A 115343-nucleotide genomic window follows, 5' to 3' on the forward strand; every position below is an offset into this window, starting at 1 on the left:
TATTGAAAAGCATGGCCCTGAACATCGCTCGAAGAAGCGGGTTTCTTTCAATGAAAGACGCTACCATGGCCTTTGCTAATAAAATTACGCTGATGACTAAGTACATTAGAACTTAACGACCCTGCCTTCAAAGGGGGACAAAAGAAATTTCGATTTGTCAGCTACTGCTAAATGATTCACCATGATGAACAACGATAAACGAGCAATAATCAAATTACTTCAACTGCCTCCAGCACCCGCTGAAAAAGCTCGTTTTGTTTGCCGTTGTGCCAGCGCCACACAATCACGATATCGTGCTCCGGGTCTACCCAAACAGTATTTTGGCCTGCTCCCAGGGCGGCATAACTGGTGGTGGGTGCACTTGGCCAAGCTTTTCCTTCAGTATTCAACCACCACAGGTATCCGTAATCCGGTCCAACAGGACCACGATTTGTGGTAGCTTCCTCTATCCATGCCTCTGACACCAATTGCTTGTCTTTCCAGCGGCCGTTGCGCAGGAACAGGTATCCGAAGCGCGCCTCATCGCGGGCATTAATCCAGAGACCGCCGCCCCAGCGGGTACCACCGCTCACCGATGGCATCTCCTGGCCGTCTATCATCACCTTCGAGTTACGGTAAGGTACCCAGCGCCAGGTGTCTGAGGCATTTATCGGGTCCATTACCTCATCCTCCAGTACTTCCGGCAAAGGCTTCTCCCACACACGCAGCAACGACAGGGCAAAGCGGTTTATGCGTACATCGTTGTATTCATAAAAAGTACCCGGCTCCTGCAGTTCCCGTGGCTTGCGTTCTCCGCGGCCATACTCGGCTGTGCCAACAAAATCGCTGTTCTTCCCCCAAAGTTCCCCTTCCCACTCCGTCGTCTGACGGGCATGATGCTCCCAGGTTACCTTTTGATTCTGCTCCGACTCATAACCACCGTCCTTTATATACTTCGCAACTGGATCATGAATACTCTCTATCATGCCTTTGTCTATAGTAATGCCCAGTATAGTGGAGAGAAAGCTTTTTGCTACACTGTAAGTTGGGTCAGGTCGTTTTGTGTCGCCCCATTCTGCCACAATATAGCCGTTCTTCAGGATGATGCCGTTTGTCTCGGCTCTGTCAGCAGGTAATGGCCCGAGCATTTTGCCAAAGATTTCCTCCTGCGTGGAGAAGTCTTTTGGCATTTGCTCTGTTTCCTGGGTCTTGGCCCATTCCACCGCAGCCTGCAGCTTTACCGCATCCAGGCCTAGTTCCTCCGGGTCGCGGTGCTCCCAGTCATCGTCTATACCGGGATAGTAAAATTCTGTTTCAGTTGTTAAAGTGGCCTGTGCAGTAGCAGTTGTAGTAGTAGCCTGTTGAGGTTGTTGCTGGCATGAAAGCAGGCTTGCAGCCAGCGCCAGCGATAGTATAATGTTACGAAGCATAAAGAAAGCTAAATTCAAAGCACACAATTTACTAAAAAATAGCTGTATATACTTCTATGTTTAAACTAAGGAAAACAAATCGCTGGTTAACTGGTACAATAATATAAACAAAATAAGCTCATACATGCTACAGATAAAAGTATACTCAGACTATGTTTGCCCTTACTGCTTTTTTGGTGAGGTGGTGCTGGAGCGGGCACTGCAGGGCCTGGAAGATAAAGTAGAAATAGAATGGATGCCCTTTGAACTTCGGCCATACCCTACGCCCACGCTTAAACCGGAAGAAGACTACCTGCAAACTACCTGGCAAAACTCAGTATACCCCATGGCGGAGCAACTGGACATTAAGATGGTGCTGCCCAAAGTATCGCCCCAGCCCTACACGCACCTCGCTTTTGAAGGCTATCAATACGCGAAAGACAAAGGCCTCGGCGACGCCTATACGCACCGTATGTTCACCGCTTTCTTTCAGGAGGAGCAGGATTTAGGCGATATCCATGTGCTGACTGCCCTGGCGAAAGAGGTTGGCCTGGATGCGGAAGAGTTTAAAACAGCAGTTGAATCAGGCAAATATAAAGAGGCGCACCTGAAAGCGCTGCGCCATGCCTATGAAGAAGCAGGTGTATCGGCGGTACCCACCTTCATCATTGGGAACAAAAAAGTACGCGGGCTACTGCGTGAAGAAGACCTTAAGAATTTAATAGAGCAGGAACTGGAGTAAGTTCCTGCTCCGCATTTACCTACCAGCCACCACCGCTACGTCGTCCTCCAAATATACCTCCCAGTAAACCGCCCAAACCACCTGACTTCCTTACCTTGCCATAGCCTTTTTTGTCGTTCAGCCCTCCTAATATGGAGATGATGGAGCCGAGTCCGCCGCCGCTGCGGTACATACCTCCGCCCATGCCGCCTCCCATCATGCCACCGCCTAAGAGCCCGCCGAGCAAGCCACCGCCCATGCCGCCCATCATACCGCCACCGTATCGGCTGCGCCGCCCGCCGCCTAACAATTTTGCAATCACCAGAGGGGCAGCTATGCCTAAAATACCCTGTACCATTTGTGGTGAGATACCTGCATTTTTAAACATATCGCCAAAGCCGTTCTTGTTCAGAAACGACTGCGAAGTTGGGTCCTCCCCCTGCTTCTGTGCCTCGTCGGCTTTGCTTACATATTGCTCCAGTATGCTGTACTGCTTCTGGTTTACCTGCAGGTAATCAGCCATCCGCTGAATCTCCTTTTGCTCTTCCGGAGAGTAATGCCCGTCAGCTTTCGCAAAGCTGATGATATCAGTAATAAAGGAGAATCGCAGCTGGCTGCCCTTCAGCACATCCAGGCACTTCTGCACGTTTATCTGCGATGGGTTTTTAGCGATATGGATGACCTCCTGCTGTACATTTTCCGGAAGCTCTGCAGCCTCGCTCATCAGGCTTAAAAATTCCAGTTCTTCCTCTGTTGTCTGTCCGTCTGCCGACGCCATTGTGGCCAAAGCACCAAAGTAGGCGCCTTTTTCCTCCATTGAGTAGTCTTTCAATAAATTAGTTTGTTCCTGTTCCATTGCTTTTTGCGGATTTTGTATGGTATACCTCTTTTAGTTTATGCTCTTTACTATCAATGCTGCCACTACTCCACCACCAGCACGATTTTACCGGCGGCATGTCCTTCTTCGCTGTAGCGGTGCGCTTCCGCTGCCTCGCGTAACAGAAACTCCTTATCCACTACTGGCCATACCTTTCCTGCCTCTATCCAGGCACGAATCAGTTCCAGGTCCTCTCCTTTTTCATCGGCCACCAAAACCTTCAGCTTCTTATTATAAAAAACGGACAAGGCATATCCCAGGGCTATGTCCTTGGGATTAGGTACAGTGGTAACATAGCGCCCATTCTGGCATAGGCTGTCTTTACTGCCCAGGTACGTGCTCTTGGCCACGGCATCGAATATAATGTTATAGCAATTCTTTTTTTCTGTAAAATCCTCTTCTGTATAATCCACAACACGGTCTGCCCCAAGGCTCTTCACCAACTGAATGTGATCAGTACTGCATACACCCGTTACCTCGCCTGCCCCCAGTGCTTTGGCAATCTGTATGGCAAAAGAGCCTACACCACTTGAGGCGCCGTTTATCAGCACCCGCTCTCCCTGTGCCAGTTCTCCCTTGTCGCGCAGGGCCTGCAAAGCGGTGAGCGCAGTCAGTGGCACAGCAGCTGCCTGTACGTAGTTCAGGCTCTCAGGCATTAACACGGCCGCTTTATCTGAGATAACGGCAAATTCCGCAGCCGCCCCTCCCAGGCCTGTGTCCAGCATCCCAAACACGCGGTCTCCAGGTTTAAAAGTTGTCACCTCTTGTCCTACTTTTACTACCTCACCGGCGATGTCGTGCCCCGGTATCTTCGGAAAATTCAGACCAGACACCGGAAGCAAGTGCCCGGAGCGGACTTTCCAATCAACAGGATTTACGCTGGAGGCATACACGCGCACCAGTAACTGGTCTTCTTTCACCTCCGGTTTCGGTTGCTCTCCATACTGCAATACATCGGCGTCGCCATACTTTTCATAATAAATAGCTTTCATACGTTTTCGGGTGTCTGTTCGAACTCTGCTTTACGGCCTGTAGGTCTGTGTGTTTTGGCTGTGAGGGAATGGCCACTTTAAATGAGGAGCAGAGTCTTTTTGCGGATGTTTTAGTGCTTAGTGTCATAGAATAAGTGGAAGGGCGTGTTGTTATATAAAACTAATTTTGCCTTGGATTTTGTCTAAGCTGCCGTGGTTACTGTTCATCCAGCGGCATCTCACCCAATGTTCTATGGGACAAGTCTTAGCTCTCAAGGCCGAGAGGCCTCGTCTTCGGGCATCGCGCTGTGTATATTTCCTGCCTTACGGCTGCCACTAGCGTGGCACCGGAAATTTACAAGGCGCTCAACCCAAAGACTGGAAACAGTCTCACTTCGTGCTGAAGGATTAAATTTGTTATTGCTTTAGAGAAAAACTTTAAGGTATATTTGGTATCAAGGGTAAGTTGATAATTTATATATTCTTTGACATTTATAAAAGCAAAAGAGCCGGGTAAAATACCCGGCTCTTTCAGCTTTAAACCCTATTAGTTTCTTGTATGCATTATTCTTTAACCATTTTGATAAACTGGGTGAAACCACCAATCTGCGTTCTGATGATGTAGAGGCCTCTCGGTAAGCCAGCGCCAAACTTCATTTTCTCAGTTGTGAAGCCTTTCTCTACCTGCACCTTACGTTCTATCAGTTGCTTGCCAACCGCGTCAGTTATCACGACCAGCATTTCGCCATCTGTCTCTGAAGAAATATCAAGCGTTATCTCGTCATTGAACGGGTTCGGGAAGGCAATCACTTTGCTTGATACGCTGCCAAACGTCACCATCTTCGGACCGAAGAACTCGAAAGTTCCGGCGTGGTCAATCTGCTTCAGACGATAGTAGCGTGTGCCGTCCTTGCCATTCTCTTTGTCAGTGAACGCATACACCTGCTTCGTATTGGAATTACCGTTCCTGCTTGGCACGAAATCCAGCAGTCTATAATTCAAACCATCCTCCGATACCTGCACTTCGAAACCTTTGTTATCTGTTTCAGAAGCAGTCGCCCACTCCAGCAACACATTGTTGCCTTGCTTGCTGGCGGTCAGGTAGATGATTTCAACTGGGAGCGGAACCACGCCGATGTTTGTCAGCGTGTACCTTACACAGGATGCAGCATTCAGCAGCACGGCTTTTAGTTCTACACCCTCTCCTTCTCTTGAGTTTGTTTCTGTGTATGTAGTTGATGTTCCTGTTTGTACCGGACTTCCCCAATCTGTACCAGGCTTCACACGTCTGTACCAGGTTATTTCTGGACTAGTTTGCAGTCCTAGTTCACCTGACACAAGCGGTTCTTTCTCTACTACTTTTACAAACCACTGCGTCTCATCAGTTGACCAAATCACCTCTAGTATAGGCTCTTCTTGGTCTGTCGGCTGGTTGATGACTACTGTCGTTGTGCCGGATACAGGGCATGACTTATCATCTGTTACCTCCACCTTATATTCGCCGGCTACCGCTGTGTTGAAGGTGGAAACATTCCCCGGGTTATCGGCACCTTGTGGAACAGTCCAGGTGTAAGTATAAGGTGCAGTACCATTAGTTACGCTTGCAGTAACTGTGGCTTCAGACCCAATACAAGCTGGCGGGCTGCTGAGTGTCAGTTCTGGCAGAGCATTAATTACCACTGTTTTACTTCCATTCATCAATTGTGGACAGGGTGCAACAGGCGGATTACTTGTGGTACTGCCTATAGTTGTGGCTAAAACTGTATAAGTTCCTGCTGCAGTTTGGTTACCGAAGTTTATGGGACTACCTGTAATACCTGCTACCGGTGAGCCAACTGCTACATTATTGAGTTGCAGCTGATAGCTTATTCCAGTTTGTGAGTTGTCTAACCCTACCGGTACACCTGTCCCGCCTGCGCAGTACTCTCCCCCACCTGTTACATTATAAGCTATTGGCAGAGGCGTTACATATACGTTTACAGTTCCGAAAACTTCACAGCTACTGCCGCTTGCTGTAATTGGTTGTACAGTGTATGCTCCTGCAACTGTCTGGTTACCGAAGCTGATGGCGTTACCTGTACCTGCAATTGGTGAACCGACTGCTACACCATCGCGAAGTAACTGGTAATTAACTCCTTCCTGAGAGCTGGCAAGACCTACTGGAACACCTGCACCACCTGCACAATATGCGCCACCACCAGTCATGGCTTGTGGTAGAACCACATTTATAGTAACGTTGTTAGACTGATTATTAGCAGCACACTTTTTGGATGTCTCATAATTATTTATGTCAGTCAAGAATCTCAGGTATACCTGGTCTCCATTCTCAAAACCACCTGAAGGACCTGAAGTTGTCAGTGTGTATGTATAGACACCATCAACGAAAGGTTGAGCAGGACCCAAAGGTAGATTAGTTCTGGCTAGCACGAACTCTACTGTTGTGTTTGCATCCAGCCAGTTGAAGGCTGTGTTTAACTCTGCAGTAAGTGTAACAGAACCGTTTTTACATATCGGGTTCGGAGCTACAGCTAAGGTGGCAGAATAGCCTGGTAATTCAGCACTGTACATCCTGTTTGACTGTATGGTAGGCAGTACTGTACCACACTGTGTTAAATTAACATAGACATGGTAATAGTCCTGAGATGAAAGACCAGCATCAGTTGTAAAATACTTGTCATTCTTTCTGTTTACTTCATGGTTCTTACCCCACTGGTAAGTCGCAGCATCACGGCTTACTATTTTAGATTCTAATCCAGGCTTCACAACTGGCTGGAAGAACCTATATGCAAGGTTTTTAATAGCCAACGGAGTATTTTCTGGGAAAGGATAGTTCATGTTAGGTTCCGGGAAACTTGAACTTCCTGTTGGTACTGGCAGCTTAGTATCAGAATAGATAGGTTGCCCATCCGCATCAACTACATATGGATAAATAACATCTCCTGGTTCCAAGTCTCTGTAGATGGTAGTAGTATAAGTCACCTGCACACCACGGCAGAAAGGATGTGGGTCTGCTAAAATAACTGCCCTGTAGGTAGACTTTTTAATCTTGAAAGTTTTCTCTTCCGTTGCAGAACAGTTGTTTGGAGCAGTACCTATAGATATAGAGTACCTGATGGTTACATCTTTTTCTGTAGCTGTACCAAGTGCTGTACAGAGGTTAAGTGTGTTTCCTGATAAGCCGCTAGTACCAGTTGGGGAAACAATGGAGAAGGTACCTCCTGTGGTTCCAGTTGGTACGAATGTAATGCTACCAGCTCCAGAATATACTGTTTGTCCGTTTTCAACACCAGAGAAAGTAGCTACTGGAGTTGGATTCACCCTTACGGTGAAGGTTCTTGGGGTGCCAGGGCAGCCGTTAGCCGTAGGTGTCACCGTCACGGTGGCAGTAACCGCGGTGGTGCCGGTGATGGTGGCCGTGTAGGCCGGGATGCCGGTCGCCATGGTTGTGCTGCTACCGGTGCCAAAGCCTACGTTAGCAGTAGACGTCCAGGTGTACGTGGTCCCGCTCACAGGGCTGCCGAAGGTGATAGCCGCGCCAGGCGCGCCGTTGCAAAGCGTCACATCGGAGATGGCATTAACTGTAGGTGTCGGGTTCACGGTAACTGTGAAGGTCCTCGGGGTGCCAGGGCAGCCGTTGGCCGTAGGCGTCACCGTCACAGTGGCCGTCACAGGCGACGTGCCTGTGTTGGTGGCCGTGTAGGCCGGGATGCCGGTCGCCGGGGTCGTGCTGCTGCCGGTGCCGAAGCCTACGTTAGCAGTAGACGTCCAGGTGTACGTGGTCCCGCTCACAGGGCTGCCGAAGGTGATAGCCGCGCCAGCTTCGCTGTTGCAAAGGTTCACATCGGAGATGGCGTTTACCGTAGTAGTCGGATTCACGGTAACTGTGAAGGTCCTTGGGGTGCCAGGGCAGCCGTTAGCCGAAGGCGTCACCGTCACAGTGGCCGTCACAGGCGACGTGCCTGTGTTGGTGGCCGTGTAGGCCGGGATGCCGGTCGCTGGGGTCGTGCTGCTGCCGGTGCCGAAGCCTACGTCAGCAGATGAGGTCCAAGTGTAGGTGGTCCCGCTCACAGGGCTGCCGAAGGTGATGGCCGCGCCAGCTTCGCTGTTGCAAAGGTTCACATCGGAGATGGCGTTTACCGTAGTAGTCGGATTCACGGTAACTACCACGTTCTGCTCTGGGCCTTCGCAACCGTAGGCGGTAATTCTGTAGATGTAAGTTACATCAATAGGAGCCGTAGTTTCATTTACTAACGTCTCGTTTATAGTCGCACCTGCCACCGGATTTGTCACCGCTGCGTTGCTGATGCCAGCCACAGCCGCACGTGTCCACGTAAATGTTGGTGCTGGTAGGCTTGTTGTAGCTGTTGTAGCGGTGTATGTAAATGGTGTATTGCTACAAACTGCCAACTCGGTAGTGGCACTGTTTAGTACTGGACGAGGATTAACCACAACTGTTACATACTGTAAGGCGCTTTCACAGTTTTCTGGGGTTGTAATTTTGTATACATAAGTAACCTCAAGCGGTCTAGGTGATATGTTAATCAGTACCTCATTAATAGTTCCTGTACCACTGGCTTCTGGATTACTTATGCCATCAACATCAGCGCGTGACCAAGCATAAGTGGAATTAGCTGGTGCATTGCTTGTTGGCGTATAAGAGAAAGTTTCTCCGCTACAAATAGCATCTGGTGTTGTTGTTCCCGGAGTTAATAGTAGCTCCGGCTTTACCGAAATATGAACTGTTTCGGCACTTGTATTGGTACAGCTACCTACAATGGCTTTTCTTCTGTACCATCTATCTGCGGTGTGCGCACCTAGCTGAGTTTGGGTAAGGTTTATGCCTGTAGCACCAGTTAGATTAGTGAAGGTTTCATTATCCAAACTTACCTCCCACTGGTATGTTACCGGGCCTACGGTTGAGGATGCTGTGCTACCTACAATTTCCTCAGGTATAGCATTATAACAAACCTCTTGGTTACCGTTATCGACACCAACAATGTTGTTTCCAACTACCGTTTCCTGTACTGAAATTGTGCTTGAGGTACTCTTACAACTGGTATTGTTGTTGGTTACCACCACATAGTATGTGCCAACCACACCCACTTCAGTGGTTCGGGTATTTGCAACTTCAACATGACCACCAGATTCAATTCTGAACCACGTGTACGAATAACTTCCTGCTTCCTCTGCAGCAGACAATAATGCCGTACCTGGCGAACAGAAATAAGTGTTTGTCCCTTGGGTGATTGTTGCTATAGGAAGCGGGTTAACTGTAACTGTAACTTCATTGCTGTAATTAACGCAGTTACCCGCCCTAACACCTCTTCGATATTCTATTGTAGAGGGGCTTGTTACTTCTCTTGTCGCAGGCTGGTAGTCTTCATTAGTAGTATTTATCCCTTCTGCAGCAGCCCAAGTAGTTGTTCCAGCAGCTCTTTGCTCCCAAAAATACGCCACCTGCAAGTCGCCTGCAGTTGCTGCTGCACCGTCTAGTAACGCAATATCATCGCCGGAGCAAACATTCTGTGTTCCGGTAATTGTATTATTAGCAATTGCTGGTGTTACAGTCACTGCCACTGGAGTTTCGTGGGTTACCGAGCAATTGCCTGAGGTAACGGTTCTTCTATAGTAGGTAGTACCTGCCGTAGCAGTAGAGGGAGTATAGCTCAGTTCGTTGTTTGTACCTGTAGCAGGATCCCAAGGTCCAGCAGCATTAGCGCTCTGCTCCCACAGATAAGTCTTCGAGGTAACTCCTCCCGATACAGTTGCAGTTAACGCAGTGGCAGCTGCTACTGTCTGGTTCTGGCAGAGCTGCGTTGCGCCTGTGATTGAGCCTTGTGACAGTGCAGGTGTTACATTGATGGTAACAGTTTTGGTTGTCGGGCAATTTGTTGTAATACCGTCTACAGTATAAGAGTTACTTCCAACTACAGTATAGGTAGTCGTTGCAGTTGGGGTCACAGTAATTCTTTCACCTGTCGTACCAGCATGTATCGCGCCACCAGACCACACATAAGACTCCGCACCGCTTGCTGATAGTTCCACTGACTCACTCGCGCATATTTCAGTTTTGCTGGCATTAAGTGTAACATCAGGACGTGGATTGACAGTAATCTCTTTAGTAACCTCAGGACCAGGTGCGCCACAAAAGTTGGCCTCAATTACTGAAAGCACGACCTTTCCCGCTGTACTACCAAAAGTAATACGAGGATTTGCGCTTGTTTCGCCTGATACTATTGTTGCATCTCCAGATTTAACTTTCCATGTATATGAGGTGATGTTTGGTCCCGTTTGAACACTAAAAGCGTTAGAGTTTGATGTACTTGCACAAATCGAACTTGGACCTTCGATAGGAAATACAGAAAGGGGTCTAATTTGCTTTGGAAATCCTAAAGAAACCCCATTATTACTTGCAGGAGTTGGATTTGTGACAACAATATCTTTGGTGCCAGAAGTTGCAAATGCAGTTTCAGGTAATGTAGCTGTTATAGTGGTTGGATTCACAACAGTTACTGAACTTGCTGGAACACCTCCAAATGTAACGGTTGCACCAGAAACAAAATTCTCACCAGTGATGGTCACCGTTGTTTGAGGGTCACCCACAGAAAAACAACCACTTACTGCTGTTATAACAGGGCGCGGATTATTTACAGTAAAGGCCGTACTGGTTGCGGAGGTTAAGCCACTACTTGAAGCAATGAGCGTATAGCCAGCTCCTGCTGTGTTTATACTGGCACCTGTAAAGGTTACCACACCGTTTGAGGTAGTTGTTGTACCAGGAGTTAATACACCGGCTGCAGGAGGGTTTGGCCCTATAGCAATAGCTAACGTGTTTGTCGCGGTTATTACTGTATTCCCAAACCTGTCTTGAATAACAACACTTGGACTTGGTGTTATTGCCGCATTAACCTCTACAGTTGTGGGCTGCTGCACAAAGGCCAACTTATTAGGTGCACCTGGAATGAGCCGAAGAGAAATTGGAGATGACGAAGTAACACTTGTTGGAGTTGAATTTGTTGTGTTCAACACTTGCACATTGATTTCCCTTGGTTGCGGTGAGGAAATTACTCCAGTAGTAGGCTTAATCCTGAGATTAGAAATAGTTACTACATCGCGCTTATTTTGATTACCGGGTCCCGCTGTTAAGTTAAATGTTAAAGTGCTGCCGTCCGTACTAAAAACAGGAGCTGAGTTTAATGTAACCTCACCTCCAGTGCCCAGAGTAGCTTGTATATTAGGAGTTGAGTTACTAGTTGGGAAAGCCCATCCTGATGGAGCCCTCAGTACTATGCTATAAGAGTTACCTGAAGCAAAGTCAGCATAATCTTGAGTAGCAGCGCCCTCGCTTACAACTACATTATCAATAGTTGTAAATGTATTTGTTGCAGCATTGTCCGCACTGATATTATAAGAACCAGTACCACTTATAGTTATACCAACAGCTGCCCAAACATAGAGCGACGTCGCTAGAAACAATAAAAAGGCACCTGCCGGAACAGTGTACCTCTTTGCACTCAGAAAATGCGCAATCAATTGTGTAAAATTCTTTTGCATAAAAATAGGGTTAGGGTTTTAAAGCAGGTTGCTAGGGTGTTCGTAGTACTAATAGGTTCTTATATTTAACAAAATCTATATTTTGATTTACAGAGGGGCAAAAGAGGTACTGGTAATGTAATTTCAGCGCGGGTTTAGCGGCATCCATTGCATTACAGACTGGTATACAGAACAATAGCTGTATTAATTAGGCGGAAACAGGGGCGAGTTCAGGTAATGCACCTTAGCGCATTGCCTTTTTCTGTGATTCATTTGATTTTTATGCTTTGTAAAACTGTTTTCAAATAGTATATATTATTCTTTATATATAATGATTTCCTTTATTAAACTACATGTACAGCTAAAAATTAATTTTGTTACACTAATTGCAAAGAAAATACAGTCAAATGTTACAATAAAAAATCCCAATAGGTAAAAAACATTGTAGAAGCTGCTGTAGAGCCTGTAAACAGACAGAAAAATTGATGGAAGGGTCTGTAAAATTTTATAGTGATTTCGGTATATTTGTCTAAATTATCATTTTATGAACCGTAGAACTCACCTAAGCATCCGCAGAGCACACCGCTACTTAGGTCTTTTCACCGGCATCCAGTTTATCTTCTGGACACTGGGTGGCCTGTACTTCAGTTGGTCGGATATAGATGAGATACATGGGGATTTTCAGCGCAAAACGCCAGTGAATTTCAGTAGCCAGATGTCTTTGGCCTCCCCGGCACAGGTGCTGGCGCAGCTGCCGCAGGCTAATTCTGTAAAGTCGGTTAGGCTGGTGGAGATTTTGGGAGAACCCGTTTACCAGGTTATTTTTTTTAGGAATCATAAGGGAGAAACTGTATCGCAAACGCAGCTGGCCGTGGCGCAAACCGGCACGTTACGGGGCAGTTTAACAGAGCAGGAGGCTGTGCAGATGGCCCGGAACAGCTTTAGCGAAAAAGTAGAAGTGCAGCAGGTAGAGTACCTGACGGCGGGGCAGGTCGGGAAACACCATGAGTACCGCAAGAGCCCTTTGCCTGCCTATGCCGTTACCATGCAGCACCCCACTAATACCACAGTGTATGTAGCAAGTGAGCGGGGCGAAGTAACCAAGTTCAGGAACAACAAGTGGCGCATGTTCGATTTCCTCTGGATGCTGCACACCATGGACTATCAGGGCCGCGATAACTTTGGCAACCTGCTGCTGCGCCTGTTCTCTGTGGTGGGCATGGTCACTATCTTGTCTGGCTTTGCATTGTACTTTGTGAGTTCGAAAGGCAGCCGCAGAAAGGCAGCTACCGGCACGACACGCCCTGGTGTAATACGGTAGTTTATTTATGAGCATATATAGCAAAAAGGTGCCTGAATAATTCAAGAGAAGGGCTCTTGGAAGCTTCCTCCCCTAATCAGTACTTTACCGTTTGCAAAAGCCTTCTTAAAAGAGGAAATTGCAGGTATAACCTGATATAAATAACTAACACTTCACCCTCATACATGAAGAATCTACGTGTACTTGCTGTAGCGGCTATGCTGGGCCTGGGCCCGGTGGCGGTGGCACAGCAGACCGAAACCAGCCTTTCTTATTACCTGCCGGCTGATGCTTCGTACAACAACACCATTCCGACTCCTAAAGAAATTCTGGGCTATAACGTAGGCGAGTGGCATGTGAGCCACGACCAACTGGTGATGTATGTGCGCCAGATGGCGGAGTTGTCAGACAGGATGGAGATAGTGGAATATGCCCGCACGCATGAAAATCGCCCCCTGTACCTGCTCACCATCACCTCACCGGAAAACCTCCGCAACATAGAACAGATCAAGGCGCAGCATAAAAAATTGACAGACCCGGCACAGTCCGGCAGCTTGGACATCAGTAAAATGCCTGCCGTGGTATGGATGGGCTACAGCGTGCACGGCAACGAACCCAGCGGCAGCAACGCGGCGTTGCTGGCCCTATACCACCTGGCAGCAGCCCAAGGCCCGGAAATAGATAAGCTGTTGAGCGAGACAGTCATTCTCCTGGATCCGTCTATTAACCCGGATGGCTTAAACCGCTTTGCCAGCTGGGTGAACACGCACCGGGGCAAGAACCTGGTGACAGATGCCAACAGCGCAGAGTTTGACGAGGCATGGCCGCGTGGCCGCACCAACCACTACTGGTTCGACCTGAACCGCGACTGGCTGCCGCTGCAGCACCCGGAGTCGAAGGGGCGGCTGGCGAAGTTTCATGAGTGGAAGCCGAATGTACTGACAGACCACCATGAGATGGGCACCAACTCCACGTTCTTCTTTCAGCCGGGCATCCCTAGTCGCAACCACCCGCTCACGCCTGAAAGTAACTTTAAGCTGACACAGAAGATAGGAGATTTCCATGCAAAGGCACTGGACAAGATCGGCTCCTTTTATTTTACGGAGGAGAATTACGACGACTTCTACTATGGCAAGGGCTCCACTTACCCAGACGCGAATGGCGCGGTGGGCATTTTATTTGAACAAGCCAGTTCTAGGGGACACGCGCAGGAAAGCGAGAATGGTGTGCTGACTTTCCCGTTCACCATCCGAAACCAGTTCACCACTACCCTCTCCACGTTACAGGCCGCACAAGCCATGCGCGAAGAACTGCTGGCACATCAGCGCAGCTTTTACAAAGATGCGCTGAACGAATCGAAAAAAGCAGGGACAAAGGCGTACGTATTTGGCTCAGAGAAAGACAAAGCCCGGGCGTACCACCTGGCCGAAATCATCAAACAGCACCAGATAGAAGTGTATCGTCCGAAAGAAGCGTTTAAAATCAACAATACAACTTATACGCCGGAGAACGCTTATATCATCCTAACGGAGCAGCCACAGTACAAGCTGATTGAGGCGATGTTCGAGAAACGCACCACATTCCAGGACAGCCTCTTCTACGATATCTCTGCCTGGACTTTCCCGCTTGCCTTTGACTTAGAGCATGCTGCACTTTCTTCCCGAAACTATAAGCCTACCCAACTGGGCCTGAAAGTGGAGAACCTCTCTTTCCCGAAAGGGGAAATCGCAGGCGGCAGAAGCGACTATGCCTATGCTTTTGAGTGGCATGATTACTACGCCCCGCGTGCGCTGAACACCTTGTTTGAGCACGGCATTACGGCCAGGGTAGCCACCGATAAATTCACCACCGCGGAAGGCAAGCAGTATGACTACGGTACCATCCTCATACCTGTTACCGGCCAGTCTATCAGTTCGGAGGCGCTACAGCAAGTGCTGCAGGAGGTGGCAACAAATAACGGCATACGCATACATGCCCTGAACACCGGCTTTAACCCGCAGGGCATTAAGCTGGGAAGCCCAATGATGCAGACGCTGGAGCAGCCGAAGATCCTAATGCTGATGGGCGACGGCGTGAACAGCTACGATGTGGGCGAGGCCTGGCACCTGCTGGACAACCGATTCGACATGAAGCCCACGATGGTAAAGACAAATGACTTTAACCGCATCGGCCTGAACCGGTATAATGTGATTGTGATGGCAGACGGTAACTACAACACCATCTCGAAGGACAAGCTCCGGAACTGGGTACTGCAGGGCGGCACTGTAATAGGTATGGGCGAGGCGGCCCAATGGCTGGCAGATAATGGCATCGGCAACATCCGCTTTAAAAGAACGGAACCGGACACAGCAGCCCAGAAACCGTACGCTGACATGGCCAACACCACCGGGGCACAGGTAATTGGCGGCGCTATTTTCGAAACAAACCTGGACCTGACGCACCCGCTGGCTTACGGCTACACTGATGCACAGCTGCCCATTTTCAGAAGCAACACACTGTTTATGGAGCGTTCCAAAAGCCCTTACGCAAACCCGGTGATGTATACCGCCAATCCGCTGATGGCTGGTTACATCTCCGACCCAAACCTGGAGTTGCTGAGAAATTCCGCTGCTGTAGATGTATCGGCAGTGGGTGCGGGCAAAGTGATTGCCATGCCGGACAACCCTAACTTCCGTGCTTTCTGGTACGGCACAAACAAACTGTTCCTGAACAGCATCTTCTTCGGCCAGATCATCAACAGCCGCTCTGCCCGTGCGGATGAGGAGGCGCATTAACAGAAACAGTAATTCCTGTAGAGCATGAGAAAGCCAGCGCATGTGCGCTGGCTTTCTCATTTCAGGGAACATAAGCAGTTTATTTTACTACACCCGAAACCCCATCTTGCCTCCAGACCCTTTAATATATTAAGCAGGCATCATAAAACAAGCCCTTACAGGCTGCTACCGCTACCTTAGCCACCAAACCACCTGTAGGCTAACAAAGTATAAACCATTACCTTTGCACGTTCAATAACACAAAGAAACCTATGAGCGCTAGAGCGTCGGAGCTATTACTCCAAACAGCCTACGAAAGCGAGCAACTACCTGTGCCGCCGGAAGAGACAGGCAGCATTTACAATGATTTTGAAAAAACTTATAAGGCGTCCATAACCTCGCCGGGCAAAGCAACTGAAGAACTTAACTACTGCTTTGAGCGCCTGCGCCTGCTGCTAGCCATTGCCTTTGTAAAAGCCTTTACCCGCCTATCCAACAACGAAAAGAGCAAAGAAGCGCTGGACGTGCTGCAGGAAGCCCTGCAAGCCCGAAGCACTAAAGAAATCGACAAGGTTATACAGAAAAAAATAGCTGTGTTCGACCAACTCTACCACGAAATGTTTGTAAACGAGCAGCGGGATCAGATTCTGCATTTGTTTGAGCAGACGCTGGATGCCGGCACCAAGGAAGAACTGGACGAGATAATTTTTGGTGGTGTGGCCTTACTGCAGGAGGTAGACTGGGAGGCGAACGAGGAGGAGGACCAGGAGGATACTGACCCACTGGACGAAGACTTTTTAAAAAACCTGTAAAAGCGCGCCTGCCGCAGCCACACTATGGAGATTTCCCTTACCACACCAGCGCTCTTGTTTCCGGCTATCTCGCTGCTGCTGCTGGCCTATACCAACCGCTTTTTGACGCTGGCCAGCCTCATCCGCAGCCTGAAAACCCGCTACGCCACTACCCACAGCCACCTGGTGTACAGCCAAATCCAGAACCTGCGCATACGCCTGAATCTGATTAAAAACATGCAGGCCTTCGGCATCTGCAGCATCTTCGGCTGTGTGTTTTGTATGTTCATCCTTTTTGCAGGCTACAACACACTGGGCAAATATGCATTTGGATTAAGCCTTATCCTGCTCATGGCTTCGTTGGCGCTGGCGCTACGGGAGACGCAAATATCCGTAAGGGCACTAACCCTGGAACTGAATGACCTGGAGGAGGAAACTGAAGAAAGCAAGAACAAGCTCTAAAAGCTACCTTTAACCACAGTGTTACCTGAACGAGAGGTCCGCTAATTTAAACAATCTGGAAGCAGCAGCCATTATTTAGTTTCGTTTTATACTGTAACAGCTTATTACATGATCCGCTACAACAGTCTCTAAAAGAGGAGCTTCAAATCTAATATATATATATAGCACAAGCTTTGTATTAACATAGGCCTAAAGAAGGCATACAAATAAGATGTTCTTTAGAACCTAATCGATCTTGATACGTTTCAAGTTTAATTCTAAGTCCTAACTAACGCCTATCAGGATGAAGCTGCGCTTACTTCTCCTACTATTTTCCCTTTGCTCGTGCTTCAACGCCTTTGCAACCCACATAGTGGGAGGCGAGTTCGAGTTGCAGCACCTGACAGGTTACAACTACAGGTTAATCTTACACCTATACTTCGACGATATAAATGGCGATCCAAATCGTAAAGATAACTTTGTCAGGGCTGGCATTTTCGAAAAGGGCACAGACCGCTCTATTAAGGCCATCCAGCTCCCTATCAGGGGGAGTTCTGCCATCAGCTATTCCAACGTAAGTTGCACTACCAGCGACCTGAAAACATCTAAGATAACTTATTCCGAGAGCATCTATTTAGATCCTGCTATATATAATAGCCCGAATGGGTACTATGTTGCCTCTGAGATCTGCTGCCGTAATTCCCCCATCAATAACATGGCACCGGGGGAGGCTGGCACTACTTATTATATGGAGTTCCCGGCTGTTGTGATGAACGGCATCTTTTTCAAGAACTCTTCCCCACAGCTTCCTCCCCCTATCAGCGACTATGCCTGTGCAGGCGAATTGTTTTACTACAACCTCAGCGGCACTGACGCAGACGGAGACAAACTGGTATATGACCTCGTAACGCCACTGAGCGGCCACAGCAGCCCAGGCGACAACTCCATGCCACCAGCCTCCAGCGCACCCTATCCTGAAATTGAGTGGTTACCAGGGCATAATAAGAATAACCAGATTTTAGGGTCTCCGGCTCTCAGCATCGATAATACTACAGGAAGACTTACAGTAAGACCAGGCAACCTGGGCCTGTTTGTTTTTGGTGTGCGCTGCCAGGAGTTCAGGAATGGCGTAAAAATAGGGGAAGTCAGGAGAGACTTTCAGCTGTTGGTAAAGGACTGCCTTGACAATGAAACACCTCAGGTTTCAGCACTGGTGCCGGGGAGCACGAAGCTTTACCAGGAAGGACAGGTGCTGCGCATAAGCGCAACAGATTCCCGCTGCATCAAAGTGCTTTTTACAGATCCGGACAAAGACGAGCAGATCTCTATCGCTGCACAACCTGTAAACTTTAACAACAGCTACTTTAGCCTGTCGAATGAAAGTGGTGTGGTGAACGGGGGTAACCAGGAGGAGGTATTAGAGGCATTACTTTGCCTGGACAAATGCTTTGACACAAAGGGTGGCATTTATCTACTTAACCTGATTGTTAGTGACAATGGCGACAACGCTTGCAGTTTACCCAAACAAGACACCTTACAACTAAGTTTACTGGTAGAGCCTGTCCCCAACCACCCGCCAGGCATATCGCTCTCTACCACCAAAAGAGTAATGGAAGTTTCGGGGGGGGATATCATCAGCTTTGATGTTACCGGAACTGACCTTGACAATGAAGAAATAACTGTTTCAGCAACCGGCAAGAATTTTGACATCAGCTCCCAGAACATCACATTTGAGGCTAAAAGTGGCATTGGTCAGGCATCAACTCCTTTTACCTGGCAAATTGACTGCGAGGCGCTTCAAAACGCCTCCTATCAGATAGAGTTCACAGTTACCTCTGCCTCCTGTGGCAGCCAGGTAACTAAAACTGAAATTATAGAAGTTATCACCGTCAGGCATCCTATCGGTAACAATTCTGTAACAGATAACCAGGCATTGTGCTTTGGTGAAACTCCGCAACCTCTAACAGGCAGCCTACCTACCGGTGGAAAGGGGCCTTTTATATATAGTTGGGAAGTGAGTACATCCGGCTCGAAGGATGGCTTCATGCCTGCCCCTGGCACCAACAATGAGCAGCATTATACGCCGCCCATATTGGGTAAGACTGCCTGGTACAGAAGGAAAGTCACCTCAGGCTTGTGCAACGAAAGTATCAGCGAAACAGCAAAAATAACGACAGATGTTATAGAGCCGGATGCAGGCGAAGATATAACCATCATACAGGGAAGTGTTGCAGGACTGAAGGCAAAGGGCGGGGAAATCTACTCCTGGTCACCCGCGACCGGATTGTCTGACCCAAACATCCTAAATCCTATCGCCAAACCAGTCGAGACTACTACTTATACTGTAACCATGACAGCCGAATCTGGCTGCACCTACACTGATGAAGTCACCATCACGGTACTGCCGCGTCTTGACCCTACCAACACCATTACGCTGAACGGAGACAACATCAACGACAACTGGCACATCCGCAACGTAGAGTTTTACCCGAACTGCCGGGTGCAGGTCTTCACCCGCTGGGGCGCCCAAATCTTCGACTCGAAAGGTTATCAGGAACCATGGGACGGCACCCAAAACGGAGAGCCGCTGCCCATGGCCGCCTACTACTACATCATTGACCTTGGCATGAAGGAGAAGCCGATTTCAGGCACTATCAACATCATTAAGTAAAGCGCATGAGAGTTTTGATTTGCCTCATATTTTGCTCCTGCTGGTGTGTGGCTGTGTTTGCGCAGCAGCGGCCACAGCATACGCAGTACTTTCAGAACAATTACCTGCTCAACCCTGCTGTGGCAGGCATAGAGAGCTATATGGATGTGCGCTCCGGCTTCCGGAGCCAGTGGGTCGGTATGGAGGGCAACCCCACCACCTTTTACACCAGCGTGCAAACTGCCCTCAACAAAAACGATAGAAACTCTTCCCGGCTACGGCCAGGCAGAACCTATACACCACAAGCTGCCTCCACTGCTAACAAGAACAACCGTTTTTATGTGCGTCCCCACCATGGCATTGGCGCCATCGCCCATATGGACAAGTCCGGCTTGCTTTCCAGCTTCTCCTTTAACCTGAGCTATGCCTACCACCAGCCCCTCACAAGAAGTATTAATCTATCTGGCGGTGTATCCGCGGGGATATTGAAACAGTGGATAAGCAGAAAGGATGTGGACGTACTTATTCCCGACGACCCGTTTCTTAACGGCGAGGCACTCAACAGGAACAAACTTGACCTGGGCCTGGGCCTGTGGCTCTACAGCCGCGACTTTTATGTAGGTGTGTCGGGCATGCAATTGTTAAAGAGCGTGAATGATGTGGGCACCGATGGCTTGCCCCTTGCGGAGCTGCAGCCGCACTACTACGCCACAGCGGGCGTTCGCTTCAACCTCTCGCCCAACATGACCCTGACTCCCTCTGTAATGGCAAAAATGGCGGCAGGGGGCATGTCGGCAATAGACGCCAACGCAAAGGCTGTCTACAACCAGCGCTTCTGGGTAGGAGCCTCTTACCGGCACAACGATGCCGTGGCCGCCATGGCAGGTATCTATGTGAATCACTTCATTGATGTAAGCTACTCCCACGATTTCACCACTTCTGATCTGAACAGGGTCAGCGCCAATAGCCATGAAGTGGTCGTGGGCATTAAACTCAACAACCCACAAAAAACATTGTGCCCGCAATGGGCATGGTAAAGGTACTGAAGATGTGGCACGTGCTGTTTTTCTACTTTAAGCCTAACTCCTTGACAAGGCTTGTTTCTGGTACTATGCTATTTATGCCTTTCCAGTTGCATAAGCTCATTTAAGTCCTGCTTATTGGCTATTACAACATAGATAGTAACTGATACAGGTTAATGAGCTACTTTTAAAACTTAATCAATCTTGTTACGTTTCAAAAAATTATCATTAAGTTCTAACTAAACCCTTTCAGGATGAAGGTACGCTTACTTCTCCTACTCCTTGTGCTCTGCTTTTGCCGCCCTGCTGCTGCCACTCATATTGTGGGAGGCGAGATGGAACTACGGCATATAGACGGCTATAACTACCGGCTGGTACTAAACCTGTACTTTGATCAAATAAACGGATCGCCCGGTGCGAAAGACCCCGTTAACTACATCACCATATTTGAAAAAGGCACCAATAAAGCTGTAACAACAGTTTCCCTGCCTATAAGGGAAGAAAAGCAGCTGAGCTATACCAACATCAATTGCACGACCGGCGAATTAAAAACTTCCCTGATCCTGTACTATGAAGACATCTACCTCAATCCTGCCGTCTACACACATGCAGCGGGCTATTACGCCTCGTGGGAGCGCTGCTGCCGCAATAACACGGTCAGTAATATAGTTTCGCCGCAGGATGCCGGTATTACATTTTATGTTGAGTTTCCAGCTGTTGTTAAAAACGGCAGCGCTTTCGTAAACTCTTCTCCAAGACTATCTCCCCCTCCTACCGATTATGCCTGCCAGGGAGAGCTGTTCTCCTATAACTTTAGCAGCACAGATGCTGATGGCGACGAACTTGTATATGACCTGGTGACACCACTGAACGGCTATAGCACGCCAGGTGTACCTGCCCCACCGGCCTCCAGTGCACCATACCCTGAAATTAACTGGCAGGCAGGGCATGATGTAAACAACCAGATAAGGGGAAGCCCCGCTGTCAGGATAGACAGGAACACAGGCATGCTTGTTGTAAACCCAACGTATGTCGGGCTTTTTGTTTTCGGCGTACGCTGCCAGGAATTTAGGGACGGCGTGAAGATTGGAGAAGTAAGAAGGGATTTCCAGCTCTTGGTAAAGGACTGCCCCCGTAACGAAAACCCAGAAGTGTTTGCCCAGCCTCCTGGCAGCACCAACTATTACAGTGAAGGGCAGCCGATTCAAATCAATGGGACTGATCCGCGCTGCCTGAACGTCTTCTTCACAGACGGTGATAATGATGAGCCGCTGACGCTCTCCGCCAAGGCTGTCAACTTTGACGGCAACGGCTTCTCTTTTACTGGCCTGACCAGCGGTGTTGCAAACGCAGGCGGTATAAAGGGCATGCTGGAGACATCCATCTGTTTTGATCCCTGCCTAGATTCTGAGGGCAAAGTATACTTACTGGATTTGATTGTAAGTGATGACGGCGATCAAGGCTGCAGCCTCCCGCGCCAGGATACCCTACGGCTAAGCTTTGTGATTGCCCCTACGCCGGACCAGCCTCCTGCTATTTCGCTTTCAACACCGAACCGGGTGTTTGAAGTAGTTGAAGGAGACGTTATAAGCTTTGATGTGACGGGCACTGACCCAGACCAGGATAATGTGACGGTGTCGGCTACCGGCAAAGGCTTTGATCTCGGCACGCAGCAAATCACCTTTCCGGCAAATAGCGGCACCGGCCAGGCTACCTCCTCCTTTAACTGGCAGATAGACTGCGCTGCCCTTCAACAGGCAGTATACCAGTTAGAGTTTACTGTTACGTCTATATCCTGCGGGAAACCAATTACCACCACGGAAACAGTGGAAGTGAGAACGAAGCAGGATAAGATTTCAAACAACCGCGTTTCTCAGGACCAAACCGTCTGTTATGGCACCTCCGCTGCTGCTATTACCGGAACTACCCCCACCGGCGGCCCGGGCACCTATACCTATCTTTGGGAAATGAGCACTGCAGACGCACCGGGTGTTTTCGCGGCTGCCCCCGGTAACAACAGCCTGCCCGACTATACACCAACTGCCCTTACCCAGAACTGCTGGTTCAGAAGGAAAGTAACAGCAGGAGCCTGTTCAGAGGCATCTGTGAGTAACGAGATAAAGGTAACAGTAATGCCGCTGCCTCTTGCACCCTCCTTTACTGGCACCACCACGTGCTCCGGCGAAACAGCAACGTTAACAGCTGCTGCTACGGATGCCGACACAATCCTGGAGTGGTACGACCAGCCAACAGGCGGTAACCTGCTGCATGAAGGCACTACCTATCAGACCATGACAGTCAGCACCACCACCCACTATTATGTGCAGGCAGTGAACAGCAACGGCTGTGTGAGTGGAGCCAGAGCCAAAGTTACAGCAGAGGTGCTTGATGCTGCAGCAGATGCCGGTGAAGACCTGACGATCATTGAGGGAGGCTCCGCAGGTTTGAGAGGAAAAGGCGGGGAAACTTACTCCTGGTCGCCAGCCACAGGCCTTTCTGACCCGAACGACGCTAAACCTTTGGCCACACCCACTGAGACGATTACCTACACCCTTACAGTCACCACGAAAAACGGCTGCACCTATACCGATGAACTGACCATCACGGTGCTGCCGCGCCTCGACCCCACCAACACCATTACGATGAACGGAGACAACATTAACGACAACTGGCACATCCGCAACATTGAGTATTACCCGGACTGCCGGGTGCAGGTGTTTACCCGCTGGGGCGCCCAGATTTTTGACTCAAAAGGCTATCAGGAACCATGGGATGGCACACATAACGGGAAGCCGCTGCCCATGGCTGCTTACTACTATAATATTGATCTTGGGATGAAGGAGAAACCCATTTCAGGCAGTATCACACTTATTAAGTAAAGCCGAATGAGAGTATTGTTTTGCATCCTGTTTTGTTTCTGTTGGTGTGTGGCTGCATTTGCGCAGCAGCGTCCACAGCACACGCAGTACTTTCAAAACAACTACCTCCTGAACCCTGCTGTGGCAGGCATTGAAAACTATATGGATGTGCGGTCGGGTATCCGGAGCCAATGGGTTGGCATGGAGGGCGCACCTACCACTTTTTATACCAGTGTGCACACCGCCCTCAACAGGAACGACAGGAATGCTCCCCGGTTTGGAGCAGGCAAGCCACCGTCTTCTCAGGCTGCCTCCACTGCCAACAAAAACAACCGCTTTTATGTGAAACCGCACCATGGCATAGGCGCCATTGCCCAGATGGACAAGTCAGGGCTCCTTTCCACCTTTACTTTTAACCTAAGCTATGCCTACCACCTGCCCCTCACGAAAAGCATTAACTTGTCTGGCGGTATATCCGCGGGGATATTGAAACAGTGGATAAGCAGAAAGGATGTGGACGTACTTATTCCCGACGACCCGTTTCTTAACGGCGAGGCACTCAACAGGAACAAACTTGACCTGGGCCTGGGCCTGTGGCTCTACAGCCGCGACTTTTATGTAGGTGTGTCGGGCATGCAATTGTTAAAGAGCGTGAATGATGTGGGCACCGATGGCTTGCCCCTTGCGGAGCTGCAGCCGCACTACTACGCCACAGCGGGCGTTCGCTTCAACCTCTCGCCCAACATGACCCTGACTCCCTCTGTAATGGCAAAAATGGCGGCAGGGGGCATGTCGGCAATAGACGCCAACGCAAAGGCTGTCTACAACCAGCGCTTCTGGGTAGGAGCCTCTTACCGGCACAACGATGCCGTCGCTGCCATGGCTGGCATCTATGTCAATCACTTCATTGACGTGAGTTACTCCCACGATTTCACTACTTCTGACCTGAGAAGAGTCAGCGCCAACAGCCATGAGGTAGTGCTGGGAATTAAGCTAAACAACCCACAGAGAACAGTTTGCCCACAATGGGTATGGTAAAATACCTGATGAGGTATGCCTGAAAGTGGGGAACCCGCAGTGCAATTTCTCTTGTCTCTGCAATATGCTGGCGCAACCCCCACCTGAAGTGCTGAAACGAAAGCATCTACAAAAACGAGCCCTGGTAAAAAGTTTCTGCTGAACACAACTATCGTAACTTAAAAAAGCTCACGACACAGCTTATTATAATTATTCCACTATTACACAATACTATATTCCTAAAATAAGGCAACCCAGGAATTGCACACTTCACTTTAACAAGCCGCAACCTTGTAGAGTCAAACTGTAAGAAACCATTAGTACTTATCTTCGGAACGTAGTCCATTACAACATCATTGCATACAAAAGAATATAATTAAAAAAATATTAAAATCCCTTTATACCAGAAGTCAAAAAATATTCTCCGGCCTTACTTTGAGCACAATATAGTTTAACTATATTTAGAATTCGAAACTCAGTTTACACCCTTCGCTCAAAAGGATGATACCACGTTTAGTACTTCTTCTTCTAATCCTGTTCTTAAGCTCACAAGCTTTTGCATCGCATATTGTCGGGGGCGAATTTGACTTAAGGCATGTCTCAGACTACAACTACAGGTTGTCTTTTAACTTATACTTCGATGAAATAAATGGAGAAAAGACTGCCAGAGACAAAAATATAAATGTCACCATTTTTGAAAAAGGTACAAACCGCACCATAGAAGTTTTAAGGTTGCCTCTCCGGGAAGAAAGCCTGTTGAATTATAGCAACATCGGATGCACTACCAGCGGCTTAGAAACCTCTAAGCTCCTTTACTACCAGGGCCTATACCTTGATCCTGCCATCTACAACAACCCGGCGGGGTATTATGTATCATGGGAACGTTGTTGCCGCAACAGCACAATCAGCAGCATTCAGTCACCACAAAACACTGGCACTACAGTTTATATGGAGTTCCCGGCTGTTGTCAGGAACGGAGCATTTTTCAAGAACTCATCCCCTAAGCTTTCTCTTCCACCAAGTGACTATGCCTGCCAGGGAGAGCTGTTTTATTATGATTTCGGTAGTGTCGATCCCGATGGTGATCAATTAGTCTATGACATGGTCTCTCCACTTAAAGGGTATAGCTCGACTGATAATTTAAGACCTGCCGCCTCCAGTGCTCCTTATCCTGAGGTAAACTGGCTCCCAGGCTATAGCAAGGACACCCAAATACATGGAGATCCGGCTGTTAACATCGACAGAAACACAGGATGGCTTACGGTAAGGCCAAATTATGTGGGTTTATTTGTGTTTAGCGTTCGCTGCCAGGAGTTCAGAAACGGAGTGAAAATCGGGGAAGTCAGGAGAGACTTTCAGCTTGTGGTGAAAGCATGCCGCTTTAATAATGATCCCATCGTCTCGGTTACGCAGCTTGGCAGCCCCAGCCCTTCTACAGATGGGCAGGTTATACGGATAGACCCGACCGACCCGCGCTGTATCAACATAAGCTATACTGACCCGGAAATAAATGAACCACTTACACTCGATGTAAAACCAGTAAACTTTACCAACGACAATGTTTTCAGCCTTTCCGGCACTACCAGTGGTATAGCAAACATACCTAACGGAGCCAAAACGCTTGAGGCCACAATTTGCTTTGAGCAATGCTTTAATACGGGTGATCAGCCTATTACCCTGGACCTGGTGGTTAGTGATGACGGGGACGATGGGTGCGGCCTGCCGCGGCAGACAATCAAACGAATAAGTCTGATAGTAGAAACGAGAGAGGGTAACCCTCCTGCCCTTTCTCTTTCCACCGGAACAAGAGTCTTTGAGGTAGAGAGAGGAGACCGTATCAGGTTCGATGTAACCGGTAGCGACGCTGACCAGGAGGAGGTCACTGTCTCGGCATCCGGCAGGGGCTTTCAACTGAATGCGCATAACATCAGTTTTGAATCGAAAAGAAAGAACGGGCGGGCAACCTCTCCTTTTAGCTGGACGATTGACCAGCAGGCCCTGCAACAGTCGTCTTACTTTATTGACTTTCTAGTGACCTCCACTACCTCCTGTGGCAGCACGCTCACCAGGACCGAAACAATAGAAGTAAGGCCGCTAAGAAAAGATGACATTGCCAACAACACCATTTTATCTGACCAGACATTATGCGCCGGCGAAGCACCGGCAACTTTAATAGGGAGCCTGCCGACCGGCGGAAGCGGCTCTTTCGACTATACCTGGGAGATGAGCACTACAAATGACCTGACAGGTTTTTCGCTTGCACCTGGCCCACAGAACAAGGCGCAGCATTATACACCGCCAGTTCTTACCGAACCAACCTGGTTCAGGAGAAAAGTAACTTCGGGTTGGGAGGATGAGCTAATAAGCACAGCAGTGAAGATAACTGTGCAGGATGCTATTGACAACAACACCATCTCCAGCGCGCAGGCAATTTGTGCCAGTACCGCGCCTAATCTTCTCACCGGGCCAGAACCAACCGGTGAGGTTGGCACCTATACCTATCAGTGGGAATACAGCACGACTGGCCCGACCAGCGGATTTAGAGCCATTACCGAAACAGGTAAGGGAAAAGCCAAGGATTATCAGCCGGGTATACTCAATCAGACAACCTGGTACAGGCGCGTTATAACGTCTGCCCCCTGCCCCCCTGTCATCAGCAATGCAGTAGAAATCACCGTTACACCGGATATCAGCCAAAATACTATAAGAGGGAACCAGGTAGTTTGTGTGGGAATCACTCCTGGTAAACTGACCGGCCCTGTATTAACCAGTAGCAACGACAGCTTCTCTTATGCATGGGAGTATAGCACAACAAGCGCCACAGCAGGCTTCTCTCCTGCACCCGGCTTGAACACAGCAGCAGATTATACACCCGGCCAGTTAAGCCAGTCCACCTGGTACAGAAGGATTGTTCGTACTGCGGCGGCCTCCTGCCAAAGCACCAGCAACGCTGTGCTGGTGACTATTGAAGCGCTGCCAGCCACGCCTCAGGCGACAGATGTCACCATTTGTCCGGGCGAGATGGCCACGCTGCAGGGAAGCGCACCAGCAGCGGGAGTTATGCTGCAGTGGTATGACAAACCAGCCGGTGGCAAACTTTTGCACGAGGGTGCCACTTACCTAACCGCTCCTCTTCATACCACGACGGATTTTTATGTGCAGGCTATGACCACAAACGGCTGCGCCAGCACCAGCAGGACAAAAGTCAAAGTAACCATCCAGGATGCAATAGAGAACAATACCATCTCCAGCGCGCAGTCAATTTGTGCCAATACCGCCCCTGCCCTTCTATCCGGGCCGGAACCAACCGGTGAGGTTGGCACCTATACCTATCAGTGGGAATACAGCACGACTGGCCCGACCAGCGGATTTAGAGCCATTACCGAAACAGGTAAGGGAAAAGCCAAGGATTATCAGCCGGGTATACTCAATCAGACAACCTGGTACAGGCGCGTTATAACGTCTGCCCCCTGCCCTCCTGTGCGCAGCAATGTAGTAGAAATCACCGTTACACCGGATATCAGCCAGAATACCATAAAAGGGAACCAGCTAGTTTGTGTGGGAATCACTCCTGGTAAACTGACCGGCCCTGTATTAACCAGTAGCAACGACAGCTTCTCTTATGCATGGGAGTATAGCACAACAAGCGCCACAGTAGGCTTTTCTCCTGCACCTGGCCTAAATACAGCAGCAGATTATACACCCGGCCAGTTAAGCCAGTCCACCTGGTACAGAAGACTTGTTCGTACTGCGGCGGCCTCCTGCCAAAGCACCAGCAACGCTGTGCTGGTGACTATTGAAGCGCTGCCAGCCACGCCTCAGGCGACAGATGTCACCATTTGTCCGGGCGAGATGGCCACGCTGCAGGGAAGCGCACCAGCAGCGGGAGTTATGCTGCAGTGGTATGACAAACTAGCCGGTGGCAAACTACTGTACGAGGGTGCCACTTACCAGACTGCTCCACTCCACTCCACAACGGATTTTTATGTGCAGGCTATGACCACAAACGGCTGCGCTAGTACCGGCAGGACCAAAGTTACAGTTACTGTACGTCCCTCTACAGCCAATGCGGGTGAGGATGCAACAATTATGGAGGGCCAGTCTGTAAAGCTACAGGCAACAGGAGGCACCAGTTACTCCTGGTCACCAGCCACCAATATAACGAATCCTACTATACCGGATCCTGCTGTCAGACCTTCGCAAACAACGACCTATACTGTAACGGTGACGTCAGAATTTGGCTGTACCTATACAGACGAGGTGACGGTAAACGTACTTCCGCACGTTGTTCCGACCAACGCCATTACAGTAAACGGAGACAACGTCAACGAAACCTGGTTCATCAAGAACATAGAGTTCTACCCTAACTGCCAGGTACAGATTTTTACCCGATGGGGAAACAAGATATATGAATCAAAAGGATACCGGGAGCCCTGGAATGGCACACATAACGGCATGCCTTTGCCTATGGCGTCTTATTACTACATCATAGACCTGGGGATGAACGAAAAGCCGGTGGCAGGAAGCATCACCCTTATTAAGTAAAGCTTATGAAAATTTTTACCAGCCTGATGTTTTTTGCCTGCATCTGTTTTACCGGCCATGCCCAGCAGCGGCCACAGCATACGCAGTACATCCAGAACAACTTCCTGCTTAACCCGGCTGCTGTGGGCACAGAAAGTTATATAGACGTCCGGAACAGTTACCGAACCCAATGGCTTGGCCTGGAGGGGGCACCTACTACCTATTATACCAGCATCAATGCCTCCCTTGACAAAAACGACCGGAATGTACCGCTTCCCAAGACCAAAAGCAGCTACAATGCATCCGGAGTAGCTGTTAACAAGAATAACCGCTTCCATGTAAGGCCGCATCATGGGTTAGGGGCTATCATGCAACTGGATAAGTCGGGGCTCCTGAATACCTTCTCCCTGAACCTCAACTATGCCTACCACCTGCCCCTCACAAAGAAGATCAACCTCTCAGGTGGCGTATCAGCGGGCCTGCTGCAGTACCGCCTGAACAAGCGTGACTTAAACATGCAGGTATCAGAGGACCCTTTTGTGGCAGGAGATATGCCCAACATGAATAAGTTTGACCTGGGAGTGGGCCTGTGGCTTTACAGCTCAAACTTTTATGTTGGATTGTCGAGTATGCAGGTACTCAGCAGCGAAACGAAAAGCAACAACAACGGACCGCAGGCCGCACTTCAGAATCATTATTATGCTACCGGCGGTATCAGGCTCCCAATCACGAATAACATTGCTTTTACACCTTCGGTTATGGTGAAGGTAGCAGAAAACGGCTTGTATATGGTAGATGTAAATGCGAAGGCAGCTTATGGCCGGCGCTTTTGGGTAGGTGCTTCTTACCGACAGCGCGATGCAGTTGCCGGTATGGCTGGTGTATTCATCAACCACATGCTGGATGTGAGTTATTCCTATGACCTCACCACTTCTGACCTGAACAGGGTGAGCGCAAACAGCCATGAAGTAGTTATAGGAATCAAGTTAAACAACCCGCAGAAAACCATTTGCCCGCAGTGGGTATGGTAAGTGCTTTGTGAAGTACATTGAAAAGCTAAAAGAACAACTTCAATCCCATCTTACAGGATCTTTATATTGAATAATGCTATACAAACAGTCCCAGCGGGACGATCTGTTGATAGATTTAAACACAAAGTCACCCAAGCTCCAGCGGAGCGGCCTGTTAATATACTGTGAACAGGCCGCTCCGCTGGAGCTTGGGTGCTTGTGGATACATTTACTATCAACAGGTCGTCCCGCTGGGACTTTGAACTTTGAAAACGTAAATCTGCTCTTGAAGGAGCACTTTCCCACTAACGTATACACCTTGCGTAAGGCCGGTTATTAAAACAAGCATTACCTTTGCAGCATTAACAACACGTTTAACATGATTGACCCGAAGAAGCTGGCGATAAAGAATTTTGTGTACGAGCTGCCGGAGGAGCGCATTGCAAAGTTTCCGCTATCAGAACGCGACCAGTCCAAGCTGCTGCTTTACCGGCAGGGCCAGATGACAGATCATAACTTTACTGAGCTACCTCAATTGCTGCCACCAAATACGCTGCTAGTTTTTAACGATACTAAAGTAGTGCAGGCGCGCCTGCTGTTTCAGAAAGATACTGGCGGTGCAGTGGAGATTTTCTGCCTTGAGCCAGTGGCCCCTTACCGCGAAGTGCAGCTGGCCATGCAGCAAACCGGTAACTGCATCTGGAAATGCCTCGTGGGCAACAACAAGCGCTGGAAGAGCGGAAAAATAAGTCTTCGCTTTGAAGGCGGTATGCTGCAGGCGGAGCGCGAGGCACAGCAGGAAGGGCATTTCCTGATACGTTTCACGTGGGAACCGGCGGATCTGCCCTTTGCCGAGGTGCTGGAGCGTTGCGGCAAACTGCCGCTGCCCCCCTACCTCAACCGCGATCTCACCCCTGAAGACCATACCCGTTACCAGACCATCTACGCTAACCAACAGGGAGCCGTAGCCGCTCCTACAGCTGGCTTGCACTTTACAGACCGTGTGATGGTAAACCTGCAGGAGCAAGGTATAACCACTGCTTACCTGACGCTGCACGTGGGCGCTGGCACCTTCAGACCCGTGAAAGCCGATGTAATGGAGGAGCATGAGATGCATGCCGAGCAGCTATATCTCACAAAGCCCTTGCTACAGCGCTTGCTAAAGCAATTGGGCAACCCCATCATACCAGTGGGAACTACCAGTATGCGCTCATTAGAAAGCCTGTACTGGTTGGGCGTAAAGGTGCTGCAACAACCGGCGCTGCCATTGCTGGAACTGCACGTGAGCCAGTGGCAGCCGTATGAAACAGAAGAACCTCCTGCTCCGACTGATGCATTAGCGGCATTACTGGCTTATATGGAGCGACAGGGCACCAACTACCTGCACGCCAGCACGCAAATTATCATCGCACCCGGTTATACTTTCCGGGTATGCAGTGGCCTAGTCACCAATTTCCACCAGCCTGAAAGTACCCTGCTGCTATTAGTTTCTGCTCTCATCGGAGAAGATTGGCGCAAGGTATACCAGTACGCCCTGCAAAACGACTACCGCTTCCTGAGCTACGGCGACAGCTCTCTCCTGCTGCCATAGCTCAAAAGACCTTGCAGCGTGCGCAGCTCCTGCGAGCGTCTAATGCCAGAAATTTTGGCTTTGCATAAATTAAAAAGCGCCAGCCCTGCAAAATTGCAAAGCTGGCGCTTTTTAATTTTATGCTAAAGCTGCAGCAAAATCACATCGCCGCACTTTTAATTAATTACAACCCATACTGTGAAATCAGGTAAGCCAGCGATGCCATAGAAGCAGCACCCAATTGCATCTCGCGGCGGTTCACCTGCTCAAAAGTGTCGATTTCGGTGTGGTGGTAGTCGAAATAGCGCTGTGAATCGGGGCGGAAACCGATTAGGGCCACGCTCCCCTGTCCTTTTAGCGGGCCAATATCGGCACCGCCGCCGCCACGTGTCAGGTCGTGTAGGCCGTAAGGAGCCAGCAGTGCCTTCCAGCTAAGCGCTTTGGAATACTGCGCATCTGTGCCATCAATACCAAAACCACGTGGTGTAAAGCCACCTGCATCCGACTCAATAGCGGCAATGTGCTTCTCTCCTTTTGCCTTCGCTACTTCAGCATACTTACGCCCGCCGCGCAACCCGTTTTCCTCGTTCATGAACAGCACCGCACGCACCGTACGCTTCGGCTTAATGCCTAATTCATTGAACAGGCGCAGCACCTCAATCGACTGCATACAACCCGTACCGTCATCGTGTGCCCCTTCCCCTAAATCCCATGAATCCAAGTGACCACCTACTACAATAATCTCATCAGGCTTCTCGGTGCCCTTCAGCTCTCCTATCACATTGTAAGATAACACGTCTGGCAGCATTTCAGAAGTCATGCGCATGTAGAACTTTAGGCTCGGGTCATCCTTTAACAGGCTGCTTAGCTGCTCTGCGTCTCTTGTGCTGATAGCGGCTGCAGGAATCTGCTGCACGCCCTCCTCATAGCGGGTATTGCCGGTGTGAGGCACATCCTGAATTTCGTTTGCCATAGAGCGCACCAACACCCCCACGGCACCCAGTTTAGCTGCTGCCACCGGGCCACCGCCGCGTTGGTCTACAGCACCACTATAAGCAGCCATGGTGTGCACATGCGTGTTATCGAAGGGGCGGTTGAAGAACACAATCTTACCTTTCACCTTCTTCTTGCCCAGTTTCTCCAGTTCTTCAAAGTTCTGGACCTCTACTACCTCGGCACTTATACCCTGTTTGCCAGTGCCCACCGAGGCACCCAGTGCCGCAATGTTCATATCTGCTGAGCCAATTAGTTTGGAGTTATAGACCCGCCCAATTTCTTTATCACCACGCACCCAATGCGGCACCATCACCTCCTGCAGGTACACCGTGTCCAGATTCATTTCCTCCATTACCTGTCGGCTCCACTCCACCGCTGCCGCTGCCTGTGGCGAGCCACTTAGGCGCGCGCCAATCTTCTTAGTGAGGTAGCGCAGGTTCTCATAGCTTTCTGTGCTGGAAAGGGCTTCGTTATAGATCTTTTTGATAGTGGCTGAATCGGAAGCGTAATTTTGTTGTGCCATGGCTGGCAGAGTAAGCGCCGTGGCAGCAGCCAGCATCAGGCTGCGTAGGTTCTTATTAGTTAGCATTATTGGAATAAGTGTGAATTTAAATTCTGATTGCCGTGTGTTTTAGCGGCTATAAGTTACTAATTTTAAATGAATGACAGGAACAGAGATGGTTTTAGCCAACAAAACTCGGCTGTATAGTAAAAGCAAAAGCGACAGAATTAGTTTCCGCCGCTTTTGCTTGTAAAGGTTAATTCCGGGCTTTTTATTTAATCCGCATCAGCTTTTCCATGTTCTGCTTGCTCACCGTCAGCAAACCTACTTCAGGTAAACGGCTGGTGAGTTCGCGCCAGTTATCGTCTTTTTTATACACCTCACGCAGCAGTTTAGCTGCTTCTTCCACCTGGCCGCTGTTGGCCAGCCCAATGGCGTGCCAGTACTTCATCTCGAGGTTGTTCGGGAACATCGTTTCTGCTTTGCCATACTCCTGCATGGCCTCCTGCATCTGCCCCTTCTCAATTGCCAAATCGCCTGCGTTCATGTGCTCGTAAGCGCGGTATACCTTCAGGAGGCGGGCCAACTCGTCCAATGGCTGCTCGTGGTCGTCCACGCGCAGGTCAATGGTGCGGTCGTTCCAGGGTTGGTCGTTCTTCTGCCCCTTCACTACCACCAGCGCGGCTGACTGCCTGCCCCGGATGTCACCGCCTTCCCGCTCTGCTGCCTGCATGGCCAGCAACACACGCTCTGCCAGCGGCTGCCCTTCGCTTCGCTCAAAAGCTTTCGCCATGGCAGGCCATACCTTGTCCGTCAGCATCATGTTGGCCTGCACCGAGAAGTTTTTGCCTGTAATGTGCCCGGCATAGCGGATACACTGTTTCCCGGTGTGGGTGGCCACACGGCCCTGGGCATCCAGAATCGCCACTTGGCGCACCTCCCGGGCTTCATCGTCAGCCAACAGTATGGCCAGTGCTTCTTCGGGTGTTTTCCCCTCCTTCAAAAGCGCCAGGCCGCGCAGTCCAAAGGATTTATTTGTGAACGATTGCGTAGCCACCACGCCAACGCCAGCCTCTACCCAAGGCACCGCAGTGCCCACCGAAAACCAATGGCTTTGTACGCCCACGGCCATTTCACCTGTACCTGGGTCGCGGGCTACGATGGAATACGTGTGTGCCAACGGCTCCTCTGCCTTAAATACCTGCGCCTTTGCCGTACCCAGCGCGGCCACTAAAGATACTCCCATAGCAAATATTGTTGCTTTCAACTTTATCATGTTATCCTTTGTCTATACTCTTATTTTTCGTACTATGCCTAAAGCAGTAATAGAGGCCGATGAAAATGAACAGATTCAGTTGCTGCCACAGTGCACAAACAAATATAAATGTTTTGATTATACTACTGGCAGACTTTCGTAACAACAACCTCTATCAACAATAGCAGTATAACGATATTAGAAAACCACAAAAACAGAAAAGGTGCTCTCCTGCACCCCTACGCAACCCTTAACACATGAAAAACTCAGTACGAGAAAAAAAACCTTCGCGCATGGCCATGCTTATAGATGGCGACAATGCGCAGCCAAGCCTGATCGTAAAACTAATGGCCGAAGCCGGTAAATACGGTGCCACTACCATCCGGCGCATCTACGGCGACTGGACCACCCCGCAAATGAACGGCTGGAAAGACTGCCTGAACAACCATGCCATACAACCCATACAACAGTTCCGCTATACAATAGGCAAAAATGCTACTGACAGTGCTCTCATCATTGATGCCATGGACCTGCTGCACAGTGAATATGTAAACGGTTTTTGTATCATCTCTTCCGACAGCGACTATACCCGACTGGCTACGCGCATACGCGAGGCGGGCATCTTTGTGATGGGCATTGGCCAGCGCAAAACACCGAAGCCTTTCGTGAATGCCTGTAATGTGTTTATTTTTACAGAGAACCTGACGGATGATATTGATGAGAAAAAAATCGCCGCAGCCACAAAAGAGCCTGACAGCAACTCCAGCAAAAGTGCACCTAACCCGGTTCCGCTTTTGAAGGAGGCTTTTGTGATGTCGGAGGATGAGGACGGATGGGCGCACCTGGGCGTAATGGGTGTGAACCTGCGTCAACTAGACCCCAGCTTTGACCCGCGTACCTTTGGCTACGGACAATTGCTGCAGCTCATTAAGGCACAGAAAGACCTGTTCACCATCCGGAAAGAGGATGATAAAGGCCCATCAGCAGTGTATGTAAAACGCAAAGACAAGCCAAGAAGCCCCGCCAGGCGCAAGCCAAAGCCAAAGACAGAGTCTAAACCGAAGGCAGAAGCGCAAAGCAATAAGTAACTAAGCCGGTTAAAGTATAGCCTAAGCACTTAAATATATACAATACATATTTTTTGAAAGCCTGCCCTATAAAGGGTCGGGCTTTTTTATTGTCTACCATTCATACAAAGTGCGCAGGAAGCACGTCTATGCACTACTTCCCGCACTGCAGCATGAGTTGTAGTAAAGCTACTTGCTTTGTAATTCCAGCAACTATATCAACTATTTACCCTTAAAAGGCTGAACGTTAAATAAAAGTTATAGTGCCAACATTGTAGCAGATAAATCCATATTTTTCAGTATTATTAAATAATTAATCTAAAACTATATTCAAGTCCTCCAGCACTGTGAAAACAAACCACTATGAAACAGCTCCTACCTGTCCTTCTGTTCCTGTTAACAGCCTCCTTTCCTATACTAACACATGCTCAAAGCTCAAAAGGTGAGTTGGGAGCCAAGGTAGTGGATGAGTCAAGCAAAGAGGCTTTACCTTATGCCACAGTTTCGGTTTACAATGCGCAGGACACCACGTTGCTCACTTTCAGAATGAGTGATGACAACGGCCTGTTTAAGATTCCGGGCCTGCCCCTGGAGCGCCGCCTGCGGGTAATTATCACGATGATGGGATATGGGGTACACAAGCATGAGTTTACATTGACGGCAGCGCAACCGGCTCTAAATCTTGGAGAAATAAAGATGGCCGCTTCCAGCACCCTGCTGAGCGAGGTACTGATTGTGGCTGAAACACCGCCTATCCTTGTTCGCAATGACACGGTGGAGTTTAATGCCGCTTCCTTTAAAACACTGCCTACTGCACTGGTAGAGGATTTGCTGAAGAAGCTCCCGGGTGTAAGCGTGGATGGCTCCGGCAATATTATGGTAAACGGAAAAGCTGTTAGCAAGATACTGGTAGACGGAAAAGAGTTCTTTGGAAGCGACCCGAAAATTGCGAGCCGGAACCTGCCGGCAAACGTGATCGAGAAAGTGCAGGTGATGAACGACCCGGAGGCCCTGCGCCGGGACCCGGATATGCCCGAAATGGACATTCCGCAGGTCATCAACCTGAAGTTTAAGAAAGGTGTGAAAAAAGGCATGTTCGGGAAAGTGTATGGCGGTGCCGGAACAGACGAGCGCTATGAAGGAGGTGGTATTCTGAACGTGTTCCGGGACACGATGCAGGTAAGCGTACTGGGTTATTCTAACAACCTAAACCGCCCGGGATTTGGCTTTGAGGATATTTCCCGTATTGGAGGCTTTGGCAGAAGCGGGTTTAACTCTGTGATGATCCGGAGCGACGGCGGCTTTGCCCTGAACGGGATTTCATTCGGAGGAACCGAAGAGGGCATCCAGCAATCGTCGGGGGGCGGGGCCAATTTTAACACGGTGTTCAACAACGGCATTATCATGAACCTCCAGTACTTTTACGGTGGCATCAACTCAGATTTAAATCAAGTTATGAATTCCTCCCAATTAGTGGAGCAGGATACCATTACATCCCGCAGGCTGCGGGACCAGTTCAGCAAAAGCAACAGCCACAGGATAGGCGGTAAGCTGAACTGGAAGATAGACTCTCTAACAGATCTGAGCCTGACACCTAATGTAACGATCACTGAGGCGAGGTCTAACCAGATTGCCTTCACAAACACGTACGAGAATTACCCGGAGCTTCTGAACGCCAGCAACAACAGCCAGTTGTACAACAACAACACGCTGAAGCTAAGCAATGAGGCGTCGCTGAGCCGGAACTTCCAAAAAAAAGGCAGGAACCTCACTTACTATGGCTATTACGAGCACAGCACCATTCTGCAGGACCAGGTAAACAATGCCGAAAACATCTTCTACAGACCTGAGCCGGGTATAACGCGCCTGGACCAACTCCGCGACAACGATACATACAGCACCAAAATAAATAATTCTGCGGCCTATAACGAGCCTATTTCAGAGAACATAAGCGCTGTCTTCCGCATCAACTCAGAATATTTTAATGATAAAAATGCCCTCGACACCTACGATGCTGATCCGGAAACTGCCGACTATACGCTGTTGGTACCGGGGCTTTCCAACGAGCTAAACCGTACAGGCTGGCGAAACTACCTCACAAGCGGTATAAAATGGAAGATAAAAGAAGTTACAGTGCAGCCGGCGGTCCGTTTTACCTCCCTGAACATTACCAACACTTTTCAAAAGAGCCCCACCATCCACCAGGACTTTTTTTATGTGTTTCCGACGCTGAACATTCACTGGAAAGCCTTGCGCATCAACTACAGTGTGGACCTGCGGGAGCCCAATGCAACTGACCTGCAGCCGGTAGTTGACAACACCAACCCGCTGTTCATCAACTATGGAAACCCGGAGTTAAAGCCTTCTGTATCAAACTCCATCAATGTTAATTTCTTTAAATTCGACACGAAACGCTCGATCAACTATAGCTTTTATATGCATGGCAGCATCAGCAACGATGCGGTTACCCGGCAGCGCACCATTGATGCTTTTGGCGTGCAGACGTCGCGGCCAGTGAACACAGACGGCAACTGGCAGCTAAACAGCAGCGCCCGTTTAATGAAAGACCTGAAGCACGATAACAACCGGCAGTATTCCTTTGGAGGCTTCATCTGGGCATCCTATACAAGAACGCTGGTTCTGTTCAACGACATCAGCAGTTTCAGCCAGACCTGGAGCCTGAATCCTACGCTGGAGGGGAGGATGAACCTGGATGATAAAATTGAGTTTAACCAGACCTTCACACTGCGCCACCAGCGTAGTTCCTATGAAGACAATGCTTTCCGGAACCTGAAATTTAACACCAGGTCCTCCAAATCCGAAATCATACTACGAATGCCGAAAAAGCTGGTGTGGGAGGCAACGTTAGACTACTGGTACAACTCTAATATGGCACCCGGCCTCCGGAACCACTACACCAGGCTAAATGGTGGTGTTACTTTCCTGTTTATGAAAGACGATCGGGCACAGCTTAAATTGTCTGTATATGATGCGCTGGACCAGAACCTGAGCGCCTACCGAAGTATTCGCGAAAACATCATCGAAGACACGCAAACCGTGGTGCTGAACCGCTACGGCCTGCTGACCTTTACCTACAACATCCGCAACTTCGGAGGTAAAGTTGGCGGCAGTAACTCCATGTTCAGATTCTAAGAACAATGACACTTCATACTTCGCAGGGGCAGGTTGCGACCTGTCCCTCCGCTTGTGCACCAAGTAAGGATGGCGATTATACCCATATACACAATGCTCATTACATAAAACTAAATTCATCAGCCTGCACGGAGTGATTCTGTTTCCAGTCTTTGGGTTGAGCGCCTTTGGAGATTTTTGGTGCCGCTCGCGCGGCAGCGCCCCGGCGCAAAAAACTCCCAGTGCGATACCCAAAGACGAGGCCTCTCGGCCTTGAGAGCTAAGACTTGTACAATAGAACTGTAGGCTTGATGCCGCTGGATGAACAGTAACCACGGCAGCTTAGACAAACCCGCTTTTTACGTACAAAAGTTATAAACCCTAAATCACAGCCCCTATTGGCACAGCGAACCATCCCTCTCCTATTCCTGTTCTTGCATTTCATGCAAACTTTGTCTAAATCTGTAGATTGAAACAAAATCAGCAGAGACGAATCAACCGAACACGAACCTCTTTTACCTTAAAATTAAAACATGCGAACAGCAATACGCGCTGCACTTAAACCACGGCTGCTGCTGGCGGGCACCCTGGCCTTGCTCTTGGCCGGTCAGCCGGCAGAGGCTCAGCGGCAGAAGTTTAAAAACAAAAAAGCAACCACCGCTACTGTTGAACCGGAACTATATAACGGCCTTACCTGGCGCTCTATCGGTCCTTATAAAGGCGGACGCTCTGCCACGGCAACCGGTGTGCCTGGCAAACCAAACCTCTATTACTTCGGCTCGGTGGGCGGCGGCGTGTGGCGCACAACCGACGGTGGTGCTACCTGGGACAATATTTCGGATGGCTTCTTCGGGGGTTCTATTGGGGCAGTGGCCGTGAGTGAGGCCGATCCAAACGTGATTTATGTCGGCGAAGGCGAGAAAACAGTGCGCGGTAACGTATCGTCGGGCTTTGGCGTCTGGAAATCGGTGGATGCAGGTAAAACATGGCAGCATACAGGGCTGAGAGACACCAAACATATCGGCCGCATCCGCATTCACCCAAACAATCCGGATATAGTATATGTGGCTGCCATGGGCGATTTATATAAGTCGAACGAGGAACGGGGTGTGTTTAAGAGCACAGACGGTGGAAAGACGTGGAAGAAAATACTTTTTGCAAACAAAGATGCGGGTGCCGTTGACCTGATCATCGACCCGTCGAACCCGCGCAACCTATATGCTACCACCTGGAATATTCGCCGCACACCGCATAGCCTGCTGTCTGGCGGCTCCGGTTCCGGCATCTGGAAAAGCACCGACGAAGGAGAAACGTGGAAGGAAATTTCCGGTAACGAAGGTTTGCCTAAAGGAACGCTCGGCATCATAGGTGTCGCAGTATCGCCGGCAAACCCGGAACGCGTGTATGCCATGGTGGAAGCAGAAGAGGGTGGCCTTTTCCGCTCCGACGATAGCGGCCTGACCTGGAAAAAAGTAAATGACGACCGTAACCTGCGCCAGCGCGCTTGGTACTACACCCGCGTGTATGCCGACCCGAAAGACGAGGATGTTGTGTATGTGCTGAATGTAGCCTATCACAGAAGCAAAGACGGCGGCAAAACATTTGAGAGCGCCTACGCCCAGCACAGCGACAACCACGACCTCTGGATAGACCCGGCAAATCCTTCACGGATGATCATTGCCAACGACGGCGGTGCACAGGTGTCGGCTGACGGTGGTATGAACTGGAGCACTATGGACAACCAGCCGACTGGCCAGTTTTATCGTGTGGTGACAGACAATCATTTCCCGTACCGCATTTATGGTGCGCAGCAGGACAACTCCGCCATCCGTATCGATCACCGCTCTTCCGGATATGCCATTACCGAAGACAACTGGGAGACAACAGCAGGATCTGAAAGTGCACATATCGCTGTAAATCCAACGAACCCGGAAGTGGTGTATGGCGGTAACTATGGCGGCTTTTTAGAGCGTCTTGATCACAGCAACGGCCAGAGCCGCGTGGTAAACGTATGGCCGGACAACCCGATGGGCCACGGTGCAGAGGGAATGAAGTATAGGTTCCAGTGGAACTTCCCGATCCTGTTCTCTCCGAACGATGCTAACAAGTTATACACTGCCTCCAACCACGTGCACGTCACTTATAACGAGGGGCAGACCTGGGAGACTATCAGCCCGGACCTGACGCGCAACGACTCTACAAAGCTTGGTCCTTCTGGTGGTCCGATAACAAAGGATAACACCAGCGTGGAATACTATGGTACCATCTTCGCCATCAATGAGTCTGCTTTGGAGCCGGGTGTCATCTGGACAGGGTCGGATGACGGGCTGATCCATATTACCCGCGATAGTGGCAAAAACTGGACAAACGTAACGCCGAAGAGCATGCCGGAGTGGATTATGGTTAACAGCATTGATCCGCATCCGACGCAGAAGGGAGCCGCTTATATCGCCGCTACCATGTATAAGTCCGGCGATTTCAGTCCCTACCTGTACAAGGTAACAGACTACGGCAAGAACTGGACGAAGATCACGAACGGCATCCCGAAAAACCACTTTACCCGCGTAGTACGCGCCGACCAGAAGCGACCAGGCCTCCTGTATGCTGGCACGGAGTACGGCATGTATGTTTCCTTTGACGACGGACAGAACTGGCAGCCTTTCCAGCAAAACCTGCCGCTTGTATCTATCACCGATCTCACCATTAAGAACGACAACCTGATTGCCGCCACACAAGGTCGCGGCTTCTGGCTGATTGATGATATTACGCCGCTACATCAGTTAGAGGCCAGCGCAGCGAATTTAAGATTGCAACTGTACAAGCCACTGGATACCTATAAGATTGATGGCGGCAGCAGAGGATCCTCTAAAGCAGCCGGACAAAACCACCCTGGCGGTGTGATGGTGCATTATTACCTGCCCCACAAACCCGATACAGCAACGGTTGTGCAATTGGAAATAATGGATCAAAATGATAAGCTTATTCGCAGCTATGCCAGCAATGCCAAAGAGAAAGATGACAAGCTTGAAGTGAAAGAGGGCCTGAACCGCTTTGTGTGGGACATGCGCTACCCGGAGGCCAGCAAGTTTGACAACCTGATTCTCTGGGGCGGGGGTACACAAGGCCCAAAGGCCACACCCGGAAACTATACGGTGAAGCTAACAGTGAATAAAGAGAGCCAGGAAAAGGACTTTACCATCCTGCAGGACCCACGCACCAAAGCAACGCCAGAAGACCTGCAGGCGCAGTTCGATTTTTTGATGGATGTACGCAACAAACTCACGGAAACACACGATGCCATCAAAGACATCCGCACCATGCGTGGCCAAATTAAAACGCTCACCGTCAACCTTAAAGGCAACGATGCTTACAAAGGCATCATAGAATCAGCAGATGCCGTTGAGAAGAAGATGACGAAGATTGAGGAAACCCTGTACCAGACAAAGAACCGCAGTGGACAGGACCCACTCAACTTTCCTATCCGCTTAAACAACAAGCTGGCAAACCTGGTAGGCCAGGTCAGCTCCGGCGATTTTCGGCCAACCGACCAGGCGTATGCTTTCAAAAAAGAGATAACCGCCCAGATAGACGAGCAACTGAACCAGCTGAAGCAGGTGAAGGAGCAGGAAATACCAGCGCTGAACAAGATGATACAGGAGAAGAACGTTGACTTTATCAGCGTAGAGAAGAAAGAGGAAAAGGCAGCAACCTCCCCTACTTCTTTTGTGAATTAAAACCAAAGCAATATTTTACATTATCAGATAAGGGTCTTGTTTCATTGGAGTAGTGTTATTTCCAATTAAACAAGTCCCTTTTATTTAATTCTTCAGCCATAATTCATGGCCAATACCCCAAGCACCACACAAATGGTAAAGCTGCTATTACTGGCACTCTTTAACTTCATATTCACCTTCTGCGCCACAGCGCAAGGTGGTCAGAAATTGAACTGTGACAATCCACAGACACAGGCTGAGATGTACGCTTGCGCCTCCAAAGCCTTTCAAGAAACTGACCAAAAGCTAAACCAAATTTATAAGGAAGTAATGGCGCAGCTTACTCCTGAACAGAAGACACTTCTGGTGAAGGCTCAGAAAAGCTGGCTGGTGGTAAGAGACAATCACTGTAAATTGTATGAGCATTTCTACGCTGGAGGCTCGATTATGCCGCTGATGGTTTCTAATTGTGCGAGAGAGTTAACAGAAAACAGAGTAAAGGAACTTCAGATGATTCTGGATGAGCTAAATATGCAATAAGTTTATTACCTACAGGCCGAAAGGTTGCAAGCAGCACACCTAGACGTTCATAGCTAGTGTTTAAACAGTAATTATCTTCCGCTGCACCGTCACAATTGGAATTATGGGGCTATTGTAAGATATTGAATGCCTGAACCACAGGAAAAGCATTACAATATCAGAAGAAGGAAGCGTGAGTATTACTACATCAGCAAAAGAGAAGATTAGCCACCTGACAGGTACCCTGCGCGATTACCGCGTGTATCACCGCTACCTCGGGCTGGTGCTGGCGGTGCTGGTCCTGATCAGCAGCGTAACCGGCATCCTGCTTGGCTGGAAAAAGGATGTACACCTGCTGCAGCCGCCTACTCAAAAAGGCGCTACTCCCGACCTCAAACAGTGGATTTCTTTGTCGAATATGGCCACTATTGCCACCGCTGCCCTCGACTCTGCACAAGGCATCAGCACCAACCCCATCGACCGGATTGAGGCGCGGCCGGAGAAGGGCATAGTGAAAGTGCTTTTCTTGGAAGGCTCCTGGGAGGTACAGTTGGATGGCAGTAACGGCAAGGTGCTGTCAGTGGCACAACGGCATTCTGACTGGATAGAGAAAATCCACGATGGCTCCATCATCAGCGACTTTTTTAAGCTCATAACCATGAACGTGCTTGGGTTGGGTTTGCTGGTGCTTACCTTTACCGGCTTTACGCTATGGTTTTACCCTAAAAAAATCCGGAAGCTGAAGCAACCGAACCCATGATGCACTTTATATAGCCGTGAGTTGTAGCAGCAACCAGTAATCCTCCTGCTCGGCATTGGCCCCTGTAAGTTCGGTGCACTGCACCTGCGGTGCATTTCCTTCCGAAATCCCCCGCAAATACTTAGCTTTAGAAACTCAAACGAATCTTACTTTACCTACTCTAATTTTATACAATGCAAAAGCGTATACTTTCGGTGGCGCTACTGATAGCCCTTGGTGGTACTGTGCAGGCCCAGAAGAAAACGAAACAGCCAACAGCCACATCTGCGAAGGAAAGGCTGCAGGCTTATGAGAAAAGACAGCAACTGGAACAGGCCTCGCCTGTAAGTAACCTCGAGCTCCGAAACGCAGGTCCTTCTATTATGAGCGGCCGCATTACTGATATTGAAGTATCGCCTACCGACCCGACTACCTTTTATGCGGCGTTTGCCTCGGGAGGCCTCTGGAAAACCACCAACAACGGCCTCTCCTTTGAACCACTTTTTGATGAGCAGGCGGTAATGACCATCGGGGACATTGCCATTGACTGGGACAACAACGAGACTATCTGGATAGGTACTGGCGAGAGTAACTCCAGCCGCTCCTCCTACTCCGGTGTGGGTGTATATAAGAGCACCGACGGCGGCAAGTCCTGGCAGCACATGGGACTTGACGACACGCACCACATCGGCAAAATCATCGTGCACCCGAACGACCCGAACACACTTTGGGTAGCGGCCGTAGGACACCTTTACTCTCCTAACGAAGAGCGCGGCATTTTTAAAACCACCGACGGAGGCAAAACCTGGAAGAAAACACTGTACCTCGACGATAAGACCGGCGCCATTGACCTGCAGGTAGACCCGCAGAATCCTAATAACGTATATGCAGCCATGTGGCACCGCGAGCGCCGCGCCTGGAACTTTGTGGAGGGTGGCAAAACCTCCGGCATTTTCAAATCCATAGATGGGGGCAACACCTGGGCAGATATCAGCACAGCGCAAACCGGCTTTCCGGATTCTGACAACGTGGGCCGTATAGGGCTGAGCCTGTTTCCTGGCAACCCCAACATCATGTATGCACTGGTCGATAATTATGACCGCCGCCCGCTAGTGAAAGATGCTGATGAGCCCGAGATGCTGGACAATGATCTGTTTGAGGGCATGTCAGCAGAAGCTTTCCTCAAACTGGATGACAAAAGCCTGAACGAGTTTCTGGACAGTAATCGTTTTCCCCGCGAATACACAGCGAAGAGCCTGAAGGCGCAGGTACAGCGTGGTGAGTTAAAGCCTGCCGCACTTTCACAATACCTCACCGACCCTACTGTGGAAACTTATGTCTCTGAAGTGAAAGGCGCTGAAGTATACCGTACCGACGATGGCGGCAAAACATGGAGGAAGACCCACGACGACTATATCAATGATATGTACTCCAGTTACGGCTACTACTTTGGCGTGGTGCGCGTGGCTCCAACCGATCCAAATAAGATTTATATTCTGGGGGTACCACTGCTTTTATCTGAAGATGGTGGCAAGACCTTCCGTAGTATTGAAGGTGATAATGTACATTCTGATCACCAGGCGCTATGGGTGAGTCCGGATAAGCCAGGATACCTTATAAATGGAAACGACGGAGGCATCAACATTACGTATGACGACGGTAAAACCTGGTATTATGCCAATGCGCCGGCTGTTGGCCAGTTTTATTCGGTGGCCGTGGACATGGCCAAGCCTTACAACGTGTATGGCGGCTTACAAGACAACGGTACCTGGTACGGACCAAGCAACTACGAGTACAGCACGGAATGGACGAGCAGGGGCCACTATCCCTATGAGCGTATTGGTGGTGGCGATGGCATGATGGTGCAGGTGGATTGGCGCGATAACAATATAGTGTACCTGGGTTCCCAGTACGGCAACTACACCCGTCTGAATAAACAAACAGGAGAGCGGGTCTTTATCAAGCCAAGCCACAAACTGGGAGAAACGCCGCTGCGTTTTAACTGGGAAGCTCCCATTCACCTGAGCCGCCACAACCAAGACATTCTGTACTTTGGCTCCAATAAATTCCACCGCTCATTGAAGCGTGGCGAAGAAATGGAAACACTCTCTGGTGACCTGACCAACGGCGGCAAAAGAGGAGATGTTGGCTACGGCACTTTAACAACCATAGATGAATCGCCGAAACGCTTCGGCCTGCTTTATACCGGCTCTGATGATGGCGTAATTCAGGTTTCGAAAGATGGTGGTTATACCTGGACCCGTACTTCTGATAAGTTGCCCCAGAACCTGTGGGTTTCTACGGTAGTGGCATCCAATCACCAGCAGGACCGCGTGTACACATCACTCAATGGCTACCGTTGGGATGACTTCACTCCTTATTTATATGTGTCTGAAGACAACGGAAGGAAGTGGGAGCGCATAGGCACCAACCTGCCGAAGGAGGCTATTAATGTGGTGAAAGAAGATCCGAAGAATCCGAACCTGCTGTACGTAGGCACCGACCACGGCCTGTATATCTCTCTGGACAGAGGCAAAGCCTTCGCCGCCATGAGCAAGGGCATGCCTGCAGTAGCAGTGCACGACGTAGTCGTGCACCCGCGGGAGAATGACCTCGTAGTCGGCACCCACGGCCGTTCTATTTACCAGGCAAACGTGGACCATGTGCAACAGCTCACCCCCGAACTCATGAATCAGCCACTACACTTGTTCTCCCTGAAGCCAATGCCTTATAGCGACCGCTGGGGCCAGAAGTGGGGCGCCTGGAGCGAACCGACAGAGCCGGAACTCACGATTCCGTTCTACACCAACACTGCTGGCAGCACTACTATCCGGATAAAGACAGACAAGGGGCAGGTACTGCAGCAAATGCAGGACCAGAGCGAACGCGGCTTGAACTACGTGACCTATGATTTATCTGTAGCAGCAGCCAACACCCAGGCGTACGAAACTGCTTTAAATAACGCGAAGAAAGAGAAGGCAGATGCTGTAAAGGTAGAACCTTCAGAAAATAAAATCATTTATCTGCAACCAGGTACCTATACGGTAGAGGTAATCACATCCAATGGCACTACAAAAACACAGGAGTTCACCATTAAAGCACCGGAAAGGCGAAGCAGAAGCCAAGGCTAGACATCCATTCTTTTTTTCAAGGGCAGCTCTTAACGGCTGCCCTTGTTTTTCATCCACTGTACTTTCTTATCATGAGCCTTTTATAAAAACCCAGCACAACTCCTCTACTTTTTTTATAACATCTTACAACCTTTTGCCCATAGCATGGGTCCCCAAAATAGAAGGCAACAAAAGACAAGCATACCTTTGCCAGCCTTGCTCCAATTTATGGTTTCCTAACAAAAGCTAATCTGTATGAAAAAGAACGCTCTACCCATTTTACAGCAAGTGTTTGCTTTGCTCCTTTTCTTCCCGGCCATGCTGCTTGGTTCCTGCTCCGACGATTGCGAATCCACCGTTACCTATACCGTACAGGAACCGGTATATATGATGCGGGCAGAGTTAAGAAGCGCTTTTAAAATCAATGGTCCGCGTGTGCTGGAGGCGCCTGGCAAAATCTACGTAAAAGGAAGTTACTTATTCATCAACGAGATGAACGAAGGCATCCACATCATAGACAATTCAGATCCGGCTGCGCCACAAACCATCAACTTTGTGGAGATACCAGGCAACATTGATATGGCCGTAAAGGGCAACACCCTCTACGCCGACAGCTACATCGATTTGGTCGCAATGGACATCAGCAATCCGCTGGATGTAAAGCTGGTGAACCGCATCGAGAATATTTTCCCGACACATGGCATGCTGGTAAACGACACAGCCAGCGTTTTTATATCAGAGTTTGTGGAGAAAAAGGTGACACAAGCCTACGACTCAGACTGCAACGGCAACAGCTCTATATGGCGGGGCGGGTTGTTAGAGTTTAATGACGTTAGGGGCTCTTTCACTACAGGAAATGCTTCCCCCACAGCCATGCCGGGAAGCGCAGCAGGACAAGGTGGCTCTATGGCAAGGTTCACCATTTCAGGCAACCACCTATACACGGTGAGTTTGTCCGACATGCAGCTTTTTGACATCAGCGATGAGACTAACCCACAGGCAGGCCAGAAAATCAACCTTGGCTGGGGCATCGAAACTATCTTCCCCTACGACGACAAGCTTTTTATAGGGTCTACCACCGGTATGCATATCTACGATAACAGCAACCCAACCAGCCCGGTGCACCTTTCCACCTACGCCCACGTCAACAGCTGTGACCCGGTAGTGGTAGACGGCGACCTTGCCTGGGTGACACTGCGCTCTGGCAACGCCTGCGCCGGCTTCACCAATCAGTTGGAGGTAATCGACATCAGCAATGCCCGCAGCCCACAACATTTAAAAACATACCCGATGCAGAACCCGCACGGACTGGGGATTGACCAGTCTACCCTTTTCCTGTGCGAAGGGGAGTACGGCTTAAAAGTGTTCGACATAAAAGACCACCTGAAAGTTGACAAGAACCTGAAGGCGCATTTTAAAGGGCAAAATGCTTTTGATGTAATCCCATTAGGCACTTCGCTGCTGATGATTGGTAAGAATGGCTTATACCAGTACGACTACAGCGACATCAACCAGATAAAGCTGCTCAGCAAGATACCAGTTATGCGCAAGGATATTTAGATGAAAAAACAGTCATCACTACTCACCCTCTTATTGTTTCTGTCGATAGCAGGTCCCTCTACAGCACAGGAAATAGCTCTTGCTGTGGCTACTACTTCACCCGATGCTCCTAAACGCTATATAGGTATGGTAGAGTTTGGCTTTCTCTACGGAAAAACAGGCGATACGAACTTTAGCTCTTCCCTTGCCTCTCCCACTGTGCAGCTGTTTAACGGCTACCGCTTTCACAGATTACTGGCAGTAGGCGGCACTGTAGGCTTTGACTTTTATGATAATGTGCTGGTCACACCCATGGCTCTGGGCATACGTGGGGAGCTTTTAAAAGGCAGAGTAAGTCCTGTATATGGAATAGATGTAGGCTACGGCACCACTTTTCTAAGTGATGAGAGCAATGAGCAGAAAAAGGATGGCGGCTGGATGTTCAGCCCTTCTGCAGGTATAAGGGTGAACACAGGCAACAGCACGGCCTACACGTTTGGCCTTGGCTATAAAACACAAAGAGTTAAAACAGATACCAACTGGTGGGGCGGCAGTAGACAAGACAAGATTAACTATAAGCGCCTGTCGGTGCGCATGGGCTTCATATTTTAACTATGTGCTGCAGGAGCAAAACAGCTGATCCTTACAAAAAAGGAGCACTGCTTTCGTGGTGCTCCTTTTTTGTAAGGATGTACAAGGATTTAACTTTGTCTTATTCCTTCCCCATAGCATAGTTTATTCCGCCCCATATGTGCTGCAGAAAAACAGGATTGGTGTAGCTTTCTTTTGTATGGCCCAGGCCGGTATAAAAAGCGCGGCCGCCATCAAACTCGTGGTACCACACAATCGGGTGGTTGTCATCGTTTTCGCCGCCTTCATAGGTGGTTTCATCTAAGGTTGCCAGAACGTTAATATCCGGATTGATGTCCTTATAGTTGTAGAGTTCATCAAAAATTTCCCACTCATCAGGCAAGTGGCTTGTAGATGGATGGTTTTTATTGCTTACCCTCACCGTAGCATTCTGTTGCTTCGGGTGGCTCAGGAAATAAGCGCCTACCAGCCTATTGTACCACGGCCAGTCATACTCTGTGTCGGCTGCTGCATGTATGCCTGCGTAGCCGCCGCCACCCTGAATGTATTTTGTGAAAGCCTCCTGCTGCTGGTCATTCAACACATCCTGCGTGGTGCTTAAAAAAACAACGGCATCATAGTTACTTAGCGAATCGGGATTAAAGTAGGCTGCATTCTTTGTTGTGTCTACTTGTATGTTGTGCTCATTTCCTAACTTCTGAATCGCACTAATACCATCCGGTATTGATTCGTGGTAGTAGCCACTTGTTTTAGAAAACACAAGAATTCTGGAGGAGTCGGCACTTTCTGTTTCTGCTGCCACAGGTGGTTCTGGATTGGTGGCAGATGAAGAACAGGACTGGATACCGCAGGCAAACACTAGCGTGCATCCGTAAAGAAGCAGTTCTTTTTTCATGTTAAGGGAGTATAGAGTTTATGAACAGAATATGTATAAATGTAACTTTTTACTTTCTTAAATGAAAGCCTCCGGCTACATAGTTTGGGTGTATAGTTTCCTGCTGTTCCTGCGGTAATGTCCGCGCCTGGTGTGCTACTCTGTTTATCAGTTGTAGTTGGATACCCCTTTTTTATAGCCATACCGGCTACTGAGTAATGCCTTTTGCTTCAGAAAGCGCCAACAAGTGGCCAGTCCCGGTGCATTGCAAGTTTAGAGCTAGCTATTGCTAAACCAGCATAGTACTTTAGCGAAGCTGACAAGTGCACGGTTTAAACTCATTCATAATCATTAGCACAGATAGTAGACAGCACTTGCTTATAGGCTGTAGCTTTTTCTTTTAACAGTAATAACTCCTAAAAGCACCAAAGGCAGTACCACTACAATCAAATATTTTGTAGCGGTACTGCCTTTGGTGCCCTATATGGAAATCATCTATTCAACAATTAATTTTTGGGACCAAACAGCCGATGAGGATTGGGCTTTGATGATGTAAAGGCCACGTTGGATAGTTTTGTCAAAATCCAATGTTGCACTGGCAGCGCCTTGCTCGTCCGTCACCACTGTAGTTGATAGTAGTACCCGACCTGCCATATCCTGGAGTGTTATATTAACTGGCTCAGAGTCACCTACATCATTGAGTTCAATAAATACTTTGCCCTTATTACTAGGGTTAGGATAGACCTTTAGTTTTGAATCGTCCTCCGCAACATCCGGGAATATACCCACAGCTGTTGCTACTGTTCCCTCTACAACTTCTAATGCCGAAATAATGGCGTTGTCTTTCACAGAGCTGAGGACTACATCAAGCATGCCATCCACCACTGTCACATTGTTGAAAGTTTTCACGACAGCCTTTCCGGCGCCGTCCTGCGAATAGATATCGTAGTTGCTGAGCACTCTTTGCCCTTCTACATCCACATTAAACACCCGCGCACCTGCCAAGCTGGTTGTCTTGCCACCGGGCGCGCCATAATATGGCTCCACGAAATGAAGCTTCACAGTATATGGTCCTGAACCACTTACAGGAAGGCTGTAGCTGAAAGGAGCCCCGGATAAAGCAAACCTGTACTTCAGGTACAGCTCATCGTCTGTCGTATTCTGAACATCAAAAGACTTGGAACCATTTGTACCTCCCTTCGCATAAGTGTCAGCTCCCCAAGTTAATGACTTGCTGTCCTTATATTGTGGGCCACCGGCATTAACGCGTGTCGCAATAGCGGGCTGGCTCGGTCTGAGTAAAGTTATCCTGGGCTGTCCATCTCCATTGCCATCAAAATACTCAGAAAGATACAGATTACCCGTTAAAACATCTTCGATAACATCAAGAGGGTTTGAATAAGGGCGCCGCAGCCCCGGAATCAGGCTACCTTCTATCGCGCGAACAATATCCATCTTTGTTCCTCCAGGCTCCAGCAGCATCAGGTCATCACCACCACTAAAGCGGCAAACAAGGAGCTTACCTGTAAGCCTACCTCCAAACGCATTGCTTTTGTACTCAATTACCCCATTTGGAGATTTATTCAAGCCAAAGTCGTAGGACCAACCCCGGTAATTTGGCTCAGTTGGGGTACCTACCGGGTAGCCGTACGCCTGTTCGTCGGCCGTCCATACTACTTCGCCAGGATCCACACCAGATGTAGGATTACCTCCGTTCATGATGTACTCGTTACGAAGTACATTTGGATGACCATAGTACCCCCCTTTCACTACCCTGAACAAGTAATCACTTTGTGTAGCCCGCACATTTGTCATACCCGGTATATCAGGGCCCGTATAAACGCTTCCGTTTGACCAGACTGTTCCAGATTTAAGTGCTGGTGTACTTCCACCGGCAGCAGAGCCATTTGTAGGCACGTACAATTGGCCATTCGTATGCCAAACAAGATCATAAGCATTCCTTAAACCCGTAGCATAAAGCGTTAACGGTGCGTTGGTCGCATAAGGATTATAGTTGCCTCCTTCTTCTGTTTTAGCATCTATAGGCAATGTCTGTTGTTCTGCCATTTTTATATCCAGGCGCAATACCGCTGCTGATAGAAGCCTTTCTGGTCTGTCTCCCCAGGATGGGTCAGGTGCCCCCATGGCCGAGTTGCCACCCTGCATAAAGTACATGGCGCCATCCGGACCAAAATCTATGGAAAAGACAGAGTGGTCCTTGATTGAACGCGGCAGATTGATCACATAATCTACCACCTGCGGGCTTGAAGGATTGTTTAAGTTTATTTTCGAAACCTTACTTGACCAATCAGGGGCATCCAAAAACTCAGGAGCAGAATGGCTTACCCAGACAAGCAGATCGTTTTTAGTTGCTGCCGGGTCAAAACGAAAACCTACAATCAGACGTCGGCTTGAACCAAACGGAGATATGGAGAAATGATTAGCAAGTGTTCCATCTGATCTTATATCCCAGCGCTCAATCTTTCCTCCGGAAGTGGTTGCATACAGTCGACGGTCCGGTCCTATAGCCAGAGAGGTAAACCCATCACTTCCAAAATTCCTGTCAATCAGAATTTGCTCTGTAAAAGACACTCCTTCTAAATCAGCCGGTAACTTTTCGGCAGTACTTGTCGTGGTGAAGCTGGATGTGAAAGGGAGCATTGCGTGACCATTCAAGTCTTTCACCTTATCAGAAATCACAAACTCATACTTGGTGCTAAGCGCCAATGTGGCCGTGAGGGTAATGGCATCTCCGGCAGCGGTTGAATTAACGGCTGTTCCAGTTACCTCCGTTTTTGTTCCACTAGCTATTTTGTACAATTTTACTGTGCCTGGATTAACGGTAGAACCATCCAAAGAGGCGCCACTAGGAAACGCTAAATCAACAGATACTGACTGATCCAAGTGAACACCTGTCGCTCCATTTTCAGGTCGTACCGCTGTGACATACGGATTCAATGAATCTGTAGGCATAAGCGTAGCTACGGCAAAGTCGTCAAAGGTATAGGTCACGGGGCTGGTGCCGTTACGGTGGGTGGCATATATTCCGGCATAGGCAGTTGAGGTGGTGAGTCCCATGCCAGAGATGCTCAACGCCGTACCCACGCTCTGCTCCGTTCCTCCGTTCAGCGAGTAAAATCCTGACACCATGCTGGCTGCAGGATCCACCTCCAGCCGCAGCCGCACCAGAGCGTTATTAATGCCGGAAATACTACTTGTAGTACGCTGGTCAGAGGTGGAGGAGCCGTCATTAATTTCCCGGCGCAGTTCCACCTTGTTTCCTACCACCACTAGTTTTACAAACGTTCTGTCGTTGAGTCCCATCCAAAGCCCCCCCTGCTGCGAAGAGGTACCGTAATATGGATTCACCAGCTTCACCTCTAAAGCAAGCATTGAGCGGGAATCCACCCGCACGCCCAGAGCGTTGATCTGGTTATTGTTGTTTATATAGGCAATGCCCTTGTTGGTGACTACCTGCAGCCTGCCAGAGGCAATTGTTAGTTTCGAGGCCTCATAGCCCGGCAAGTTAGAGTTGGAGGGGGTTCCGTCACCGGAGTTGCGCACACCTGAATAGGCATCCACCATTGTGAAGCCTGTGCCCGCACCATTTTTATCTGCCACTGTGCCCGCTACAGGACCGCCGAAACTGAGGTTAAAGGGAAGCGCGACCTGCAACTGGTCGCAAGGGATGGTGCTGTAAGGGGGGCAGCCTGAGCTCGTTGTGGCACTTTGCACCGTCACCGTCACCTGGTCTTCCGCGCTCGCAATATTCTGGTCGTCGCGCACCACCAGCCCAAAAACATAATTTCCAGCCAACAGTTTACTTACCGTAGGCTTAGCAACTGTTGTGCTGCTGAAAGTGGCTGCACCCGGCCCATTAACCTGCCTCCAACTGTAGCCGCTGATCGTACCATCAGCGTCTGCCCCCGAGCCATCTAGTGATACATAGTCTGTAGGTAGTGTTATAGTCTTGTCAGGACCGGCGTTGGCAACCGGAGCCTGATTGGTTGTTGAGGTAGAGCCTTTTGCAATTACAAAGTAGTTGTTCTGTGCCCCTGCCGCCGGGCTCTGCATATTCCCTCCGAGTGTAACGGTACCGGCAGGAAAGCTCTTGCTGTAGAGATTCATATAGCTGATCTTCGAGTCGTTGACTCCCACCCGGTCAGAGAGCTTCTGCCAACCGCTCAGCCAGGTAGGCAGTGCCGTGGCGCGCGGATCATAGGCCACGTACACAGTAGCCTCCTGACTCAAATTAAAGGAGAGCAGCGAAGAACTGTTATTGGTTTTGTCGTCATTAGCAGTCCGAATCATAGTGACACTGCTCAGTGAAGTAGGCACGCTCGTTACCTGGAAAGTGCGATCGGTGTAGTGATATACTCCTACTGCCAAATCTGCCACAATATAACTTCTGCCACTGGTAACAGAGACATTGCTCACCAATCCTGTTGATGATTCAGTTTGGGTAAAGTTGGCGGTAATACTTTTGTTGCTGTCCATCGTCAGCGACAGCGGGTTTGCCGTGCCACTGGCATCTCCGCTCCAGCCACTGAACTTATAGCCTGAGGCCGCCGTCGCCGTCAGGCTGACGCTGGTGCCCGAGGCGTAGCTGGTTTGATCTGGGTTTTTACTCACCCACCCGCTGCCTGTGGTGGAGACAGACAAAATATATTTTCCTGCCTCTACTGCTTTTGCAATTACAAAGTAGTTGTTCTGTGCCCCTGCCGCCGGGCTCTGCATGTTCCCTCCGAGTGTAACGGTACCGGCAGGAAAGCTCTTGCTGTAGAGATTCATATAGCTGATCTTCGAGTCGTTGACTCCCACCCGGTCAGAGAGCTTCTGCCAACCGCTCAGCCAGGTAGGCAGTGCCGTGGCGCGCGGATCATAGGCCACGTACACAGTAGCCTCCTGACTCAAATTAAAGGAGAGCAGCGAAGAACTGTTATTGGTTTTGTCGTCATTAGCAGTCCGAATCATAGTGACACTGCTCAGTGAAGTAGGCACGCTCGTTACCTGGAAAGTGCGATCGGTATAGTGGTTTACTCCTACCTCCAAAAGAGACAAAGTATAACTTTTACCGGTAGCAGCATTTACATTACTCACCAGTTCTGTAGATGATTGCTCCTGTAGCTTTCTTGACGTTACCATCAGGTCAAACACCTCGTACCCCGGTGTATAAGAGCTGGCGCGAGTGTTATCCTGGTTATCGTATGAGCTTGAGCGGGTATCTGCTTTTGCGAAGACCATTCCCGGATAATGGTTACTACTAACCTTATCCAAAACAGAGCCGCTAGATGCTGGGCTATGGGAAGGTAAGACCCGTGTCTGGTTAGTGGCAATCATGTTCCATGTTGGCAAGTTCTGCGCCACTACTGAAACCGAGACAGCGCAGATTAGCACAGCGGCCAGCAACGCATGATATGCATAAAGCGCCAGCAGTCTATAACTAGAACTGGGGTATAAATTCTTTTTCACAATTACTTGTTTAATATAAGTGAGTCATAAACAGAAATGTAGAATAGCTATCTGAGACATAGGGTCATAAAACGACAAGAGAAGTAGGGCTTCTAAGTCAAGAGTAATATCAGGTAAATAACTATTGGAGGAAATTTTATCTAATATTTGTGATCCAAAGCTTTGTATGGTATAGTAAATATTGTTTTTTATATATAAAATTTTATATTTTATCTACAGGACGGATGTACGCATCCTTGTCCATAAAAGATGTAGCTATTCTAATACAGCATGTAATTCAGAAGCTAACTTGCTGTATATGAAGCAATATGTTTTATGGTTTAGGTTTTAGAACAAGCCTAAGGAGCATAGCCTTTACTTACCACGCTCCTTAGGTTCATATATTTACTTTAGAAGCAGCTTTGCACGCACCTCCCTGGTGGCACTTTGTGCTTTAATAATATACATGCCATTTGCTAAATTACTGCTGATGGACATCTCTGTATTGCTCCCCCCCTGCTGATCCGTTTTAACCGCAGTAGCTAGAATAGCTCGGCCAGCCATATCATAAAGGACTATGTTAACCCTTTCCTGCTGTTTGAAACCCTCAAGTGCCAGGTGTACCCGGTCGCCTGTACTAGGATTTGGATAAACCTGCAGCTTTAGGTTCTGGTCCCTTTCATCCTGGACTGTGCTCATAAGCATAGTTGACGTTTCATGAATAACTTCAATAGCAGAAATAATGGCATTATCCTTCACTGAGGTAAAGAGAATATTCAACATACCGTCAGTTACAGACACATCATGAAAAGTCTTTACTATAGCCTTCGCCGCACCATCCTGGGAGTAAATATCGTAGTTACTGACCACCCTTTGCCCCTCTATATCCACATGAAATACGCGAGCACCTGCCAAACCTGTTGTTTTGCCACCAGGAGCCCCGAAAAACGGCTCTACAAAATGCAGCTTCACCGTGTAAGGTCCGGTTCCATCTACCGGCAAGTTATAATTGAAAGGTGCCCCGGATGAAGCATACCTGTATTTCAGGTAGATCTCATCATCAGTAGTGCCCGCCACATCAAAAGACTTGGAGGAGGTTATGCCACCCGAGTAGTAAGCATCTGCATCCCAGGTTCTGGATTGCCCGTCCACATACATGAACCCTCCTGAGTTGATGAGAACAGTTGAAGATGTAGTATTCTGGTTGACTACGGAAAAACTTATTTCTAAGGCACTGCCTGCTGTTCCGCCTCCATTGGAAGAGGAATAGGGGGTTGCTTTCAGCGTGTAACTACCTGCAACTGGTGTCCAAGCACCTTTGTCCCCCATCAAGTCATAAGGAGCCACGTTCTCAGTTACCTTTTTACTTTCTGTTCCGCTTAAAGTAAAGACGACACTACCCACAGTTGCCGGACTGGTATTAGCCCGGATGTTCAGATTAGTCGTCGGTAAAGTAGCCAGGTTTAGAGTAGAACCATCCGTTAGTGTTAGTATATCTTGCTTTGTACTCGCATTGATTAATGTAAAACTCTCTACCTTCTGAGAACTTGTAAGCTGTTCGGGCACACCTTTAAAAGTAGTACTTGAGTTACTCCCACTGGTGTAATAGATAGTGCTGTTCAGGAAAGCTGAAACACCAGAATAACGTGATGAAGGTAATCCTGTAAGGTTTCTCCAAGAATTAGAGGTAGGACTGTATTCCGAAACTAAATTGGTACGCCCACTGTTGTGCACAGTTTCTCCTCCCAGGACAAGTATCCGCTCACCAATCACAATGACTGAAGACGAGATGTGGCCGCGGCCGTTGGTTCCGGTAGGGACAGGCAAATCAGCCACCTTAGTCCAGCTATCAGTTGCTGGTTCGTAACGATGGACCTCTTTTGATGTGCTAAGATGGCTGTCGTGCCCTGTCTGCCCCCCAATAAAATAGATTTTTCCTTCAACTACGGCTGATCCGGCATGCTGTCGAGGGTTAGGTAACGCTGCCAGAGTTTTCCAGCCTGTATTTAAGTTATCCAAGTCCAACACATAATGGTTACCTAAATCTTGCGTACGCGCCTGATTTGTGCCAGCTATGTGATGTAGCTTTCCGTTTAGATATTCTAATTGCCCTGCAGAGATAGGAATGGGCAGATCAGGTAACCTGATGTAACGGTTTTCAGACACTGAATACTTCCACACCTCTTTAGTGCCGAATATTTGTCCTGCCCCTGATGAGTTGGCAGTATAGCCACCTGCAAAGTAAATGTCTGTTCCATCAGTAGCAAAGCCTGCATGCGTAACTCCTCCATAACTGGTGCCATTCATAGGTGGCATAGAAGCGATAGCAGACCAGTTGTTCGCGACAGGATCATACACATAGGCCCGGCTAGTAGGTGTACAACATGATTTCTGACTATCAAAACCTCCAAAAGTATACAGTTTGCCATCGACTACTTCACCCTGTGCTTCACTTACACTAAAAGGTTGACTGGCAGCAGTCTCCCAGGTAATGCTGTTAAAGGCAGGTGCCGCAGTTCCAGCAGATATCGTAAAAGCAACTGTGGCCGTACCATATCCCCCCTCCACATCTGAGGCTTGTATCGTTAAAGAATAGTTTGACTGTGTATGATAATTCAGGCTTTTGGCTACTTTAATGGCACCGGTAGACGAGTTGATGGCAAAGGCACCGTTTGTATTACCAGCTGTAATAGCATACGCAACAGATTTTCCCTCCGGATCTGAGGCTGTTACAGTACCAACAGTAGTACCTATGGCAGCATGATCGGATACAGTGTAAGTATAACTGCCAGATGTAAATACCGGCGGTTTATTTCCTGATGGGGTAGAGCCTTTTACGGAGAAGTCGTCGAAGGTGTAGGTGAGGGAACTGGTGCCATTGCGGTGAGTGGCAAAGAGGCCGGTGTAGGCCGTGGTGGAGGTAAGGCCCATGCCTGAGATGCTCAGGGCTGTGCCCACAGGCTGCTCCGCTCCCCCGTTGAGCGAGTAGAAGCCTTCCGCCGTGCTGGTGGCAGGGTCCACCGCCAGCCGAAGCCGCACCGTCGAGCTGTTGATGCCCGACACAGCGGGGGTGATGCGCTGGTCAGAGGAGGAGGAGCCGTCGTTGACCTCCCGGCGAAGCTCCACCTGGTTTCCAACCACCACCAGCTTGACGTGTGTCTTATCGTTCAGCCCAAGCCAAAGCCCCCCCTGCTGGGAGGAGGTGCCGTAGTAGGGGTTCACCAGCGTCACCTCAACCGTGAGCCTGGAGCGGGAGTCCACCCGCACACCCAGCGTGTTGAGCTGGTTGTTGTTACCCACATAAGCGATGCCCTTGTTGGTGGCTAGCTGCAGCCTGCCCCCGGTCACCGTCAGCTTCGAGGCCTCGTAGCCCGGAGCACTGGTGCTGGAGGGGGTGCCGTCGTCGGAGTGGCGCGTGCCGGAGTAGGCGTCCACCACCGTGAAACCCGTGCCCGCCCCATTCTTGTCGGCGATAGTGCCCGAGACAGAGCCGCTAAAGCTAAGGCTGTAGGGCAGCGAAACCTGCAGTTGGTCGCATGCAAGGGGGCTCAAAGGTGGACAGCCCTGCGCCAGCACTAGGGGCGAGAAAATGTAAAACTGTAGAACAACAAATAACGCCCTCCATACCCAACCTACTGGAACGGATTGCTCAGAAATAGAAGTAGAGCTTTTTCTCATAGGTAACTTAAAATAATTTTGACTTATAGAAAAGGTTTGACTGCGACATCAATTCCTGATGCAGGCTTACAACAGAAAGTAGAGCATTTCTGAAACTGCTATACAATGAGGCAATACCATCACAAGGAAATTTAGACAACGAGCTGAAGGGAGGCTATCACAGCACTCCCTTCAGCTCGTTGTCATTTGTTATTCAATTACCAGCTTTGTTCGCACCTCACCGGACATAGCCTTTGCCTTTATGATGTAAAGACCTCGACCCAACCGTTTGTCTACTACAATCTCATTGTTGGAAGCTCCCTGCCCATTGGCATTTACTTCAGTAGAATGAACCACTCTACCAGCAATATCATAGATGGTGACGTTTACTTTTTCCTGCTGTTTGAAGCCCTCTAATGCCACATGCATCTTATCGCCGGTGTTAGGGTTTGGATACACCTGCATTTTCAGGCCGTCGGTAAGGATTCGCATTTCTCCTGTAGTTGATTGTGCGAGGCTTGCCCCGTATGACGCCTGGAATATCTCGACTCCTGCGATGGCCAGACGGTTAGCTGTTGGGTTAAAATTGATGTTTAGCGTGCCATCATTTACATCTACTACAAAATCCTTCACAAGTGCCGATCTGTAGCCCACCTCGCGATAGATATCAAAGCCAGAGAGGCGTAGCGCGTTTTCCATCTTGATATTAAATACTCTGGCTCCTTCTGCCCAAAAGTAATTTTCCACAAAGTGCATTCGCACCATATAGCTACCGTTGTTTAATGGTATCGCATACCGTGTTTCAGCCAAATCACTCGAAGCCGAGAGGTATGTCTGATAAAGGACATCCTCATCTGTTGCCGCAATCGGTCCGGCAACATTCTGCTTATCTAGTCTGACAGATCCTTGCCTATAGCTCTTATCTGCCTCCCAGGTTTTACCGCTAATTGTTACACTTACATCCGCTGCCCCTTTTATACGCTTTGTTATACCAATGCTTGCGTCATTAGTATTGGCAATGCCATAAAGCGGAATACGAAGAGGAGAGTCTCCACTACTATAATGCACCAGTAAAGCAGCATTCTTAATACCGAGGCTGGCAGGTTTAAAGCTGACTGAGATACCAATGTTATTCTGTGGTGCAAGGGTTGTTGTTGACGGCATGGTTGTTGAAAACTCATTGCTATTAGGGCCTACAATCTCAACTCGATTTATGGTGATGGAAGGATCTTTGCTGCCATCAGCGTATGTCTTACCCAAATTTTTCAGGTTAACTGTCAGGCTTTTGCTACCTCCTGTCATCACTGCACCAAATTCAACTGCTGAAGGTGCTGCCCCTAATTCAGAATAATGGATAGCTCCTGTTTCCGGCCGCACATTTTCCACATAGTACACGTTGTCCTGGTAATCATAGTTTGTAAAATCTGTACCTAGGTAATCGGTGCCAATGATGTATGCATTTGGTATAACGTTGCCATTGGCATCCACAGCTTTCCAGATGCGCATTCCTATCTTACCCTGGTAATTAAGGGTCCTGTCTGAAAAAGCGCTGCTAACTTTAAAGCCAATGGCTCCAGTTGGGTTAAAGGTACCTGAAGAAAGCGCAGTGGTAGTGCCATTCATTTTTGGCAGCAGCGATTGGCCATATAGCCCATCATGCCTGAAAAGCATTCTATAATCAGTAGTGCCTTTGTAATACCAGTTAAAGCTTTCAGTCTGGGAGCAACAGCCGTGGTATGCCGCCATTTGAATTACAGACACAGGCTTGCTTGCATCAGCCCTCACAAAATAAGCCGATAGGATTTCATCAGAGTTAGGTATGATCGTACTTCCTTCATTTCCTCCATCAATTGCTGTATACCCACTTTGAGTCGAAAACCCAAAGGCCTGTATTATTTCCTGTGCATAAGGTTCATTACTTGCTTCTCCCCTGTACTGCCACAATCCATGCAACTTTACTTCTTTATAAGGAACCGTAACATCATTTGATGATATGTAAAGCTTATCATTCAAAATTTTAACCCGACCACCCAGGTCCTTTGCAATAAATTCGATCTCAGCTTCAGCGGAAGCACCTGAATTGAGGCTCAGAGGTAGTGCAGTGTTAGGGTCATATGCAACGCCGTTCAGTGAATTGATCCTCCAGGCAGTGGTGTTAGAAAACTTCAGCTCGTTTACAACCAGTGTACCTGCACCTTTATTACTGATCTTTAGCCTTACCTTATTATGATTTTCATTATACGGTGTGTAGGTGCCATCACTATTTTTGCGCCTCCATGGAATCTGAATGAGAGAAAAGGTCAGACGATCCGGAGCCTGAAATTTATCCATGTTTTCAACCACCATGTAAGCGTTGCTTTGCGTTGATTCGACAACACTAAACTTTGTAACATCAGTAGTAGTCTGGTTCCCATTGCCGTCGGTCGCTCTCCCGCTTATGGTATAATCTCCTATTTTGGTGATCTTGAAAGGTGCGCTATATGCAGTATAAGCACCACCGTTAAGGCTGTACTGCACAGAAGCCAGACCAGAACCGCCTTCATCTGATGCCTGTATAGAGACAGTTACTTCATTGTTGTAAACTCCAGGTGATTGAAGCGCTCCATCCAACTTCACTGCCACTGTAGGTGCAATATTATCCTCTCCGGTCTCTGTCGCTTTGGCGAACACAAAGTAGTTGGTCTGCGCGCCCGCCGCAGGGCTCTGCATATTACCTGCTAGTGTGGCATTACCTGCTGCAAAGCCCTTGCTATAAATATCCATGTAGCTGATCGCCGCGTCGTCTACCCCCACTCTTTCTGTTAGTTTCTGCCAGCCGCTCAGCCACGTAGGCAGCACAGTGGCGCGCGGGTCATAGGCCACGTACACGGTGGCGTTCTGGCTTAGGTCGAAGGAAAGCAGTGAGGAACTGGTGTTGGTCTTGTCGTCGTTAGCCGTGCGGATAAGAGAAGCCCCGCTCACCGAGCTAGGCACGCTCGTCACCTGGTAGGTGCGGTCGGTGTAGTGCTTCACGCCCACCGCCAGGTCTGCCAGCGCGTAGCTCTTACCCGTGGTGGCCGTAACATTGCTCACCAACGCTGTGGATGTTCCCGTTTGGGTAAAGTTGGCTACAATGCTCTTGTTGCTATTCATGGTCACCGACAGCGGGTTTGCCGTGCCCGTAGCATCGCCGCTCCAGCCGCTGAAGGTATAGCCTGAAGCCGCCGTCGCTGCTAGGCTGACGCTGGTACCTGATGCATAGTTGGTCTGTTCTGGGCTCTTGCTCACCGAGCCGCTGCCTGTGGTAGAAACAGAAATAGTGTATGTCCCTGCCTCCGTTGCCTTGGCGAGCACAAAGTAGTTGGTCTGCGCGCCCGCCGCAGGGCTCTGCATGTTGCCTCCCAAGCTTACCTTTCCTGCCGCAAAGCCCTTGCTGTAAAGGTCCATATGACTGATCTTCGCGTCATCAACCCCCACCCTGTCGGTGAGCTTCTGCCAGCCGCTCAGCCACGTAGGCAGCACAGTGGCGCGCGGGTCATATGCCACGTACACGGTGGCGTTCTGGTTTAGGTCGAAGGAAAGCAGTGAGGAACTGGTGTTGGTCTTGTCGTCGTTAGCAGCCTGGATCAGAGAAGCCCCGCTCACTGAGCTAGGCACACTCGTCACCTGGTAGGTGCGGTCGGTGTAGTGTTTCACGCCCACCGCCAGGTCCGCCAGCGCGTAGCTCTTACCCGTGGTGGCCGAAACGTTGCTCACCAACGCTGTGGATGATGAGGTAGAGCCTTTTACGGAGAAGTCGTCGAAGGTGTAGGTAAGGGAACTGGTGCCGTTGCGGTGAGTGGCAAAGAGGCCGGCGTAGGCCGTGGTGGAGGTGAGCCCCATGCCTGAGATGCTCAGGGCCGTGCCCACAGGCTGCTCTGCGCCCCCGTTGAGCGAGTAGAAGCCCTCCGCCGTGCTGGTGGCAGGGTCCACCGCCAGCCGAAGCCGCACCGTTGAGCTGTTAATGCCCGACACAGCGGGGGTGATGCGCTGGTCAGAGGAGGAGGAGCCGTCGTTGACCTCCCGGCGAAGCTCCACCTGGTTTCCCACCACCACCAGCTTGACGTATGTCTTATCGTTCAGCCCCAGCCAAAGCCCCCCCTGCTGGGAGGAGGTGCCGTAGTAGGGGTTCACCAGCGCCACCTCAACCGTGAGCCTGGAGCGGGAGTCCACCCGCACACCCAGCGTGTTGAGCTGGTTGTTGTTGCCCACATAGGCGATGCCCTTGTTGGTGGCTAGCTGCAGCCTGCCCCCGGTCACCGTCAGCTTCGAGGCCTCGTAGCCCGGAGCACTGGTGCTGGAGGGGGTGCCGTCGTCGGAGTGGCGCGTGCCGGAGTAGGCGTCCACCACCGTGAAACCCGTGCCCGCCCCATTCTTATCAGCGATAGTGCCCGAGACAGAGCCGCTAAAGCTAAGGCTGTAAGGAAGCGAAACCTGCAGCTGGTCGCACGCAAGGGGGCTTAAAGGTGGACAGCCCTGCGCTGTAGCGGCATGCAAGTTTAGAAATTGAATAACGAAGATCAGTCCGATGAGTGGCAGATTAACCCATGGCTTTATCTCAGACAAACTTATTGTATGTGCAAGAGTAAAATATTTTTTCATACAGTTTTTTTGTGATTTTTTTTTAGAATCAAGGGAGCTACTATTGTGAATCTGCTTTGAAAAAAGCATCGCTGTCGTTGATGCTCTAAGAAGCAGAAGCACCTCTTGTAGCACAGCAAGGAAGTTCAATGAGAGCTTGTATAAAACTTTCTCTAATTTTTTTAACGATATACCTTTTGTAGTATACAGCTAAGCTAAGTGCGTCTCTCTGAATTTTACACTCGTAGGACTTGTCATTTACAATTTGTCTACTCATAAATTAAATTATAATTATTAAATATATTTTATAATATTTATATGTTCTAATTAGATTTTGGAATGTTGATATTAATATTTTTCATTAGAATTATGCTTTACGGATTAAGAATAAAAATATATGTCCTATCAGCAATTTTATTTTTTTGAAATAGCATAACTTATAACTGACGTTACACAACACCAGTTTATAATCTGTTTTAGATCCCGCCGGGACGACCTGTTAAAGGCCTGATGGCCAGAATCTGTCCTTAGCTCTAGCGGAGCGGCCTGTAAACATATTCCTAACAGATAGCTCCGCTGGAGCTGAAGAATATTGGACCTTTTTTCTATCAACAGGTCGTCCCGCTGGGACTCTTGCGTAAGGTCAGTTATAATTCTATATAGGCTATTAGTGATGACAAAGATGCTTACTGAAATGGTCATACTGCCCCTCTCCCACGATCTCTCAAGCGATTCTTCAATTGCCTGCGCAGTAGTTTTTGCTATTGTCCACTACACTTAGCCTATGAGTTAGTCCCGTTTTCTGTAGGTCCCACATGCCCCAGTTTAACTTGGTTGCAAAGTGCTGCGAGTACACGAACAAAGTGAGTGTCAGCAAGAGCGGTTCCTGAGCTGATAAAGTCATTAAACCTGCAATGGGTTTTTATGAGATTTGTTGCAGTCGGCTGCCAGATGAGTAACGCAACACTCATAGCAGAAGATTGGGAAAGTGTTTGAAAACCATCAAGAGAGACCACAAGCAGGCCAATGGGCAGCACTCCGAAGTAGTTGGAGAAAATGTTTTCGGGATTTCAGCAGCGGCAGGATAGAAAAAGGTAGTGCCTTTGCGGAAGACTGTTAAAAACTGCTCAACGGCCTGCCCGGTGGGCCATACCTAGAATCGGTGGTGAGGTGAGGACGGAGGGCCAACACGAGAAGAAAGGCAAAGCCATGGATGAGACCTGCTTCTACCTTAGCAGTTTACAGGACACGCCGGCGGGGTTTAACGGGCTGGTGCGTAATCACTGAAGTATTGAAAACAGGCTGCATAGGCGGTTGAATGCTGTCTTTCGGGAGAGCATATCTCCGCACCCGACAGGAAAATACGACTTAAGACTTGGCAACTGCTGGCACAGGTCCAGGACAACCACAGCATGAAGAACAGAATAATATACAGGTTGGAACCACTAATACCTGCTTGTGGTCTTAAAGAAAATATTGACAGACAATAAACCTGACATATTCCAGAGCAAGGCTGATACTCTAAAAGTTATGGTTGACTTATGAATTGTTTTGTTGAGTTACCTGTACACCCACCATTTTAACAACCTAAGGTTCTTCATGGACAAACATAAAGCGAATTTCTGAGGCGTTCACAAAATAAATAAAATATCGACAGCTGTAAAACTTCAAAGCTCTTAGCTTATCAGAATTTTACAGCTGCCGATATTTACAGAAGCTTTTTTCTTCTGCCTAAAGTATCAACTTATTATTCTTTTACAAAACGCTGTGTGGCGCGTCCATTTGAAGTAATCACTTCTATAATGTACAGCCCTTGTTGCAATTTAGAAACATCTAATACAGTCTTCATTAAACCTGTAGCAGTTTCCTTCTGTGTCATCAAAACGCTTCCAGACATGCTGTATAAATTAACTACAGCATCTCCATCTCCTGCCTCTCTTAATTCTACATTTACCAGGTTACTGGCTGGATTAGGATAAAGAACAAGCTTAGCTCCAAGAGCTGCAGATGTAGCTGAGTCACCAGATACAGACATTGCACTGGTACTGCTGGATGTAAGTTGATTTATCACTTTGAAACCTATAGTCAGAGAAGTACCAGCCGTTCCTGTTCCTTTGGAGGCCGTGTATGGCGTGGCTTTCAGCGTGTAGCTACCCACTAAAGGAGTCCAGGACCCGCTTCCCATTAGGTCGTAGGAGGCCGTGCTTTCCGTTGCGCTCTTGCTCTGTGTTCCGCTCAGGGCAAACACTACGCTGCCCACGGTGCCCGGATTTGTGTTGGCGCGGATGTTGAGGTACTTTGTAGGAAGGGTAGCCAGGTTCAGCGTAGCGCCGTTGGCAATCGTTAGGATGTCCTTTTTAGTGGAGGCATCAAATAATGTAAAACTTACCACCTTCTGGGTTGTGCTGGTTTCGTTCACTACCTTAAATCCAACGCTTAGCGCAGTACCAGCCGTGCCCGTTCCTTTGGAGGCCGTATATGGCGTGGCTTTCAACGTGTAGCTACCCACTGAAGGAGTCCAGGACCCGTTATCCCCCATCAGGTCGTAGGAGGCCGCGCTTTCGGTCACACTCTTGCTCTGTGTTCCGCTCAGGGCAAACTTCACGCTGCCCACGGTGCCCGGGTTTGTGTTGGCGCGGATGTTGAAGTTCTTCGTAGGAAGGGTAGCCAGGTTCAGCGTAGCGCCGTTGGCAATCGTTTGGATGTCCTTTTTAGTGGAGGCATCAAATAATGTGAAGCTTACCACCTGCTGGGTAGTTGGGCTTGGTGCAGGAGCAGGCTCAGTTGTAGTAGTGCCTGAGTTCAATGCAGATTTTACAGTTTTTGCCATGCTCACTACCCAAGCGTCATAAGTAGCAGCATCATAAACAGTTCCGCTTAAGTGGTTGTTTACACCTGATAGATCATCAAGACGGCGTTCGATACCATCCCACAGGTACAACCCTTTAGCTTTATAACTGTTGTAAGAGTAGTTATATATGTATTTGAGGTATTTCGCATAGACCTCTTTCTGTATAATTTCGCTTCCGTACAGCTTGCTTTGAGCATGGACTTTATGCCATACATAAGGAATAACTGGTTTGTTTAGTCTTTTCCCATATGTTAAAGCGACGTCAAGGTTTTTCCTAATGTACTCCAGGTTCTTCGTGTGGCTGGTTTCCTCATCTGCAAAAAGTATATAAAGGGAAGGAGCTATAAAGTCTAGTTTAGACAGAAGGTTATCATACTTCCCGGAGGGGTTCCAGTTTGTATTTTGTGAATCGTAATAAAAGCGATATGGAATGGAATAATAAGAAAGCTTCAGGTTTGGCCTGTGCTTTCTCACTTCGTTCACCAAGCCGATGAGTTTAGCTTCTGCTGCTTTAAAGCGGCTATCGGTTGACGGATAATTTCTCAGGTCATAGTACGGTCCTGACTCCCAATCAAGTGTAAGCATTCCTGAGCTGTTAGCATCCGGATATGACTTTAATAAAAAGTTCTTCACTTTGGCAGGATCATAATTTGTTTTGTCGCCAGAGTAGACGATACTCCCTTCTGTCATGATACGGGTAGTATTCGTGTCAAAACCATTATTCTTGAAGTACGTCATCGACTGTGTATCGAATCTGTAAGGAAGAATATAAATCTCGAAGGATCCTGCAACCTGGCTATAAGCGATGTTACAGAATACAAAAACTGTAAGGAATAGGGCTAAAAGTTTTTTCATTTTCTTTATATGGAATAATTATAAGTCATTTGTCACTCTGTATAAATCTAACTATTTAAATATATAGATATTAAGATTCATACCACTTTGGCAATAAGAATCTTCTTCCTTGTTTGATCAGGATAAAGCTGTTTATTGAATTCTGTTTGATTGTTTAAGGGTTGAGTGAAGCAGATAAAAGAAATCAGGATCTACTCCAGAAGCGTTTATAACCTACCTGTTTTTACTTTTCAAAGTGTTGCTGAACTCCCAGGCAAGATTATATGGTTAGTAGTTAACTTATTGGTGGCGAGTTTAAAGGTTTAGCAGTTCTAAAAAGACCTGCACTAACACAAGAACTTCTAATTAAAACTAAATTTGGCTGAATGGCTAAAAGCTGATTTCCCATAATCTTTCTATTTTATTTTTTGTTATACATTTATATAAACCAAAACTATACAAAATTTAACACCGTCAAAACCATCTCACCAAGTTCTTTAAAAATTTATATAACATATTGTTTAAATAAACGTAGTTAAACCATTTACACTTATAAAGCATTGCACTTATTCTTGACCCCCCATAAGTTGCCACCTCTACAATAATACAATTACTAATAACAGGAGACAAGTGAAACATGCTTAAAACAAGCCATAACAAGCACTTATACAACAAACGAAAGACAGAAGCACATTGTATAAGACAGTGCAGTAACATAGAACCAAAATAACTGATTGAATTTTTGCACTACTTTCATTATTCTAAATCAATTGGCCTACTATTTATTCTAAGGCTATCTTTTTCAAGTTCAAATATCATCTTCGCAAAAAACACTCTAAATACAGATCTCAAAACAATATATTTTATATATCAGCAAATCAGCACATATTTAAGACAGCCTGATAATACAATTACATAATTAACACAAACCAGGCAACTTTTTAAGAGCAATTAAAGTATAATAGAAAGGGAGATACTATTTGTCGTTAAAATAAACATCTTCCTTACCCCCTCTATTAAGTCATTTTTGTGCCAAAACAACACTTATCTCACAAGAAGCTGTATATCAATCTTTTATATAAATTATTTAATACTTCAGGCCCAAGGCAGTATCACACAGTATGTAGATTATCTCCACACATTGTGGAGTAATTACTCAATTTAGAGTAATGTGTGTAGAAATGCAGTACCCTTTCCCCAATAAACTGGTATATCTAAAAGCAGAGAAAGCGGGACAGAACCGTACAGAATCAAAAGCAAGTTGCTGGAGAAATCAATATTCACCTGGAGTCCGGAAAATTTATTCGCTATCAAGCATTTTGACACAGGCGTTTCTGTAGAAGAGTTTGCCGCAAGGTGGAAATCGCAGAAATCACCTTCATAAAAGAGGAAAATGCAAAGAGGTTTAGGAGCACCGGAACTACGGAAGTTCTAGCTTTAAAGGAGGAAAACTGTTAGTTGAAAAATTTGGCAACTAACTTAGCTTTAATTAGACAGATGCTGCAGGGCATGCTGAACCTGATTCAAACATAAGTTTGCTAGCCCCAAAAGCCCTGAAGCCAAGCTAGTCAAAGGAGCTGACCTCAGGGCTACCTGACAGCTACCGCGTTTCTATCACCAGGCTTGTAAGAGTGTGCTGTTTCACCATTTAGGCTGGTATTACCGCTCCAAAGCATATGACAGTTCCATAATGCAGGAGCGCTCAGGTGCGCATTAGATACGGCTTCTGGAGTGTCATTAACTCATTCAGACCGAAAGGATGGAGAGACAACCATAGGAGCGTATACACAGCCTTTACAGGGAGGAGGAACTAGACCTAAGGAATGGTGCCCAAGGTTTGTCGGCAGGGGTATAACTTGGCTTCCGTCCCATAATTCACTGGATGGTGAATTACTGAAAGAGTGGATGCAAGAAATATAATAAGACCTAAACTCTCTACTTTTGGCCTGCCCCAGTGTGAGGAACTCACTAATCCAGAGCGGCTTTACTAACACAGACTATTTAGAAATAAGACTTCTTTGACTGTCTACTAGTTTTGCTCCAGCATCTTCACTACTCTCAATATTTTTATAGACTACTTCATTTGACAAGACAAAATACAAGGAGAACCACAGCCAACTGGCGCTATAAATAGATCCACTAAATAAATGCTGTATTAGGCTCTGTAGAAATATGATCATTATCCAAGAACTCTCTGGGTTGTTTTTGATAATAATAACGGAGTTCTTAAAGGCCTTGATTATCAAATACAAGAAAGGTATCATTCCTAATATACCTGTTGTCAGAAGAACTTCTATAAATATATTATGTGGATGGTTGCCGGTTTCTCTTACTTCCAGGCTGTCACCAAAAATCGGGTTGTTATAAAAGTGCTCTAAGGCTATATCCCAGATAGTGATCCTTGACGCAGATGAGCTTCCTTCACTGATATCAGATTCTATACCAACAAATCTACTAATTACGGAGCTACCAAAGTATTCACTGAGCGTTACTACTAAAAACGAAACAAAGATAAGAACCAGTAGCAAACGCATGCTTTTTACTTTGTTCTTCTGATAAGCGATGAATAAGAGAAAGGGTACTATTAGTGCTATAACGGAACCTCTCGAAGCTCCAAGAAAGAAAGGGACACAGGATAGTATGGCAACACTGACAAGCCCTATTTTACTGTACTTTGAATTTTCAGTTGTGAACAGCAGAGAAAGCGCAACTCCCATAGACATTGAACCAGAATAAGACAATGCAAGTGGAGACATATAATTTTCGTCCCTAGAAACAGCCAGTGATATTCTCCCTACCGTGCCTATGTACTCTCTGTAGAAAACAATTGTAAGAACCGCAAGTAAAAAGCCTGAAATTAGAACTGCATATTTATACAACTTATAATCAACTGGATAATCCTTTTTGAGGAACAACAGAAGAAAAGGGAAAAAGCCAAAGGAAAGAAAATATAAAAGGAATGATTCGTTACTTATGTGATAAGACGAGCCTTTTAAAATTTCGATTAGTATTCGACCTACATACAGCAAAGAAAAGACGATGAATGAAATTAACAGAGGCTGATGCAAGCTTCGCTTTCTTCCTGCACACAAAAAAGAGACAGCTAACAATAACACTGTTACAATTCTGATTGGAATAGTAAATAGCCGAGAGGATTCTACTCCAATCAAATTGTTAGTTAATATCAATAGCACGTAATACCCCGAGAAAGAGAAGAATATCGCACCAAATAAAGCTGTTACATATATCTTATACTTACTTAAACTCATACATAGCTAGATAATCATTTTCTAAAACTCAGGTTACGCGTACTCCTTACTTAATTCTATGATATCAATCAGTCTATCTACATTACTTTCAACTCCGTAACGCATAGAACGAGACTTAGCATCACGCCCCATCGAAGCCCACCTTTCTCTGGCACCAATGGAATCGTTGTAGGCAAGGGTAAAGTTCTCAACATCTGGCTTAGAAACAAGCCACCCGTTTTCATTATGCTCAACCATTTCTGAGGGCCCACCCAGATAATAGGCAATTACAGGTTTACCAGCTCCTAATGCTTCGGCTACACTAATACCAAAGGGTTCTGCATTTCTACGGCCATTGATTACGATGTCTACGCTAGAGTAAAACATCGGCAAATCGCTTATATCGCCTAGAAAATGAACTTGCTTCCCTAACAGGTCTTTAGCAAGCTTCTGAACTTCACCTGCAAACTCAGAGTCCAGGGGCCCTCCCGCCACTAACAAATGACCTCCCATCTTTGGTATTGCGGACTTAACAAATGCCTCCACAACAACATCCTGTGCTTTATCTTTGTGGAGCCTTGCTGCAACACCATAAACAGGGGCATTTTTGTCTATCCCTAATTTCTCCCTGAAATTAGTTTCACTTTTTTGCACACGTTCTTCATCATACGCCATGTACACCACGTGTTTACATGAGTCTCCCAAAGTGTTTTTAGTATAAACACTATTCCCAATAGAGGTTATACCATACTTATCACAATAGAAATTATAGAATGCCTTAGATACCTTCCCATTTACAGTGTTAGGCAAATGCCAAAAACTTTTAGAGGATATCATTTGGGATAATAAACCTGCCAGATGAATAAAATTAGGCCTGCAATACATGATAGCATCATAGGCCTGGTCTGATTCTATTTGCTCACTTACGAATTTTGCATATTTTACCCCAAACTTATAAGACTTAAGCATCGAATTAAGAATTCTAGGGATAGGTCCTGAATAAAGCGCATCTAAATAAGGAATTTTGTAAGAGATATTGCACAGGCTCTGATATTCTTCTGTTCTTTCTCCTTCCCCAACTATCACCGCATCTACAATATATCCCCTTTTCTTCAGCTCCTTGATGAACTGAACTTCATAAATATAGACTCCACCTCTATCTTTACTATTTAATATCTTTAATATTCTCATAACGTGATATAATTATCTAACCCTGGCGCCGCCAAACATTAATTTAAAGAACTCGAACACTAGTATAAAGTACAAGTAGATGTTTACAGTAGTAACTTTAGCCTTATCTACAAGAGGAACATTTTTTTCGTTAAGAAGCAAACTCCATGTCTTGTTGATCACCAGAACATAAAACAGATAAGGAATATAGAGTATATTTTTGATTATACTTTTAAAATTCAGGTTAAACTCTTTTTTCCCTCCAAATTCTCTCCGCCTCTGGTTCGTGAATTCTTTAAAAGTAGCTCTGGCTGGATGTCCAATCTTCACGTTATCAGCGTAGAATAAGTTAAACCCATGTGTATTCGCTCTTCTGTTCCAGCCAATATCATCACCTGACTTCTTACTTGCATCAAACTTACCCACCTTGTCAAACAGCTCTCTTCTTGCAAAAAAATTTGCCGTAACCGACCCCTTCAGGACCTCTACTGTTTTCTTTTGGTTAAAGCTATAGATGCTTTCGTATAGCTCAATCCAAGTCTTTTTTGAAGCATTCTGATAAAACAGTTCAATTTTACCTCCTAATCTATCGACATTCCCTGTGCTAAACCTTTCCACTGCGTTTGTTATCCAATCTGAATGAGGAACACAGTCTGCATCAGTAAAACCAATAATTTCTCCTTTAGCAACCTCCAAACCAGCATTTCTGGCAGCATAAGAGCCTGCCTTGCCCTCTGATAGTATACTCATGTTACGAGGCAAATAGTAATTGGCGGGCACCTGATCATTCGGATCGTTGTTTACAATAATAACTTCGAAGAATTCTTTTGGGTATGTCTGATTATCAAGCGCCTTAATGCAAAGCGCTAACCTGCTCCAATCATGATAGGTTGGGATAATAATTGAAACGAAAGAATTTGATTTCATGATAGTATTTTTAACACTTATTTAAAGTTGTTTCTCCTAAAAGTGTTTCTGCGAAAAGCTAATTAGGTACTACTCGGCGTGTTTTGAATTCTTTAAGCTCCTTCAGTCTTAGATTAAGTTCTGACCTCATCATCAACCAGACAACACAACAGTAGCTGATGGCTAAGCCCACTGTACATATCAAGTAATGTAACTTTAAATTATAGAGCAGAATAGTCACAGCAAATGCTATCGTACTTGCTACTAATGGGGTAGCCATAGTAAACAGCAAGTCTTTTAAAGAAACGTCTACTAACTTTTTCAGGTAGTATTGTGCAACAACTACTTCCAAGGCTTTATTAAGAACATATGCCCATGCAGCCCCTACAATACCATTCCAGTAAATTCCCAAGGTAATCAAGGGTACATAAAAAAAGACAGCTTTAGAAAATTGAATTTTCATTTCTAGTCTTGAATGACCCAATCCTCTTATCAATGACGCATGGCTGTTCACCAACATATGCACCATAACTGATAGGGCTAAAATTTTTAAAGGCATAATTGCATCACTCCACTTGTCACCAAAGAAGTCATATACAAAAGGTTCCCCAAGCACAATCAAGAAAACCATCACTGGATATATGCAAACGCTGTTATATTTTACTACTTTCAGATAATACCTCTTAAGCAGCACAAGGTCATCCTGCTTTTGCCCATACACAGGGTACATAACTTTTCCTATCATACCCATAATCTGGCTTCTGAAAGTGTCTGTGAGCACAAAAGCCAAAGTATACGTGCCTAAAGCATACGCACTCATCAGTTTGCCTATCAACAGGTAATCTACTTTTGATATTAAGTTGTTAAAGAAATTTGTACCTGTAGTGTAAACTCCAAACCCGAAGATATCAACGAATGACTGCTTATCCCAAACAAGCTTTGGGTACCATTTTGTAGCGTTAAAGTATAACGGCAGAGCTACAAAATATGCAGCAACGGAGTTAAACACTAATGCCCAAACTCCTGCTCCCATATATGCCATCACCAAAGCAACAACTCCTGAAAAGACAGTTGAAACATTATTGATGAAAGCCAGCCTTTTAAAATCCATCTGTTTTGTGAGCCTGGCACTATGAACCAAGCTAATTGCACTTGGAAGCACCCCCAGGCTTAATACAGGAACTATTTCACGAAGCATTGGCTCTTTGTAGAAAGCTGCCGCCAATGGTGCAACAGCAAAGAAAATGAGCAGAAAAATACCTGTTGACCAGACGAGCCCTGTCCAGAATGCTGTATGATAATGCTCCTCTGTTAAATGTTCTTCTTTCCGCTGAACAAGAGCAGCCCCTATTCCTATTTCGTTAAATATTTGAATAAAGCTAATAAAGACTGTCGCCATACCCACTAATCCAAATTGGCTTGGAAATAATAGTTTGGCTAATATAAGCCTGATAGCAAAGCCAAACCCTCTGCTTATGACAAGCTGAATAGAACTCCAGATTATACCGCTGATGACTTTGCCTTTTATATGAGGTACTCCCATTAAAGTGAAGAAGACAGATAAAATAAAAATTAATGTAATCTAATAGAAACAGAAATAAGTGCTGAGGCATTTAGTATATGCCTTTTATACTGACGCAGAGACAGTACTGTATTCGAAGTCTTAGTCAGTTATGGCACATGATGGATTTCGCACTATACTTTTTTATACAGCTACCTCGTTTTTGATTTTATCATTCCACCCTGTCTCATGCCCCTGATCACCATATCCGTAGCCATAGCCGTAGCCATAACCGTTCTGCTTTTTGGCATCGTTTAACACGATCATTGGATGTTTTAACTTTCTGTTTCTATAAATATCATCGATGATTTTCACCTGATCCTTTGCCGTCTTATTATACCTCACGACATAAATACTAGAATCAATGTAAGGAGCTAATGCCAGCGCGTCTGCTACCTGTCCAACAGGCGCTGTATCAATAATGACATAATCAAATACTTCCTTTAATTCATCAATTAAAGTCCCTACTCTAGGGTGCAACATTATCTGTGAAGGATTAGGAGGAATAGGTCCGGAGCCAATCATGTAAAGATCAGGCATATCCTGAGAAGGAACTATAATTTCATCGATGGAAGAGTTTTCTGAAATTAGGTAATTAGTAACTCCTTTGTCGTTCGGTAAGCCTAAGCTTTTCATCAGGGATGGTTTTCTAAGGTCAAAAGACAGCAGAACAACTCTCTTACCAGTAAGTACCAGGCTGGCACCCAGGTTTATACAAAAGAAAGTTTTACCTTCACCACTCATGCTCGAGGTGACCAATATTACTTTATTCTCACTTCCAACAGTAGCAAACTGCAGGTTTGCCCGAATTAGCCAGAACAGTTCGGCAACAGGGCTTCTATTCTTTTTAGTTACAACTATTGCCTCCCTTTTGCTGTTATGAGAAATCTCACCCAGAATTGGGGTCTCCGTTAAATTCTCTACGTCTGTCTTCAACTGTATCTTATCATTCATCAGGTCTTTGATATGGATAGTGGCTATGGGCAGGCCTATACCCAATAAGAAGGCTAAAACGAAGATTAGTTGCCTCCGCGGCAGCGCAGGCTCCTCATCAACCATAGCTTCATCTAAAACTTTGGCGTTTTGTATGTTAGCAGCCAATGACATGGCAGATTCTTCACGCTTTTGCAGAAGGTAGAGGTATAAACCTTCTTTCGTACCTTGCTGTCTGTTTATCTGCAGCAGCTCTCGCTCAATAGAAGGCACCTGTTGCTTTTTGGACTCGACCTGCGCATAGCTCCTTTGCAGATTGTCTCTTGTAATGATCAGTCCCCTTTTAATATTCCTCAGATTCTCCACTATATTAACCTGAAGATTTGCTAGCTGTTCGTTCGTATTTTCAACGAGCGGGTGACTCGCTTGCATGGTTCGTAAAAAGTTTTGACGCTCCAGCTGCAGTTCATTAAACTTCTTAATAAGAACAAGTAATGTCGGGTCCTGGATATTAAGCGAACTTGGCACCAGTTCATACTTGTTTTCATTATTGGTTAAGTAGCTTTCTATTGTCTCTAAAACATCTATTTGCACGTTCCAGTCAGACAACTGCTTGTTGTAATCAGTTGACTTCTCTAAATAAAGCCTAGCCTCCGAACTAACATCTGTAACTTCATATTGGCGTTTATAATTTTCAACGTTTTCTTCCACATCAGTCAGTTCGCCAATCAAATACTTCAGCCGCCCATCTAAGAACTGCAGGTTATTTGCCGCTATGGCCTTCTTTTCACTAATAGCTTCATCGTTATACAGCTCTATCAGCGTACTCATGATATCTAACCCTTTCTCAGGAACGGCATCATAAAGCCTCAACATGACTACGCTGGCATTTTCATTCGTTGGAAACACTTCCAACTTATTATTGTAATCAATTCCTAATTGCTTAACATCATTGAATTGAACTATGATCTTTTTGTGGTCATCAAGTAAGCTATCTGGAGCAGCAACCACAGTAAATGTACCGTATGTAGCCTCTATTTTTTGACCAAACTTGTGAGATGTCACATTTTGATCATTCTCCAGCTCAAAGCTGTTCCCATCTTGTACACGTATTGTTATTGTTTTCTCAAATGCGGAAGGATTGAGTTGATTTACGATAACTCTGATCGGGAGATGTTCCCCGTATATTTCCTCATTCACAAACTGCCCTTCAACAAAATAGGTTGTTTCCATAGCCAGTTCTTCCATAACCCGCTGCATTATGCCTCTTGATTTAAGGACCTCGATTTCATTATCAAGATTCTGACTGTAATTTGTCATCTCGATATCCCCGAAATCAGTACTTATAGGGGCGTCCTTCTTCTTGTCGTCCTTTATCAAAAGAGTACTAGTAACTAAGTACATGGGTGTGGAATACAACAAAAACAGAAAAGCTCCGCCCAAGCACAGAAACAAAGCACCTATAAACAGGTACCAGTGCCTCATGTATTTTAACAGAATTTTTTTCAAGTCAATAGTTTCCGCTTCTAAAGAACGAATGTCTTTCTCTATCATAGCTTTATATTGTTCTATAAAAGTCTCCAAAGAATAAGTGAAACAGTTGAGGTGGCAGCCAAGAATATTGAGATAAAGCGTGTATCAATAGTCGACTGAGCAACCTTAGCACCATTCGGCTCTACATAGATCACATCGTTCTGCTGCAGGTAAAAGTCGGGTGAGTTAAGAATTTCCTTTTTACTGAGGTCAATTCTATCTATACTCCTAACCCCTCCTCTCTCACGTATAAGCAGCACTCTTTCCCTCCTTCCAAAAGAAGTCATGTCGCCGGCCATACCTAGTGCCTCCAGTACATTTATTTTTTCCGATTGAATAGTGAATGTAGATGGGTTTTTCACCTCACCGAGAACTGTTATTCTAAAATTCAGATACCGTATGTTAACAGTAGGTTCTTTCAGGTATTCCTGCAGCCTCCGGTTCAGCATCTCCTGGGCTTCCCGCTTAGTCATACCGCCTAAGTTGATTTTTCCTAATACCGGAAACTCAATGAACCCGTCTCTATCTACTAAATAGCCATCGTTGATGTTGGCCGATGCTACGTCAGAGGATCTAGTACTTGCCGTAGTAAAAACAGTTTTATTGAACAAAGCATTTCCCTCTGGGCTCAGGCTGCTTATGTTAATACTTAATAGGTCATCAGGCTGAATTCTAGGTTCCTTGAAATTGACGATGTCTTCTTTATATCTTCCTTGCTCCCCAATATTGCTGAAATAAGCCAGGTTCCTTTTGCCGCAGGAAGAGAACGAAAGAAGAACTAACAGGTATAAAATATTTAATCTCATCTTTGTTTAGCAGTAAATTCTAAGGGTTTAAGTTTATTAGCGTGTGTGCGAAAAGGGGTTTGTTGCCATTCAGGTAATTCGTTATGTGACACCTCTACGTAAAAACGCTCAATTACACATAATTAATATTAAATAAATATTTAGAATAACACAATCCATTTCATGGATACTTGATTTCTGCTATAAGGTTTGTTCTTTTGCAGTTTTTATTTTAAAAAATTATATATGCATATATATTACTACTACTCACATCCTGCGGATTAATAAAAACCAAGTCTCAGCTATAACAGATTTTTGTTTTAGAGCTGCCTGGGCGTGTAGCGATGTTGCAGCGCGATACCTTCCTCTAAGAAAAATTTCACCACTTATACCCATCAGGACTTTGCCCCATTTGTAAGTCAGACACTTTGTATTAGAAGGAATTTACGCTTGGCCTAGAGTATTTAAAAATGGCGCGGCGCACATCCCTCAGGCGGAGATGAATGCAATGCCATCTTTAGTACCTAAGTAGGAAGCTACAAAGCATCATTTTGATGATCTATGAACTTCCTCTAAAATCTTTAACATTTTACTTGCTAAGTAGTCTTTATCGAAAAATCTTGTGGCAACGTTAAGTGCATTTGCCCTCATTTGTTGCATATCATCAAAGTTATCATGCATCCAGATTAGCTTGTTTGCCAACTGCTCCGGATCGTTGGGGTCAAGCGTAAAACCAACCTCATGCTCGTTTAAGAAGCTTTTCATCCAACCTTGTGTGTTTTGTATTACTGGCACCCCAGCTGCCAGCGATTCAAAAAATTTGTTTGGAGAAGAAGTGTCTAAAACAGGAGTGCCTTTTAAAGGAACTAGTGACACAAATGCATGCTGCACATACCCCACCAGTTGATTTTTTGGCATCAGGCCGAGCCGAATGAAATTAGTTATACCTTCCTTTTTTGCTCTCTCCTCAAGTTCCTCACGCTGCTGCCCCTCACCGATCAGAAGTATTTTAATGTCTGACCTGCCCAACCTCTTCAACACTTTTGCACCTTCTAGCAACCAATTGGAGTTGTTAACCATTCCTATATTGCCAGTATATATGGCATACTTGCGGGGCTCAACTACCTTGTTTGGGCAAGGCACAAGTGTAGAAAAAAGCTTGATGTTTGCTGCGTTGGTAACATCATCAATCCTATCTATGTCGAATCTTCTCTGAATATCCTGTGTCATACCAGGAGATAGGGTAACGATGTAAGAAGAGGCTTTGTAACACAGCTTCTCAAACCAGTAACTTATCTTCTTCATTAACGGGTTGCGGATTACACCTAACTCTATAGCTCCTTCAGGCCAAAGGTCTCTTGTCTCAAAAACGAGCTTTCTACCTCTTATATAGTGCGCTAACAAGCCTGGTAAACCAACTGTAATTGGCCCGGACGAGGCAATTACAACGTCTGCCTTCAAAGTAAGTGCAAAGTAGGAAGACAGTATACTGTACAGTATGAATGTCCAGATCCTCTTGTAGAAGGACTGCTTGTTGTCAATCACCACATTCAGGACTTTTACATGTATACCCTCAAAGTACTGGTCCTCTATTAGTTTTGTAGCAGTTAGGTCAGACTTACTGTATATGCTTGACACTACGGTTACCTCATGCCCTTGCTCTACCCAATCTTTGGCAAACTCATAAACACGAGTACCCCAAGCCCCTTTTGGTGTCGAAAAATACTGGTAGAAGTAGACTATTTTCATACAGACTCTTTTTAGGTAAGTTCTATTTGTGTATTGAGTTTATCTTCAAAAATTACTTTTAGTACTGTGGCAGGTATACGAGTGTTGAAACCGGAGGAAAAATTATAGGTAGCCGTTTCAACTCGAAGTCCGTTAAGAAAATTCATCATACCTACATTATCCAAGTACACTGTATTGCCTTCAACTTGGCAAGCCACGTTGGGGTGCAAGTGGAACAAAGCCACAGCCTCAGTTTGCGCTCTTCCTGCAATTTCATCAACAATTATTACACTAGTGTTATCAAATGAAAAACTTCTACTGTGCCGGACACCAAATCTTTTTGAATAGCCATCATGCTCAGCTTTAAGCTCATTCTCTGATTCGCTTAGTATTGTAACCTGCGCTCTATCACCTACCCTGAAACTTCCCCACACTTCTGACTGGCTGGTATTGTTCACAACAACTGTATTATGTGCCGCAGTTGATCTCTCATAAGAACGTACTGCATCTGCTTCATAAGTAGAGGTACCTGCCTCAACAAAAACAGGAGCACCCTTATAGTGGAGGATAAAGGACAAGGCATCTGCGTGCCCATGTCCAGCCTGGTATTCAGGACCGATATCTGCCACATCAACGACGCACTCATAGCTCCCCCGCTCAAACTTTCTGTATCCTGACTCAGACAAGGCTAATGCTGAAGCTGTGTTGAGCTTTAAATTAGCGGCATAGTCTATAAGTGACTTTGTGTCATAAGTTATAAACGGGGCGCTATCGTTTAAATATGGTATCTCGTTGCTACTAAACGTTATACTTCTAAGCCAGCCAAGCATCAAAGTGGCTTTCCTGCATATATAATCAAAAAAGGCCTCCTCTCTTCTGTCATATGCCTGGTACCAATCAATTAGCTCCAACAGACGATACAGTATTATTTGATGGTACATGGGGCTCAGTTCATAATGCCCGCCATCGTTCAGTACTTGTTCCTTTAACTGTTCAGTAAGTATTTTACATCCTGCTTCTATCCATTCATCGTGGTCAAAGAAAGCTCCGCCCATGAGCAAAGCAAAAGCATTCTCCAACACATGGTTGGCAAGAAGGTGGTACTCAATCCTGCCTGAAAGAAAACTTACTTCTGCCTGTAAAGCAGTGAGTAGTTCTCTGTCGTGAATATGATGCCGGCAAATCAGCCGTATCGTATTCATAACTCTTATTGAAACAGGATAAGGCTCTAGTATGATAGTATTGTTGTTTAAACTATCGTGCAGGTTAGCCAGCCACTGCAGTCGGGTAGCCAAAGGAATTTCTTCCTGTAACAGGTAATAACCGTACTGCAGGTTGTAATTCCATAACTTCCCATGATTTGCGTAGGACCAGTCAATACCTTGGCTGAAGTTTACTTCTTTGTTTAAAAAATTAAATTGCCCAATACCAGTTGCACATGAGGGCGCTGGAAGATAATCTGAAAACAGCAACGCTTTCGTTTGCGCTAAACTTCCCTTATCAGCATAAGCCAACAAAGGCTTAACCTTTAGTAAGCGGTAAATTACCTGATAAACTACCTGCCTTATTCTTAAGTGACGAACGGTATTAAAGTACAGAGACAGTTTCTTCACTTTTTACGTCAAATATCTCACAAATGTGCTTCACAATTCTTTCAGCAGTATGGCCATCCCACAGCGGAGGCACAACACCCTCTTTCCACTTGCCAGCATATAAACGTGTAAGGGCTTGCTCTAAGGCTATTGGGTCAGTTCCTAAAAGTTCATTTGTGCCGAGCGCACAAGTCTCTGGCCTTTCTGTTGAGTTTCTGAGTGTCATGCAGGGCACGCCCATAACTGTTGTTTCTTCTGTTATGCCACCTGAATCTGTGATAACGCCTTTTGCATGCTGTACCAGGTAGTTAAACTCCAGGTAACTGAGAGGCTCCACCATTTTCACCTTTTCTAGCTGTATTCCAAACTTCTGAAGGTTATTACGTGTTCTGGGGTGCACCGGAAATATGACTGGCTGGTCATTCGAGCTGTTTTCAAGGACGCCTAACAAGCTTTTCAACTGTTCAGGATCATCCACATTTGATGGCCGGTGCAAGGTCATGACCATGTATTGCTTTTTCTCTAGCTTAAATTCGTCCCAGAAATCCGGCTTCAAAAAACTAGGCATCTGCTTTAACAGCGTATCAATCATTGTGTTACCCACAAAAAAGACACGTTCATCTGGCACACCAGAGTTTCTTAAATTTGTGTTGGCTACTTCAGAAGTTGTAAAGAAATAATTGGTTATACTGTCCGTTACCAGTCGGTTAATCTCTTCCGGCATCGACCAGTCCCCAGAACGAATTCCCCCTTCAACATGCGCCACCGGAATGCAAAGCTTCTGGGCTGTGATGGCACATGCCATAGTGGAAGTCACATCACCTACTACGATAACCAGGTTTGGCTTGTTCTCTAGAAGTTCTTTTTCAAAACGAACCATAATGGCGGCTGTTTGCTCAGCTTGTGTGCCTCCACCGGCTTCCAGGTTTGCATCTGGCTCCGGAATGCCCAGCTGCTCGAAAAAGTCGCCAGACATTTTCTTATCATAGTGCTGCCCAGTATGAATTAACCTATAGTTAATAGAGTATCCTTCGTCATGTGCTTTCCTGATTGCTTCAATGATAGGAGCAATTTTCATGAAGTTGGGTCTGGCCCCGGCTATAATAGATACAAGCATATTTTCTAGAATTTTATTTATGAAATTAATATGAAGGCTTACATTGATAGTAGTCTTAGCTTTGTAAGGCTGGCATTTTATCTTTTCTTAAGACATAGTTAAACGCCTCTATAAAGCCATGAACCATGATATCTGATCTTAGATTACGGTCGTAATAGTCATAGCTTCCTGCAGATAGCTGTTTCTGTAAACTTCTGTTGTTACAAATTTCTTTTAACAACGCAGCCAGTTCCTCTCCTCCATCCTCATAAAGCAAACTGTTGGATTTATCGCAATACTCGAACTCTGGAGCATGTTTCCTGTTTCTGTTTGTTATCACTGGTACTCCGTAAGCAAAACTATGCACTACCCCAAGCCCTACATGATTGGGAGAAACATATGCAATAGACCTACTAAATGTTTTTTTTAATACCGCCTCATTATAAGCACCGGGCTCAAAGACTACTCTGTCCTGTAAGCCATGGCTTTCAGCAACTTCCTTCAATAATGTAGTATCACCATCCCCAACTATTTTAACCACCACATTTTCAGGAACTTCATTTACAATCGAAGCAAAGGCTTTGATTAATACATCAACACCTTTTCGTTCCTGAATTCTGCCTACATAAAGGAGGTCTGTTTTCTCAACTCCCTCAGAAGGTCCGGCATTTCCTACATGTAAGGTGTTTTTGGCAACAAACATCTTTTCCATCGGGATATTATGCCGATGGAAATCAGCGCACCCACTTTGCGTATAAAAGATCAAGGCGTCTGCCCATTTAGCAAAATAAATTTTAGCCAGCCTGGCTGCCCAATAGTTATTTGTTCTACCAAAGCCCTGCCCCCATAGTATGTATTTAGCTTTTCTGGAAGAAAACAAGGTGTAGAACCAGTTCGGTCTCCAGAGATTGAATGAGAAAACAATAACATCATAGTTATCCTTTAGCTTAGCCACCTCTGGCAGCAACTTAACATTGCCAATAGTCTTAACCTTCGCCTTAAGTTCTTTAAAGTAATACTGCCCATTTGTATGCTCTTCGGTATGAATTACATCACAATGCTCAATGTTCTCATCTCTTGCTATTCTCTCTAATATCGGAATACGGTAATGCAATAAACCTAACTCAAACACAAAAAGTACTTTCATATAAGCTTTGTTATGACCCTCTCTATAAATAATAATTTTGCACTAAGAACCAGCTATCTGACCAAAAGGGCACTTAAGCTACTCCGTCTTATCAGGTAACTCTCAGTGTAACTCCTTCTTCACAGCTGCTGCAAAATCCACTATCATGGCATCATAGGTGGCCGCATCATACACAGTTCCTTTTAGGTGGTTGTCAATACCAGATAAGTCATCAAGCCTGCCGCCTTGATTGTCCCACCAGTAAACACCGCTTGCTTTGTAGCCACTGTGTGAGTAGGCAGAAACATATCTGATGTATTTTGCAAAGACCTCCTTTTGTATGATATCATGAGGATAATCATCACTAGCAGCATGTATTCTGTGCCACACATAAGGAATGACCGGTTTGTTGTGTTTCTTCCCATACACTAGCGCGGGATCTAAATTGTCTCTCAGGTACTGAAGGTTTCTGGCATGCCCTACTTCTTCATCAGCAAACAAAATATAAAGGGACGGGGCAATCCAGTCAATCTCTGACAACAGCCTATCATACTTACCGGAAGGGTTGTACTTCTGCTTTTGCCAATCATACCACGCTCTGAACGGAATACCATAAAACGCGAGTTTTAGGTTTGGTCTGTGTTGCCTAACTTCATTTAAAAGAGCAATAAGCTTATTTTCAGCAGCCTTAAAGCGACTGTCAGTAGCAGGAAAGTTCTTTAAATCATCGTAAGGCCCTGCTTCCCAATCAAGTAGCACCATACTTGTGTTATCAGGATCTGGAAAGTTTTTTAACAGGAACCTTCTTACTCTGGCGGGATCGAAATTGCTTTTGTCATCAGTGTACACAATGCTCCCCTGCGTCATAATTTGGATTTTGTCTGTTACAAAACCATTGTTTCTATTGTTTCTAAAGTACTCTTCTGATTTAGTATCAAACCGGCTGGGATAACAATAAACTTTAAAGGAAGGAGATTCTTGTACGGGCAAATAGCAAAATAGAGCTAATACTATATTTAATAAATAAATAGGGAAGACACTCATTACTTTAAATAAACTTAACAATAAACCATTGAAGTATTTAGATTAGACTTAACGTCTATCTAAAGATTTTGTTTATTATATATATGAAATATTTTGTTTTTATTCTCGTGTGGCATCTGTGGATTGCTCATTCAACTTATTCTGTTTATTTCAGAACTTAACCTTTCTTATTCGAGCAGGGGAACGGAAGCACAGCTTTTAGATATTATTCTTGAGCAGCAACACATAGCGGAAGCACACTGTAATGCTTTAAACACACATGATACAACAGCCTTAACTTTAATAGAGCTTTGTAACGTAGCGTTAACAGGATTGCTATACACACCACACAGGATATACTGACAATGAAAACATTTTGAAAAGATTCAGGTTATCAGACTTCATTTCAGCACTTAGTTAGATTTTGCAACAGAATTGTTGACAATTAATTAATACTTAAATGCAAAAGGTAACTTATCCGGCCATGGCATAAGTATTTGCTTGAGCAGAATTTAACTTCGAAGCAACTGATAATTTTTCCTGCTTAAACTTTAGAATAGCCTTAAAGTTTCTTTTCATGGCACGATATCTTGTAAAACTCAACAGCCTCCCTTTAAATCCCATAAACTTTAGAGTATTTAACTTAGCCTCCTCCGTTCCAGATGATGTAGTTACGCTAGCAAAAAGAACAGGTAACTTTTTAAGAATGTATAGAAGCAACATCATAAACAACTTTAAGCTAAAAGACACCGTGTTCTTACTACCGTGGTTAAGAAGTAATTGGTACGGTAGTAAAACTTCAAAGCACTGAGCTGCCTCCTTAAAATAACGAACATAGTAGTTCCAACTTATCCGGCCATCAGGCATAAAATGCTTGAATTTAAGTCTTTCATCGTACCAAATATCGTATCCAGCTAATGCTATAGCATAACATAGCTCATAGTCTCCACCTGAACTTAGGTTGGAGCCAACTCTATCTGTAAGCATAGGCTTAAATCCTGCTTTATAAATAACTTTATACGCGGATTTGCGCAAGACACAACCAGCCCCATACACAGCATTACGACGTACTTTACCTGATTCCTTAGCCTGAGGGCCATTTGCAAACAAAGGAAGTGCAGTTGCCCAGGAAGGGGGAGAGACCTCATAAACTAGTTCTCCATAGCCTCCTAATACTCCTACAGAAGGATTCTGCAGCATCAGGTCGTAACTTAAATTTACGTAATCAGGATCAAGCCAATTGTCATCATCACAAAACAAAACAAACGCGTAGTGAGAGTTTGTAAGCGCCAGTTCGCGAGCATATGTTAGCCCTTGTCTTGGCTGGTGTAAAAGTCTGAAAGGAGCAGGATTCTGATGCTTCTTCCATTCCTCAAGAATGACATTAGAAGTATTGTCTGTTGATGCATTATCAACTATGATAACTTCCCATGAAATACCAGAATGCACACGCTGCTGCGCGATATGTTTTATAGTTTCTGGGAGAAGGGCAGCCCCATTATAAGTGCATACTACCACTGTTACGCCTAAACTCATACTAAATATATATTCAGCTATGTATATAACTCTGCACCAATACGAATATAGTATAATAGATAAGGTCTGCTATTTAAAAGCGTCTTCTATCTGTATACTTTCAATTACCTTTTCCTAGCCCATCATAATCTTACTTAGAGTTTCTGTTTAAGTACAAAGTCATCTCTAGTTTTAGAAACTTACTCTATTAATCATTGAAGGACAATTCTCCTGAACCAACTCCGCTAAAATCAAAGGGGGCATGTAAATATGACGTATTCAGCTATCTATACATATACTGGAATTAGGTACCTTCTATAATCTAATGTGTTTAAAGTTACCTAATACCTTTATCTGCAATATATAAAAAACACATCAATTTATTCAGGAATTTTTATACGTACTGTTATGGGCACATGTTGTGTCTCTTAAATATTTATAAACCTCCCCGGCACATTCTACTCCTAAACTCCTTGGATTTGTTTACTTATGAGTTGATACAGATTATTTAAACGGGAAACAGATAAAAGCCATTCTTGATTTGTTATACCTAAGACAATAAGGATAGAGTTGTGCATCTAATGCTGCGGCAGTTTGAGCCTTATTGCCTATTTTTAAAGATTTATTTTCTCTGCTTTAAAAAATTTTGTATCCATATTTGTTGCACTGCATCATCTCTGTTTTGAAGGCAATTTGACTCAACAGCAAATATATCTCTCGGAACTCCCAAACTCATAACAACTTAGTTTTTACCACTTTCATCAGATTTTAGAGACCTTTAGCTGAATAAAATCCATTCTAATTTATATAACTTATTTTATCGTAATTTAAAATATATAACATTTTATATATATATAATCAAATTGATTGTTAAGAAATTAATAATACAGATTCTCATACCTATTTTTAACGATGGCGTATATTAGCTTTAACATATAAATATCCTCATAAATCATATATTTTAACCATTAGCTAAACCATCCACATTATGAGTATGGAAGTATATTTACAAACCGAGACTCTTCCAGAAGTTGGAGCCCTTAGAGTATCAAAAGAGTACAGTACAAAAACAAAAAAATGCCTTATAGTGCACCCAGGTGATATGGCATATGAATTTATTAAAGAACCTGGTCTATCAAACTTCTACGCCGTCGACTTCTGGGATAGCAGGAGCAATGAGGATTTAGTAACAACTCTAACTTCCACTAAGTATGATGTTGTGTTGCTTGATCCTAGCTCTAATATCAACCTTAGTAAAGCTCATTTGAAGCATATCAACAACCTGAGGGTCAATCAGGTGGCAGTGTATAATCTTGCTTCATTTCATGAAAACTTTACAAAACGAATACCACTGACTCATTTCAAGACATGGCTTATCAACAGTGACATGTTCTTTGTAAGTTCTCGCAACTTATTCCAGCTTCAAAAAAGAGCTATTGATATTGGAGTTAGTTTTATACTTGCCCCTTTTGCTCTGTTACTAGTGCTATTGGCCGCACTTTGTATCAAATGTACTTCTAAAGGGCCTGCATTCTTTATCCAGAAACGAGTAGGAATGAAAGGACTCACTTTTAGTATTTTCAAGCTACGGACTATGTATCATTCCACCGATGGCGCAAATAACAGACATACAGTGAAGAATGATGCCAGAATAACACCAGTGGGAAAAATACTGAGAAAAACAAAAATAGACGAATTACCTCAACTATATAATGTTCTATGTGGGCACATGAGCCTTATCGGACCAAGACCTGAAAAGGAAGATATCGTATCCATACTTGTTGAGGAGGCACCCTACTATAATCTTCGGCATTCGATTCGACCAGGTGTAACAGGTTGGGCACAGGTAAATTATCCTACGGCTACTCCTGAACAAAACCTTCAGAAACTTGAGTATGATCTTTTCTATGTAAAGAACGCTTCTCTTGCTTTAGACTTCAAGATCATCCTTCAAACCATACGGGTTGTTTTTACTTGTAATAGCTTATAAGCTGCGGGAAAATCAGCGTTAAAACTATCATCAGATCTGCAGATCAATAATTAACTGTTGAAGCAGTTTCATGCTTCAGTTACTTGTAGTAAAAAACACCGCCAGGTGTGCTCTTCATAAGACTAAGATGTTACAGGATAACTGTGTAAACGGGTTCTATTTCAAGTAAATAAAGAAAGGCCCTCCTTTCGGAGAGCCTTTTCACTGTACTATAGATTTTAGAACAAACTGTCTTACCTACCCGCTGCTGCATTCGATTCAGGCACACGATTCGACTTGTCTCTCCAAAGCTCCTCCATCTCTTCAAGGGATTTCCCTTTCGTTTCAGGAATCATTTTCCATACGAACAGGAAGGACAAGAGACTCATCAGACCATAGAAGCCGTACGTAAATGCGCCACTGAACTCCATCATTGACGGATAAGTTGCAGAGATGAAGAAGTTGGCAGCCCACTGTGCCGCAACGGCAACAGCCACCGCTTTCCCCCTAATTTTATTAGGGAAAATCTCCGATATCAGCACCCAGCAAATTGGCCCCCACGACATCATAAAGGATGCGGTGTAGATGATTATGAATACCAGCGTACTGATGCCGATGATTTCATAATAAGCAAGACCGGCAATGGCAAACATACCTATGGCCATTCCTATGGAGCCCACCATCAACAGTGGTTTTCTACCCCATCTGTCTACAGTCAGGATGGCGACAACAGTAAAGATCACGTTTATTAAGCCCATTACCACAGTTTGTAGCATGGAGGCATCTTTACCAGCGCCCATACTTTCAAAAATTCGTGGTGCATAGTATAGCGCAACGTTGATGCCCACAAACTGCTGGAAGACAGAAAGCAGAACACCAATCACAATCACTGTTTTCCCGTAGGAAAGCAGCTTACCGGAATGATGCTGCACAGTATTCTTTATCTCAGCAAAAATTTCTTTTGCACGATGCCTGCCATTTACTTTTGACAAGATTTCTAATGCTTCATCATCTCTGCCCGCCATGCTCAGGTATCTCGGAGTTTCAGGTACAAAAAACAATAAGACTCCGAATAAGCCTGCCGGAATAGCCTCAGATAAGAACATCCGTCTCCAGCCTACATCGTTAAGCCACTCAACAGACTGTCCGCTGGCAATGCCCCAGTTAACGAAATAGACCACTAGCATACCAAAGATGATGGCAAACTGGTTAAGTGAAACCAATCGGCCACGCATGTTGGCTGGCGCTATCTCTCCAATGTATACCGGTACTACAGCGGAGGCCAGGCCTACACCTATTCCACCTATTATTCTGTAAAAATTGAACATGTAAAGCAAACCCATAGTAGGCTCGCCCTCCTCAAAGAACAAAAATTCCGGGTAGCCAGACCCTAGGGCGGACAAAAAAAACAGTACTGCCGCCAGAATCAAGGTTTTCTTCCGGCCTATCCCGGACGCAAAAACGCCTGAAATGGCACCGCCTATGATACACCCTATCAAGGCACTGGAAATAGTAGCGCCATGCACCCAAGTACTAAGTCCCAGTCTATCTACCAGGAAAATCTGCACCGATCGCTCCGCGCCTGAAATAACGGCAGTGTCGTACCCAAAGAGTAAACCACCCAGCGTCGCAATTAAAGTAATCCCGGCGATGTAGGGAATATTCTGCCCCGCCGTTTCTTTTTCGTTCTTTATCATAATGAACTGGGAAAGGTATATTTAAAGGTGGTAGCGCTTAGATGTAGCGGTTTACTACGTTCTCCAGGTACTCCTGTCTTCCGCTCTTCACCTCAGGCTCGCCGTTCTCAACTGCGTACTGGCGCAAATCTTCCAGCGTCAGCTTGCCTTCTTCGAAAGCCTTACCTTTGCCGCTGTCAAAAGAAGCATACCGGTCCTGACGCACCTTCTTGTAATCAGACTTCTGAAGGATGTTGTCTGCCGTGATAAGTGCTCTGGCAAATGTGTCGGCACCTCCAATGTGTGCATAGAACAGGTCAGCCGAATCAGTAGAGTTTCTTCTGATTTTAGCGTCGAAGTTCACACCGCCACCCTGTACACCACCGGCCTCCAGGAACACCAGCATCGCTTCCGTCAGTTCGTTCAGGTTGTTCGGGAACTGGTCAGTATCCCAGCCGTTCTGGTAGTCACCGCGGTTCGCGTCGATAGAGCCCAGCATGCCGGCATCAGCAGCCACTTGCAGCTCGTGCTGGAACGTATGGCCAGCCAATGTGGCGTGGTTTACCTCGATGTTTATTTTAAAATCATTCAGCAGGTCATACTTGCGAAGGAAACCGATAACGGTAGCAGAGTCATAATCATACTGGTGCTTGGTTGGCTCCATAGGCTTCGGCTCGATAAAGAACGTGCCTTTGAAACCTTGCTTGCGGGCGTAGTCTTTTGCCGTATGCAGGAAACGGGCTAGGTGATCCTGCTCACGCTTCATCTCCGTGTTCAGCAACGTCATGTAGCCTTCGCGGCCACCCCAGAACACATAATTCTCACCGTCCAGTGCGATAGTAGCATCCAGTGCCGCTTTTACCTGTGCAGAGGCATGTGCTAGTACATGGAAGTCCGGGTTAGTAGAAGCACCGTTCATGTAACGCTGGTGCGAGAATACATTGGCTGTTCCCCAAAGTAATTTCACACCGCTCTCCTGCTGCTTCTGTTTGGCATACTCCACCATTGCCTGCAAGCGTCTCTCGTTTTCAGCGATGTCGTTGCCATAGTCTACCACATCCACATCATGGAAGCAATAGTATGGCATGTTCATCTTTGTGATGAATTCGAAAGCCGCATCCATTTTATCTTTTGCTCTTTCAACAGGGTCTGACTTCTCATCCCAGGCGAACTGCAGCGTCGGGCCACCAAACGGGTCTGCACCGTTGGCATTAAACGAGTGCCAGTAAGCCACTGCAAAACGCAGGTGGTCTTTCAGTGTCTTCCCTGCTACTACTCGGTTTTCGTCGTACCAGCGGTAAGCCAGTGGGTTATCAGATTCCGGACCTTCAAACTTTATCTGTCCTACACCTTTAAAGTATTCTTTTTCTCCTATCAATGGATTTGCCATGGTTAATGTATTAAAGTTTGTGTATTGAATTTTTATATTTAATTTATTTCCTGTCAAGCTGAGCGTTCAGAAGTGTTTTCCACTCCTGGTAAATAGGCTCATACGCTGCGGTAGCCTGCGGCTCTATCAGTCTGACCGGTTTAAAGTTGCTGAATGCCTCTTCCGGCGAGGCAAATACCGTAGCGCCTATACCGGCACCCAAAGCAGCGCCTACACTGCCATCGTTCTGGTAAAGCTCTACCGGCACATTGGTAGCATCCACAAAAGCCTGTGCAAACAGCGGACTCAGGAACAGGTTGGCCTGCCCCGCCCGAATCACCTTCGGATTCATGCCGTTCTCCCGCATGATGTCCAGGCCATAGCGGAAAGCGAAGACAATACCCTCCTGCACCGCCCTGAAAATGTGGGCCTGCGTGTGCAGGTTCAGGTCGATGTTGTGGAAATGTACCCCCACCATTTTGTTGTTAAGCATTCGTTCTGCACCGTTTCCAAAAGGCAGGATGCGCAGCCCATTACTACCGATGGCTATCTTCTGGGCTGCCTCATTCATGGCCACATAGCCCTTGCCAGCGCTGATGTTGTTCTTTACCCAGCTGTTGAGAATGCCCGTGCCGTTGATGCACAGCAGCACGCCCACCCGCTTCTCGTTAGTGGCATGGTTTACGTGCGCAAAGGTGTTCACCCTTGACTGCTGGTCGTACACCAGTTGGTCGCTTACACCATATATCACACCCGAGGTACCCGCTGTGGCGGCCACCTCGCCGGGCTTCAGCACGTTCAAAGACAGCGCGTTGTTCGGCTGGTCACCGGATTTATAAGTCACCGGAATACCTGCTTTTAAACCCAACTCGCTGGCAATATCCTGCTTCACCTGGCCGTGTTCCGAAAAAACAGGCTTTATTTCCGGAATAAGCGACTTCTCGAACTTGAAGTGCTGAATAACATCTTCCGAGAGCGCATCTTTCTTAAAGTCCCAGAAAACGCCTTCTGATAGCGCGGATGGGCTGGTGGTAATCTCGCCGGTCAGCTTCATGGCGATGAAGTCGCCTGGCAGCATAATTTTAAATATCTTGCTGTAAGTCTCCGGTTCATTTTCCTTTATCCAGGCCAGTTTGGAGGCGGTAAAATTACCCGGTGAGTTGAGCAGGTGCGACAAACTTTTCTCGTGCCCTATGGCATCAAAGGCTTTGTTGCCGATTTCCACGGCACGGCTATCACACCAGATGATGGAATCGCGCAGCACGTTCTGCCCCTTGTCTACCACTACCAGGCCATGCATCTGGTAAGCTATGCCAATGGCGCTGATGTCCTCAGGGTTGTAATTACCAGTGGCGTTTGCCTTGCGGATGGCCTGCTTCGCATGCTCCCACCACATCTCCGGCGATTGCTCTGCCCAGCCCGGCTGGATGGAGGTGATGGCGGTTTCTGTGTCAGGGTACTGCGCCGCAGCAAGCGTTTTCTGCGACTGCGCATCTACCACCGACACCTTAATGGAAGAAGTACCTATGTCTATACCTAATAATAACATATTTGCTTTCGTTTACACAGCTTATCGTTTTCTACTACTGTTTGTCAAATTTATGCCAGCCTTTATGCCAACGTTGGCATAAATTTGACAACTTTTACTTAAATTAACAAGTGTTTACTTACTTAATCTTAAATAAGTGTAGCAAAAACACCTTTTTTTAACTGCGAAAAAAATAAAAGAAGTTTTACATTTGCTAACTCCCTATTTCTGATTTTTAGTAGAAGCCGTTGAAAAAAGTTACCATACAGGATATCGCCAAAGAGCTGAACATCGCCTTTTCAACTGTAGCCCGTGCACTAAATGACCATCCTGCCATTAGTGAGGGTACTAAAAAGCTGGTGCGGGAAACAGCTCAAAAGCTTAATTACCGCCAGAACAAACTGGCCTCCTCTCTCCGCTCCGGCCACAGCTATACCATCGGCATCATAATTCCCAGCCTGGATGTTAGCTTCTTCAGTTCGGTGGTGCATGGTATCGAAAAAATCATGAACGAAAACGGTTACAGCATCCTGCTCTACCAGTCGAATGAGTCTTTTGAAAGCGAAAAGAAAGGAATAGAGACGTTCCTGAACTCCAGGGTGGCAGGCATTATTGCCTCTGTTGCGAAGGAGACGACCAGGTATGAACACTTTTCTGAAATTCAGAAGCGAAAAATCCCGCTTTTGTTTTTTGACCGTATTGCAGAGGCGCTTCAGGTGCCCTCTGTTACGATAGATGACTATAAAGGCGGCTTCCTGGCGACAGAACATTTGATCAGGCAAGGCTACAAACGCATTGTGCATATTACAGCCGGGCAAACTATCGGCATCTTTAAGGAACGACTGCGAGGTTACGTGGATGCTTTAAAGCTTTATGACCTGCCTGTAGATGAGAACCTCATACTATATGGAGACTTCTCGCTCGACTTTGGCCGCCAATGTGTGAAGAAACTATACCAGCAGAAAGTAGCCTTTGATGCTGTTTTTGCCCTCGAAGATTATACAGCAATGGGTGTGCTGCGGCAATTATTAGATTACAAAGTGCAGGTGCCGGAGGAAGTAGGGGTAATCGGTTTTGCCAATGAATCGTTTGGCGCACTGGTTACGCCCGGGCTTTCAACCATCGACCAGCAAACAGTGCCTATGGGAGAAGCTGCCGCTAAGCTATTTTTAAAAATGCTGCGGTCCGAGGATTTATATAATAACCTGCCGGAACGCATTGTGCTTGACCCACACCTGATTGTCAGAGGTTCCACAGATCGCCTGGCCTCTTCCTGGATGCACCTCCGTAACTCACCGGAAACAGGAACGCCTGAGGAGCAGTTTCTTTAGGAAACAATCCTCAGGCGCTTCTTCACCTCCTGATTTAGAGACCACAGAGGCTTGTTAAAACATCTTATTTCGTGGCAACTTCCAGCACGGCATTGTAAGCTGGCTTCGGCTGATACTGGCGGTCGAACAGCATTGGATAGCTGGTGCGGCCCCTAATCGGCCAGTTGTTCAGCCAGGAGTCATTGTCTGTCACGCCCCAGAAGGTAACACGGTCTATTTTATCGCTGTGCTTGCTGAACAGCTCAAAAAGTTCAGCGTAGCGCTGCGTCAGTTGCTGCTGCACAGAATCGGGTAGACCGGTGGTGTACACGTTGTACTTTTCATCAAAGTCAAAGGTAGCGTCAATGTCTGCGCCTGCTCTGCCACTAGGATTAGGCAATACATCAATGTCTACTTCGGTGAAAGACACTTTCACACCCAGATCAGAGAAAGCCTTGATGCTGGCCTCAATATCCTCTAAGGAAGGAGCCTCCAGGCCATAATGCCCCTGCATTCCAATGCCGTCCACTTTGATGCCTTTCTCCTGCAGGCTGCGTACCAGGCGTACCGCGCCATCACGCTTCGCAGGTTTCCAGAGGTTGTAGTCGTTGTAGTACAGCTGCATATCCGGATCGGCCTGGCGGGCAAACTCAAACGCTTTCGCCAGGTACTCTTCCCCAATTATCTCGTGCCATTTGCTTTTGCGGAGGGTTCCATCATCGTTCAGGGCTTCGTTCACCACATCCCAGGAATCAATCCTGCCTTTGTAGCGCCCGGCCACCGCGTTGATATGGTCTTCCATACGCTTCAGCAGCACTTCTTTGCTCACCGGGTTTCCCTGCTCATCCTCAAACACCCAATCTGGCGTCTGGTTATGCCATACCAGTGTATGACCTACCACAAACATATCGTTCTGCTCGCCTAAAGCCACATAGTTGTCTGCAGGCTCGAAATTATAGGTATCAGGTTTAGGATGTACTGATTCCCACTTCAGCAGATTCTCCGGGCTGATGGTGTTAAAGTGCTTTTCTATGAGGGTGACAGCCTGTGGATCTCTGCCACTTACCTGTCTGCCATTTAAAGCAGCACCAACATAAAATTCATCTTTATATGCTTCTTTTAAAGTAGCAGGAACCTCAGTATTTGTCTGCTCTGCCGTTGCCACGTCTGTATTTGCCTCGTTAGCGTCTGCACAGGAAGTTGCCAGACAAGCGGCCAGGAGAGAAGGAGCAATAAATGCTTTGTACAGTTTCATTTTTAAGGATTTTCAGTTTAAGTTGATTTTAATTTGCACAGGAAGCTGTTTATTAAAACCCAATGGAGTTACCGCCATCCACAGGCAGAACGGTTCCGGTTACATAGTTCGCTCCTTCTGTCGCGTAGAAGTAAACAGCATCCGCCACATCTGCCGGCACGCCAAGTTTGCCCATCGGTGTTCTGGAGAGTACTTTGTTCTTACGTTCCGGGTCATTGTTCAGCGCTTTGGCCGACATGTCGGTGGCGATGAAACCGGGTGCTACGCAGTTCACCCGGATACCTTCCGGAGAAAGTTCTACCGCCATGGCTCTGGTCATGCCCTCGATAGCAGACTTGGACGCGGTATAAGCGATTACTTTCGGAATACCATACTGTGAGGCCATTGAACTAATGTTGACAATTGTCCCTTGTTTCTGCGGCAGCATCACTTTCACCACTTCCCTGCTCAGCGAAAATATGGCGGTCACGTTTGTGAGGATGATTTTCTGGAAATCATCATCGGTTACCTCTGTGAAAGGCTTCTTCATGTTGATGCCGGCGTTGTTTACCAGGATATCAATTTTGCCGTACTCCTTCGCAATGCTTTCTACCAACTCAGGGATATCCTGTAGGTTACTTAAGTCGAAGGAAATAATGGAACACAGCTCACCAAAGGCTTCTTTGGCAGCATTCAGCTTTTCCTGGTTTCTGCCAATTACAATCGTGCGGATGCCGTTCTGCACAAATTTCTCAGCAATAGCGTAGCCAAGTCCGGATGCTCCTCCAGTTACAATCGCTACCTTTTGTTCTGATGTGGAATTTTCGTTCATATCTGATATAAGTGTCTTGATTAAATTCCGGGAACAAACTTCGGGTCCAGCTGCATGTAGTGCTCCAGTGAGTGCTCCGGCTCTTCCAGGCCTTTTGGTATCGGTCTTTTAGAGAAAGTCTGGAAGTAGAGCAGACATGCATCGCGCCACCACTTGGCCTCCTGTTCCTGAACAGCCAGTAGCATTTTCACATGGTTGAATCTTTCCTCGTCTATCATTCCCTCCACCGTATCCCAGGTTTGCTGCATCTGCCGCACGGTGTCTACGCCAGCGGAATAGCGGTAGGCCAGTTCATCCCAGAGTATTCTGCCTGAGTTCGTTTTATAATCCCAGGGCACGTGATGGAACCATAGCAGGTACTTCTCCGGCACTTTCTTTATGTTGGCAAACTGCTTCTGCACCGGCGGGAAATACTGCGCCACGGCGTTACTCCCTGTTTTGGTGCGGTCAAACCCAATCCCGTTTTCATCTGCCTGGTGGTAATAAACGGAGGTCCAGTCGGCGCGCGGCTTGTCTTTTATCCAGGGCCCCGGTCCGTAGTGGTGCGACCAGCCCATGAGGTGGTGCAGGCCAAGCGGCGTCATGTAATTCACAATGGCTTCGTGCGAGTTCAGCATCATCTTTTTTACAGGAGCCACAAATTGGTTATTATTCGTGAATGTCATCTTAATCCATTCGTCGGCTATTTCTTCGGAGGAAATGGAGTGGTCCCAGGCAAGGCGCCCGAAGGTATACCAGTTAGACTGTGCGAACTGGTGTCCTGTCCAGTTACGGTCGGTACCAATGTTGCTGACACCTGCTATGGCTGACAGCTGGTGGTTGTCCAGGGTGCCGTCCACTACCTTGGCTACTGTAGAGCCCTTGCCTTTGGCATATGTATCTGACTCCAGCACTTCTTTATACAGGGGGGCCAGGTAAGCCAAATTAGTGCCCTGCCCCAGGTACTCCTGCGTTATCTGGAACTCCATCATGAGCCGTGTGCTGGGCATGGCACCAAACAGCGGGTGAAAAGGCTCGCGTGGCTGAAAGTCGATGGCACCGTTCTTTACCTGCACCAGCACATTATCCCGGAACTTACCATCCAAGGGCTTGAACTCATTGAAAGCCTGCTTGTGGCGGTCATCAGGCGTATGCTCGCTGTACACAAAAGCCCGCCACATCACAATGCCGCCATGGGGTGCCACGGCATCGGCCAGCATGTTGGCGCCATCTGCCTGTGTCCGCTTGTAGTTGTGCGGCCCCGGCTGCCCTTCGGAATCGGCCTTCACCAGGTAGCCGCCGAAATCCGGAATATAGCTGTAAACTTCTTTTGTCTTCTCCTTCCACCAAGCCTGCACCTGCGGGTCCAGTGGGTCGGCGGTTTTCAGTCCGCCAATTTCAATCGGGGCACTGAAGCGGGCGGTGAGGTATACCTTAATGCCATAAGGTCGGAAAGCATCTGCAAGGGCTTTTACTTTTACCAGGTATTCCTTTGTGAGGACGAGGGCATTGGCATTCACGTTCGTCAGCACCGTGCCATTGATACCAATAGAGGCATTCGCACGGGCATAATCCAGGTAACGCTGGTCGATATAGCCTGGTAGCCTGTGCCAGTCCCAGAGCGAGAAGCCGGCATATCCCCGTTCTACGGTTCTGTCCAGGTTATCCCAGTGGTTCAGCACGCGGTGCCGGATTTTGGGGGCACTTGCAACAGATAGATTGCTGACATCCTGTTGCATCTGGAGAAGCCTTAAGAGGTGGAAGGCACCGTATAAAACGCCCACATCCGTATTGGCGGCAATGGCGGTGCTTTTCTTTCCGTTGATGTTCGTGGTCAGCAGCAGGTAGCCATCCTGCCCCAGCGGCTTCAGCCTGTTCTCTAACTGCAGTGATTTTATGAGCGGCGAATTAGCTGGCGTGCCTGCCACAAGCGCTCCGGCTTGTGTCGGTCGCTGAGAGATAGGTACTTCTTTACCCAGCAAGCCACTCAAACCGTTTTTCAGTTCCTTTTGCGCCACCAGCAGGGTAGGTGAATTCCCTTCCAAAACTATCTCCGTCAAGGCTTGCTGATAGCCGTTCAGTTTAGCTGCATTCTCTATCTTATCATACCGCTGCCACAGCCTGTACCCGTCATCGGCATGCAAGGAATCAGTTACAAATAAGAGCAACAGGAGCGGTAGAATTAAAATAAACTTATTTCTCATATCAAGATTAGTGATGGCTATCAGCCTTTAGCTTTTCAGCTATTACTAAATAAAATTATTACAGTGCTATATATACAGCAGACACGGGCCACCCTATACCTTCGTATTTCGAAGAGAAGACCCTCTTACAATTAAATCTGAATGCAGGGTAACTGTATTCGTGATGCTGATGTCAGACAAGGCATCCAGGTAATTAATGAGGCTTCTTACACCTACCTCACCCATTTCATAACCAGGATAGTTGATGGTAGTCAGGTCCGGCTCCACTACCCTCGTGATGGGGTCGTTGTTAAAGCCGACAAGGGCAATATCATCCGGTACTGCTACCCCCGCCTGCTTCAGAGCCTTCATGCAGTTTACGGCACAGAAATCATTAGCAACAAACACGCCATCCGGTCTCGGGTCCATTTGCAGCATCAGCTCAGCAGCTTTCACGCCCGCTTCTTCCGTCAGGTCGTTGGTGATGACGAGAGACTCGTCAAAAGGCAGGTTGTGGTCTATCAGCGCGTACCTGTAGCCCTTTAAACGGTTGGCGTACACGTTGATTTTAAGGTTTCCGCTTATGTGGACAATTCTCCTGCACCCTTGCTCTATCAGGTGGGTGGTGGCCTTATAAGCGGCCTGCACATTGTCTATTACGATGCTGGTGCTTTGCTTATGCTCCGCCACCCTATCGTAGAACAGCACCGGGATGCCCTTTTTGAAGAATGGCTCGAAGTGGTCGATATTCTCTGTATCGTGCGCCAGGGAGACCAGCAGACCGTCTACCCTGCTGTTGAACATGGTTTTAGCGTTTGCTATTTCTTTCTGCGCCGTTCCCATCGACTGGCTGATGATCAGGTTATACCCCGCCTCGTTTGCCACCTTCTCCATACCAGCCATTACTGACGACTGAAAGTTACTGTTCAGGATGGGAACGATCACGCCGATAGTATTAGTACGCTGCCGCCGCAGGTTACTGGCAAACATGTTAGAGCGATACCCCAGTTGTGCTGCTTTGTCGAAGATCAGTTTCTTGGTTTTCGTGTTTACGGCTGGGTGGTCGTTCAATGCTCTGCTCACAGTTGTAGGCGACACACCTACTCCCTTCGCTATATCATAAATGGTTATTTCCTTGTCCATTTGTAAATTTTATTAACCTTAGGCCGGAATCGATTTTAACGCTTCTATACTACATCTGTACTACAACACCTTACACAGCAATCTGCTTTCCTTACAAGAAGCACTGCTCCGGCTCCACAGGTTAAAGATAAGTGCTTATGCTCGTTTATATAACTGGGAAGCATAAACAAAACATTCAAGGCAAAGCTTATTCAAGCGCTCATCCCCCTACAGTGCTTTCGCCTCAAAATATAACCTGGCAAAACAAATTTATGAAATCGGTTGCAATTACCAAAATATATATTCAAGTTTACAACAGTGAGCAGTTACTTACTAAAACATCCCAGTATGATGCATTTAAAGCGATTTTACATATATTGCCTTTAAGTTCAGTCATTTAACAAGCTCTTACTAAGCTCAAAAAGAAAGCCAATGCATCGGTAATAACGGCGGCAGGCAAAGTAACATATTAATAACCTGTGTGAACGCACACAGGGTTTGAAATGAAACAATATTTCATTTCAAACCCTGCTTATTACTATTAACCAGAAAAGCGTTTCTTCCTGAGAAACGACTTCTCTGCACCTCCTTTTCTATTCAGAATACCAGTACATCATCAGTATTAGCATATTTTTCGGAAACCATATGTCTAACTTCCAAAATAAGAAGGCAATGCCCAACATTGAAAACGCTATCAACAGGAGAAATTTCATTAAGGCCACTGCAACAGGAGCTTTAACCACTTCACTGGGAATAAATGGTTTCCCAACCATTGTGCCAGCGTCCGTTTTTGGCAAGAATTCGCCTAGCAACCGAATAAACGTCGGCGCTATTGGCACGGGCCGTATCTCTCTTGGCCATGATATGCCGGGAGTGATGCAGTATGACACTGCCAGGATAACAGCTGTTTGCGATGTAGACAGCAAACGGGCGGAGGCCGGCAAAGCGTTTGTAAACAACTATTACACGAAAAAAAATGGGAAGGCGTATGATGGGGTAAGGGTTTACACCGATTTCCGGGAGCTCATTCAGAACAAAGACATTGATGCCGTCATCATCAGCACGCCCGACCACTGGCATGCTCCCATCGCTATTATGGCAGCCGAGGCAGGAATGGATATTTACATGCAAAAGCCGGCTTCTCTCACCATCAGCGAAGGCAGGGAGATGAGCAATGCTGTCCACCGGACAGGCCGCATTCTGCAGATAGGCAGCCAGCAACGCTCTTCACCGCAGTTCCGCTATGCTGCCGAGTTGGTGCGCAACGGACGGATTGGCCAGCTTAAAACAGTATCGATTGGTTTACCAGGCGACCCGGGCGGAAATGAAGAGCCTCCGATGCCTATTCCGGAAAACCTGAACTACGACATGTGGCTGGGCACTACGCCCTATGTTTATTATACAGAAAAGCGGGTGCATCCCCAAGACAGCATTGAGGCCAGGCCCGGCTGGCTGCGTTGTGAGCAGTTTGGCGCGGGCATGATTACAGGCTGGGGCTCCCACCACATCGACAGTGCGCATTGGGCCATGGATACAGAATACACCGGCCCCATAGAGGTATCAGGATGGGCAGAGTACCCTACCTCCGGCCTGTGGGATGTACATGGCAAATTTCAGACAGAGGCCTTGTATGCGAACGGGGTAAAAATGATCGTCAACAACGAATTCGAGAACGGGATTAAGTTTGAAGGCACCGACGGATGGATATTCGTTACCCGTGGGGATTATGCCGCTACAGCCAGCGACCCGGTGTCCAGCAAAAAAGGGAGCAAAGCCCTTACCGCCAGTAATCCCAAAATCGTCACTTCAGTCATCGGCCCGAACGAGATTCATTTAACTGATAGCAAAGAACACCATGGCAATTGGCTGGAGTCTATACAAACCCGTAAACCTCCCATCGCCCCGGTGGAAGTAGGTCATCGCTCCTGCTCTGCCTGCCTCATCCATCAGATTGCCATGAAGCTGAAGCGAACCGTGTACTGGGATCCGATCAAAGAGCGCTTCAGGAATGATGACGAGGCAAACAGCATGTTATCAAGGCCGCAGCGGTCACCGTGGGCTATAGGTTAGGCAGCTGTTTTTAATCGGATTAAACGCATATCAAATCATGAAACAGTTCTACTGCTTTGTCCTCCTTTTTTTCTTGTTATCAGGAACCTTGGCGTCATTTACCAGGGCACAACCTACCCGTAACGTTGACTGGAAAAAAGTAAATGTGCTGGTGTACACTAAAAACGGGAAGGGCTATGTGCACGACAACATTCCGAACGTTGTAAAGGCCATACAGAAGCTTGGCCAGGAAAAAGGTTTTAAAGTAGATGTGACAGATGACCCAACAGCTTTTACAGAAAAGAACCTGCAGCAATACACTTTTCTCATGTTCCCCAGCACCAACAACGATGTGTTTGACACGGATGAACAACGCGTAGCTTTTCGCCGGTACATCGAAGCGGGAGGAGGTTTTGTAGGCCTGCATTCTGTTACGGGCACCGAGCGGAACTGGAAATGGTTTAAGACGATGGTGGGAGGCACTTTTTTATGGCATGCCAGTTTCCAACCATTCAAGGTGAAGGTGATTGATAAGGACCATCCTACGGTTCAGGGTTTGCCGGAAGTATGGGAAAGAGCAGACGAATGTTATTTTGCCAAAGAACTATACCCGGGAATTAAAGTTGTGATGGCACATGATTTAAGCTCTTTAGATAAAAAGGAAGAAGAAAAAATTAAAAGCGCCTCCGCCCCTTTCGCAGACTACTATCCTGCCGTCTGGTACCAGCATTTTGACGGTGGCAACATCTGGATAACTACTTTAGGACATGATAAGAAATCTTATGAAGATCCGGTTTTCATAAAGCACATCCTGCAGGGAATGCATTTCGTAGCGAGCCAGAGCAAGAAAGTAGATTTCACGAAAGCGTACGCCACCGCTAAAGACACTCCTCTTCCCTAATTCAGTTCTTATTCTTCGCTTATGCTAAAAGGAATCTCCACTTTCACATTCACGGCGACAGCTTTATTTGTAATGACATCCTGCTCAACCAGAACACAGGACATTACTTCAGAAGCCGTTGCTGCTAATAATGAGACAACGATGGCTTCGCCAGGAAAAATCAAACTGATTACCCTCGATCCGGGACATTTCCATGCTGCACTAGTGCAGAAGAGCATGTATGCCAACGTAGATTCGGTGGTGCATGTCTATGCGCCCGCAGGAGACGATGTAGAGGAGCATCTCAAAAAAATAGAAGCTTACAATACCCGACCGGAAAACCCCACAAACTGGCAGGAGGAAGTATATACCGGGGAAGACTATTTTCAGAAAATGCTGGCCGAAAAGCCTGGCAATGTAGTCGTGCTGGCAGGGAACAACCAGAAAAAGACAGAGTACATTAAAACGTCAGTAGACGCCGGTTTGCATGTGCTGGCCGACAAACCAATGGCCATTGATACCGAAAGCTTCGGCTTACTCAAGGAAGCTTTTGCAGCTGCCGAAAAAAACGATGTGTTGCTCTACGACATCATGACAGAGCGCTATGAAATAACCACCATGCTGCAACGGGAGTTTTCGATGTTGCCCGAGGTTTTCGGAACGCTGCAGAAAGGCACTCCTGCTGACCCGGCAATTACGAAGGAAAGCGTACACCATTTCTTTAAATACGTTTCGGGTATGCCGCTGAAGCGCCCGGCCTGGTTTTTTGATGTGACACAGGAGGGGGAGGGTATTGTGGATGTTACCACGCACCTGGTAGACCTGGTACAATGGGAATGCTTTCCGGAGCAGGTTATTGATTACCAGCAGGACGTCAGGATTACGGACGCTCGCCGTTGGGCAACAAACCTAAGCTCCGCGCAATTCAGGCAGGTTACCGGAATGGCTACTTACCCGGCCTACCTTGCAAAAGATATAGCAAAAGACAGCCTGCTAGCGGTTTATTCTAACGGCGAAATCAACTATCAGGTAAAAGGCGTTAACGCAAAAGTGTCTGTTATCTGGAACTACAAAGCACCCGAAGGGGCCGGCGATACGCATTTCTCTGTAATGAAAGGCACAAAAGCCAATCTGGTGATTCGCCAGGGGCAGGAACAAGGGTATAAGCCCCAACTCACTATTGAGCCTGCCAGCGGCATCGATGTAGATGCTTTCGAGAAAACGCTGAAAGCGAACCTGGCTACTATACAGCAAAAGTACCCTGGGGTAGAAGTAAGCAGGGCCGGGAATGCCTGGATTGTAACTGCTCCGGAAAAATACCATGACGGCCATGAGGCACACTTCGCACAGGTAGCAGAAAAGTTTCTGGAGTATTTAGCAGCTGGCAAAATGCCGGATTGGGAAGTACCGAATATGATTGCAAAATATTATACCACAACAAAGGCACTGGAAATAGCAAAGCAAAAAGGCAATCCTACTTCCAGAAGGTAGCGTATGCTCCAGACACACAACCGGTTTATTTCGAAAGAGGCTTAACTACGTTCTATTTTTTCAAAACTATTCACCAGACAGCATTATGGATATGAAAAGCTCCCAGTCCGAACGTCGCAAGTTTATCAGAGACACCGTTACAACGGCAGCAGGCCTGGCTATGTTTTCAGCCTTGCCGCATGAAGCATTAGCCTCCCCGGAATACTTGGTTTCTAAACCGCTGGGTGAGCAGGAAACCAGTAGCGGAAATACGGCAGCCCCGCGTATCCGCTTCTCTGTTATTGGCATCAACCATGGGCATATATATGGCCAGGTAGAGGCGGTGAAAAGAGGCGGCGGAGAGTTTATTTCCTACTATGCGAAAGAGCCGGATCTTGTGGCAGCCTTTGCCAAACGGTTTCCAGAGGCAAAGCTTGTCCGCAACGAAAAGGAAATACTGGAAGACAATTCTATACACCTTGTGCTCAGCTCCATCATCCCCGATGAGCGGGCTCCGCTTGGTATCCGGGTCATGCGCCACGGCAAAGACTACATGGCAGACAAGCCCGGTATCACGACGCTGGAGCAACTGGCTGAAGTGCGCCGCGTGCAGAAAGAAACCAACCGCATCTACTCCATTATGTATAGCGAACGTTTCGAAAACAGGGCAACCGTGAAGGCCGGTGACCTGGTTAAAGCCGGGGCTATTGGCAAAGTGGTACAGACGATTGGACTGGGACCACACCGTATGAATGCAAAATCACGGCCCGAGTGGTTCTTTGACCGCAAGCATTTTGGCGGCATCATCACAGATATAGGTTCGCACCAGTTCGATCAGTTCCTGTACTTTACAGGTACTACCAAAGCCGACATCTTGGCGTCGCAGGTGGGAAACATAAATCATCCGCAATACCCCAAGTTTGAGGATTTTGGCGACGTGATGGTGCGCGGTGACGGCGGAACAGGCTACATTCGGGTGGATTGGTTTACGCCTGACGGGTTGAAATCGTGGGGAGACGGTCGCCTGACGGTTTTGGGCACCGATGGCTTCATCGAAATTCGCAAAAACATTGACATTGCCGGCCGGGACGGTGGCAACCATCTTTTCCTGACGGACAACAAAGAGACCCGGTACATTGACTGCAGCCAGGTGCCTCTGCCTTATGGTGAGCAGCTGGTAAACGACATTCTGAACCGCACCGAGACAGCCATGACACAGGAACATTGCTTTCTGGCGACAGAACTGGCACTAAAGGCACAGCATCAGGCTCAAATAATGAGCCTGAAAGCATGAAGTCTAAGGTTGCCTCTCAAAGAGCAGGCGCGTTAAGATGAAGAAGCAGTGGAAGTAGCAAGCACAGAGGCATAAGTTAACCACTCATGCCTGTTGAATCCTACTTTATGCTATTAGGAAAAAAATCTACGACACTTGCAGTTTGAATGCTGCCCTGGTAGTTTTGCTGACATTATTTTCAAAGAAGAGCAGCCTTAGGAAGAATAGCATTCCTGCGGCTCATCTCTTTGTAAGTCAACCTTCCGGAAAAAGTATGCGTGCCTTAGGCAGTTTACAGCTAACCTGAGCCTCGCCCCCGCTTGTAATCATTTTGTTTTTGTCCTGCACTATCCTACTTAGGTCTCTTTATAGCATTTTAATCCGCTGAGTAACGCTCCAAAAGCCCTACAGCCTTAAAGCTTTTGTCGCTTTACTTTTTCAGTATAAAAAACATTTGGAAAATTAAAATAAATAACTAAATTTCAGATACATAAAGAATAACTGATTACTCACTTATATAATAATCTATTAAGATTACTTTGTTTGTAGGAAATTCATATTATAGGTGCGGTAACGGAACCTGATGTCTCCTTCACCCTCTACAATCGATCCCAAAGTTTGATGTTCGAGAATGAAGATTGGCAGAAGTAGGTCGCTTCGACAAATGAAAATACATTAATTGCTCTTTTACCCCTATTTGTTCAGAAAAAGTGTAGCTAAAGCTTTACAATCGCATCAAATGGAAAGCAGCGAAGTTTTGATTAGAAAAATCAAATTCAAAACAAGCATAATCTATTTAATCTTGCTGTTGCATCATCTAAGTCAGATGTTAGCTGGTAGGTTCATATTTATTAGCTAAATATTTAAAATATTGACAGTTCGGGAACTAAGATTGCAGAAGAATAATGCTGTTGCAACTGCAATCGATTCCATTATTGCATGCTACCAAACCCTCTGCAGGAGGTGTCTGGCTTATTATTGCGTTTCAGAACCTGCTTAGCTTACCTGAATTGTTTCACATTTTCAATTACACCCTTTATAGTCAATGCTTTATTCATCTTAAACAAACAGTGCATGAAAAAATCTATACACTTATGGCAAGCCAGACTATGCCTCTTGCTTATCGGCATCGTGACGGGGAGCATGTTCTCGCCGGCAGCCTTTGCCACCGAAGCCAATCCTTTTGCGTGGCAGATTACCGGCAAAGTAACACTTAAAGGAGAGGCGCTTCCTGGTGTTGCGGTTGTTCTTAAAGGAACCACAGTAGGAACCTCTACAGACACTGAAGGGAATTACACACTCTCTGTGCCTGAATCTCCCGGCACCCTGATTTTCTCCTTTATCGGCACCACTGCCAAAGAAATGCCCTTTACCGGTCCGGCCACTATTAACGTGTCCCTGACCGAAGATTCTAAAGCACTGCAGGAAGTGCAGGTTGTAGGCTATGGTACTCAGAAGAAAAGCCAGGTAACCGGGGCTATTTCCTCCTTATCCTCCAGAGAGATAAGCGAAATGCCGATTACCAATGCCCGTCAGGCCATTCAGGGCCGGGCAGCCGGTGTAGACGTGGTACAGGCGGGAAGTAAACCGGGTGCCGGACCACAGATCCGTATCAGGGGCCGCCGGTCTTTCAACGCTTCCAACGACCCGCTATATGTAGTGGACGGCATTCCGCTTTCCGGTGGTATCGATGACATCAACCCGCAGGATATTGCCTCTATGGAGGTGCTGAAAGATGCTTCCGCCACAGCTATCTATGGCTCCCGGGGCTCCAACGGTGTCGTGATCATTACTACCAAAAGAGGGGTAGCGGGCAAAACTGTTGTAACGTATGATACATTTGTAGGAATTAACAGCCCCCTTGGAAGAGTTGAAGTACTTGACGGCCCAGGGTTTGCAGAGTATAAGCGGGAGTCAAGAAGAGCTATCGGTCAGTACCCCCTGGGGCCTGCCACCGACGAAGCTGATGAGAAAATATTTGAACCTGTAGAACTGGAGAGCATCCGGTCAGGCCGCAGCACTGACTATGTAGATGCCATGCTGCGCACCGGTATGATCCAAAGCCACCAGCTGGGCGTATCGGGGGGTAGCGAAAAAACGACTTTCAATATCTCCGGCAACTACTTCGAAGACAAAGGGGTAGTGAAAAAGCAGGATTTCTCCCGCTATACCTTCCGCGTTAACCTGGATCATAAAATAAATGACAAGTTAAGGGTGGGTACCTCTTCCCTGTTTGTGTATAGCATCCGGAATGGCGAGAACTTCAACCCACTAGGGGGAGCTTTTGCCGAAAACCCGCTGGGTAGGCCTTATAATGAAGACGGCACTATTAACTTTTTGCCGACAAACGATGGTTTGCGCACCAACCCGCTTGCCGAAATTGTGGACGGTGCACAGGTAGACGAAACCAAGCGCTACCGGATTTTCAACAGTATCTATGGCGAATGGGACATTGCAGAAGGCCTGAAGTACCGGTTAAACTTTGGACCGGACGTGACGGTAAGAAGAAGCGGCCGTTTTACAGGCTCGGAAACCAATGCGCGCCGGGGCGGAGCACCTACCGGAGGCGTTTATGAGGAGTTCGTCCTCAACTATACAATTGAAAACATCCTTACTTATAACAAGCAATTTAACGAGGTGCACAACCTGAACTTCACCGGACTTCAGTCTATTCAGAAAGACCGGTTTGAAAACTCTTCAATAGACGTGTTGGGAATACCGGACGAAAACCAGCAGTATTACCGGTTGGGTGATGCAAACCAGATTCTCGGGTCCAACACCGACCTCCGCACCTGGACGCTGCTATCGTTCATGGGCCGGGCTAATTATGACTATAAAAACAAGTACCTGCTCACCGCTACCATACGGGCAGATGGTTCTTCCCGATTCGGGGAAAACACTAAATTCGGCTACTTCCCCTCTGTAGCATTGGGCTGGAATCTTTCGGAGGAATCCTTTATGTCAGGAGTTAACTGGTTAGATATGGCCAAGCTACGCGTGAGTTACGGGGTAATTGGAAATACCGCTATTGACCCTTACCAGACACAGGCGCTATTGGGTCGCACGTCTTACGCCTGGGATAATACTCCTGCGTACGGTTACCGTCCCAACACCATTGGGAACCCAGACCTGAGGTGGGAAACATCCAAGACAGCCAATGCTGGCCTTGATTTCAGCTTGTTCAGTGGTAGGGTGTCTGGTAGTTTGGAATACTACGTAACAAACACCACCGCCTTGTTGGCGCCACAGCCGCTGCCAACCTCCATTGGTTTTGGTGGGTATTTTACAAACATCGGCCATACGCGAAACCAAGGAATTGAGGCAACAGTTACGACGGTGAATATTGACAAAGGAGACTTCACCTGGTCTACTGACTTTGTCTTCACCCGTAACCGTGAAGCCATCATTGAACTTGCCAACGGAAAAGTAGATGACGTAGCCGCCGGTCGCTTTATCGGGCAGCCCCTTTCGGTATTTTTTGATTACAGAAAGCTAGGGATATGGCAGGCAGATCAAGCCGATGAAGCTTTAATATACCAGGATCAAGTAGGACAAGTAAGAGTAGAGGACGTAAACAACGATGGCAAAATTAATGCGGATGACCGCCAGATCCTGGGCTCTGCCGTTCCGGATTTTGCCGGGGGTATTACGAACCGCATCACGTTCAAAAACTTTGACTTTTCCTTCTTTGTGTTTGGCCGGTACGGACAATTAATCAGAAGCCGTTTCCACGATAGCAACAACCTACTAGCTGGACGCTATAATAACCTTGCAGTAGACTACTGGACACCAAACAACCCCACCAATAATTTCCCACAGCCAGTTGTTACCCAGGAATTTCCTAAATACGCCAGTTCTCTGACCTATTTCGACGGTTCCTTCCTGAAGGTCAGAAACATCAACTTAGGCTATAATGTACCGGCTTCTTTTGCTTCCAAACTGCGGATGGAGAGCCTGCGGGTGTACACCAGCATTCAGCAACCCTTTATTTTCGCCTCATACCGCTCTAAGTACCAGGGTATAGATCCGGAGACATATGTAGACGGGGACCAGGGTGTAGGCGGAGGAGAGATAAACGCTAACGTAGCCCCTGCTACCAAAGTGTTTACCTTCGGTATAAATGCCAGATTTTAATTAAGACTAAACTACAGTAGCCATGAATTTACAGATAAATAAAAACAAAGCTTTGGGTTTGGCCAAAATCGGGCTTTTAGGGGTTCTCCTTATGGGTGCTCCATCCTGCCAAGACACCCTGAACGAGGAAGTAATTTCCCGGATAGGCAATGACTATATGAACACGGCCAAAGGTATAGATGATGCTGTGAACGCCGCTTATTCTTCTTTGAGAACCTGGTATGGCACGGAGCGGGGAAATAACTTCACCATATTCGGCACAGATACTTATACCAATGGGGCAGATGGAGGGTGGAAGTTTATGAATACGTACACCACCCAGTTCGATACGCAAAATGGACATGTAAGGGAACTATGGGATGAGCTTTACCGGGGAATCAATACCACGAACGCTGTCATAGATCGTGCTCCCGCTGTGACTGGCATGACAGAAGAGCTTAAGAAGCAGCGGATAGCAGAAGCTAAATTTATCCGGGCCCATCATTACTTTATCCTGACGCAATTGTTTGGCGGAGTTGACCTACGCCTGACAGAAACACTGTTACCCACCAAGGAAGTTACCAGATCTACGATAGCAGCGCAATACGAAGCGATCATCAGAGATTTGACAGAGGCTATTCCGGATCTGGAGGCATCAGCCAGAGCATCGCAATACGGCCGCGCCACACGTCCTGCCGCTGAGCACCTGCTGGGGAAAGTGTACCTGACCAAGGCAACTTCGGAAGCCAAAGCAGCTGATGATTTTTCCAACGCAATTCCGTTGTTTCAGAACGTAATCAACAACTATGACTTGCACCTTCTTCCTGATTTTGCTTCGGTGCACCAGCAAGGCAACGAGATGAACGATGAAGTCATCTGGTCTGTGCAGTATACCCGCGACCCACTAACGAACGGAGGGGGCAATAACTCCCACGTGTTTTTCCTGATGGAGTATGATGTCCAGCCTGGTATGCAGCGTGATGTGGTGAACGGCCGACCGTTCAAGCGCTATATGCCTACTGAATACACGCTCAACGAGATTTTCACAAACCGTGATATTGACAGCCGCTATAAGAAGTCCTTTAAAGATGTATATTACAGCAACAAACCTGGAACGTACAACACTTCCTTTGACACGACCAAGCCTTCTGTAACCTTTGCCGAGGGTGACACGGCCATTTACCTGCCGGGGTATGAAATGTCAGCGGAGGAAAGAGCGAAGAAGCCGTACCAGGTACTGGTACCCAGCCGGTACGACGAGCGTCTGTTCCCTGCGCTTACCAAGCACTTGGATGCTGGCCGCGTAGACCGGACACAGTTTGAAGGTGGTCGGGATTATATTGCTTTCCGCTTGGCGGATACCTACCTGATGCTGGCAGAGGCGCAGCTACAAGTTGGCCAGACCGCTGAAGCGGTTGAAAACATCAATATGGTACGTCGCAGAGCAGCGTGGCCTGGCAAAGAAAGCGAGATGGAAATCACAGCTGACCAGCTGGACATGGAGTTTATCATCGAAGAGCGGCCAAGAGAGCTGATTGGCGAGCAGATGCGCTGGCTGGACCTGAAGCGATGGGGTGTACTTATCGATAGGGTGAAGGCACACAACGAGGCAGCTGCGCCTAATATCCAGCCTCACCACGTGCTAAGACCGATTCCTCAAACGCAGATTGACCGTAGTGCTACTCCTTTTGAGCAAAATCCAGGGTATTAATTACAAAACTGTGTACCTTACTACACCGCCCCCTCCAAAAGAGTGGGCGGTGTTTTTTTATGGCCTCCTGACTATCGCCTACCTAGTAGCCAGAACAAAGAAAGTGGCTTTTATACCCATTGAGAAGGGGTGGAGTCGCAAGAGCGCGGCAGGAGCACCCTTCTTCGACCTAAAACCTCTTTTTCCCTCCTACATAAGCTACCATCGAGTTTAGAGCCAAAACTGGCAAAGTAACACCTCATGCTTTGTTGAGTTTCTGCAGCCTTACACCTGTACTGCAGAAGAAGGATTGATTCCTGGCTTTTACTTACTTTCAGCACTCTGAACCACCTCTTCCCCCTTTCACTGTCATGATCTTCCTATATCCTGCCTTGTCAGTAACCAATAAATCAGATATTCCGCAATCGGTTTCAAATGATATAGACCAAACCTGGACAAGCCCCTTCCCTTACGCTTCGAAGCCCAACACAGACCCAGTAAAGCATTCATCCAGCTATATACCTCTATAGCAGATACAAAACACTTCAAGCTTCTGCCACTCCACTGTAGGTTATGTTGGCTATAAGATGCTTTATGTCCATCAAAAAGTATCTATTCCGCAACTGTATGCTTCAAAAATCTCACAGGATGGAATTAGTTTCAAAACTATTCATGAAATCGGTTGCATTATTTGATTTATTTACTCAAGTTTACAAAAACAGTGAGCGGTTACTCATTTAATATGACAAATGCAGCTTATATATGCTACGATTTCACACAGGCAATAACACAACATAGATAACTCTATATCAACATGATATATAATTAAAAGAATTAAAGAACTACTCACTTTCGTCACAACAGGCAGCGATCTAATGCTATCAATAGTAGAGCGCAATTCGAAGAAAGCATAGGATTAACTTACACAACGCAGCTAAAACCATTGAAACCGATATCAAAAAAGTCAGCAAAGTTTTGGCATATACAGCCTCAGTTGTTGATACAGCTTGATAAAAACTCAAATGAAAACACCCAAACAAAACAGCCTATGCAGCCTTGCCAGCCTTCAGAAGGCAACAGAGACTGCTACTACTATGAACAGCCACTCCCCACCGCTTTAAGGCAGGGCAGCCTCCGCTTCCGGAAACTTAACCCTTAGACAGCAATACTTTCTCAACTCAAAAACCTAAATTATGAAATGCGATTTTAAACAAAACCTCCGATCAGTGACTTCGCTGGCACGTGTGCCCAAAGTCATTGGAGTTGCCATGATGCTTATGGCTTATCTGCTGGTAAGTGTACAGGCAATGGCACAGACTACAACGGTAACCGGTCGTGTTACAGACGCAGAAACAAACTCAGGACTGCCTGGCGTGACTGTCGTTTTGAAAGGAACATCAACCGCTGCACCTACAGATGTAGAGGGTAATTACTCCATCAATGTGCCCGACGGCACCGGTACTCTTGTATTCTCTTATATAGGCTACGAAAACCAGGAGGTCCCCATCAACAACCGCTCTACTATCAATGTGCAGCTCGGCACAGATGCTCAGGCACTGGAAGAGGTCGTAGTAGTGGGTTATGGCGTTCAGCGGGCAGAAGCGGTGACAGGTTCCGTTGCTTCAATAAGCGCAGAAGAGATTGCCAAAGTGCCATCCGGTAACATCACACAGGCCCTGCAAGGGCGTTTGCCGGGGGTGGAGTTTACACAGTCATCTTCTCAACCGGGTGCCTCCATGCAAATCCGGATTCGGGGCACACGCTCCATCTCCGGCGGAAATGACCCACTGGTGGTACTGGATGGTATCCCTTTTCCAGGGGCTATCTCCGACCTCAACCCGAACGATATCAAGAGCATTGACATCCTGAAGGATGCTTCGGCGACCGCCATTTACGGCTCGCGCGGCGCCAACGGTGTTGTATTAGTAACTACCAAAACAGGGAAAGCAGGTCAGAAGCCACAAATAAGCTACAATGGTTTTCATGGCGTGAAAAATGTTTTTGCCAAATATGACATGATGAGCGGGCCAGAGCTTTTTGCGCTGCGTCAGGCAGCCGGACAGTTTACAGGCCAACTAGGGGTAGATGAGGCTGAGGATGTAGACACCGATTGGCAAGACCTGTTATACAAAACCGGTATCACAACGAACCACGACGTAGGCGTTTCGGGTGGAACTGAGAAAGGCCGCTACAACTTCAGTGTAGGCTATTTTGAGGATGAAGGGGTGATTCCTACGCAGCAGTACACACGTTATTCTATGCGCGGTGGTATTGACCAGGAAATAGGAAAACGCTTCCGGGTCGGCTTCACCACATACAATAACTATAACAAGACAGAAGGCTCTAACGTGGGCCTGTACAATATACTAAGCTTGTCGCCTCTTGCCAGCCCGTATAATGCAGATGGCACATTGAAAAGAACCGTCCGGATGCCGTTGGATGAAACGTGGTTATATACAAGAGACATGTTAGAAGACGGTGGTTTGAGTGATCTATGGCTAAGCCAAACCAGGGCGTTTGCCACCTACAACACCATCTACGGCGAAGTGCAAATCCCGGGAGTGGAGGGATTAAAGTACCGTGCTAACCTTGGCTTGAATTACCGCCAAAGCCAGGGAGGCGCCTACACTGCAGCAGGGATAAATGCTGTTGACCCAAACACCTTTTCAACTGCTTCTGTCAGTAACGCACAAACAGTTAACTGGACCATTGAAAACCTGCTGACATACGATCGTACCTTTGCAGGGAAACATAACGTGAATGCAGTAGGGTTATACTCTGCCTCGCAAGAGCAATATGATAGATCACGCATAGCGGGAAGAGGTATTCCCTCCGACGCCTTCCAGTTCTTTAACATAGGACAGGCTACCGAAGAAATCACAGTTAACCCTGGCGACCAGCACTACTACAAGTGGGGCTTGTTGTCGTGGATGGGACGCGCCATGTACTCTTATGACGACCGTTATATGATAAGCGCTACCGTACGCTCTGATGGCTCCTCCAGGCTGGCCCCGGGTTATAAATGGAACACTTATCCAGCCGTTTCAGTTGGATGGAATATCGCCAGAGAGTCTTTTATGCAGGATGTGAGCCTTGTAAACATGTTGAAATTGCGTGTGGGCTACGGACAAACCTCCAACCAAGCCATTGACCCTTACTCTACCCTTGGGCTTTTGAGCACCAGGCCTTACAACTTTGGCCCAGATGATTATGCAACCGGGTACTATGTAACGCAACTGCCTAACCCTAATCTGGGATGGGAATATTCTAACACATGGAACTACGGATTGGATTTTGCCATCCTGAACAACCGCCTGTCTGGTACACTAGAGTATTATGTAACAAAAACCGAGGATATTCTGCTGAGCCTTGGCCTGCCTCCTACATCAGGTGTGAGCGGCTACACGGCAAATATAGGAGCAACTCAGAATAAAGGCTTGGAGCTTTCGCTTAATGGTGTGATTCTGGAAGACCTTAACGGCTGGACATGGGAAGCCGGTGTTAACATATATGGCAACCGCAACGAAATTACATCGCTTGCTTCAGGAGCAAGTGAAGATAGAGGCAACTGGTTGTTTGTAGGCCAGCCTATCAATGTTATCTACGACTATGAGCGGATAGGACTCTGGCAGGAGGAAGACCCATATCTGGATATCCTGGAGCCGGGTGGCAATGTAGGGATGATCAAGGTGAAATACACCGGTGATTACAACGCCGATGGTACGCCTGTAAGGGAAATCGGCCCCGATGATCGACAAGTCATGAATGCGAATCCAGATTTCCAGGGGGGCTTCAACACCCGCGTAGGTTACAAAGGATTTGACTTAACTGCAGTGGCAGCCTTTCAGAACGGCGGAATCCTCAACAGTACGCTCTACGGGGCGCAGGGCTACCTTAATTTGCTGAGCGGACGCCGTGGTAACGTGGCTGTAGACTACTGGACACCGGAGAACACGGACGCCAAATATCCAAATCCGGCAGGCATAAGAAGTGGCGACAATCCTAAATATGCCAGCACGCTGGGTTACTTTGACGCATCGTACCTGAAGATACGCACCGTCACACTTGGCTATAACTTCAACAGCAGCAACTGGCTGGAAAAAGTCGGCGTCAGTAATCTGCGGCTTTACGCTACAGCGCAGAATCCATTTGTAATGTTCTCACCTTACTACAGAGAATCAGGAATGGACCCTGAAACTAACTCATACGCTGACCAAAATGTGGCGGTAACAGGTGGTACTCCAAGCCGTCTGCTGACGATTGGCACGAACGCACCCGCTACACGCAACTACCTGATTGGTCTTAATGTGACATTTTAAAAAAAGACGAAGATGAATTTTATAAAAAACAAAGCTTTTATAGGAACAGCCTTAATGATGGCGCTGTCCCTGACATCCTGCGAGGATATTCTAGAAGAGCAGCCACGCAGTATTTACGAGCCAGGCTTTTTCCAAACCGAGACAGGTGTTTATGGAGGAGTAACATCCATGTATGCTCACCTGCGCTATATATACGGGCAAGCCTACTATTATAACGCCACCGAAACCGGTACCGATGAAGCAACATACGCACAGAGTGCGGACCAGAACTTCAAGGTAATGGACCTTTCGGGCCAGGGAGAGATTACTGCCACTGACAGTCGTGCCGATGTATTATGGGGAGCCGCGTTCTCTAATATTAACACCGCCAGCGGTGTTATTGAAAATGCGGCCGAACTAGGAACCATTCCGGACGCGGTGGTTGCCGAAGCAAGGTTCTTCCGCGCATTCGATTACTTTCAGCTGGTGCAAACGTTCGGCGGTGTGCCGCTGGATTTAGGCGCGGGGGAGTTGAAGTTCAACAATAACCCTGTGAGATTCTCTGTGCGCAACACAGTGCCGGAGGTATATACCAAAGCCATCTTCCCGGATCTGCGGCAAGCGGTAGAAGAGTTGCCGGCAAACCCACGCCTTACCGGCGGCGCAACGCAAACACTGGCACGCCTTTACCTGGCAAAAGCCTACCTGACCTATGGATGGTGGCTTCTAAACCCGGATAACATTCCTACCTATCCGGAGGCTCCCAGAACTGACCCTGACGGGCATGATGCGCAGTGGTATTTTCAGCAGGCATATGATGTGTCCATAAACGCCATTCAAAACCCTGGGCCTTTCGGTCTGCAACCAACCTACTATGATGTGCACGTGGGCACAAACGACCGTAACCCTGAAATACTGTTGTATGCCGACCACACCGAGACAAGCGAATTTTATAACGGAGCAAGCCTTACTTTTAGCGGTGGCGGTGCACCCGATAACTTCGCCGTTTGGATGATGACCTGGAACTATACCAATATCAGAAGCGCCCTTGATCCAGATTGGACTAATCCTGTAAGTTCTGTTCAGCGTGAAGCCTCACAACACTTGGGGCGCCCCTGGACACGTATGGCTCCCCCCATTGGTGTAATTACAAACACCTTTGCCGACAAAACAAATGACTCCCGCTACGACGGTACCTTTACAACTGTTTATCGTGGCAACTGGCCAAAAGGAGGTGTCAATGCACCAGTGGTGTACAACGCAAACAGTCTACCGGTTGCCCCAGGTGAGCCAATCC

Annotated in this window: 61 protein-coding genes (1 of these 61 running past the window's edge); 31 read left to right on the forward strand and 30 right to left on the reverse strand. The window is 47.1% G+C overall.

Features of this window, described 5'->3' with window-relative positions:
• Nucleotides 1–209 precede the first annotated feature (209 nt).
• A complete protein-coding gene (locus E1919_RS10875) occupies nucleotides 210–1409 on the reverse strand; it encodes a serine hydrolase domain-containing protein (RefSeq protein ID WP_162053427.1) in 1200 nt (399 codons plus the stop codon).
• Nucleotides 1410–1533: 124 nt separating this feature from the next.
• Here E1919_RS10875 and E1919_RS10880 point away from each other — a divergent pair, with 124 nt between their 5' ends.
• Entirely contained in the window at nucleotides 1534–2130 is a 597-nt protein-coding gene (locus E1919_RS10880) for a DsbA family oxidoreductase (RefSeq protein ID WP_162053428.1), read from the forward strand.
• Between the two features lie 19 nt (nucleotides 2131–2149).
• Here the strand turns inward: E1919_RS10880 and E1919_RS10885 are convergent, their stop codons facing one another.
• From E1919_RS10885 to E1919_RS10895, 3 genes are all read right to left on the reverse strand, one after another.
• Nucleotides 2150–2965: a tellurite resistance TerB family protein gene (locus E1919_RS10885; protein WP_162053429.1), complete on the reverse strand. Its 816-nt coding sequence runs from the start codon at nucleotides 2963–2965 to the stop codon at nucleotides 2150–2152.
• 65 nt (nucleotides 2966–3030) lie between these two features.
• Nucleotides 3031–3978, reverse strand: coding sequence for an NAD(P)-dependent alcohol dehydrogenase (locus E1919_RS10890; RefSeq protein WP_162053430.1), 948 nt, complete (start codon nucleotides 3976–3978; stop codon nucleotides 3031–3033).
• 543 nt (nucleotides 3979–4521) lie between these two features.
• On the reverse strand, nucleotides 4522–10461 hold the full coding sequence (locus tag E1919_RS10895) for a T9SS type A sorting domain-containing protein (RefSeq protein WP_262888708.1): 5940 nt from the start codon (nucleotides 10459–10461) through the stop codon (nucleotides 4522–4524).
• Between E1919_RS10895 and E1919_RS10900 the strand changes: the two genes are divergently transcribed.
• From E1919_RS10900 to E1919_RS10955, 12 genes are all read left to right on the forward strand, one after another.
• Nucleotides 10385–10549, forward strand: a complete 165-nt coding sequence (locus E1919_RS10900) for a hypothetical protein (RefSeq protein WP_162053432.1) — start codon at nucleotides 10385–10387, stop codon at nucleotides 10547–10549. The genes E1919_RS10895 and E1919_RS10900 overlap by 77 nt on opposite strands.
• Nucleotides 10550–12034: 1485 nt before the next feature.
• A complete protein-coding gene (locus E1919_RS10905; protein WP_162053433.1) occupies nucleotides 12035–12811 on the forward strand; it encodes a PepSY domain-containing protein in 777 nt (258 codons plus the stop codon).
• Nucleotides 12812–12975: 164 nt separating this feature from the next.
• Entirely contained in the window at nucleotides 12976–15564 is a 2589-nt protein-coding gene (locus tag E1919_RS10910; protein WP_162053434.1) for a M14 family metallopeptidase, read from the forward strand.
• 251 nt (nucleotides 15565–15815) lie between these two features.
• On the forward strand, nucleotides 15816–16355 hold the full coding sequence (locus tag E1919_RS10915) for a hypothetical protein (RefSeq protein WP_162053435.1): 540 nt from the start codon (nucleotides 15816–15818) through the stop codon (nucleotides 16353–16355).
• 24 nt (nucleotides 16356–16379) lie between these two features.
• Nucleotides 16380–16796 carry a DUF2721 domain-containing protein gene (locus E1919_RS10920; RefSeq protein WP_162053436.1) on the forward strand — a complete coding sequence of 139 codons (417 nt, stop codon included), beginning with the start codon at nucleotides 16380–16382 and terminating at the stop codon, nucleotides 16794–16796.
• A gap of 283 nt (nucleotides 16797–17079) precedes the next feature.
• Nucleotides 17080–19446 carry a gliding motility-associated C-terminal domain-containing protein gene (locus tag E1919_RS10925; protein ID WP_162053437.1) on the forward strand — a complete coding sequence of 789 codons (2367 nt, stop codon included), beginning with the start codon at nucleotides 17080–17082 and terminating at the stop codon, nucleotides 19444–19446.
• Nucleotides 19447–19451: 5 nt separating this feature from the next.
• Complete coding sequence (locus E1919_RS10930; RefSeq protein WP_162053438.1) at nucleotides 19452–20462, forward strand: PorP/SprF family type IX secretion system membrane protein; 1011 nt, start codon at nucleotides 19452–19454, stop codon at nucleotides 20460–20462.
• 239 nt (nucleotides 20463–20701) lie between these two features.
• On the forward strand, nucleotides 20702–23326 hold the full coding sequence (locus E1919_RS10935; RefSeq protein ID WP_162053439.1) for a gliding motility-associated C-terminal domain-containing protein: 2625 nt from the start codon (nucleotides 20702–20704) through the stop codon (nucleotides 23324–23326).
• Between the two features lie 6 nt (nucleotides 23327–23332).
• A complete protein-coding gene (locus tag E1919_RS10940) occupies nucleotides 23333–24343 on the forward strand; it encodes a PorP/SprF family type IX secretion system membrane protein (RefSeq protein ID WP_162053440.1) in 1011 nt (336 codons plus the stop codon).
• Nucleotides 24344–24823: 480 nt separating this feature from the next.
• Nucleotides 24824–28867, forward strand: coding sequence for a gliding motility-associated C-terminal domain-containing protein (locus tag E1919_RS10945; RefSeq protein WP_162053441.1), 4044 nt, complete (start codon nucleotides 24824–24826; stop codon nucleotides 28865–28867).
• Between the two features lie 5 nt (nucleotides 28868–28872).
• Complete coding sequence (locus E1919_RS10950; protein WP_162053442.1) at nucleotides 28873–29877, forward strand: PorP/SprF family type IX secretion system membrane protein; 1005 nt, start codon at nucleotides 28873–28875, stop codon at nucleotides 29875–29877.
• 358 nt (nucleotides 29878–30235) lie between these two features.
• A complete protein-coding gene (locus E1919_RS10955) occupies nucleotides 30236–31447 on the forward strand; it encodes an S-adenosylmethionine:tRNA ribosyltransferase-isomerase (protein ID WP_162053443.1) in 1212 nt (403 codons plus the stop codon).
• Between the two features lie 163 nt (nucleotides 31448–31610).
• Here E1919_RS10955 and E1919_RS10960 read toward each other — a convergent pair whose 3' ends face one another.
• Both E1919_RS10960 and E1919_RS10965 read right to left on the reverse strand, forming a co-directional pair.
• The gene (locus E1919_RS10960; RefSeq protein ID WP_394351763.1) at nucleotides 31611–33011 is read right to left on the reverse strand and encodes a M20/M25/M40 family metallo-hydrolase; all 1401 of its coding nucleotides are present in this window, start codon (nucleotides 33009–33011) and stop codon (nucleotides 31611–31613) included.
• 184 nt (nucleotides 33012–33195) lie between these two features.
• On the reverse strand, nucleotides 33196–34170 hold the full coding sequence (locus tag E1919_RS10965; protein ID WP_162053444.1) for a DUF1028 domain-containing protein: 975 nt from the start codon (nucleotides 34168–34170) through the stop codon (nucleotides 33196–33198).
• Nucleotides 34171–34436: 266 nt separating this feature from the next.
• Between E1919_RS10965 and E1919_RS10970 the strand changes: the two genes are divergently transcribed.
• The 8 genes from E1919_RS10970 (at nucleotide 34437) to E1919_RS11005 (ending at nucleotide 48610) form a co-directional block, all read left to right on the forward strand.
• Nucleotides 34437–35267 carry an NYN domain-containing protein gene (locus tag E1919_RS10970; protein ID WP_162053445.1) on the forward strand — a complete coding sequence of 277 codons (831 nt, stop codon included), beginning with the start codon at nucleotides 34437–34439 and terminating at the stop codon, nucleotides 35265–35267.
• A gap of 342 nt (nucleotides 35268–35609) precedes the next feature.
• Nucleotides 35610–38399: an outer membrane beta-barrel protein gene (locus tag E1919_RS10975; RefSeq protein ID WP_162053446.1), complete on the forward strand. Its 2790-nt coding sequence runs from the start codon at nucleotides 35610–35612 to the stop codon at nucleotides 38397–38399.
• 512 nt (nucleotides 38400–38911) lie between these two features.
• Nucleotides 38912–42112 carry a VPS10 domain-containing protein gene (locus E1919_RS10980; RefSeq protein WP_162053447.1) on the forward strand — a complete coding sequence of 1067 codons (3201 nt, stop codon included), beginning with the start codon at nucleotides 38912–38914 and terminating at the stop codon, nucleotides 42110–42112.
• A gap of 105 nt (nucleotides 42113–42217) precedes the next feature.
• Complete coding sequence (locus E1919_RS10985) at nucleotides 42218–42631, forward strand: lysozyme inhibitor LprI family protein (RefSeq protein ID WP_162053448.1); 414 nt, start codon at nucleotides 42218–42220, stop codon at nucleotides 42629–42631.
• A gap of 172 nt (nucleotides 42632–42803) precedes the next feature.
• Nucleotides 42804–43370, forward strand: coding sequence for a PepSY domain-containing protein (locus tag E1919_RS10990; RefSeq protein ID WP_162053449.1), 567 nt, complete (start codon nucleotides 42804–42806; stop codon nucleotides 43368–43370).
• 173 nt (nucleotides 43371–43543) lie between these two features.
• Nucleotides 43544–46480, forward strand: a complete 2937-nt coding sequence (locus E1919_RS10995; RefSeq protein WP_162053450.1) for a WD40/YVTN/BNR-like repeat-containing protein — start codon at nucleotides 43544–43546, stop codon at nucleotides 46478–46480.
• 234 nt (nucleotides 46481–46714) lie between these two features.
• Nucleotides 46715–48019, forward strand: coding sequence for an LVIVD repeat-containing protein (locus tag E1919_RS11000; RefSeq protein ID WP_162053451.1), 1305 nt, complete (start codon nucleotides 46715–46717; stop codon nucleotides 48017–48019).
• The gene (locus tag E1919_RS11005; RefSeq protein WP_162053452.1) at nucleotides 48020–48610 is read left to right on the forward strand and encodes a hypothetical protein; all 591 of its coding nucleotides are present in this window, start codon (nucleotides 48020–48022) and stop codon (nucleotides 48608–48610) included.
• A 100-nt stretch (nucleotides 48611–48710) separates the two neighbouring features.
• Here E1919_RS11005 and E1919_RS11010 read toward each other — a convergent pair whose 3' ends face one another.
• From E1919_RS11010 to E1919_RS11090, 17 genes are all read right to left on the reverse strand, one after another.
• The gene (locus E1919_RS11010; RefSeq protein ID WP_162053453.1) at nucleotides 48711–49484 is read right to left on the reverse strand and encodes a ThuA domain-containing protein; all 774 of its coding nucleotides are present in this window, start codon (nucleotides 49482–49484) and stop codon (nucleotides 48711–48713) included.
• Nucleotides 49485–49958: 474 nt separating this feature from the next.
• Entirely contained in the window at nucleotides 49959–54935 is a 4977-nt protein-coding gene (locus tag E1919_RS11015) for a malectin domain-containing carbohydrate-binding protein (RefSeq protein WP_162053454.1), read from the reverse strand.
• 384 nt (nucleotides 54936–55319) lie between these two features.
• A complete protein-coding gene (locus E1919_RS11020) occupies nucleotides 55320–58466 on the reverse strand; it encodes a malectin domain-containing carbohydrate-binding protein (RefSeq protein WP_162053455.1) in 3147 nt (1048 codons plus the stop codon).
• A gap of 315 nt (nucleotides 58467–58781) precedes the next feature.
• Nucleotides 58782–63191 carry a malectin domain-containing carbohydrate-binding protein gene (locus E1919_RS11025; RefSeq protein ID WP_162053456.1) on the reverse strand — a complete coding sequence of 1470 codons (4410 nt, stop codon included), beginning with the start codon at nucleotides 63189–63191 and terminating at the stop codon, nucleotides 58782–58784.
• A gap of 1726 nt (nucleotides 63192–64917) precedes the next feature.
• On the reverse strand, nucleotides 64918–66876 hold the full coding sequence (locus tag E1919_RS11030) for a T9SS type A sorting domain-containing protein (RefSeq protein WP_162053457.1): 1959 nt from the start codon (nucleotides 66874–66876) through the stop codon (nucleotides 64918–64920).
• A gap of 1976 nt (nucleotides 66877–68852) precedes the next feature.
• Nucleotides 68853–70025, reverse strand: a complete 1173-nt coding sequence (locus E1919_RS11035) for an O-antigen ligase family protein (RefSeq protein ID WP_162053458.1) — start codon at nucleotides 70023–70025, stop codon at nucleotides 68853–68855.
• Between the two features lie 132 nt (nucleotides 70026–70157).
• Entirely contained in the window at nucleotides 70158–71294 is a 1137-nt protein-coding gene (locus E1919_RS11040; RefSeq protein WP_162053459.1) for a glycosyltransferase family 4 protein, read from the reverse strand.
• A 12-nt stretch (nucleotides 71295–71306) separates the two neighbouring features.
• The gene (locus tag E1919_RS11045) at nucleotides 71307–72200 is read right to left on the reverse strand and encodes a glycosyltransferase family 2 protein (RefSeq protein ID WP_162053460.1); all 894 of its coding nucleotides are present in this window, start codon (nucleotides 72198–72200) and stop codon (nucleotides 71307–71309) included.
• Nucleotides 72201–72258: 58 nt separating this feature from the next.
• On the reverse strand, nucleotides 72259–73722 hold the full coding sequence (locus tag E1919_RS11050) for a lipopolysaccharide biosynthesis protein (RefSeq protein ID WP_162053461.1): 1464 nt from the start codon (nucleotides 73720–73722) through the stop codon (nucleotides 72259–72261).
• Between the two features lie 162 nt (nucleotides 73723–73884).
• The gene (locus E1919_RS11055; protein ID WP_162053462.1) at nucleotides 73885–76227 is read right to left on the reverse strand and encodes a GumC family protein; all 2343 of its coding nucleotides are present in this window, start codon (nucleotides 76225–76227) and stop codon (nucleotides 73885–73887) included.
• A gap of 14 nt (nucleotides 76228–76241) precedes the next feature.
• Nucleotides 76242–77012, reverse strand: a complete 771-nt coding sequence (locus E1919_RS11060; protein WP_162053463.1) for a polysaccharide biosynthesis/export family protein — start codon at nucleotides 77010–77012, stop codon at nucleotides 76242–76244.
• A gap of 525 nt (nucleotides 77013–77537) precedes the next feature.
• Entirely contained in the window at nucleotides 77538–78740 is a 1203-nt protein-coding gene (locus E1919_RS11065; RefSeq protein ID WP_162053464.1) for a glycosyltransferase family 4 protein, read from the reverse strand.
• A gap of 11 nt (nucleotides 78741–78751) precedes the next feature.
• Nucleotides 78752–79921 carry an alginate lyase family protein gene (locus E1919_RS11070; protein ID WP_237144287.1) on the reverse strand — a complete coding sequence of 390 codons (1170 nt, stop codon included), beginning with the start codon at nucleotides 79919–79921 and terminating at the stop codon, nucleotides 78752–78754.
• A gap of 385 nt (nucleotides 79922–80306) precedes the next feature.
• Nucleotides 80307–81428, reverse strand: a complete 1122-nt coding sequence (gene wecB, locus E1919_RS11075; RefSeq protein WP_162053466.1) for a non-hydrolyzing UDP-N-acetylglucosamine 2-epimerase — start codon at nucleotides 81426–81428, stop codon at nucleotides 80307–80309.
• 55 nt (nucleotides 81429–81483) lie between these two features.
• The gene (locus E1919_RS11080; protein WP_162053467.1) at nucleotides 81484–82554 is read right to left on the reverse strand and encodes a glycosyltransferase; all 1071 of its coding nucleotides are present in this window, start codon (nucleotides 82552–82554) and stop codon (nucleotides 81484–81486) included.
• 102 nt (nucleotides 82555–82656) lie between these two features.
• Entirely contained in the window at nucleotides 82657–83577 is a 921-nt protein-coding gene (locus tag E1919_RS11085; RefSeq protein WP_162053468.1) for a hypothetical protein, read from the reverse strand.
• 453 nt (nucleotides 83578–84030) lie between these two features.
• Nucleotides 84031–85092: a glycosyltransferase gene (locus E1919_RS11090; RefSeq protein WP_162053469.1), complete on the reverse strand. Its 1062-nt coding sequence runs from the start codon at nucleotides 85090–85092 to the stop codon at nucleotides 84031–84033.
• A gap of 967 nt (nucleotides 85093–86059) precedes the next feature.
• Between E1919_RS11090 and E1919_RS11095 the strand changes: the two genes are divergently transcribed.
• Nucleotides 86060–87061: a sugar transferase gene (locus E1919_RS11095; protein WP_162053470.1), complete on the forward strand. Its 1002-nt coding sequence runs from the start codon at nucleotides 86060–86062 to the stop codon at nucleotides 87059–87061.
• Between the two features lie 233 nt (nucleotides 87062–87294).
• Here E1919_RS11095 and xylE read toward each other — a convergent pair whose 3' ends face one another.
• The 3 genes from xylE to E1919_RS11110 are packed head-to-tail and all read right to left on the reverse strand — an operon-like array spanning nucleotide 87295 to nucleotide 91634.
• Nucleotides 87295–88737 (reverse strand): D-xylose transporter XylE, encoded by a 1443-nt coding sequence (xylE, locus tag E1919_RS11100; protein WP_162053471.1) that lies wholly within the window; start codon nucleotides 88735–88737, stop codon nucleotides 87295–87297.
• Nucleotides 88738–88774: 37 nt separating this feature from the next.
• Nucleotides 88775–90106, reverse strand: a complete 1332-nt coding sequence (gene xylA / locus E1919_RS11105; RefSeq protein ID WP_162053472.1) for a xylose isomerase — start codon at nucleotides 90104–90106, stop codon at nucleotides 88775–88777.
• 43 nt (nucleotides 90107–90149) lie between these two features.
• Nucleotides 90150–91634 (reverse strand): xylulokinase, encoded by a 1485-nt coding sequence (locus tag E1919_RS11110; RefSeq protein ID WP_162053473.1) that lies wholly within the window; start codon nucleotides 91632–91634, stop codon nucleotides 90150–90152.
• A 227-nt stretch (nucleotides 91635–91861) separates the two neighbouring features.
• On the opposite strand from E1919_RS11110, the gene E1919_RS11115 reads away from it, so the two are divergent.
• Nucleotides 91862–92944 carry a LacI family DNA-binding transcriptional regulator gene (locus tag E1919_RS11115; protein ID WP_162053474.1) on the forward strand — a complete coding sequence of 361 codons (1083 nt, stop codon included), beginning with the start codon at nucleotides 91862–91864 and terminating at the stop codon, nucleotides 92942–92944.
• A gap of 64 nt (nucleotides 92945–93008) precedes the next feature.
• Here the strand turns inward: E1919_RS11115 and E1919_RS11120 are convergent, their stop codons facing one another.
• The 4 genes from E1919_RS11120 to E1919_RS11135 all read right to left on the reverse strand — a co-directional run bounded on the left by E1919_RS11120 (nucleotide 93009) and on the right by E1919_RS11135 (nucleotide 98294).
• On the reverse strand, nucleotides 93009–94178 hold the full coding sequence (locus E1919_RS11120) for an endo-1,4-beta-xylanase (RefSeq protein ID WP_162053475.1): 1170 nt from the start codon (nucleotides 94176–94178) through the stop codon (nucleotides 93009–93011).
• A 52-nt stretch (nucleotides 94179–94230) separates the two neighbouring features.
• A complete protein-coding gene (locus tag E1919_RS11125; RefSeq protein WP_162053476.1) occupies nucleotides 94231–94989 on the reverse strand; it encodes an SDR family NAD(P)-dependent oxidoreductase in 759 nt (252 codons plus the stop codon).
• Nucleotides 94990–95009: 20 nt separating this feature from the next.
• On the reverse strand, nucleotides 95010–97172 hold the full coding sequence (locus E1919_RS11130) for an alpha-glucuronidase family glycosyl hydrolase (RefSeq protein ID WP_162053477.1): 2163 nt from the start codon (nucleotides 97170–97172) through the stop codon (nucleotides 95010–95012).
• Between the two features lie 93 nt (nucleotides 97173–97265).
• Nucleotides 97266–98294: a LacI family DNA-binding transcriptional regulator gene (locus tag E1919_RS11135; protein WP_162053478.1), complete on the reverse strand. Its 1029-nt coding sequence runs from the start codon at nucleotides 98292–98294 to the stop codon at nucleotides 97266–97268.
• A gap of 624 nt (nucleotides 98295–98918) precedes the next feature.
• Between E1919_RS11135 and E1919_RS11145 the strand changes: the two genes are divergently transcribed.
• From E1919_RS11145 to E1919_RS11180, 8 genes are all read left to right on the forward strand, one after another.
• Nucleotides 98919–100343 carry a Gfo/Idh/MocA family protein gene (locus E1919_RS11145; protein ID WP_162053480.1) on the forward strand — a complete coding sequence of 475 codons (1425 nt, stop codon included), beginning with the start codon at nucleotides 98919–98921 and terminating at the stop codon, nucleotides 100341–100343.
• Between the two features lie 88 nt (nucleotides 100344–100431).
• Nucleotides 100432–101223 carry a ThuA domain-containing protein gene (locus tag E1919_RS11150; protein ID WP_237144264.1) on the forward strand — a complete coding sequence of 264 codons (792 nt, stop codon included), beginning with the start codon at nucleotides 100432–100434 and terminating at the stop codon, nucleotides 101221–101223.
• Nucleotides 101224–101295: 72 nt separating this feature from the next.
• Nucleotides 101296–102693, forward strand: a complete 1398-nt coding sequence (locus E1919_RS11155; protein ID WP_202915902.1) for a putative oxidoreductase C-terminal domain-containing protein — start codon at nucleotides 101296–101298, stop codon at nucleotides 102691–102693.
• A gap of 91 nt (nucleotides 102694–102784) precedes the next feature.
• Entirely contained in the window at nucleotides 102785–103966 is a 1182-nt protein-coding gene (locus tag E1919_RS11160; RefSeq protein ID WP_162053483.1) for a Gfo/Idh/MocA family protein, read from the forward strand.
• A 1053-nt stretch (nucleotides 103967–105019) separates the two neighbouring features.
• Nucleotides 105020–108079 carry a SusC/RagA family TonB-linked outer membrane protein gene (locus E1919_RS11165; RefSeq protein ID WP_162053484.1) on the forward strand — a complete coding sequence of 1020 codons (3060 nt, stop codon included), beginning with the start codon at nucleotides 105020–105022 and terminating at the stop codon, nucleotides 108077–108079.
• A 22-nt stretch (nucleotides 108080–108101) separates the two neighbouring features.
• Entirely contained in the window at nucleotides 108102–109769 is a 1668-nt protein-coding gene (locus tag E1919_RS11170) for a RagB/SusD family nutrient uptake outer membrane protein (protein WP_162053485.1), read from the forward strand.
• Nucleotides 109770–110941: 1172 nt separating this feature from the next.
• Nucleotides 110942–114067, forward strand: a complete 3126-nt coding sequence (locus tag E1919_RS11175; protein ID WP_162053486.1) for a SusC/RagA family TonB-linked outer membrane protein — start codon at nucleotides 110942–110944, stop codon at nucleotides 114065–114067.
• Nucleotides 114068–114079: 12 nt separating this feature from the next.
• Nucleotides 114080–115343: the 5' portion of a RagB/SusD family nutrient uptake outer membrane protein gene (locus E1919_RS11180; RefSeq protein WP_162053487.1), read on the forward strand. It continues 692 nt past the right edge of the window; the window shows 1264 of its 1956 coding nt (coding positions 1–1264); the start codon lies at nucleotides 114080–114082; its stop codon lies off the right edge, out of view.

Source organism: Pontibacter pamirensis (assembly GCF_010015475.1).
GTDB classification, from domain to species: domain Bacteria; phylum Bacteroidota; class Bacteroidia; order Cytophagales; family Hymenobacteraceae; genus Pontibacter; species Pontibacter pamirensis.

Coding starts and splice junctions, on each gene's coding strand:
- E1919_RS10875 (WP_162053427.1), bottom strand. CDS start 1,409: ATGCTTCGTAACATTATACTATCGCTGGCGCTGGCTGCAAGCCTGCTT.
- E1919_RS10880 (WP_162053428.1), top strand. CDS start 1,534: ATGCTACAGATAAAAGTATACTCAGACTATGTTTGCCCTTACTGCTTT.
- E1919_RS10885 (WP_162053429.1), bottom strand. CDS start 2,965: ATGGAACAGGAACAAACTAATTTATTGAAAGACTACTCAATGGAGGAA.
- E1919_RS10890 (WP_162053430.1), bottom strand. CDS start 3,978: ATGAAAGCTATTTATTATGAAAAGTATGGCGACGCCGATGTATTGCAG.
- E1919_RS10905 (WP_162053433.1), top strand. CDS start 12,035: ATGAACCGTAGAACTCACCTAAGCATCCGCAGAGCACACCGCTACTTA.
- E1919_RS10910 (WP_162053434.1), top strand. CDS start 12,976: ATGAAGAATCTACGTGTACTTGCTGTAGCGGCTATGCTGGGCCTGGGC.
- E1919_RS10915 (WP_162053435.1), top strand. CDS start 15,816: ATGAGCGCTAGAGCGTCGGAGCTATTACTCCAAACAGCCTACGAAAGC.
- E1919_RS10920 (WP_162053436.1), top strand. CDS start 16,380: ATGGAGATTTCCCTTACCACACCAGCGCTCTTGTTTCCGGCTATCTCG.
- E1919_RS10925 (WP_162053437.1), top strand. CDS start 17,080: ATGAAGCTGCGCTTACTTCTCCTACTATTTTCCCTTTGCTCGTGCTTC.
- E1919_RS10930 (WP_162053438.1), top strand. CDS start 19,452: ATGAGAGTTTTGATTTGCCTCATATTTTGCTCCTGCTGGTGTGTGGCT.
- E1919_RS10935 (WP_162053439.1), top strand. CDS start 20,702: ATGAAGGTACGCTTACTTCTCCTACTCCTTGTGCTCTGCTTTTGCCGC.
- E1919_RS10940 (WP_162053440.1), top strand. CDS start 23,333: ATGAGAGTATTGTTTTGCATCCTGTTTTGTTTCTGTTGGTGTGTGGCT.
- E1919_RS10945 (WP_162053441.1), top strand. CDS start 24,824: ATGATACCACGTTTAGTACTTCTTCTTCTAATCCTGTTCTTAAGCTCA.
- E1919_RS10950 (WP_162053442.1), top strand. CDS start 28,873: ATGAAAATTTTTACCAGCCTGATGTTTTTTGCCTGCATCTGTTTTACC.
- E1919_RS10955 (WP_162053443.1), top strand. CDS start 30,236: ATGATTGACCCGAAGAAGCTGGCGATAAAGAATTTTGTGTACGAGCTG.
- E1919_RS10960 (WP_394351763.1), bottom strand. CDS start 33,011: ATGCTAACTAATAAGAACCTACGCAGCCTGATGCTGGCTGCTGCCACG.
- E1919_RS10965 (WP_162053444.1), bottom strand. CDS start 34,170: ATGGGAGTATCTTTAGTGGCCGCGCTGGGTACGGCAAAGGCGCAGGTA.
- E1919_RS10970 (WP_162053445.1), top strand. CDS start 34,437: ATGAAAAACTCAGTACGAGAAAAAAAACCTTCGCGCATGGCCATGCTT.
- E1919_RS10975 (WP_162053446.1), top strand. CDS start 35,610: ATGAAACAGCTCCTACCTGTCCTTCTGTTCCTGTTAACAGCCTCCTTT.
- E1919_RS10980 (WP_162053447.1), top strand. CDS start 38,912: ATGCGAACAGCAATACGCGCTGCACTTAAACCACGGCTGCTGCTGGCG.
- E1919_RS10985 (WP_162053448.1), top strand. CDS start 42,218: ATGGCCAATACCCCAAGCACCACACAAATGGTAAAGCTGCTATTACTG.
- E1919_RS10995 (WP_162053450.1), top strand. CDS start 43,544: ATGCAAAAGCGTATACTTTCGGTGGCGCTACTGATAGCCCTTGGTGGT.
- E1919_RS11000 (WP_162053451.1), top strand. CDS start 46,715: ATGAAAAAGAACGCTCTACCCATTTTACAGCAAGTGTTTGCTTTGCTC.
- E1919_RS11005 (WP_162053452.1), top strand. CDS start 48,020: ATGAAAAAACAGTCATCACTACTCACCCTCTTATTGTTTCTGTCGATA.
- E1919_RS11010 (WP_162053453.1), bottom strand. CDS start 49,484: ATGAAAAAAGAACTGCTTCTTTACGGATGCACGCTAGTGTTTGCCTGC.
- E1919_RS11025 (WP_162053456.1), bottom strand. CDS start 63,191: ATGAAAAAATATTTTACTCTTGCACATACAATAAGTTTGTCTGAGATA.
- E1919_RS11030 (WP_162053457.1), bottom strand. CDS start 66,876: ATGAAAAAACTTTTAGCCCTATTCCTTACAGTTTTTGTATTCTGTAAC.
- E1919_RS11040 (WP_162053459.1), bottom strand. CDS start 71,294: ATGAGAATATTAAAGATATTAAATAGTAAAGATAGAGGTGGAGTCTAT.
- E1919_RS11045 (WP_162053460.1), bottom strand. CDS start 72,200: ATGAAATCAAATTCTTTCGTTTCAATTATTATCCCAACCTATCATGAT.
- E1919_RS11050 (WP_162053461.1), bottom strand. CDS start 73,722: ATGGGAGTACCTCATATAAAAGGCAAAGTCATCAGCGGTATAATCTGG.
- E1919_RS11055 (WP_162053462.1), bottom strand. CDS start 76,227: ATGATAGAGAAAGACATTCGTTCTTTAGAAGCGGAAACTATTGACTTG.
- E1919_RS11060 (WP_162053463.1), bottom strand. CDS start 77,012: ATGAGATTAAATATTTTATACCTGTTAGTTCTTCTTTCGTTCTCTTCC.
- E1919_RS11065 (WP_162053464.1), bottom strand. CDS start 78,740: ATGAAAATAGTCTACTTCTACCAGTATTTTTCGACACCAAAAGGGGCT.
- E1919_RS11070 (WP_237144287.1), bottom strand. CDS start 79,921: ATGAATACGATACGGCTGATTTGCCGGCATCATATTCACGACAGAGAA.
- wecB (WP_162053466.1), bottom strand. CDS start 81,428: ATGCTTGTATCTATTATAGCCGGGGCCAGACCCAACTTCATGAAAATT.
- E1919_RS11080 (WP_162053467.1), bottom strand. CDS start 82,554: ATGAAAGTACTTTTTGTGTTTGAGTTAGGTTTATTGCATTACCGTATT.
- E1919_RS11085 (WP_162053468.1), bottom strand. CDS start 83,577: ATGAGTGTCTTCCCTATTTATTTATTAAATATAGTATTAGCTCTATTT.
- E1919_RS11090 (WP_162053469.1), bottom strand. CDS start 85,092: ATGAGTTTAGGCGTAACAGTGGTAGTATGCACTTATAATGGGGCTGCC.
- E1919_RS11095 (WP_162053470.1), top strand. CDS start 86,060: ATGAGTATGGAAGTATATTTACAAACCGAGACTCTTCCAGAAGTTGGA.
- xylE (WP_162053471.1), bottom strand. CDS start 88,737: ATGATAAAGAACGAAAAAGAAACGGCGGGGCAGAATATTCCCTACATC.
- xylA (WP_162053472.1), bottom strand. CDS start 90,106: ATGGCAAATCCATTGATAGGAGAAAAAGAATACTTTAAAGGTGTAGGA.
- E1919_RS11110 (WP_162053473.1), bottom strand. CDS start 91,634: ATGTTATTATTAGGTATAGACATAGGTACTTCTTCCATTAAGGTGTCG.
- E1919_RS11120 (WP_162053475.1), bottom strand. CDS start 94,178: ATGAAACTGTACAAAGCATTTATTGCTCCTTCTCTCCTGGCCGCTTGT.
- E1919_RS11125 (WP_162053476.1), bottom strand. CDS start 94,989: ATGAACGAAAATTCCACATCAGAACAAAAGGTAGCGATTGTAACTGGA.
- E1919_RS11130 (WP_162053477.1), bottom strand. CDS start 97,172: ATGAGAAATAAGTTTATTTTAATTCTACCGCTCCTGTTGCTCTTATTT.
- E1919_RS11135 (WP_162053478.1), bottom strand. CDS start 98,294: ATGGACAAGGAAATAACCATTTATGATATAGCGAAGGGAGTAGGTGTG.
- E1919_RS11145 (WP_162053480.1), top strand. CDS start 98,919: ATGTCTAACTTCCAAAATAAGAAGGCAATGCCCAACATTGAAAACGCT.
- E1919_RS11155 (WP_202915902.1), top strand. CDS start 101,296: ATGACATCCTGCTCAACCAGAACACAGGACATTACTTCAGAAGCCGTT.
- E1919_RS11160 (WP_162053483.1), top strand. CDS start 102,785: ATGAAAAGCTCCCAGTCCGAACGTCGCAAGTTTATCAGAGACACCGTT.
- E1919_RS11165 (WP_162053484.1), top strand. CDS start 105,020: ATGAAAAAATCTATACACTTATGGCAAGCCAGACTATGCCTCTTGCTT.
- E1919_RS11170 (WP_162053485.1), top strand. CDS start 108,102: ATGAATTTACAGATAAATAAAAACAAAGCTTTGGGTTTGGCCAAAATC.
- E1919_RS11175 (WP_162053486.1), top strand. CDS start 110,942: ATGAAATGCGATTTTAAACAAAACCTCCGATCAGTGACTTCGCTGGCA.